We start from the raw sequence: 115343 nt of genomic DNA, 5'->3' as shown, positions 1-115343 counted from the left end.
CGTTGGCCTCCCCGGCCGCCGGCATGCCGGGCCAATACCGGTGATCAGGGAACCGGGTTCCGATCAGCCGCAGTCCGAGACCGTTCGGTCGAAGGTCGGTACGCTTGTCGGCCCAGGTCGCCAATGCGGTATACCCGTCGAAATTATCGAACGGGCCGCCATCGTCCTCGATTGTCAGCGTCCAATGTGCTCCCTCCCTGGTCAGACGAAGCGTCAGGTTTTTGGGGGGAGGGCTGCCGTGCGCCAGGGTGTTGGTCGCATGCTCCTGGAACGCCAGCATCAGGTCGTTGGAGGCCCGTTCGGGCAATCCGGCCGCACGCAGCGCATCCCGGAGGCCATGCCGAAATTCCCGGACCGTCAGGAGTGTGGGGTCCGTTGCCTGCAGGGTCAGCAGTTCGACTGCATCGTTCATTCGACGGTCACCGATTTCGCCAGATTGCGGGGCTGATCGACGTCGGTGCCGCGCTGCACGGCGGCATGATAGGCCAGCAGTTGCAGCGGTAAGGCAAAGACGATCGGCGCAATGAACGGATCGACAACCGGCAGCGTCAGTCCAACCTCGACCGAGTCGCCCAGGCGCTCCAACCCAGCGGCATCGGACAGGGCGATCACCCGACCCTTGCGGGCGGCAACCTCCTGGATGTTGGCGGCGGTCTTGTCGAACCAAGGATCGACCGGGGCGATCACCAGCACCGGCATGTTCTCGTCGATCAACGCGATCGGTCCGTGCTTCATTTCGCCGGCGGCATAGCCTTCCGCGTGAACATAGGACACTTCCTTCAGCTTGAGGGCGCCTTCGAGGGCGACGGGGAACAGAGTCCCCCGGGCCAGATACAGCGCGTTGTCAGCCGACGACAGGACCCTCGCCGCTCGCTCGAAGTCGGGCTCCGCCTGAAGGATGTCCGCCATGTGGTGCGGCGTGCGCAGAAGGATCTGTGTCAGGACCCTTTCACGCTCAGGGGTGAGCGCGCCGCGACCGCGGGCGATGACGATGACGAGGCACGCGAGCGCGATCAACTGGCTGGTGAACGCCTTGGTGGATGCAACGCCGATTTCCGGACCGGCGTAGGTCCGCAGCGAGACGTGGGCGGCGCGCGCCATCGTGCTGCTGGGGACGTTCACGATGGCAATGGTTTTCTGTCCGGCGGCCTTGGCGTGTTCCAGGGCCGCCAGCGTGTCGGCGGTCTCGCCGGACTGGGAGATCACGATCGTGATCCCATCCGGCGGCAGGTACGGGCTGCGGTACCGGAACTCCGAAGCGACTTCCACGTCGGCGGTGACCTTACCGAGGTCCTCCAGCCAGTAGCGTGCGACGCTGCCGGCATAGAACGAGGTGCCGCACGCCACGATCGAGACCTTGGACACCGTCGCGAAGTCGATGTCGATGAACGGCATCTCGACCCGGTCGCCCTCTGCGGTGATCAGCGAACGCAGCCGGTCGCCGGCGACCGACGGTTGTTCGTAGATCTCCTTGTGCATGAAGTGCCGGTGACCAGCCTTGCCGATGGCGGCGCCGGTGACGTGGGTCGGCGTGATGGCACGCGTGATCGGAGTTCCGGCCATGTCGGTTATGGTGGCGCCGTCGATCCGAATCTCGGCCAGGTCGCCGTTCTCCAGAAACGCGATGCGGTCGGTCATCGGCGCCAGGGCGATTGCGTCGGACCCGATGAACATCTCGCCTTCGCCATAGCCGATCGCCAGCGGGCTGCCCTGCTTGGCCACCCAGATCCGATCGGGCGCATCCTTGAACAGGATGGCCAGCGCATAGGCGCCGGAAAGTCGGCTGAGGCCTGTCCTGATGGCTTCATCGATCGACAGGCCCTGATCGAGGAGATCGCTCAGCAGGTGGACGACCACTTCGGTATCGGTGGCGCTGCCGAAGGTCCGGCCGCGGCCTTCCAACTCCGTACGCAGTTCGCGGAAGTTCTCGATGATCCCATTGTGGACAACCGCAACCCGCCCGTCGGAGTGTGGGTGGGCGTTGATCTCGTTCGGGATCCCGTGCGTCGCCCAGCGGGTGTGACCGATGCCGATGCTACCGGCCAGCCAGCTCTCGCGCAGGCGGGCCTCCAGGTTGCGCAGCTTGCCTTCGGCGCGTCGGCGGTCGATTTGACCGTCGACAATGGTGGCGATGCCCGACGAGTCGTAGCCCCGGTACTCGAGACCCCGAAGGGCGGCGACCAGCCGGTCGGCTGCGTCTTCCTGGCTGACGATTCCGACGATTCCGCACATCCAGTGTCTCCGCTACGCGTTGTAGACTGACGGGTTGTTTCTCACGAACGCGAGATAGGGCAGGCGCGCAATGACCGCGAACACCAGTGCGATGGACACGATGAAGGTGATCAGGGCGGCAACGAAATAACCGTAGCCGAGATAGGCGAATCCGAGGTCGATGGACAGCCAGGTGGCGACGGCGCTGGTGGCCAGGAACGTCATTTGAACGAACAACGCTGGGCGCCGGGCATCGAAGTACTGCAGCAGGATGACGCAGAACATCATGAGCACGTGGAACAGCGCGCCCAGCACGCCGAACCGGAACACGGCGATCTGCTGGGAGGATCCGCTGGTCGCCCGGATGATCTCGGGCGCAAAGAAGATTGCCAGCACGGCGATCACGGTTTGCAGGACAAGCACCGTGCGAAGCCCGTTCACGATGGCGGTTATCAGGCGCTTCTGGTTGTCCTTGATCTGGTTCAAGGTGCCGTGCTGGCCGAGATCGCGGTAGAATCGCTGGTAGTCTTCGAAGAAGTCGGTCTCCACGGTTACCGTGAACACCGCCAGCGCCGGGATGATGGTCAAGTAGGCCAGGAACATCGCTCCGTCATAGATCGGGCTGGTTGTCAGGGCTCCGGCAATCGTGACGTGGCCGGGGCCGGACCAGATGATCCATTTGTCGACCCAGACGGCGAGATTGTAGACCAGTCCGCCGAGCGCCATGTCCCAGTACCGTCCGACATACGGCAGGACCGCGAACGGTTGCTGGAGTCTGAACCTATACTCAGACAGAACCGTGGCCAGAATGACGATCAGCGTGACCGTCAGGCCAATGGTGAACCCGCCCAGCGCGCCGTCGACGCCATAGCGCGCTCCGAGCCACGACGCGGCGCCGAACGCGGTTGCCATGCCGATGCCGAACGAGATGGTCACCCGGACATAGGCCTTGAGCGCGGACAGAAACAACGCCGCGATCCATACCCCGGAAATTACCGCGTAGTGCGAGAGCGCGATTGCGACGGTCGCGATCGGCAGGTCGCAGGCGATCACGTAGAATGGGATGGCGATGACCAACCCCGGCATGGTTCCCAGGACCATCGACGTCATGAGCAGGCCGGTTGCGGTCTCCAACCGCTTTTCGAACACCCGGTCGGCGAGATACCGCGTCGACACCAGGACAACCGGTCCGGTGACCACCAGCGACACCGAGAAGTTGTAGATCAGGATCGACCCGAACAGGCGATGCGCGTTCTGGTCGAGCGTTTGGCCGAGGACCGAATTGATGCCGACCAGCGCCCCGACCGTCAGCAGCCAGGGACCGGCGGAGATGAACAGTGAGTGGCCGTAGCCGCTGACGATCCCCATCAGGTCGTCGCGCTGCGTCAGGCGGCGGAGCGTGAAGCCGATGCCAGCCATCACCCGACCTTCGCGAACTGTGCAGGGGTCCGGTCCGGCGCGGCAATGGATCGGGTGTACATATCGCCGTAGATCCGGTCGATCACGGCCTTGTTGTACGACTGGTCGACGCGCTGGCGGATGGCGGCACTGCACCGCTCCCACCAGGAACGATCGGTCAGCAGCCTCGATAGGGCTTCCGCTGTTGCGACCGGCGACGACAGCCCGACTACCGCGCCGCCATGCCCCAGCGGCGGGACTTCGCTTTCCGGGCCTTCGATCATTTCGCGGCAGGCCCCGACATCGGTCGCGACCGACGGAACACCCGCTGCGCCGGCTTCCAGGATCACCAACGGCTGGGCCTCGCTGATCGACGTCAGGGCCAGCACGTCGATGCGGCCAAGATACTCGGAGATCTTGACTCGGCCGAGGAACTTCACGGTGTCCTCAAGCTTCAGGTAGCTGACCAGGTTGCGGCATTCCTCGGCGTATTCGGCATCCTCGTCGTCCGGCCCGAGGACCCAGGCCTCGACATCTGGCACGGTCCGTCGCAGCGCGTCGGCGGCGCGGATGAAGGTTTTGATGTCCTTGATCGGCACGACCCGGCCGATCAGGGCGACGCAGGGCCGCCTCGGCTCGGTAGAGCGTTCGATCTTGCTGTACATCGCCACGTCGATGCCGTTGGGAATGATGCGCAGGCGTTCCGGCGCAGCCCCGTCGGCGAGCTGCATGCGCTGGTTGCCCATGTACAGCGTCGTGATCTCGGTGCACGCCTCGTAGCAGATCCGGGCGTAGCTCTGAAAGGTATGCATCCACAGCTGTCGAAGGTCCCAGCGCGGCGTCTCGAGGGCCAGCCAATCTTCGGCGGCGTCGTACAGCCACTCCGCCATCGTGATCTCGATCCGGCGCTCGTTGGTGTAGATGCCGTGCTCGGTCAGAACCGCCGGACGACCGGTCTCAACGGCCGCACGGGCGGCGACCAGACCGGCGTAGCCGGTCGAAATAGTGTGGTACATGCGTGCCCGCGGCAGCGGAAACAGCAGGGTCGCGAACAATCCGCCGTGAAGCGCCCGCCAGGTCCAGAAGTACTCAAGGAACGAGCTTTCGGGAGCGGCCACCTCGTACATCGCGGTGATCATCTCCCAGGCCGCCGGAGAGTTCATCAGACTGGCGCTGCCCAGTCGTCGCCGTGAACGGGCCAGGCTCTCTACTACGCCGACGAATGCGGGCAGACCGCCATCCTGCTCGATCGCGACGAGCAGCGGCGTGATCTGGCGGGTCAGCCAACGAACGTTGAAGGTGGCACCGCCGCGAGGCGGCCCGGCAAGCGGCACCCGAAGTATCTCGTCGACGTTCGGCGGTAACTCGTAGCGAAGCTCCTTCGGCGTCGTGGTGGCCACCAGGGCAACGATCGTGAAACGAAGATGCGGCTGGGATTTGATCAGATCGTGCATCCAACTCGACACGCCCCCGGCGACGTAGGGGTACGAGCCTTCCAGAATCAGGCACACGTCGGCTGGCCCGTTGCGCGGCTCCATCATGGTGCCGGTGCCATTTCCAGGCCGAGATCCCCGCCGAGAAGCTCGGCGATCTGCCAGAGGTTGATTACCGGCCCGAGCTCAACGTGCTTGGGGTCAATGGACAGTTCGGCAAGCCTCGGATCGTCCAGGCGCTTTCGCAGATCGTCGAATCGGCGCAGACGGAACAGGCACTCGGCGTGCCACATCGAGACGCGCGGATCGGGAGCGGTGTCCACGAGGCCGGCCAACAGCGCTTCGGCCTCCTCGAGCTCATTCAGCCTGAGCAGCAACCGTCCGCAAGTCAGGCGGTTTACCATCGGGTCGCCGGCGCCTTGTCGGTCGGCGCGATTGTAAGCGGCCAGTGCTTCTTGCATCGTCTGGTTCTGGCGATCGGCATCCAGCACGCCGGCGTAGGCATACTCGTCGAGATGGCGGGCAAGGGTCAGCCACCCCTCGGCGTCCTTCGGGTTGGCGTTGGTCGCTTCTTCCAACTCGACGCGCTTGTTGTGATAGCGCTCCTCGATCGTGACCGCGGCGGTCGCCGCCTGCACGCGGACCGACGGCTCCGGATCGGACAGCGCCATCGCCAAGGCCGGCGCGAAGTCGCTCCGGAAGCGCCGCGCCAACAGGGCCACCACCGATTGCTTGGCGCTGGTAGTGCCGGTCAGCAGGACGTCGGTCAACGACGACAGCGAGGAAGCGTCCGACACGGCCTCCTCCCGGCCGCTGACGATCCGTTCGTAAAGGCGGTCGCTGGCATCCTGGTCCTCGTCGGGGAACAGGCTGGCGTACCACTCGTCGAACGGCCGCGCCGACCGGCCGAACCAGTATGTCAGAACCGCCAGGACGATTGCCGACAGCGGGCCCAGCGGTCCGGCTACCAGGGTCATCCAGGTGAGCCATGCGTACAGGCGCGCGTCCCGGTCGCGGACGATTGCAATCCACGTCCAGGCAACGAGAAGCAGGACGAACACGACATGTGCCGCGAGAATGACCTGGACCGGCAACGAGCCCTTGACCAGGATCGCCGCCAACGCAGCCTCGGCCGCGAACATGATGATCGATACCAGCAGCGCCGGAACGATCCTGGGCGCTTCCTCGACCGGGCCGGTCGCCTGATCAGCCACTGCGGCTCTCCGCGGTCGGCTTGGCCATCTCGGTGATATCGATGGCCTTGATCGAAAGCTTCCGCTCGGATTGCCCCTTTGGCAAACGCTGCCGGATGGCGCGCTCGACCTTGTCGATGATCGCCTTCGCCTGCTCGACGGCGGTTGCCGGCAGCAGCATGACGAACCGCCCGTCGTGTCTCTGGCTTTCAAAGGCAAGGTCGGACGACCGGAAGGAGGCGCGGATTGCCTCACCGACGGCGAGCGCCACGGCGGTGCGAACCTCGGGCGCATCGCTGACCTCGGCCGCGATGGTATCGATGACCATGACCGAGGAGGTGAAGCCCTGTCGTTTGCCCAAGGTGGACAGCAGACCGATCATCCGGTCGAGCACTTCTTCCGACATCAGGAAGGCGTTGCCGCCGGATACCCGGTCGCGTTGCAACTCACGCCAGCGCCGGGAGCGGATCAGCGCGGTGCCGACCCACGAACACACCACGCCGAAGTTCTCCAGTGTGTAGAGGTTGAAGTCGACGAACGCCGTGTCCTCGATCTTGAGCATTCCGACGACTTCGCCGGTGTCGACATCGGTAAGGGCGCCGGCCAGGAGGCCTTCGCCCTGCAACACCCGTTCATCATCCCGGCGCGCGACGTTCAACGTCGACCCCCGGCCCAGGATATGCCGCACCAGGGTGTGGTCCAGCGACAGGGTTTTGGCGCGTTGCTCGTCGTCCGCCCAGCCATGCGCACGTGTCAGGACGAAACCCGACGGTGTCAGGGTCCACAGCGAGAACTTGCGCGGCGACAAGATGGCAAGGATCAGGTCGTCGATACCGGACGCCAATCGCCCTTCGTCGACCGCATCCATCGCCTGCGCAGCACGGTAGGTCGTGATGACGGTGCGGAACTGGCGGGCGATCCGGGCTTCGAGCGCCGCCTTGGCCCTCTTGAGTTCGTCGAAGCTGGCAGTAATGACCTCGGCCTGCTTCTGAACGTTGTGGAGCCGGGCACGGAGGATGTCGCGCTCCCGGATCTGGCGGCCGCGCAACTGTCCCAGCGCCTGGGCGATGCCGACCCAGAGGGCCGGTCGCAACCCGACGCCGATCCAGTAATCGTAGACATCCTGGCCGAAACTTTGCGGTGGCAGGTTGTCGAAGAGCAGGACCACCGACGCGGCGATCGCGGCCAACAGTCCCTCGTTGGCGCCGTACTGCACCGAGACGAGCACAACGATGAACCAGAACGGGTGCGGCCGGACCTCGGTGAACCGGTGGCCGCCGAAGAACAGCAGGTCAATGGCGATGGCCGCCGCGAAGAACAACCCGATCTCGATCAGCGCCGAGACCCGAAGGCCCCATAGCCATCGCGCACCGGTCTCCTGGCCCGGGAGCGGTGTAGCGGTGTCGGTGCTCTTGGAGTCGGTCGACGCCATCAGGTCATTTGCCGGCTGCGGCTGCCAGGGGCGACACCATCGCGGACACCACCGACTGGGCCGTCGCGTTCAGGCTGCTGCGATCAAGATAGCCGCCGCCTGCGGCCGAATGGCTGGACGCCCACAGCACCTTGCCGGTCTTGCCATCGACCAGCCGCGCGTTCAGCCCGACGACCGGTTCCTCACGCAGGCCATGCTGGTAGCCGAACTCGGAAACGCTTCCGATCACCAGCGCGTCAACCTCGAGCAGCGATGCCGCCTGTTGGGCGGCCGCGACATCGGTCAGATGTGATGGATCGATCTTCAGTTCGGCCAGGAGCTTGCGGGTCTTGGTCTCTTCCTGAAGCTGGAACAGTCCACGTTCATAGAACTCCGTCGAGATGATCTGCGCGATGATCAGTCCGGCGTTCGGATGATTGGTCAGGTTCTCGAACGGGACGACAGCCACTCTGGCCGACGCGGCGGCGCCGACGGCCGGATCGACGAAATCGCGTCCCTCGCGCGCGGAGCCTGCGCAGGCGGTCAGCAACGCGGTCAGCAGGACGACTGCGGCGGCACGGAAGACCGGCTTTCCTCGATGACCAAGACGCATCACATGCACTCCTTCTGGCTTAAAACCGGGTCCGAACGCTCAGACTCCCGTAGACTAGCTGACTTTGCGAGCCGCGCGAGACCGCAAGGCTGGTGCCGGCGCCGGCGGCAACCTCCAGATCGGGCAACGGCTCGTAGACCAGTTCGATGTCCGCCGACGGGCCATGCCCGTTCAGCCTGTCATAGGTGTAGCCGCCTGCCGCCCGCCCGCGCAGATAGTCGGTCAGCTTCGCTTCGACCCCGGTATCGAGGGTGTGTGCCTCGCGGCTGCTGAGCGGCAACCGCTCGAATTCCGTGCCGTCGGCGGCAACGGCCTTGTCGCTGTTCGTGAAGTATTCGGCGTCCAACCGGTAGCCGATGGATATGAAGGGCCACTTCGCGTATACCACCATGCGGGCCTCGCCGGTGAACTCGACGCTGCTTCCGGCGTGGTGATCGTCCTGTGTGTACCGGTTGAGCGCCATACCCCCGCTCAGGCTCAGGGTATCGGTCGGAACGTGGGTGATCGTGCCGCCGATGTGGTCGCGCGCCGCACCGTCGATCAGACCCTCGATATAGTCCTTCTCGGGTTCCTGGATCGCCGCTTCCAGGCGCCACTCGGTTGCTCCGGCGTCGCCGGAGAGGTCGATGCCGACGCCTGCGGAGTCCCGGGAGGTGAACAGGGACGCCCCGACGGCCGGCCCGTCGTCAGGCCAATGCACCAGCCGGAAGGTCCCGTACTGGCGGTCACCGTCAAAGTCGGCCGTTCGGCCGTCGGATCGCCGGGCCTGATCGACCGTGAGGCGCCGGTCCTCCAGGCGGAACTCGAAGGCGAGGCCCACGGAACCGTCCAGACGCCCGTCCAGAACCGTAATGCGCTGGGTGTCGGCGTCCTGGACATCCTGGAAACGCGTCGAAAGGCCCACATGGTCCGCGACTTCGCGGTGCAGGCGCGACTTGTCCTTGGCGACCTGCGGGAGTTTCGGATCTAGGTCGAGCGCCCGGTCGAGCAGGGCGATCGACTGTGCCCGACGGCCCAATCGCTCCTCGGCCTGGGCGAGCAACAGGATCACCTCGATGTTGCGGGGATCGATCTGGTTCAGCTCGACCAGGATCGCCCGCCCCTGGCGCACGGCGCCCGTCTCAATGAGCGTCAAGGCCCTGTAGTACTCAAGCCGGACCTCGTTGGGGTCGACCGCTCCGGGCGCGCCCGCGGTGTCGGCGACCAGGACGGTGCCTGGTCGCGTAGCGCGGATTTCAACGGCATTGTCAACGACGGCGGCGGTAACCGTCATTTCCGGAAGGAAGCGAAGAAGCACGCTGTCATAGCCGTACTCGACGGTCTCCAGCCATTCTGTACGCCGTGCCGCGAAAGCTTCTATGTCGCCGGGCGCAATCGGTCGGGCGAATATGACCAGCACCTCAGGGCCGTGCGCCAGGATGCGACGGATCTCGGTCGCGGAAACGGTAACCGCCAGTTCGCCGTCCGGCGTTGTCGTTTCGACAACCGCGAGCGGCGCCTGGGCATACCCGGCACTGCCCGAGCTCGCCAGAAGACAGGCCGCCGACAGCACGATCGCTGCGATGCGGCGGGTCCGTTCAGCGAAGCCGCAACACATACCGTGCTCTTTCAAAATTCCCCATCTCGATCAGCAGATCGGCGAAGTCCGCGCGCAGCGCCCGGTCGTCCGGCCGATTCTCCAGCAGCTCCGCCATCAGACGTGCCGCCTCATCGCGTCTGCCGAGACGTCGCAGGATGTTGGCGCGCGATACATCCAGATAGAAGTCCCGATTTTCAGTTGCGGTGAGCTGATCATACGCTCGTTGATAGAACGGTCCCGCCTGATCCTTTCGGTTCGTGCGGAGCAGTACTTCACCATAAAAGTAATTTGCCTCAAAGTCTCCCGGTCCGTTTGCCAGAAACGCACCCAGATACCGCTCGGCGTCGATCAGCCGGCTCTCGTCGTAGGCGATGAGTCCGAGCTCGCGATTGGCTGTGGAATGCGACGGGGCGACGGACCGTACCGCCTTCCAGGCACTGATGATCAAGGGCCGGTCACGCGTCGTCTCGGCGGTTCGGGCCAGGCGCTCCAGCGCGTCCACATCCTTTATCCGGTCGATGGCCACCGAAACGGTGTCGCGCAGTTTCTGGGGATTCTGACCCTGAGCCTGCGCCTTGACCAGCAGTTCGACCTCGGCCGGACTTGACACTGTACTGACATCGCCGAGCGCCTTCAGCACCCGCTCGCCGGCCCGCACGGCCAGCAGCCGCTCAAGCCAGGCAAGGCGATCGGCGCCTTTGGCTGCCGATGCGCGTCCCTCGATCCAGTCGAGTGCCGACGGCTCGGGACGCGGTCCCCAGATGTAGAACAGCTGCTGAACGCTTGGACCGTCTGGCGACTCGTTGGCGGCAGTGGCCCGGAACAGTCGCTCGGCGACAGCACGGTCGCCGGCCTCAAGCATCTGGAAGGCAATTTCACGTTGCCAGGTCGGGTCCAGTCGGCCGCGTTCGGCCAGTGCGATGAGAAAGCTGGTCGCTTCCTTGGCTCGCCCGCCCTTTCGCAGCAGTTCGACATACAGCTCGGCCCATTGCCGTCCCAGTTCGGCCCTCGATCGAATGGCGCGCGCGGTGTCCAGGGGAGGAGCCGTCTCAGCCAGACGCTGCGCCAGCACAAGCGCCTCGGCCGGGTCGGTCGCTGTCGCCAGGTTCGCGGCCAGCCACTGGTTCAGTTCCTCGATCCGGCCGCGGTTGCGCAGGGTGTAGGCATAAGTGTCGGCCCACAGAGCCGGTGCGCGATCGGCCAGAACGCGCAGTACATCCGGCGAACGGCTCGGCTCGGCGCTCTCCAGGGCGGCGACGAGACTTGGAACCTGCTCGTTGTCGGCCGGAAACCGGCTAATTGCATCGGCGATGGCGTCGGCCGCCTCATTGCCGCGACCCAACGTTACGGCAGCATCGGCGAGCGCGAACCACCACGCGCCGCCTTCGGCATTCGCAAGTGCCAGGATGTGGGGCCACGCGGCGGCCTCGGCTCCGGCTTCGAGAAGGTTGTAGACCAGTTCCCGTCGGCGGGCCGGGGTCAGGTCCGGACGACCGATCTGCTGCTCCCAGATTGCAGCCAGACGGTCGGTGAGCCCCAGGCTCTGCAGGATCTCTATGTACAGACTGTCACCGGAGTCGGAGCGATCCGGGATCGCTTCGACAATCGACAGGGCTTCCGCTGCCTGGCCACCACGAAACAGCGCGTTTGCCAGCCGCTCACGCGCCAGATCGGTCGGCCGCTGTTGCACGAGCCGGCGGGCGGTTGTGATGGCGACGCCCCAGCTTTCGCGGCGCTCGGCCATGAAGAACAGGCTTTCAAGCGTTCGTGGCTCGATGCCGCTGGTGCGGGCGACCCATTCCTGGACTTCCTCGACGCGGCCCGTCGCCAGGGCCAGCTCGGCCCAAACGGCTCGCAGCTGGAGAGTGTAGTGCTGCGCCAGCAGGGCGTTGATCTCCCAGTACCCTGCCTCTGGATCCGGGCCGCGCCCGTACAGCTCGCCCAGCAGCGTCAGGGCCTCCGTGGGCGCTTCCGGATCGGTCGCGATGACCCGCAACATGTCGAGCGCTTCGGGCTCCCGGCCGATTTTGACCAGGACGTTCGCCAGGGCCAGCTGGTCTCCCACAGACGTGGCCGTGTCAGCGATGGCGGCGTCCGCCCACCGATTGGCGGCTTCGGTGTCGCCGCGGGCCAGCGCCACCTCGGCGGCAAGCACCGGAACCTGAGCCATGCGCTCGGGGCCGAGCTGTTCAACCAACCGGTCGACTTCGGCGTCGCGGCCCGCCTGGTGCAGGGAGGAGACGAGCAGCAGCACCGAGCCGGTGGGCAGTTCAGTCGCATTCAGATGGTCCAGGACCGCTACGGCGGTATCGATGTCACGGTTGGCAACGGCCAGGTCGATCAGATCGGCGGAAAGGGACGGCGTGATCAGGCCCTGGCCAAGCCAACGCCGCAACAGCGAGTAGGCATCCTGTTCGCGCCCGGACCGCCGAAGCGCCAGGACATATATCGCGCGCCACGGCTCGGTAGCCTGCTGCAGGGTCGGTCGGCCATTAAGAATGCGAATGGCGCGGGCGGGTTGTCCGGCATCCACCCAAAGCTGAGCGAAGCTGATCTGGAACAGCAATGGTTCGGAGCCGTCCAACCACTGCGTCGTAAGGGCCGCAGCCTCCGCGAGGCGCCCAGCGTTCAGCAGCAGTTCCACGATCTGCAACCGGTAGGACCAGTCGAGCGCGGCCGGAAAGGACTGCGCGGCCCGGAGGTACGCTTCGAGCGCTTCGTCGAGTTGTGCCAGGCTGACAGCAAGGTCGGCGTACTCCAGGATTCGTTCCGGAGAGGCCAAGTCCAGCGATATCAGGCGTTTCAACGTCCGCGCCCGGCTGTAGGGATCGGCGGCGTGGTAGTGTGCATCGGCAAGCTGTTCCAGTCGTTCCTTTGTCGGCTGGATGGCGACCAGCTTCTCCATGGTCTGCCGGTACAGGCCGGTGCGGCGGTCCGCCGCGTAGAGATCAGCCAGCCGGGCCAGGATGTCCGGGCGCTCGCCGATGGTCCGACCGAACTTCCTGGTCAACTCGATGGCCCGTTCCACGTCGCCGTATTGGAGGTAGATCGCCAACAAGGCCGAAACCGTCTGCGAGGACAGGTCGCCTTCGGCAACCTGTCGTTCGAACAACGCCAAGGATTCCTCATACTTCTGGTCGCGCAGGTACATGGTGCCGAGTTCCTGCTGGCTCGGCAGGATCATGATGCTCAGCGCTGCGGCACCCAGGACCACAACAACCAGAATGACGGCGAATCCGCGCATCAGTCGCTCGTGACCGTCAGAACCGAGCGTTCAGCGGGATGCCGGTTGGCGGGCAGGGCGAAAGCGAGGCGATGGTCGTCACCGACCGTCACGGATTCCTCGAACAGCGTCCCGGCCGCGCCGTCGAGCGTGACGGTCCAGCGGCCGGGTCGTGGTACGATCCAGGTCATCTCACCGTTGCCGAAGCCCGACACAGTGGCCTTCAGGCCCGAGGCGGTTGCCTGGAGGTCGCGAACCGGCCACCGGCTCTCAAGCAAATAGATCCGGTCGGCAATCTCCGGCATGTCTGCCCTGTCACGGTCGTGCAGTGCGATGACCGGAGCGTCCACTTCCGGGTCGAGCGCCACATAGAGGCTGCCCTGAAGCCAGTTGGCCCCGAGAATTCCCGTCGATCGGGCGAAGTCGACGCCGGTCAGGGTCGCGCGATCGAACCGTATCGTCTGCAATTCGCCGCGGTTCTCAACCCGCCAGCGGCGGTCGTCGAGCGCAACCAGCCGGGTCTGGTAAAAGCCGCCGGCGAGCCGCGCGAACTGCGACGTCGTGATCGGCACGATCGGTTGCCGTCGTGCATATTCGAGATTGTCGATAATCGCGTTGAGGCTGGCCACCCGCTCCGCCGAGTATGAGTGGTAGTAGATATTGATCGGCTTGACCCGGATCGGAACCTCGGTGCGCGCCAGGGTTTCCTGGAGGTGGCGGAAGCCGAAGAACCGCGCCGACCAAAGGTCGGTGTAGGTGTTCTCGTTGCTGTTCGAGGCATAGATCTGCCGCTCGTTGCCGACCATGACCCCGATCGGCGCCACGAACGCGTAGGATGGATACTCGCCGTCGAAACGGGTGTCGCCGCCGTTGATGTTGGGAACGCCCGCTTCGCGCGCGACCCGGATTGCCGCCTCGAAGGGCGTGGTGTCGCCCGACCACTGCAGCACGGCGACCGGATTGCCGCCGGTGAACGCCGCGATCCGCTCGAACGATCCGGCGATCTCCTTGGTCAGGTCGAAGGGCTGCAGGTAGAAGGCCCGTGGGACCTCGTAGCGCTTGTTGAGCTTGGTCGTGGCGTCGCTGGTTGATTCCGTGGTGACACCGCCGGCTACGACGCCGTGATCGGACTGGGTGTGACCGCCGATGCCCAGCGACTGCACGATCTGCCGTTCGAGGGCCAGATCGTAGTTGCTGTAGAATGACCACTGGAAGGGATGGGTGTAGGTGTGCGATCCCGGCTCGACGTTGGGCAGGGTGAAGAAGCGACGGGCGATATCGCGTGCGATCGGGGCGTCGATCCAGGCCGGATCCAGTTCGGCGGCGATCGGTGCGATCGTGACCGGCATGTCGGGGTAGCGCCGCGCGACTCGCTCCAGCAGCACCTCGGCGGCCGAAACCACCTTGTCCTTCAGCTTCACTTCCGACTGGCTGCGCCACCCGTCGCCGTCGACATGGCTGTAGAACAGGCGGCGCCCGACCAGCGTGGTGGTGTCCGGCTTCGGCAGCGCGTCGGTGTCGAAGGCGCGGGCGAAGAACCGGAACGGATTGATCATCCAGCGGCGGATGGTGTTGCCGAAGTCGATTTCCGCAACATAGCCCTCGGCGACGAACCCGCCGGCAGGGCTGGTCACAACCACCGCGCTGCGGCTGTCCGGATCCTTGCCGCGTCCGACCACGACGTGCGCGGTCGCGTCGGGTCGGGCGACGCGGAGCACGTTGTAGGGCGGCGGGACGGGCGGGCGTTGTTCGAACCCCCAGAACCGCGGATCGAGCTTCAGGTAGCTGACGCCGACGGAGAACGGGACTGACGACCCCTCGAAGTTGACCCCGAGGCGCTCCAGGAACTGGTTGATCCGGCTGAGCGGGATGGTGCCGCGTTCGTGGTCGACCAGCACGCCGATCTCGCCAAGCACCACGTACCGGCGGCCGGCCTCGATCTGCCGTTCGGCCCAGTCGAGATAGTCGTAGGCGCCCGGGCGACTGGACGTGGTGAACCAGGTCAGGATGCCGCGGACGTCGTCGCGGCCGGTCAGGTCGGGCAGGCCTTTTGCGATGTCGTGCAACTCCACCGTCAGCCCGAGGTGGTTGAGCGGCATGGTGGCGATCTGGTGAACACGCGAATACTTGAGCGTGTCCGACTCAGCCACGTCGACCAGCGCCACAATGGTGCGCGGTGCCGCCTGCTCCGCCGCCGCGGCTGCCGGGTTGACCAAAGCGAAGAGCGCGACCAGCAGGATCGCCAGGGATTTCATCCCGCCGGTGGCTCCGGCACCAGCTTGTCGAGCTCGACGGTCGCAACGTAGGGATGGAAACCGTTCCGGCGCTGCTCGGCATAGATCGCCGCGATCCCGGCCTTGTCGGCAGGATCCCAGTAGTCGAGTGTCAGAACCGTTGGCGGCGGCGTTGCGGTCTGGGTCTGCTTCAAGATGGCAACCTGCTCGCGATAAAGGTCGGTCGGTACCCGTTGGTACGTCTTGGCCGTGAAGTCATAGTCCGCGAACACCGACTCACCCAATACGTAGTCTACGACTCCCGCCAGCTTCGGGAGCATTTCGTACCCGCGGTTGAGAATGAGCGGGACCTTGGGGTAGTGGAGCTTGAGTGCCTTGACCAAGCGGGTCGCGGAATCCGTCATGCCGGCATTCTTCTGGGGGTCGCGACGCTCCAGTTCCGGCGGATTGTCGAGAGTGTCCAGAAACAGGCCATCGAAGCCGCGGTGCAGAACCAGCGGCACCAGCTCCTCGATCACCATCTTGACCCAGCGGCTGTCCCGAACGTCGATGAAGTAGCTGCCGGGCCAGCTTGTGTTCTCGTCGCGCAGTATGCCGAGCGCTTTGATGTCGGCGTAGTAGGGACGATCCTGCGCGACCTCGCCGAGGCTGATGTAGCCGAACACCTGCTTGCCGGCGTCCTTCAGCGGCGTCAGGTCCGGGTGGGCCGCATGGTCGAAGATCAGAAGGTCATAGTCCTCGAACGCGCTCGCCGGCAGGTCGTTGGCGTAATAGACCGTCCATTTGAGCGTGGCATTCGCTTGAGCCGTAGCCGGCACCGTACGGGCCGTCGACAGAGCCGCAGTCGCCAGCGAGGTGTTCAGGAAGTTGCGTCGAGTGATCATGGGCATGTGGATCCTACCGTTCTGTAGAACCAGACTATCGAAACATGATTAACATTTACTGACCGGCTTTGCAGGGACTTCTGCAGTTTGGCGCACAAAGGTTTGTGATCACGTGTCCCTGCTGGCTGGAAGCCCGTTCACGGCTTTTGCATCAGGGCGACATCCTTTACCGGAATGCTGCAGCACCAGCCGTGGTGGACGGCGATCCGGCGCAGGGTGTGCTCGCGGTAAAACACGACGTGGGTCGGGTCCCGGCGATAGTGCCATTGTTCAAACTGGGCATCGTCGGTCTGGAAGCAGGTCATTACCGCCAGCCATCCGCCGGGTCGAAGCATGCGGTCGAACCGGTCGAACTCGTCTGCGGGATGATGGAAATGCTCCGCCGTTTCTGTGCAGGTGATGAAGTCATAGGACCGGTCGAGCGCCGTTCGGTCCGGGTGGAAGCAGGGGTCATACTGCGCCACCTCGTGGCCCGCTTCGCGCAGCATGGCCACTGCAGCCGACCCGGATCCGCAGCCATAATCGAGGCCGCTCCGGCCGGCTCCGAGCCGGGCCAGCAGTGGATCGACCAATGCCGACAAGAACTTCCGGTAGCGCGGATCGTCCGGATGGTTCTCGTGGTTGTAATAGTGGGCGTGCTCGTCCGCCCGAAGCGGCCTTTGACGTGGATCGAGGAACGTCGCTTCGCAGGCCGCGCACCGCCAGTAGTCACGGCCGTCGATGGATCGGAACGGCACCGGGCCCGTCGACCGGCAGACCGGGCAGGGCGTCGGCGTCGCGGCGCCGGCCGGTCCTGTTGCCGTCATCCGTCGCGCGGCGTTCGCGCAAGGTAGACGGTTTGCGTGAACTCCCGGTCCTGCAGCGGATTGTGGAACGTGACCGGCTCGGCCCGCGCCTCGGCGAAGATCGCGGCAAGCCGCGCGGTGAAGGCCTCGTCGGGCCGTTCGTTCGACCACAGTCCGAACACCCCTCCAGGCTTCAGATGGGCCGCAAGCTTGCGCAGTCCCTCTGGCTGGTAGAACGCGGCGTTCCCGGCATCGAGCAGGAACTCCGGCGAGTGGTCGATGTCGACCAGGATGGCGTCGAACCGCCGGCGCGGTGCGTCGGCATCGAACCCGTCACCGGAGGCGGCCAGCGCGAAGAAATCGCCGTGCACGAAGCGGCAGCGTGGATCGGCGGTGAGCTCGGCGCCCAGCGGCAACAGACCGTCGCGATGCCAGTCGATGACGGCTTCGAGCGCATCGACCACCACCAGGGAGCCGACCGCAGCGTGCTGGAGCACGGCCAGCGCGGTGTAGCCGAGGCCGAGGCCGCCGACCACGACCTCAAGCCCGGTCCCGGACAGATCGGCCAAGCCCAGCCTGGCCAGCTCGATTTCCGATGCGGTGAACAGGCTGGACATGAGGAACTCGTCGCCCAGCTTGATTTCGAAAACGTCGACCCCGAGCGAGAGCTCGCGCCGCCGGCGCAGGCTGAGCGCACCGATCGGCGTCTCGCGGTAGTCGAGTTCCTTGAAGAGCGCGCTCATTCGATCCGCTTCCGTTGTCCGGGCCTCGCCGGACCTTAGCATCCGGTTCAGCTCAACGCTTCGCGCTTGATCCGCATCCCGGCGGTCTCCCGGTCCCAGGTGTCCGCGGTCACGCCGTCGGAGCGCAGCACGTGCTTCTGCAGCTTGCCGCTCGCGGTCTTCGGCAGATCCGCGACGATCCGGATGTAGCGCGGGACCATGTAGTGGGCGATGCGTTCGGCCAGGAACTCGGTCAGCTCGGCCGGATCCACGGTGTGGCCATCCAGCGGGGTGACCACCGCCAGGACCTCGTCCTCGCTGACGGCGCTGGGCACCGCGACGGCCACGGCTTCCTTGATCTTCGGATGGGCGGTGATCTCGGCCTCCAGTTCGAACGACGAGATGTTCTCGCCGCGCCGACGGATCACGTCCTTCAGCCGGTCGACGAAGAAGAACCGGCCGGCCTCGTCGATCCGAAAGGCGTCGCCGGTGTGGAACCATCCGTTCCGGGTTGCCGCCACCGTCGCGTCCGGATTGTTGTAATAACCGCTGAACAGCGCCCACGGCCGGTGCGAGCGGACCACCAGTTCGCCGACGGCGCCCGTCGGAACCGCCATGTCGTTAGGGTCGACGACGCGCAATTCGAACGGCGCGCGTGGCGTTCCGGCCAGTCCCGCCTCGGTGATCCCCGGACCGGCGATCAGCGGGCTGGAGATCTCGGTCATGTTGTAGACCGTATAGAGATCGACGCCGAAGCGGTTCCGGAACGCCTGGGCGTCGTCGCCGAACGGTACGATGTAGGCCTTCCGCAGCGGATGCGACCGATCCGTATCGCGCGGGGGTGCCTTGAGCAGGAAGCTGGCCATCACGCCGAGCAGCAGGACCACCGTGCTGCCGGTCTCGCGCACCGCGGTCCAGAAATCGGCGGTGCGGAACTCCGGGATCATCGCCATCGTGCCGCCCTTGGCCAGCATGGCGTAGACGTAGAGCGTGCTGCCGCAGTGGAAGATCGGGCCGGCGATCAGGCAACAGTCCTCGGCGTCGATCGCCTCCATGGCCTCCGGGCCCATGGTGTAGTGCTGGACGTAGGAGAACAGCACGCCCTTGGCGTTCCCGGTGGTCCCGGAGGTGTACATGATCGCCTGGATGTCCCACGGCTCGATCGGACGTTCCAACGCCAGCGCGCCGGCCCGCGCCTCGGCCGGATCCGAGATGCGATCGACCGCCAACCCATCGACTGCGGGAACAGGCTCCGGGTCCTGCCCGGCCACCAGGATTGTCCGCAACGCACCGCGCTCGACATCGGCTAGGCGTCCGAGCAGGGCTGGATGGGCGATCATCAGCCGGGCGTCGGCGTTGTTCAGGATGTGGGCCAGCGGGCGGCCCTTGGCGGCGGTGTTGAGCGGCACATAGACCGCGCCGAGGTAGTTGACGGCGAACCAGGTGGCCAGCAGGTCGGGGCCGTTGCCCATCCAGCACAGCACGTGGTCGCCCTGCCGCACGCCGGCGTCGTGCAGCGCCGTCGCGCGCCGCCGGACCCGGTCGAGCGTTTGCGCATAGCTCCAGGCTTCGCCGCGCCAGAATCGGACGAACGTCCGCTCCGGATCGGCGCGGGCCCGCCTGTCCAGCAGGCAGCGCAGAACGCAGTCGTCGGGTGCGGGCACGGTATCGGCACCGATGCGGGGTTGGTCGGTCATCGTCGGGTCCGTCGGCGGGTGTCGCTGTGCAACGGTATCGCACATGGGCAACCCGGGTGCAGCCGCCCGTTGCACGCGTTCGAGCGCTCGTGCCAGAACCGGAACGTGGATTCGGGAGACGGCGATGCGCGTGTTGGTTACCGGGGCGGCAGGATTCATCGGCCGCCAGCTCACCAAGGTCCTGCTGGAACGCGGAACGCTCGCGGGTCCGGACGGCGCGCCCTCCGCGATCACCGAACTGATCCTGGTCGACCGTGCGCCGTTCGACGGACCACGCAGCGAGCCGGTCCAGGTTGCATCATTCGCCGGGGATCTGTGCGACGACGGATTCCTGGCCCGGGTTATGGGCGACGGGGTCGACAGCCTGTTTCACCTGGCGGCCACACTGACGATCGACGCCGAGACCGACCCGGATTCCGGCTGGGCGGTCAACCTGCACCTGCCGTTGCGGATGCTGGAAGCCTGTCGCCAACTGAAGCCAGGGACCCGTTTCGTCTATGCCAGTTCGATCGCCGTGTTCGGCGGTGATCTGCCGGACCGGGTCTCCGACAGCCAGGTACAGACCCCGCAGACTTCCTACGGGACGGCCAAGTCGGTCACCGAACTGTTGATCAACGACTACAGCCGCCACGGCTTCGTGGACGGACGAGCCCTGCGGTTGCCGATCGTGCTGGTCCGGCCGGGCGCGCCAACCCAGGCGGTGTCCGACCGGCTCGCGTCACTGGTACGCGAACCGCTGTCAGGCAGGCCGGCGGTGTCGCCGGTCTCCGGTTTCACCCGGTTTCCGGTGGCCTCGGTCCAGCGGATTGCGCGGAACCTGGTCCGGTTGCACGACGCCCCGGCGTCGGCGTTCGGCAGCAGCAGGGCGGTCAACCAACCCGGCCTCACGGTATCCGTCGACGAGATGATTGCCGCCCTTGGCCGGGTGGCGGGCCCGGCGGCCGCCGGATGCGTGACGGTTGATCCCGTGCCCGCCATTCAGGCAGTGGTGGACGGCTGGCCGCGCGAGTTCGTTACGGCGATGGACCTGGATCCACCGCTGCAACCCGATCCGGACTTCGACACGATCGTGCGGCAGTACCTCGCCGACCACCGACCGGGTTAGGCAACCGCCACCGGCCGGCTCCGCCACCAGTGTCCGGCAAGCGATAGCGCGGCGAGCGCGAAGCCGATCTCGTCGGTGATGGGCAGGGCGGCGATCAAGAAGAACGCCGCCAGGGTCGCCATCACCCGTTCCCAGGCCACCATGCGGATCCGCAGGAAGCCGATCACCGCAGCACCCCACAGCCCGATTGCGAGCGCGGTCTTGAACAGGATGTAGGCCACCGCGACCGGGTAACCGAAGGCCTCCGACAGCGGTCCGCCGTCCTGCAGCATCAGGGCCGGGGTGTAGACCGCCATGAACGGGATCACGAACCCGGCGGTCGCCACCTTGATGGCTTCGAACGAGATCTTCAGTCCGCTGGCCCGCGCGATCGGCGCTGCCGCGAAACAGGCCAGCGCCACCGGCGGCGTCAGGTCGGCCAGGATCCCGAAGTAGAACACGAACATGTGCGAGACCATCAGCGGTACGCCGAGCTTCAGCAGCGCGGGACCGGCGATCGATGAGGTGATGATGTAGTTCGGGATGGTCGGAATGCCCATGCCGAGCACCAGGCAGGTCACCATGGTGAGGAGCAGTGACAGGAACAGGCTCTTGTCACCGACCGACACGATGTACTGCCCGAAGGTGTTGGCGGCACCGGTCAGGGTCATGGTGCCGATGATGATTCCGACGATCGCGCAGGCGACGCCGACCGGAAGGGCGGTCTTGGCGCCGTCGGCCAGGCTGTCGCGGCACAGCGCCAAGGTGGTGCGGCCGCCCTTGGTGACGCCGTTCCAGAGGATCAACAGCGCCACCGCGGCAATGATGACGGGCATGCCCCACTGCAGGAACGCGCTGGCCACGATGCCCAGGCACAGCCAGAACACCGTGCGCAGCGCCGTCGACGAGAACCCGAGCGCGACCGAACCACCCAGGATCAGCAGCACCGTCAGCGCCAGGCCGACGGTACCGGCGTACAGCGGGGTGTACCCGGAGAACAGCAGGTAGACGAGCGCCACCAGCGGCAGCAGCAGGTACCAGTACCGTCGGAGCGCGTCGATCACCGACGGCAGCTCGTTCTTCGGCAGGCCAAGCAGTCCATGCTTGCCGGCCTCCAGGTGCACCACCCAGAACGCCGAGGCGAAGTACAGGATCGCCGGGATGATCGCCGCCTGGACGACCTCGAAATAGGGAACGCCGAGGGTTTCGGCCATGATGAAGGCGACCGCCCCCATCACCGGCGGCATGATCTGGCCGCCCATCGACGCGGTCGCCTCGACCCCTCCGGCGAACGCCGGACGGTAGCCGAACCGCTTCATCAGCGGGATGGTGAACTGACCGGTCGCCACCACGTTGGCAACGCCCGAGCCGGAGATCGTGCCCATCAGCCCGGACGACACCACCGCCACCTTGGCGCCGCCGCCGCGGGCATGGCCGACCAGCCCCATGGCCACGTCGGTGAACAGCTTGATCATCCCGGCCTTCTCCAGGAAGGCGCCGAACAGGATGAACAGGAAGATGTAGGTCGACGACACGAAGATCGGGATGCCGTAGATCCCCTCGGTGCCGTAGGCCATGTGGTCGATGACCTGCAGGAAGTCGTAGCCGCGATGATCGAACGGCGCCGGCAGGTACTGGCCGAACAGGCAGTACAGCAGGAAGGCGCCGGCAATGATCGGCAGGGCCGGCCCCATCACCGCGAGCGCGGCCAGGAACACGGTCGCCAGGGCAACGACGCCGAACACCAGGTCGATCGGCAGCGGGTCGCCGGCGCGCAGCAGCAGCGGGTTGTATTCGACCCATTGGTAGATCGCGACGGCCAGGCCGGCGAGACCGAGCATCCAGGCAACCGTGCGGCCTCCGGTCGTCCAGCCACGACCGAGGCTGACCAGCGGAAAGGTCAGCATGACCAGGAAGCCGACATGGATCGCGCGGGTGATCTGGCTCGGAAGATCGATCACATGGGCCGCGGTCGCGATCTGGAATGCCGAGAAGACGAACGCGATCCAGAACAGCAGACGGCCTTCCAGGGAGGACGGGAAACCCCCGTCCAGCGGGCTGTGGTGGCCGATGTCGCTGGCGCCCTGCGCCACGACCGGACGGGCAGCGGTATCGCTCATCGCCTGGAACTCCCCCTGGGATTTTCTTGTTTTGGAGCAGGTCCGCCCGCCGGGCGCGATGGCGCCGGCGGGCGGTCGATCATTGCAAGCCCGTCGGGCTTACATCATGCCCTTTTCCTTGTAGTAGCGCGCGGCACCCGGGTGCAGCGGGACCGGCATGCCGTTCAGAGCCTTGTCGAGCTTGATGTCGGCCGCCGCCTTGTGGGCCGCGACCATATCCGGCAGGTTCTCGAACAGCTGCTTGGTCATCTGATAGACGGTCTCTTCGGAGACATCGCTGTGGGTGACGGCGAAGTTCACGACGGCGACCGTGGCGACGTCGACGTCCTGGCCCTTGTAGGTGTTCGCCGGGATGGTGGCGCCAATGTACGGTGCGCCCAGCTTCGCGACCATGTCGGCCGGGACCGACACGACCTGCACGTCGACCGAGGTGGCGAGGTCACGCAGCGAGGCGACCCCGAGGCCGGCGGACTGCAGGGTGGCATCGAGCTGGCGGTTCTTGATCAGCTCAACCGACTCGGCGAACGGCAGGTACTCGGTCTTGCCGAGGTCCTTGTAGCTCATGCCGGCGGCCGCCAGGATCGCCCGGGTGTTCAGCTCGGTGCCGGACTTCGGGGCGCCGACCGACAGGCTCTTGCCCTTCAGGTCCATGAGCGACTTGATGCCGGACTCCTTGGACGCGACGATCTGGATGTAGTTCGGGTAGACGGCGGCGATGCCGCGGATCTTGTCGAGCGGCTTCTTGAAGCCGGCATCGGCATCCCCGGCCCAGGCGAGCTTCAGGGAGTCGCCGAGGGTCAGTGCGAACTCGCCCTTGCCCTGCTGCAGCAGGTTCAGGTTCTCGACCGAGCCCTTGGTCGACTGGACCTGGGTGCGGACGCCGTCGATTTTATCGCCGTAGATCTTCGCCAGGGCAACGCCGAGCGGGTAGTAAACGCCGGCGGTGCCACCGGTCAGGATGTTGATGAACTGGTCGGCCTTCGCCGTCATCGCACCGGCGCCGACCGATACGGCCACCGCGCACGCCAGCAAGGCGCTCTTCGCTCGAAACTGCATTCAATCCTCCCGGGGTTCTTCGTCACGCGCAGCGGTGCTCCGCCGCCGTCGGTACCCCAATGGCAAACGCCTTGCCAGACGCCCTTTGCGACCGATTTGTTTGAATATCAGTGGGTTGAGGCGAAGGCTGTTGGCTGTCTCGGGCAAAAATCCGCCAGGAAGGCTGCGGTCGGAGCGGAATGCCGCCCGAGTGCCTCAGCCGCCGCGCTTCAGGCCGTAGCGGGCGATCTTTTCGTTCAGGGTGCGGCGCGGAATGCCCAGCCGCTCGGCCGCCACGGCCGTCGACCACTCGGCGACCTCCAGCGCCTCGCGGATGCACCGCGCTTCGAACCGGGCGACTTCGTCGGGGAGAGACAGGTTGGCCGCGGGTGCCGCACTGCGTCCCGGGCGGTGCAGCGACAATGCGGTCCGCTCGGCGTGGGCCTTCAGCTCGCGGATGTTGCCGGGCCATGGCCGGTCGGCAAGGTCGGTGAGTGCAGCCGGGGTGACCGGTGGAGCAGTTACGTTGAAGCGCCGCTCGGCATCGCCGACGAAACTTCTGTACAGCAGCGCGATATCGTCGCGCCGGTCGCGCAGCGGCGGAATCGTCAACTCCACCGTGCTTAGGCGGTAGTAGAGGTCCGGGCGGAAGCGACCGGCCTCGCTCTCCGCCCGCAGGTCGACCTTGGACGCCGCCACGAAGCGCACGTCGATGGCGGATTGCCGGTTTCCGCCGAGCGGTTCGACCACCCGTTCCTGGATGGCCCGCAGCACCTTGGCCTGCAGGGCCGGCGGCATCGACTCGATCTCGTCAAGGAACACGGTGCCGCCATGCGCATGGGCGAACTTGCCGACCCGCTCAACAGAGGCGCCCGTGAACGCGCCGCGGGCATGGCCGAAGATCTCGCTCTCGAACACTGCCTCCGGTACCGCCGCACAGTTGATCGCCACGAAGTTCCCGGACGCGCGCGGACCCAGGTCGTGAAGCGCGCGGGCGACGATTTCCTTGCCCGTGCCGGTCTCGCCCACGACCAGCACGTCGACGTCAATCCCGGCGAGCTGCAGGACGCGGTCGCGCAACTCGCCGATCGCCGAAGATACGCCGACCAGGCGGTCCTCGATGGCGCGCCGATCGCCGGCGGCGGCGCGCAGGCGAGCCAGTTCCATGGACAGCCTGCGCTGGCGCACCGCCCGGTCCAGAACAACCACCAGATGATCGGCGTCGTAAGGTTTTTCCAGGAAATCATGCGCCCCGCGGTGCATCGCCTCGACCGCAGCGCTGACGTCGCCGTGGCCGGTCAGCATCACCACCGGCAGGTCGGGATCGCGGCGGCCGGATGCGTCGAGCAGCGCCATGCCGTCGCGCAACGGCATACGCAGATCGGTCACGACCACATCGCAGGGCCGCTCGGCGAGCATGCTCTCCGCAGTGTCGACGCTGTCCGCCGTCGTCACCTGGAATCCGGATAGCGACAGCCACTCGGCGGCGGAGGTGCGCAGTTGCTCCTCGTCGTCGACGAACAGGACGCAGCCGCGGTTCACTCGGCAGCCTCCGCCACCGGCCTGGAGACGGTATCGGATACCGGCAGCGTGACGGTGAACACGCTGCCGCCCGTCGGTCCGGCCGTGAAGTTCAGAGTGCCGCCCAACTCCTCCACGATCGCCCGGGAGATCGCCAGCCCGAGACCGAGGCCTTCTCCGGTCCGTTTGGTGGTGAAGAACGGCTCGGTGATGCGATCGTGCACATCGGCATCGATGCCGGTGCCGTTGTCATGGACGGCAATGGAAACCACGCCGTCACTGGTCGCGAGGTCGACGCGGACATCCGGATTGGGCACTGTCTGAACCGCATCGAGAGCGTTGACCAGCAGGTTGATGACCACCTGTTCGAGCCGCACCGCATGGCCGTGGACAGCGGGCAATTGTGCTGCACCGGTCAGGCCGATCGTGAGCCCCTGGTTGCGAGCCCGATGGGAGGCCAACTCCACCGCGGCCTCGACCACCCGAACGACGTCAAGTGGAGCGAACCCGCCCTTGTCCTTCCGGGCGAAGTTTTTCAGATGGTGCACCGTTCGCTGCATGCGGCGGATCAGGTCACGGGCGGTGGCGACGGTGCGCTTCACGTCGTCCGGCTTGCCGCGCTCGGCAAGCAGGGCGGTCGACGCCAGGGTGGTTTCCATGGCGGCCAGGGGCTGGCTGACCTCGTGGACGATCGCGGTCGACATCCGCCCCAGGGCCGCCAGCTTGGCGGCCTGGATCAGGTCCTCCTGGGCGGCCCGCAGATCGGCCTCGGCGCGCTTGCGTTCTTCCACCTCGCGGGCCAGTTCCCGGGTGCGTTCAACGACCCGGCGTTCCAACGCCGCGTGAGCGTCCAACCGCATCCGGACGAGTTGCCGACGCTGGCGCAGGAACAACAGGACGGCCGCGACCAGCAAGCTGCCGAACGCGGTGACCAGCCCCGCCAGCCGGGCCTGCTGCAGCACCGGCGTCAGCGAGGCGGTGGCGAACAGTCGCCAGCCGTCCGGCGCAAGCCGGCGCCGGCGGAGAAGCAGTTCCTCGCCGTGGTCGACCAGCGTCTCGGCGGTATCGTCCTCCGGAGCACCGGTGGTCAGCGACGGGGTCTTGGCGAGGCGCACGCCGTCGTACTGCCGGGCCTCGACGATGGCCTGCATGGCTTCGGCCGAGAGCGGGTCGATCGGCCGGTACTTCCAGGGCAGGTGGCCGGTGAGGAAGATGACGCCGGACGGGTCGGCGACGCCGGCACGTTCGCCGGCCCTTGCCCAGGCGATCTCCAGCGGCGCCATGTCGACCTTGACGACCGCCACGCCGCGGGCGCCGGAGGCGGTCTCGATCCGCGAGGACAGGAAGTAGCCCGGTTTGCCGGTGGTCACGCCGACCGCGTAGAACCGGCCGTCGCCTTTTGTCATGGCGTCCTTGAAGTAGGATCGGAACCGGTAGTTCCGGCCGACGAAGCTGGTCTCGTCCGCCCAGTTGCTGGCGGCCAAGGTCGTGCCTTCGGCGTCCAGCACGTACACCTCGTCGGCGCCGGCGTGGTCGCGCACCCGGGTCAGGTAGCGGTTGGCGGTATCGACGAGATCGGCGGCGTTGCCGCGCTCGACCAATGCAGTGACGCGCGGATCCTGGGCCAGCACGCCTGGCAGGTAGCGGAAGCGCTCAACCTCGCTCACCACGGCGCGGCCGGTGACCGTCAGCTTGTCGACCAGTTCGCGCGACAGGCGCGCCCGGCCGGCGTCCAGCGTCACCTGCCAGGCAGCGGTGGACAGAGCCGCCACGCCGAGCAGCAGGGCAAGCGCGATCACGCTGTTGCGACGTCCGATCATGCGGCGATTCATAGAGCAGATTCGGCCGCCGGCGAGGAAGAATCGCTCGTCGGCGGGCGTAGCCGGGTCGATGCTCAGTGGAAGTTCCGCCCCTTGGGCAGCACTCGGACGTCGCGCGGGTGCCTGCGCGGGTTCTGAGTGTTTGCGCGCGTGATGGTCGGGGTGGATGACGGGCCGGGTTCGGCCAGGGTGTCGAACAGCTCGATGCTCAAATCGTCGATGGTTCGGGCGATCACGTGGACGACGTCCTGCTCCTTCTGCAGCATGCCGTCGACCACGATCAGCCGGGCCGACAGCACGGTCTTGCGCCACTGCTCGAACACCTTCGGCCAGACGATGATGTTGGCGATGCCGGTCTCGTCCTCCAGGGTCATGAAGATCACGCCGCTGGCCGTGCCCGGCCGCTGGCGCACCAGCACCAGCCCGGCCACGCGCACTCGCCGGTTCGCCGGGTGGCGGGCCAGGGCATTGGCGCGCAGCACCCGGCGGGTGGTCAACCGGTCGCGCAGGAACGACACGGGGTGCGCCTTCAGCGACAGGCGCAGGGTGCGGTAATCCTCCACCACATGCTCGCCGAGCGGCATGGCCGGCAGGGCGATCTCCTCCTCGTCCTGGAATGGGGTCTCCAGGGTACCGCCGGTCGGCGCGAACAGCGGCAGGTCCTCGACCGCCGCCCGGCCACCCTGCGGCCCGCCCAGGCTCTGGACCGCCCACAAGGCGGCCCGCCGGTCGAGGCCGATCGACCGGAAGGCATCGGCGCGGGCCAGGTGGGTGAGCGCACGGACCGGCAGGCGGGTCCGGAAATACACGTCGCGCACGCTGTCGAAACCGCGCCCCCGAACGTCGGTCAGGCGTCCGGCAGCGGCCTCGCCCAGGCCGTCGACCTGTCGCAGGCCGAGGCGCAGCGCGAACCGACGACCGGCCGGCTCCAGGCTGTGATCCCAGACGCTGTGATTGACGTCGACCGGACGAACCTCGCCGCCGTGTTCGCGGAAGTCGCGGACCAGCGAGGACGAAGAATAGAAGCCCATCGGCTGGGCGTTCAGGATCGCGCAGGCGAAAACATCCGGGTAATGGCATTTCAGCCAGGACGACGCGTAGGCCAGCAGCGCAAAGCTGGCGGAGTGGCTTTCCGGGAAGCCGTAGTCGCTGAACCCTTCGATCTGCTTGAAGCAGCTCTCGGCGAACGCGGGCGGATAGCCGTTGCCGAGCATTCCGGCGATGAACCGCTCGCGGAAGCCGCCGATCTCGCCGTTGCGCCGGAACGTCGCCATGGCGCGGCGCAGTCCGTCGGCCTCGCCGGCGGAGAATCCGGCGCCGACCATGGCGATCTTCATGGCCTGCTCCTGGAACAGCGGCACGCCCAGGGTCTTGTGGAGCACCGCGTCCAGTCTGGATCCGAACTTCTGCACCGGCTCCAGCCCCTGCCGCCGCCGCAGATAGGGATGCACCATGTCGCCCTGGATCGGCCCGGGCCGCACGATGGCGATTTCGATCACAAGGTCATCGAAATTCGCAGGCCGCAGGCGCGGCAGCATCGACATCTGGGCCCGGCGCTCGATCTGGAAGACCCCGACGGTGTCGGCCTTCTGGATCATGGCGTAGACCCGCGGGTCCTCGCGCGGGATTGTCGCAAGGCTGACCTGCCGGCCGTAGTGATCGCGCAGCAGGTCGAAGCCCTTGCGCAGGCACGTCAGCATGCCGAGCGCCAGCACGTCGACCTTCAGGATGCTCAACTCGTCCAGATCGTCCTTGTCCCATTCCACCATGGTCCGGTCCTTCATGGCGGCGTTGGCGATCGGGACCAGTTCCTCCAGCGGGCCGCGGGTGATGACGAAGCCGCCGACGTGTTGGGACAGGTGGCGGGGGAAGCCGATCAGTTCGCGGGCCAGCCGCAGCGCCTGGGACAGCCGGGGGTCGGTCGGGTCCAGGCCGGCTTCGACGACCCGGGCCTTGTCGACACCCTCCGACGACCAGCCCCAGACCGAGCCGGCCAGCGCGCCGACGATGTCCGCCGACAGGCCAAGCGCCTTGCCGACATCGCGGATTGCGCTGCGGGTACGGTAGGAGATGACCGTGGCGGCCAAGCCGGCCCGATGCCGGCCGTACTTGCCGTAGATGTACTGGATCACCTCTTCCCGGCGCTCGTGTTCGAAATCCACGTCGATGTCGGGCGGCTCATCCCGGTCGTCAGAGATGAAGCGCTCGAACAGCAGGTCGATCTCGGTCGGGTTGACTGCGGTGACGCCGAGGCAGAAGCAGACGGCCGAATTGGCGGCCGAACCCCGGCCCTGGCACAGGATCGGGGGATCGAGGGAACGGGCGTAGCGCACGATGTCGTGCACCGTGAGGAAGTAGGGGGCGTACTGCTTTGAGGCGATCAGCGCCAGTTCACGCCTGATCGTGTTCCGCAGTTCATCGGTCAGGTTGGGCAGACGTTCGGCGGCGCCCTGCCAGGTCAGTCGCTCCAGTTCTTCCTGCGGCGTGTCGCTCCGGCCGCTCGGCTCGTCGGGGTACTCGTAGGACAGCTCGGCGAGCGAGAACCGGCAGCGCTGCGCCACCTCCAGGGTACGGTCGAGTGTATCCTCGTATCCGGCGAACAGCCGCCGCATTTCGGCGGGGGCCTTCAGGTGCCGCTCGGCGTTGAGCTGCAGGCGGAACCCGGCGTCGTCGATCGTGCAGTGCTCGCGGATGCAGGTCAGGGCATCCTGCAGCGGCCGGCGGGCAGGGGTGTGGTACAGCACGTCGCCGGTGGCGACCAGCGGTGTGCCGTGGGTGTCCGACAGGTCTTGCAGCCGGGTGAGCCGGGCCCGGTCGTCGCCGCGCCGCGGCAGGGTCGCCGCCAGATACACATGGCCAGGAAAAGCGCCGGCCAGGCGGCCGAGGTCGCCGACGATGCGTTCCACATCCTCATAAGGCGGCATGGCGACGAACACCTGCCCGTCGCCGAACATCAGCGCGTCGTCCAGCGACAGCCGGCATTGCCCCTTCGGTGCCCGGCGGTTGCCGAAGGTCAGCAACTTGGTCAGCCGTCCGTATGCGGCACGGTCGGTCGGAAAGCACAGGGTCTCGAAACCGTTCTCCAGCACCAGCCGGGAGCCGACCAGCAGCTGGATACGATGCTTCTTGGCAGCCGCGTGCGCCCGCACCACGCCGGCCAGGGTGTTGCGGTCGGCAATTCCGACGGCGGCGAGGCCGAGTGCGGCCGCAGCCTCGATCAGTTCCCGAGGATGCGAGGCGCCGCGCAGGAAGCTGAAATTGCTGGAGACCGCCAGTTCGGCGAATCCCGCGTTCATGCCAGCACCCCGTGCAGGAACCAGCGCGGCGTGTCGCCGGGCCGCTCGTACAGCCCCTCGCGGTACAGCCAGAACCGTCGGCCCTCGGAATCCTCGACCCGGTAATAGTCGCGGGTGTACCGGCCGTCGCCGTTGCGTGGCCGCCACCATTCCGGTGCCAGGCGCTCCGGCCCGTCCGCCCGGGTGACCCGGTGGACGAGGCGCCGCCACTCGAACAACATCGGCGGTCCGTCCGGAACCTCGGCCAGGGTGGTGATCGGGTCCGGCGGCATGATCATCAGCAGCGGCCGACCGAGCTGACGGCCGCCCTGGGCGGCGCGCAGATGCGCCATCCAGTCGTCCGGCCGGGGACTGTCGAGCACCGGCACGGCCCGGACCGCCCGTTCCGGCAGGGCGCTGGCCTGCGGGACGAAGCGGACCACCCGGTCGAACCCGAAGCGGTTGCCGAAGCGGTCGAGCAGGCGGGCGATGTCGTCGGACAGCGCGGCCTGATCGGCACCGGCCTGCAGGGCGTTCTGGCGGGCGACGAACGGTTCAACCGCCAGCGCGCTCAGGGTCATGACCTCGATGCCGAATCCGGTGTCGATCTCCTCGGCGCGCTGGTCCAGCCGTTCCCGGAACAGCCGGACGATATGATCGGCGCGGCGGCACAGCCCGCTGGTTCGAACGACCTCCGAACGGACCCGGCCATCGATCCGGTAGAGCCGCAGGTCCAGCCGGCGGGCGCCGACCCCGGCGTCCGCAAGCCGGGCGGCAAGGTCGTCGGCGAGGCCGGCGACCGCGCGCTCGACATCGGCGGTCAGGACGATCGGATCGACGAAGCTGCGCCGGGCCTCGTGCACCGGTGGCGGCATGAGGCCGTGCAGGGTCTCGGCCTGGCGGCCCGTGGCCTGGTCGAGGCGGGTGACGAGAAGCGGGCCGAACCGGGCGGTCAGCGGGGCTGACGGTTGATCCAGCACGTCGCATACCCGCTTCAGCCCAACCTGGGCCAGGGCGTCGACGACGGTGTCGTCCATTCGCAGGGCGGCGAGCGGCAGGGGAGCCAGCACGTTCTCGACGGCACCGTCGGCGACGATGGTGCGCGGTCCCGGTGCGTGGCGGGCAGCGGCCCAGGCGGCACCCAGGGTCGGAGCGGCGGCCAGCCGCACCGTCAGGCCGAAGCCGTTCAGCCGGTTGTGAATGTTGTCGAGCAGGGCAGCCTCGCCGCCGAACAGATGAGCGCAGCCGGTGATGTCGAGGGCGACGCCATCCGTTGGGTCGACTGCCGTCCACGGGCTGTAGCGGCCGCACCACAGGGCAAGGCGGTGCAGGGCGGCGGCGTCGCCCTCGGGATCGGCAGAGGCGACTGTCAGTCCAGGGCACAGGGCGCGGGCGTCTGCCAGCGGCATGCCGACGCTCAGCCCGGCGCGTTCGGCCGGGGGATCGACGGCGGTGACCCGCAGGCCGTGCCGGGCCGCGGCGGCCAGCACACGCGGTGTGCCGGCACCGTCACGCGGCTTGCGATCGGCCGGTTCCGGAACGGCCGGCAATGACGGAGGGCCGCGGAACCGGCGCTCGATCGGCCAGCGGGGCAGCCAGATGGAAACGAAGCGTTTCATGATCCCACTCGACCAGCCACCCACGCGGCCGGCCCCTCTTGCAGCGCACCAGGTCGACCTGCCAGCGCGGCGGGCCGAGGCCGGGCATGGCGTGGCCGGGAAAGCGGATCGGCAGGCTGGGCCGGGCCGACACCGACCAGCGGGTGGCGGCGGCGGTGCTGCCGCTCGTGTCGGCGGCGACACGCAGGATGATCACGGTGCCGCCGCTTTCGGCGGCGCGCATCGACAGGCGCCGGCTGGCAGTGAAGTCGTAGTGCCTGCCGTCGCGTGCCAGGAAGCCGAAGGCGGCGGCGAACGCGGCTGTCGTCAGGCTCTCCTCCAAGGTCCAGAGCATGTCTCGTGCGGCGCTCGCGTTGACTTGGATCAGCCGACCAGGATCCAGGCCGGTGGCCATCAGCCCGATCGGATAAGCCGTGCCATGCCGTGCAGGGTCTTGAGTCGCTGTCCACAGGACCGGCCCCGGACGGCTGCCGGCGATGCGGGTCAGCAGGCCGAGGCTGAAGCCGAGCGCTGCCGCCACGTCACCGGCGCCGGCCGGAACGATCTCGTGGACCACACCCAGTTCCAGCCCACCCTCGGGCAGGGCCGCGTCCAGCTCAGCCTCGCCGAGCGATACCGTCGAGGTTTCATGCACCGCCGGCTTTGGCGGTTTGAGGGGTTCGAGTCGGCGAGAAATATTAAAGTTCATGATTTGTTCTTGTAAAAACAATCAATTTGGCGCGGTTGAAACCAGCCGGAGCCTGGGCACATTTCCCGCAGCGGGCAGGCCCGGCACCTGGGCCAACCATGACGGCAACAATCCTGTCCCAAGTGTTTGAACAACAGGTGATGGGTTTCCATATCGTCGGCGGTCCAGACATCGGGACAGTGCCGCATCAGCGCGTTGGCCGCGGTGGCCATGGGGGTTCGCCAGGGGATCAGGCGCAGGCGTTGCGCGGCCCGCCAATGATGGGTGTCGACGACCAGAGCCCGCTGGTGCAGCGTGCTGAAGTTGAGGACGGCAGCGCTCGACTTCGGACCGACGCCGGGCAGGGCTTGCAGCCAGGCCAGGGCCTTGTCCACCGACCATTGGCCCAGGAAATTAAGATCCAGGCGACCGCGGCGCCGGATGATGGCGGCCAGGGCCTGGGACACATGCATGGCCTTGCGGCTTGCATAGGTGACATTGCGGATCAGGGATTCGATCTCGGTCTGGGACAGCTGAAGCACCTCCTCCCAGCGCGAGACGCGGTTGGCCAGCGCCTCGAAGGCGCGCAGGCCGATGGCTTCGACGGTGCGGCCTCCCAGCATCGCCAGAACAAGTTGGCTCAGCGGGTCGAGCCGGAGCGTGGCCGGCGGCAAGCCATACGCCGCCAGCAACCGCTCATGGGCCTCCAGAACCTGATCGCGTCCGCCGAAGTTGAAGCTGTGCTGCATGTCCCCATCGTGAGAACAAACAGGGAACTTTTCAAGCAAAAAGCCTGATCGCCAGAGTCTATCTATATGTAGTTATTAATGAACTTTCAGACCCAAGCAATTGCGGGACTCGCTCCGCCCGCCTCAGGGTCCGATGTACGCTACCGCCTCAATCTCCACCTTCATGCGGGGATCGACCAGGGCCGATACCTCGACCAGCGTCGAAGCCGGCCGGTGCTCGCCGAAATAGCGCTGGCGGATCGGATTGATGGCTGCCCGCTCGCTGATGTCGGTCATGAAGACCTGGACCTTCACGATCTGGTCCGCGCGTCCGCCAGCCTCGCGCAGGCAGACGTCGATGGTGTCGAGGGCGATCTGGAACTGCTCGACCGTGCCTTCGGGAATCGAGCCGTCGGCCCGCATCCCGACCATGCCCGACAGCCAGATCCAGTCACCCGCCCGCACGACGTGACAATAATGGCTGACCGGCTCCATCTGGCCCTTCACCATCAGGCGTTCGATCGGCATGGCGTCCCCTCCGGTCAACGGGCTCGTTCGCGAATGAGCCCGATCATCAACATATCCACGGTATCGTCATTGCTCGAAAGGGGAAGCCCCAGTCGATAGAACGTGCCGATTCGGCCGTCGCTGATGTCGGTGTAGTCACCAACCGTGTAGTGTGGTTCGCGGCTCTCCACCGTCCGAACGTTCCACGGGCGTGTCTGCTGACCGATCGGCGTAAGCCCGTCCTCGTACAGGAACCGCCCGGTCAGGTCATGACCGCGGAGTTCTGTGACGCCGGTTCCGTAAAGGCGAACGCGAAAGCGCAGCGGATCGTGCGTGATGTCGAGCAGGATCAAGTGTCTCAGCAGTTCGGGGATCTCGATCGGGTCCAGATCATGCCGCGCCGGCATTGTCCGACCGGCGCGCTTGCTGTCCCAGTACTCGTACAGTTGGTGAAGGAGCGGGTGAGAGATCGCTTCATTCACAACTGATTTCTCCCGCCCCGGCCAGCCCACACCGGATCTTCGCATGGACACGACCACTCCTAGCAAGTCCGCTCACGCAACGAACGTCAACCGGCCGTCCGATGAGTCCCATCCGCGCATCGAGCGTGGTCGTTCGGCCAGAGCGCCGGGACGGATCGGCTTCGCGGTCAACGCCGGTCCGGCGACCTTCGGGGCGACCGCCCTTGGGCACGAGCTTCTTGACACCACGCCGGCAGCTGAGGTTCAAGCGCACGCACTGCTGCGTGTCGGGGTGGACAGCCGACGGCTTCGCCCAACCGCATATGCAGCAAAGCGTTCGCATAGCAAAGCCGTGTGATAATCTCCGGCGACGGTGGCTAGCACCACCAAACGCGTAACATTCTCCAGCCGAGGGAGGCCGCCTGATGGCCAACAAAATCTACCCCGATGCGCGGTCGGCGCTTGATGGGGTGCTGTTTGACGGCATGTTGATCGCCGCCGGGGGGTTCGGCCTGTGCGGCATCCCGGAACTGCTGCTGCAGGGCATCAAGGAGGCGGGCACCAAGAATCTCACCTTCGCGTCGAACAATGCCGGCGTGGATGATTTCGGCATCGGCATCCTGCTGCAGACCAAGCAGGTGAAGAAGATGATCAGCTCCTACGTCGGGGAGAACGCTGAGTTCATGCGGCAGTATCTCGACGGCGAGCTGGAGGTCGAGTTCAACCCGCAGGGCACGCTGGCCGAACGGATGCGGGCCGGCGGTGCGGGCATTCCCGGCTTCTACACCAAGACCGGTGTCGGCACCGACATCGCCAAGGGTAAGGAGCACAAGGAGTTCGACGGAACCACCTACATCCTGGAGCGCGGGCTGGTCGCCGACCTGTCGATCGTCAAGGCCTGGAAGGCCGATGACACCGGCAACCTGGTGTTCCGCAAGACGGCGCGGAATTTCAATCCGCCGGCCGCCAGCTGCGGCAAGATCTGCATCGCCGAAGTGGAGGAGATCGTACCGCGCGGCTCGCTCGACCCGGACATGATCCATCTTCCGGGCATCTACGTGCACCGCCTGATCCAGGGCGAGCATGAGAAGCGCATCGAGCAACGCACCGTGAGGGAGGCCTGATCATGGCATGGGATCGCAATCAGATGGCGGCCCGCGCCGCTCAGGAGCTGGCCGACGGCATGTATGTCAACCTTGGCATCGGCATCCCGACGCTGGTCTCCAACTATATTCCTGAAGGGGTCGACGTGACCTTGCAGTCCGAGAACGGGATGCTCGGCATGGGGCCCTTCCCGCTGGACAACGAGGTCGACCCCGACCTGATCAATGCCGGCAAGCAGACCATCACGGAGCTCGCGCGGACCGCCTACTTTGACAGCGCGACCTCGTTCGGGATGATCCGCGGCGGCAAGATCGCGATGGCGATCCTCGGCGCCATGGAAGTGGCGGAGAACGGCGACCTCGCCAACTGGATGATCCCCGGCAAGCTGATCAAGGGCATGGGCGGGGCGATGGACCTGGTGGCTGGCGTCGGCCGGGTCGTCGTGGTGATGGACCACACCAACAAGAAGGGTGAGTCGAAGGTGCTGAAGGCCTGCACCCTGCCGTTGACCGGCGCCGGCGTCGTCGACCGGATCATCACCAACCTCGGCGTGCTGGACGTTGTGGAGGGCGGGCTGAAGCTGGTCGAGACCGCCCCCGGCGTCTCGACCGAGGAACTGGTCAACGCAACAGAGGCAACCCTGGTCTGATGCGCAGGTCGGAACTGCCGCGGCTCAACCGCGGCGGTTCCGACTTCCAGCGTCGACGAGCCTTGCTGGCTCGATCAGCAGCGTTCAGGGAAACCTGACCTGGTTGTGCAGGGTGCCGGTCGAGAAGAACCGGCTGAGGTTTGTGAACAACGCATCCATCTTCTGTCGCATCGCGTCGCGGGTACCCGCCGAGATGTGTGGCGTCAGCACGACGTTCGGCAGCGTGAACAGGGGATTGCCGGCAGCTGGCGGCTCGACCTCAAAGACGTCGAGCCCGGCGGCCAGGATGTGCCCGGAGATCAGGCCATCGGCCAGCGCCGCCTCGTCGACGATGCCGCCCCGGGCGGTGTTGACGACAATCGCGCCGGGCTTCAGGCGCTCCAGGGCCGACCGGCCGATCAGGCCCCGCGTCTGTTCGGTCAGCGGGACGTGGATCGACAGCACGTCGGCGGCACGCAGCACGTCGTCCAGGGCGCCGCGCCGCAGGCCCAACTCGCAGGCCCGCTCCGCCGGCAACTCGACGCCCGGATCGGCATAGATTCCGGCGCAGCCGAACCGCTTCAGACGGTCGGCGACCGCTTCGGCGATCCGGCCCATTCCGACATAGCCGATCGTCTTGCCATACAGTTCGCGCGACACGCCGCGCAACGTGTTGACATGCCATCGGCCGTGCCGGAGCTCGGCGTCCGCGTACGGCAGCCGCTTGGCTGCCGCCAGCATCAGCAGCACGGTGTGCTCGGCCACTCCGATCGTGGTCCCTTCCGGCGTAAGGGCCAGCGGCAGGCCACGGCGTCGGATCTCCTGCCAGTCCGTGGTGTCCTGCCAGCCGACTCCTTGGTGATGGACGATGCGCAACCGGGTTCCAGCGTCGATGTGTCGTTTGCGTAATGGGGCGGCGGCGCAGATGACTGCCTCGCACTCGGCGATCTTCGAACAGCGCTCGGAATCGTCATCGCCGTCCAGGAACACCAACTCGAACTTCCGTCCGCCGGCCTCCGCGATCAGGTCGTACAGGTCGCCCGATCCGAAGCTGTTGTAGAAGACCCTGATGCGCGGTTCGGACATAGGGGATACCTCAGTCCACGAACCGGACGCCGTCCCCGGCCAGCACCGTGTCCAGCCATCCGGGCTGGCATGCGCCGTCGGCGACCGTGCGCTCCATCTGCGCCTCCTTGTCGGCCACCGCATTCAGTTCGCGCCCCACTGCGTCGATCCGGGCGAACGGCACTACCACGACCCCGTCGATGTCGCCCACCAGCAGGTCGCCGGCGTTCACCGACACCCCGCCGAGGGTGATCGGCAGACCGATCTCTCCCGGGCCGTCCTTGAACGGCGAGTTGGGCGACAGGCCGCGTGCGAAAGTCGGTATCCCGACCTGATCGATGCCGGCGACATCGCGCACCAGCCCGTCCGTGACGGCGGCGACGATCCCGGCGTTGCGCGCCATGCCCAACAGGATGTCTCCCATCACCGATGCGGAGTCCGAGCCGTCGGCCGCCACGATCAGCACGTCGCCGGGTACGGCGAACTTCAAGGCGGCATAGGGTGCGAGGTTGTCGACCGGGCGGGTCCGGACGGTGAGCGCCACACCGACGAAGCGGGTGACCTTGGAGATCGGCCGGACCCAGTGGGGCAGCGCCCCTCGGCGGCCCAGCGCGTCGACCACCCATCCGGTCGGCGCGGACTGGAAGGGTGCGAGTTGTGCCGCGCTCGGGCGCGGGAAAGTCCGTCGTATGGTCAGTGTCGCGGGCTCGGCCATCGGCCTATGTCTCCTCACGTTCGCGTTGCGCGGTCATCGATCGCCCATCGGCATCGAACACATGCGCCAGGGCCATGTCGGCGAAGAACTCCGTGCGGGTGCCGATCGCCACCTCGCTGTCTCCCGGCAACCGGGCGATCATCAGCGGCTCGACGTCGGGCAACCGCAGCGAGACCAGAGTCTCCGCGCCCAGCGCTTCGACCTGAACGACCTCGCCAGTGATCGCTACCTCGGTCGAGGAACCGGTCGGCCGGACGGTCACGCGCTCGGGCCGCAGACCCAGCGTCATCGCCAATCCTGGAGCGGACGGGATAGTGCGGTGCTCCGGAATGTCGAACCGCATCCCGCCGACCCGCAGTCGACACCCTCCGGGAGCGTCCGTCGCCGTGCCTGGCAGCAGGTTCATCGGCGGGTTGCCGAGGAAGCCGGCGACGAAGGTGTCGGCCGGCGTGCGGTAGACCTCCATCGGACGGCCGACCTGGGCGATGCGGCCACCGTTCATGATGCAGATGCGCGTACCCAGGGTCATCGCTTCTACCTGGTCGTGGGTCACGTAGATCATCGTTGCCTGCAGACGGCGGTGCAGGGCCGAGATCTCGGCGCGGGTCGATACCCGCAGGGCGGCATCCAGGTTGGACAGCGGTTCGTCAAACAGGAACACCTTGGGGTCGCGGACGATGGCCCGGCCGACCGCCACGCGCTGCCGCTGGCCGCCGGACAGGGCGTGCGGCTTGCGGTCCAGCAGCACCGTGAGGCCAAGAATTTCCGCCGCGTCGCTAACCCGCCGGTCGATTTCGACCCTCGGCATCTTTCGGCGACGCAGGCCGAACGCCAGATTGTCCCTGACCGACATGTGGGGGTACAGCGCGTAGGACTGGAAGACCATGGCGATGTCGCGGTTCTTCGCGGGGATGTCGTTGACCACCCGGCCGTCGATCGACACGGTTCCCTCGGTGATCGCCTCCAGCCCGGCAACCATGCGCAGCGTCGTGGTCTTGCCGCAGCCGGAGGGGCCGAGCAGGACCATGAACTCCCCGTCGGCAATCTCCAGGTCGATGCCAACGGCCGCCGGCGGGTGGTTGCGGTCGTAGCGCTTGGTCAGTCCATCGAGTCGTACGACGGCCATTGGAATCCTCGTTCTGCGGGCTACTTGACCGCGCCGGCGGTCATGCCCTGGATCAGTCTTTCAGAGAAGAAGCCGTAGATGATGATGACGGGGATGATCGCGATCATCAGGCCGGTGGCGATCATCCCGATGTCCTCCTGGGTGTCGCCGAGGAAGCGCTGGATGCCGAGCGGCAGTGTGCGGCTGTCCTCGTCGGTGATCAGCACCACGGCGAACAGGAACTCGTTCCACAGCAGGATGAAGTTCAGGATCACCGCGGTCGTCACCGCCGGCATCGCGATCGGCAGGGCGACCCGCCAGAAGATCTCCCAGTCCGAATAGCCGTCCATCCGGGCGGCGTCGAAGAGGTCCGAGGGAATCCGGGCGAAAAAGCTCTCGAGAATATAGATGGTCAGCGGCAACTGGATCGCGACGTAGACCAGCACCAGCCCGAGCTTGGAGTTGTACAGCCCGTAGTTCACCAGGATCTGGAACAGCGAGATGATGGTGACCTGGGGCGGGAAGATGATGGTGGAGAACAGCACGAAGTAGATCAGCCGGTTGAACCGGAACCGGTAGCGGGCCAGACAGTGTGCCGCCATCGCGCCGATCAGCGTGACGATCACCACTGCGGCAACCACGACCTCCACCGAGTTCAGGAAGTACGTCGCGTAGTTCGAGTTGAACCAGGCGTCGGGATACTTTTCCCAATGGATCGGGTTCGGCAGCGCGAAGTGATCGAGATGGATCTCGGTGGTGGTGCGCAGCGACAGCATCGCCGCCCACAGGAACGGGCCGGCCGCGAACATGGTGTAGCCGCAGAGGATCAGAAGGACGAGCGAGCGTTTCATTGAGTCCATGACCGGCCTCAGTATTCGAGCTTGTCGCGGGTGCGCAGCGCCCGGGTCAGGACCAGGACCGTCGCCAGCACGATCACGAACCACAGCGAGGCGATGGTCGACGGATAGCCCAGGTCGAAGGTGCTCCATTCAAAGGCCCGCTTGTAGACGTAGGTCGAGACTGTCTCGGTCGACCACAGCGGGTTGCCCTTGGTGGTGATCCACACGAGGTCGAAGATCTTCATCTTACCGATGAACGACAGCACCACGAGGTTCAGCAGGGTCGGGCGGACCAGCGGCAGGATCACGAACACCAGCTTTTCGGTCCAGCCGCAGTTGTCGAGCTCGGCCGCCTCGATCACCTCGCGCGGCAGCGAATGCAGGGCCGCCAGCATGACCACCATGTTGAATCCAACCCACATCCAACTGGTGACGAAGATCAGGGCGGGCAGCGCGGTGTTGGGGTCGCCGAGCCAGGGACGGGCCAGGGCGTCGAGGCCGATGGCGCGCAGCGCCACGTTGATCGGCCCCCAATCGTAGTTGTAGATCCACATCCACAGGATCCCGACCACGATGTAGGACATCAGAACTGGGGTGAACCACGCGATCCGGAACAGCCGCGCGCCGGGAACCTTGGCATACAGCGCCAGCGCCAGCAGCGTCGCGATCGTGACCTCGACCAGGGGCGACGTGGCGGCCCACACGAAGGTATTGCGGACCGCGTGCCAGAAGATCTCGTCGTGGACCAGTTCGACGTAGTTCTCCAACCCGATATAGACTTCGCGCCGCGGCAGGACCTTGTGAAAGCTGTTCCAGAAGGTCCGGATGGCCGGGTACGCGGTCAGCGCGACGTAGAAGGTCAGCGCCGGCAGCAGGAAGACGATGATCGCCCCCCACGGCTTGCGCAGGCCGTCGTCCCGGGCGCTGAAACCGGTAGCGGATGCCATTGCGCTGTTCCTCAATGGATCGCAGGGATGAGTCCGGGAGCGCCCGCCCGATCGGCTGGCGCTCCCGGGAGAGGATGGACGCTCAGTAGGCTGCGGTCATCTGCTTGACGGCGTCGGCAACCGAGATGTTGCCGGCCGGCAAAGCGCTGTTGATTACCTGCGTGAACACCTCCTTCGGCTTGCCCGTCATCACCTGGATCGGGGTACCGAAGAAGTACTTGGCGTCCTTGTTGGCGGCGTCGATCATCGCGAAGTACTCCCGGGCCCGCGGATCCTGGATCTTGCTCGGATCGCTCTTGATACCGGTCTGCACCTTCACGTGCTCGAGCCAGCGGTTGCCCACTTCCGGAGTCAGGAAGGAGTTCAGGAAGGTGATGACTTCCTTCGGATGCTTGGTGTCGGCGTTGCCCACGTAGCTGCCGCCGACCGCGATGGACCGGCACTCGTTGCATGCCGCCCCCGGAACTGCCGGGAACTTCATGATTCCGAGCGGAAAGTCGACGGGCTGACCGCCCTTGTCAGGCTCGTTGAACGCCCGCGAGGTGTACCAACTGCCGTTCAGGAACATCAGGGCGCCGGGGTTGGTGTGGAAGTAGACGTGCGCCTCAGCCAGCTTCAGGGTGGTGAAGGTCGTCGGCAGCAGGCCGGAATCGGTCAGGTTCTTGACCCAGTTGAGGGTCTCGACGACCCGCGGGTCCGACCATGGCAGCTTGCCCGCCAGCAGCTTGCCGTAGTCGGCGAGCCCGAGCTTCTTGACCAGCGCCTCGTGGGACAGATGCGCCCCCGGATACGGTCGATCCCCGACGCCAAGCGACATCGGCGTGATGCCCTTGGCCTTCGCCTTGCTTACCACCGCGGTGAAATCGGCCGGAGCGAACTGCAACCCCGCCGGCACCGCCACGTCGAGATCGGCCATGGTCTTCTTGTTGTAATAGAGTTCGACAGTCCACGCCTCGAGCGGGAGACCGTAGGGCTTGCCCTGGTACGTCCAGGCGTCCTTCGCCCATGGCTCGACCGCGCCCCAGTTCAGCGATGACAGATCGAGCAGGAAGCCGTTGTCCATGTACTCGACCTGATCGGGCTCGGCGTAGAACAGGTCGGGGGCCTGTCCGGCCCGCAGCGCCGTCTTCAACCCGGCATAGAGCGCGTTCTTCTCGTACCAGGTGGTCTTGATCTTGATGGTCGGGTTGTTGCGTTCGAAATCGGCGATGGCGGCCTCGACGAAGGATCGCTTCGGCGCTTCAGCCGCCCAGTGACTCCACATCGTCAGTTCGGTCACCGGCTGCGCCGAAACCGAAGTGCCCAGTAACGCCGTTCCCAGAACGGTCGCCGAAAGCATGCCTGCGAGTCGGTTACCCATCGAATCCTCCCAAGATTTCTTGGCGACGCGTCCCGGTCTCGGAACGCACCTCGTCAGCCTCTTGCCGAGCCCAAGGAACGATAGAAACTGGAGATACAGATTGTCAATTTTATTATTAATAATATCATCAACAATCGAATTCCCATCATTTGTGCTATGTGGGCGGGAGAAGGGACAACGGACGCGAAGCATGACAACGCAAGTGCAATCGGATCGGGAGCGGGACGCCGAAGCGTCCCAGGAGCAGCTGGTCCAGACGCTGGAGTCGGAGATCCTGTTCGGCCGGCTGCGGCCACGCGAGCGGCTGGTGGAAGACGCGCTGATCCAGCGCTTCGGCGCCAAGCGGCATCTCGTGCGGCAAGCGCTGGCCGAGTTGGAGCGCATGGGCATCGTTGTCCGGGTCCCCAACCGCGGAGCCATGGTTCGGGACTTCAGCGCCCGCGAGGTCGAGGAGATTGCCGAGATCCGCGAGATCCTACAGCGGCGGGCGGCCCAGAGGATGCCGCTGCCCGGGCCGGAGGCGCTGGTTGTCGACCTGCAGCACGCCCAGCACCGTCACGACCAGGCAGTCACGACCCGCGATCCGCGGGCGATCGATCTGGCCAACGAGGCTTTCCATGCCCTGTTGTTCGGCGCCTGCGGCAACGACCATCTCTGCGAAGCGATCGCGCAGTACGCCTATCTGTCCCGCGCCATGCGGCTCTACCCGATGGTCGACCCGCCGTTGCTGGAAACCCTGCGAGCCGAGCACTGGGCGATGATCGAGGCGATCCGGACGGGCGACCGCCAGCGCCTGATGGTGCTGGTTGTCGACCACATCCAACATTCCAAGAAGATCTACCTGGAGGTCCGCCGCTCGCTCGACCCCGCCATCAACGGATAAGCACAACTCGGCTCGGCAGAAGTCTTCCGGGGGCTCCTCGTCGCTCCCGGACCGGGTCCGCGTCAGGTCTTGTTGATCGACACCCCGCCATCGACCAGCAGGGTCGTGCCGGTGGTGAAGCCTGACGCGCTGGAGGCGAGGTACAGCACCGACGGCGCAATCTCCTGCGGCGTCGACGTGCGCTTGAGCGCATGCATGCCGCGCACGAACGCCCACGCTTCCTCGCTGTCCAGCATCTGGTGGGCCATCGGGGTGTCGGTGCCGCCGGGCAGGATGGCGTTGACCCGGATGCCCTGGGGCCCGTACTCGACGGCCAGCGTCTTCATCAGCCCGATCATCCCGGCCTTGCCTGCGGCATAGGCCGCCGTGCCCGGCATCCCGGCGGTGTGGCCGACGAACGACGAGGTGAAGATCACTGATCCGCCACCGCGCTCCAGCATGGCGGGGATCTGGTGCTTGGCCCCCAGGAAGGCGCCGGTCAGGTTGATCTCCAAGGACTCGGCCCAACCGGCCAGCAGGACCTCCGAGGTCGGCCCCATCGGGCCAAGGGTTCCGGCGTTGTTGAAGGCGATGTCGAGGCCGCCGAACCGCCCGGTGGCGGTTTCGACCAGCGCCGCGGCGAACGCCTCGTCCCGGACGTTTCCGGCCAGCGCGACCGCCTCGCCGCCGTCGGCTTCGATCTCGGCGACCAAAGCGTCGAGTTCGGCCTGACGGCGCGCGGCTGCCACGACCTTGGCGCCTTCCTGGGCAAACAGCAGCGCCGTGGCGCGGCCGATCCCGGAACTGGCTCCGGTGACGATGGCAACCTTGTCGGCGAGGGTTTTGGTGGTCATCGGCTTCTCCTGTTCAGGTTCGGACGCCGGTGCGTCCGCCAGCCCAAGGTGCCGATCCGAGGCCGTCGGTTCATCCCGCGGCTTGCCCTGCAATTCGGTTTGCGCGGCGGCGGCGAGACCATGAACAGAGAAAGGGCCGCCGGGATGGCCCGGCGGCCCGAGAGGCACAGGAATGAGTCCTACGAAAGCGTCAGGTCAGCTGCCGACCTCTCCGTTGATGACCGGACCGAACAACTCCCAGCTCGTCCCGTTGAACTTGCCGAGTTGCATCTGTTCGATCGGGAAGAAGTCCTTCGGGCCGGTATTGATCTTGATGCCCGGCAGCAGCATGCCGAGTTCCAGGTCCTTCAGGCTGGCCGCCTGCTTCATGACGTTCGCACGTGTCAGCTCGTCGCCGCACTGCTTGAGGGCCTGAACCAGGGTCTGCGCCACGGTGTAGCCGTAGACCGTGAACGACGACTTCTTGTCACCGTCGGGATGGTGCTTGTCCATCCAGTCGCTCCACGCCTTGTAGCCGGCGTCGGTCTGCCACTGCGGGTCGGTCGGGTCCTTGGTGTAGAACGACGAGATGATGCCGATGCCGTTCTCGGCGCCGGCCGGGTTCATGACCGAGCCGACCGAGTTGGAGACGTTGTTCAGGAAGTGCGTCGGCTTCCATTCCAGTTCGGCGACCTTGCGGATCGCCTGGGCGGCGAATTTCGGGGTCGTCACGTTGAACAGGACGTCCGCACCGCTCGCCTTCAGCTTGATGATCTGCGAGGCGATGGTCGGCTCGGTGGTCTCGTAGCTTTCCTCGGCCACGATCATCTTGCCGGCCATCGAGCCCAGGCCGTCCTTCATGCCCTGGACGTAGTCCTTACCGTAGTCGTCGTTCTGGTAGAGGATCGCGATCTTGGCGTTCGGCAGGTTCTGCTTGATGTAGTTCGCGTAGATCCGACCCTCGGTCTGGTAGTTCGGCTGCCAGCCCATGGTCCACGGGAAATTATCCGGGTCGCCCCACTTGGTGGCGCCGGTCGCCACGAACAGCTGTGGCACCTTCTCGCGATTCATGTAGGCGTGCACCGCCGAATTGGTCGGCGTGCCAAGCGACTGGAAGACGAACAGCACCTGGTCGCTCTCGACCAGCTTGCGGAACTGCTCCTTGGTCTTCGGCGGGCTGTAGCCGTCGTCGAGCGAGACGAAGTTGATCTTGCGGCCGTTGATCCCGCCGGCGGCGTTCACCGTGTCGAAATAGGCGGAGATCGTCTTGCCGATCTGGCCGTAGGCCGATGCCGGGCCGCTGTACGGGTTGGTGTTGCCGATCTTGATCTCGGTGTCGGTGGCGCCGGTGTCGTAGGTTCCGGCCATGGCCGCTGCGGGCAGCGACAGGCCGGCGATCGTAAGCACGGCGAGGGCTAGTCTTCTGTTCATGAGTTCTCTCCCTTCGAGACGTGTTGTCGGCGGTTCCTCACGCCTTGTTGTTGTCGCGGTCGAGCCGGCGGCGCAGATGGGTGATGCCGAGACGCACCAGCCCCGCCGCACCCGACGGCATCAGGTAGATGACGAGCAGGATGATCACGCCGAACAGCACCCCGGCGAGGCCAGTGGAGATGCCTTCGGCAAGATTGGGCACGTACAGAACGAAGGCCCCGCCGATCACGGCGCCGGGTATCCAGCCGACGCCGCCGATCACCAGTCCGATCAGGAAATAGACCGACAGCACGAAGGTGAAGCTGTCGGGCGCCACGTACTCGACCACAATGGCGCTGAGCGCGCCCGCGACCGCCGTCAGCAGCGCGCTGACCCCGAAGGTCAGGGTTTTGTAGAGCGCGGTATTGACCCCCATGGTGGCCGCCGCGATCGGGTTGTCGCGGATTGCCATGATCGCCCGGCCGGTCCGGCTGTTGATCAGGTTCCGCGCCATCCAGAAGGTGAAGAGGGTGATGGCCAGGGTGACATAGTACCACCACTGGTCGACGCTGAACGGCAGGTCGAACGGTGCCGAGTCCTTCAGCAGGTTGATGCCCTGAACGCCGCCGGTGAAGTCCTCGAAGTGGTTGTACTTGAGCAGTTGGGGGGTTGCGACCGACAGCGCGAACGTCGCCAGCGCCAAGTACAGCCCGCTCAACCGCAGGGCCGGGAAACCGAACAGGAACCCGGCGGCGAAGCCGAGGCCGCCGGCAACCGGAATGGTCAGGTAGGTCGACACTCCGTAGCGTTCGACCAGGATCGCGGTGGTGTAGGCGCCGATTGCGAAGAACGCGCTGTGGCCGAGCGAGAACTGGCCGTTGAATCCGGTCAGGATGTTCAGCCCGAGGATCGCGATCGCGTAGATCAGCACCAGGGTGATCTGGAAGGTCTGGAAGCTGCCGAGCGTCCAGGGCAGCACCACCGCCACCAGGATCGCGATTGCGGTGGCCGTGCATCGCCAGCCGTCGGCGGTCAGGCCGGCGATCCGGCGCTCCGGGTTGACGCTCTGCGCCGTGACTTGGGTTTCCGCCGCCATCGCCTAGACCCTCGTCACGGTGGTTCGCCCGAACAGCCCGCTCGGCTTGACCATCAGCACGCTGATGATCAGGACCAGGGCAACCGTCAGCTTGAGCTCGCTGCCGACGAACGGGATGTAGGTTCCGACCAGGTTTTCCAGCACGCCGACCATGAACCCGCCGGCAACCGCGCCGGCCGGGTTGGTGATGCCGCCGACGATCGCCGCAGCGAAGCCATATAGAAGGATGCCCAGCATCATGTTCGGCTCAAGGAATACTACCGGTGCGATCAGGATACCGCCGACCGCGCCGATCGCCGACGCCATGCCCCAGCCGAGCGCGATCATCCAGCCGACGGAGATGCCGCACAGCTTGGCTGATTCCGGATTCTGCGCGGCAGCCCGCATGGCAAGGCCGACGGAGGTGAACCGGAAGAACAGGTACAGCAACGCCAGCATGACCAGCACGACGCCGATCATCCCGATCTCGTGATAGCCGATCAGCCCGCCGATCGATCCCTCCGGGAACGGGCTCGCCATCGGCTTGATGGTGAAGTCCCAGACCCAGCCGGCGCCGTTGTTCAGGATGAAGAACAGCCCGAGGAACGCGATGATGTGGCTCAGTACCGGTGCCGAATGGAGCGGGCGGAACAGGATGCGTTCGATTGCGATGCCGCCGGCGAACGAGATCGCGATGGTCAGCGCGAAGGCCAGCCAGTAGGGCAGGCCGGCGTCGATCAGCGCCCAGCAGATGAAGGTGCTGAACATCGCCATCTCGCCCTGGGCGAAATTGAAATGGTCGATGGCTAGGAAGATCATGACCACCGCCAGAGCCACGGCGGCGTAGATCGCGCCGGTGGCGAGGCCGGAGAAAATCTGGTGTAGAAACAGCTCCATCCGATTTCCTCTCAGTAGCCGAGATAGGAGCGGCGCACCTGCTCGTCGGCGACGATCTCCTTGGCCGGGCCGCTCATCGCAACGCGGCCGGTCTCCAGCAGGTAGGCGGTGTCGGCAAGGTCAAGCGCGAGGGCGGCATTCTGCTCGACCAGGAGCATGCTCACCCGTTCTTCCTCATTGATCCGGCGCAGGATGCGGAACATCTCGCGCACGATCAGCGGGGCGAGGCCGAAGGACGGCTCGTCCAGCAGCATCAGCCGCGGCCGCAGCATCAGGGCGCGGGCAATTGCCAGCATCTGCTGCTCGCCGCCGCTCAAGGTGCCGGCCTGCTGCAGGCGCCGTTCGCGCAGGACCGGGAAGTAGCTGTACATCCGGTCCAAGTCGGCTTCGACCGCATCGTGATCGCGCCGGCTGATGGCGCCGAGCCGCAGGTTCTCCTCGGTGCTCAACCGGGTGAAGGTGCCGCGCCCTTCCGGAACATGGGCGACCCCGCGCCGGGCGACGGCCTCTGTGGTCAACCCGCTGATCGCTTCGCCGGCCAGCGTGACGTGTCCGCTGGCCCTGACCATGCCGCAGACCGCGCGCAGCGTGGTGGTCTTGCCGGCGCCGTTGGCGCCGAGGATGGTGGTGATCCCGCCTTCCTCCAGCGCGAAGCTGATGCCGTGCAGGACCTTGGTCGGGCCGTAGTAGGCGGCGAGGTCCTCGACCTGGAGCATGACCGCCATGTCAGTGGGTCTCCGTCTCGTGGCCCGAACCGAGATAGGCGTCGATCACGCTTGGGTCGCTCTGCACCTCGGCCGGCGAGCCCTCGGCGATCTTGCGGCCGAAGTTCAGCACCACGACCTGATCCGACACGCTCATCACCAGGTTCATGTGATGCTCGACCAGCAGGATCGAGATGTGGCGGTGGTCGCGAATGCGCCGGACCACGTCCTTGAATTCCTCGACTTCGTCGTGGTTCAGGCCGCCGGCCGGCTCGTCGAGCATCAGCAGGGTTGGCTTGGCCGACAGGGCCCGGGCCAGTTCCACGCGCTTCTGGGTGCCGAACGGCAGGGCCGCCACCGTCTCGCCGGCTATGTCGTCGAGCCGCAGTTCCTCCAGCAGCGCCATTGCCTCGTCGCGCAGCGCCGTCTCGCGCCGCCGCATGCCGACCAGGCGAAGCGCATCGCTGACATAGTTGCCCATGGTGCGGGCGTGAGCGCCGATCAGCACGTTGTCCAGCACCGACAGCTTGCCGAACAGCGCGAGGTTCTGGAACGTGCGGCCGAGGCCGATCTTGCTGATCCCGTGGATCGGGCTGTCGAGGATCGGCTTGCCGTCGACCCGGATGCTGCCGGAATCGGCCTGGTAGATCCGGCTGATGCAGTTGAACAGCGTGGTCTTGCCGGCGCCGTTCGGACCGATCAGGCCGGCGATCGCGCCGCGTTGCACGCTGAACGAAACTCCGTCCAAGGCGACGATGCCGCCGAACGTGACCCGCACGTCCTCGACATCCAGCAGTGGGACTGCCGCCCCCGTCATTGCGGACACCGTCGGCGATATATCGCCACGCCGGTTCGTGCGCACCGGGTCAACCAGATCATGCCTTCCTCCCTGATCCTCGGGCGGTCGTTGGTGTGCCGCCGTTTCGGATCGCAGCTGCGGGCTGGTGCCGCAGGCTGCATGGTCGACAGTTTGACCGGCCCGGAAACCGTGTCAAACAAAATGAAATTATATTCCGTATATCGGAAATGTTTTCATCAAACCCCGGCTGTTGACCGCAGAACGGCGGTCGGTGTGGCGGTTGGACCGGCTGTGAACAGGTCGCGGCGGATGCGTTCGGCCATGTCGGCGAGGGCCGGTCCGAACTGCCGCTCGATCACCGACTGGGTCAGGCGCTGGCTCGCGCCGCCGCAGTTAAAGGCCAGGATCTGCGCCCCGCCGTCCATGGCCACCGCGACGCCGGCCGACGAAATGCCATGGTGCCAGGCGCCGAGTGACAGGCAGAAGCCCTGGGTACGGTACTGCTGCATGGCATCGTCCAGGGACCGCCGGGTCTCCTCCCAGCCGTCCGGGTCGGCGTCGCACAGCCGGCGCAGCACGATCTCGCGTTCGCGCTCGGGCAGCACCGAGATGTACGCCCGGCCCATGGATGTCAGGGCGATCGGCACACGCGAGCCGACGCCGAGCCGCAGAATCATCGGCCCGGCCCCGTGGCAGACCTCGATGTAGATCATCGACAGGCGGTCAGGGGTTCCCATGGCGATCGCGCAGTCGGCTGCGTTCGCGAGGGCCTGCATGTGCGGCCGGGCCGTGGCGCGCAAGCCGGACGCCGCCAGATGGCGATAGCCAAGGGCGAGGATGCCGGCGCCGAGCTGGTACTTCTCGAATCGCGGCAGGTAGCGCATGTAGCCAAGAGCCGTCAGGGTCTGGGTCAACCGCGATACCGTAGAGCGTGGAATGCCGGTGCGTTCGGCCAACTCGCCATTGCCGAGCAGTTCGTCCTCCGGCCGGAAAGCCCGCAGGATCTCTAGCCCGCGGGCCAGGGCAGTCACGAATCCCGGATCGGACTCGCGGCCGGTTTGCCAGTGGTCGACTGAAGCGATCCGCGGTCGTTTTGGTGGGCGAGCCATCCGGCGCTCCTACCGCGGGGCCGCAACGGCGCGGGCCGGTTCCTGGTCTCGATGTGCCGTCATGCGCACCTCGCAGTCCGTCGATCCGACTGTACGTTGGCGTCGATCATACGGCGCCGCCCGGGATCTGGGGAGTCGCCATGTCGGACCGTCAGACGGATCTTCTACTTCGGCGTGTCGCAGAAGCGCTCGAGCCAGACGCCATCGGGGTCGCGCTCGTCACCGGATGGCAGGGACCCCTGCGGGTCGCGTGCCCAGGCGGCGATGTCGGCCACGACCCGGTCGCCCTTCAGGTCGCGGAACAGCATGTGATAGCCGTCGGGATACAGCACCACGCGCAGATCATGCCCGCTGCCCGGGCGTTGCCGCAGCTTGCGTAGCATGGCGCATGTCGGCTTTTTCGGGACCAGGTCGTCCTTGCCGCCGTAGAGGACGAGCAGCGGACCCGTCACGTTCGGGATCGCCGCCTGGGCGGCGTCCATCAGGTCGACCAGCCCGTAGACGGCATCGACCCGCGGATTCTTCAGGAACAACGGATCGCGTGCCAGCCTGCGCAGCATCTCGATGTTGTCCGACGGCTTGAACGGCAGGCCACGGGGGTTCAGCGGCAGCCAGGGAATGGTGTGCCCGGCGAGTTCGAGTGCCCAGGCCTGATAGGCGGGCATCCACTTTCGGCCCCAGACCGCCGGCGCCGACAGGATGGCGCCGTCGGCTGCCGGCGCGCCGGCCATCGCCAGCAGGGCGACGGCCCCGCCCATGCTCTCGCCCATCAGATAAACCGGCCGGCCCGGCATCTCGCCGCGGACAAGGCCGACCAGTGCTCGGGCGTCGTCGACCATCGCCTGGGCGCCATGCCACCGCCCCCAGGCACCGGCTCGGCCGAAGCCGCGCTGGTCGACCGCGAACACCGCGACCCCGGACCTGGCGAGGGTCGGCCCGAAGTCGGCGAAGGCGTTGCTGTAGTCGCCGAACCCGTGCAGGGCCACGACCGCCGCCACCGCCTCGCCGTGCGGGCGCGAGACCCGGACCGGCAGCCGCATGCCGTCGGCCATTACCGCCCAGTGGTCATTGATCAGCCAGGGCTGCCGGTCGGACGGACCGGACGCGACAACCATCGGCGCGCAGGCCGACAGCAACAGCGATAGGATCAGGGCGAGAACGGGGAGCGCGGGGCTCCGCTCAGGCGGCATGCTCGTCCGAGGGGACGGCGGATGATGCGCTTCCGGTCAGCGCCAGGAAGATATCCTCCAGGTCGCTTTCCCGCGTCTCAATGTCCGCGACGTGCAGCCCGGAGGCTTGGACTGCACCCAGCAGGCGCGGCAGGCGGATTCGGCTCTTGGCGTAGGCGACGTGCAACCGGCCGTCGTCGAGCAACGTGAAACCCAGTTCGGCCAGCGGCCCCGGTATCGCCTCGACACTCTCATCGACGGTGACCAGCAGCTCCTTGCGGTCAAGGCGGCCGACCAGGTTTCGGGTGGTGTCGCAGGCGACGATGGTGCCGTGATCGATGATCGCCACCCGGTCGCACAGCGCTTCGGCTTCTTCCAGATAATGGGTGGTCAGCAACACCGTGACACCGGTGTCCCGCAGGGCGCGGACGTTGTCCCACAGCTTGCGGCGCAGCTCGACGTCGACGCCGGCGGTCGGCTCGTCCAGCACCAGGATCGGCGGGTTGTGGACCATGGCCTTGGCGACCAGCAGGCGGCGGCGCATGCCGCCGGACAGCGAGCGGGTGTAGGCGTCAGCCTTGTCGGTCAGGCCGACCGTTTCCAGGATCTCGGCGGTTCGTCGTTCGGCGGTGGGCACGCCATACATGCCGGCCTGCAACTCCAGGGTCTCGCGCGGCGAGAAGAAGGCATCGATGTTCAGTTCCTGCGGCACCACCCCGATCGCCGCTCGGGCGTTGCGCGGGTCCTGGTCGATGTCGATGCCCCAGACCCGGGCCTGGCCGGCGCTCTTCACCACCAACCCGGCAAGGATGTTGATCAATGTTGACTTGCCGGCGCCGTTCGGTCCCAGCAGGCCGAACATCTCGCCGCGACGCACGTCCAGGTCGATGCCGTTCAGGGCGTCCTTGCCGGGCCTGCCCTTGCGGCCCGCATAGGTCTTGCGCAGCCCGCGGATCTCCAGCGCCAGTGATGGAGCCGAGTCGGTCGAAGGTGCTGTAACGCCGCCGGGGAACGGCGTTACGGTGGCGGACTGGCTCGTGGGCGGAGTGCTCTTGGCAACGGGCATGGTGGCCGTGAAATCCTTGCGATCGGCGCCGCTCTGCGTATCATCCGGCACTGCGCTGGACAAGCGCCTGACCGTCCCGCATATGGGGCGGCGGAGCGCCACGTCCAGCCGGCGCCGCGTCGGGGGAGTGTTTCATGGCCCAGCCGTTCGAGACCATCGAGGTCACCAGCCACACCGTCGCCTGTGATGGCGGGGGCGGTGCGCTCGGCCATCCGCGGGTGTTCCTGGAGATCGACGAGGACATACACAAGGTGGTGTGCCCGTACTGCTCGCGCACCTATGTTCTGGTGGAGAAAGCCGAGGACGGTCGCGCCGCGTGAGCGTTCTGCATCCGCATCACTGGATCACCTTCGGCCAGTTGCCGTCGGCTGACTTGATGTGGCCGGGAATGTCCTTGACCCATTTGGTCTGAACCTCGGCGTTGTAGTTCAGGTACAGCTTGCCATCGACGATCTTCCAATGCGCCGGGTCGCCCTTGGCGGTGTAGCCCTGGGAGACCGCCCAGGCACAATAGCCGCCATACTGCGGGGCGTACTTTGCGGGCTCGGCGTCGAACGCCGCCTTGTTGGCTGCGGATGCGAAATGCCAAGTGGCGCCCTGGTAGGAACTCCTGAAATTCGACGAACCCTCGACCGGCTTGCCGTCGGTGAAATAGGCGACCGGGTCGTACCCGTTCACCGCCAGGCTCGACAGGAAGCCGGTATAGACCGGAGGTTCGGCGGCGTGCAGCGGGGCGACGGCGGACGGGCCTGCGAGCAGCAGAGCCAGCGGCAGCAGGACGGCGAAACGGTGAAGCATCACAGGATCCTCTCCGACACAGCGAGTCGTTGGTTTGCCGAGAGAATGCCTGGGAACGCCGAACGGTTACGGTGACCGCCGCGCACCGGACGCGCAGTCGATGCAGGTTGGGACCGTGAGGTCGACGGCGAGGCGTTTCGGCTCGATCTCTTCGCCACAGGCGACGCAGTAGCCATAGTCGCCGTCGTCGATTCGTTTCAGCGCGGCGCGGACGCGGTCGATCTGCTGGCCGCGCAATCGCTCGGTCGCCTGGGCCATCGCCTGCATCTGCATGGCATCCATTCGCGACAGGCGACCGACTGATGCCTGGTCCAGTTCGACCGGCTTGCGGCTGTCCGCAGTGCTGTCGGTCGACCGCTGCAACTCGTCTAGGCGTTCGGTCAGCGCCTGCCTGGTGCCTTCCAGATCGATTTCCGCCATCCCACTGCCCTTGCCCCATCGGCGTTGCGGAGTAGAGTCCGGCACCGCGTCCGAACCCGTGCGAGAAAGGCCGAACGATGGCCGAGTCCGATCCGAAGCCCGAGACCGCCGCTCCGCCGCCCGCCGCGAAGGAGCAGAGCCATCTCTATCTGGTGGACGGTTCGGGCTACATCTTCAGAGCCTATCACGCCTTGCCGCCGATGAACCGGCCGGACGGCACGCCGGTGAACGCGGTGTTCGGCTTTTCCTCCATGCTGGTCCGGCTGATCGACGACCTGGACGCCGACCACGTGGCGGTCATCTTCGATGCCGGGCGGACCACGTTCCGCAACGAGATCTACCCCGAGTACAAGGCCCAGCGTCCGGAGGCGCCGGAGGACCTGATCCCGCAGTTCTCGCTGATCCGCGATGCCACCCGCGCGTTCAACGTGCCGTGCATTGAGATGGACGGTTTCGAGGCCGATGACCTGATCGCGACCTACTCCCGGCTGGCGAGCGAGCGCGGCTGGCGGGTCACCGTGGTGTCGTCCGACACGGACCTGATGCAGCTGGTCAAGGAGGGGATCGACATGTTCGATCCCATGAAGAACCGGCCGATCGGCCGGGCCGAGGTGATCGAGAAGTTCGGAGTGCCGCCGGAGAAGGTGATCGACGTCCAGTCGCTGGCCGGCGACAGCGTCGACAACGTGCCCGGGGTGCCGGGCATTGGCATCAAGACTGCCGCCCAACTGATCGAAGAATACGGAGATCTCGAATCGCTGCTGGCTCGGGCTGGCGAGATCAAGCAGCCGAAGCGCCGCGAGAACCTGATCGAACATGCCGAGAAGGCGCGGATATCCAAGCAGCTGGTTACTCTGCGCGACGACGTCGAAATCCCGGAACCCCTTGAGGATCTGGCGGTCCGGCACATCGATCCCGTTATGGTGCTGCCGTTCCTGAAGGAACAGGGCTTCAAGCGTCTGGTCGCCCGCTTCGAGAGCGAGGAAGCGCAAGCCGGCGGCGGCAGTTCCGAGACGGTGGCAATCACCGAGCCGGCGGGCGAGGCGGCCGGATACGAGCTGGTGCAGGACATCGCCGATCTGGAACGCTGGATCGCCGTGGCGGAGGACATCGGGACGGTGGCCTTCGACACCGAGACCACCAGCCTGGACTGCATGCGCGCCGACCTGGTCGGCGTGTCGCTGGCGGTGGCTCCGGGCAAGGCCTGCTACATCCCGTTGCGCCATGTCGGTCGGCAAGCCCAGGGCGACCTGCTTGGTGCCGGGCCTGCCGAGGAAGCGCCGAAGCAGATCCCGTTCGACACCGCGATGGCTCGGCTGAAGGACCTGCTCGAGAATCCGGCGGTGCTGAAGATCGCCCACAACGCCAAGTACGACGCGCTGGTCCTGAGCCGGCCCAAGAACGGTGGCATCACCGTGGCGCCGATCGACGACACCATGTGCCTGTCCTATGTGCTGGAAGGCGGCATGCACGGCCACGGGCTGGACGAGTTGGCGGCCCTCCACCTGGGTCACACCAACATCAAGTTCGAAGAAGTCTGCGGCAAGGGCAAGACCCAGATCGGGTTCGCCGAGGCGCCGATCGACAAGGCCTGCGCCTATGCGGCGGAGGATGCCGACGTCACGTTCCGTCTGCACGCGCTGCTGAAGCCGAGGCTGGTGCCGGAACGCATGACCACGGTCTACGAGACCCTGGAGCGGGCGCTGATCCCGGTGCTGGCCGGGATGGAGCGCAACGGCATCAAGGTCGACCCGACCATCCTGCGCGACATGTCGGCCGACTTCGCCAAGCGGCTGGTTACCCTGGAAGGCGAGATTCACGAGCAGGCCGGCGAGCCGTTCAACGTCGGCTCGCCCAAGCAGCTCGGCGAGATCCTGTTCGACAAGATGGGGCTGGCCGGCGGCAAGAAGGGCAAGACCGGCGCCTACGGGACCGGCGCCGACGTGCTGGAGACCCTGGCCGCCGAAGGGTCGGACTTCGCGCGCAAGGTCCTGGACTGGCGCCAGATCGCCAAGCTGAAGTCGACCTACACTGACGCGCTGGTTGAGACCATCAACGCCGAGACCGGGCGGGTCCACACCTCCTACTCGATGGTCGGAGCGGCGACCGGCCGACTGTCGTCGAACGATCCGAACCTGCAGAACATCCCAATCCGCACCGAGGAGGGGCGCAAGATCCGCACGGCGTTCGTGGCGGAGCCGGGCAACGTGCTGCTGTCGGTCGACTACTCGCAGATCGAACTGCGGCTGGTCGCCGACATCGCCGGGATCGAGAGCCTGCGCAAGGCGTTCCTGGACGGCATCGACATTCACGCCCAGACCGCTTCTGAGGTGTTCGGCGTGCCGCTGTCGGAGATGACGCCGGACATCCGGCGCAAGGCCAAGGCGATCAACTTCGGCATCATCTACGGTATCTCGGGCTTCGGGCTGGCCCGCCAGCTCAGCACCCCGCAGGCCGAGGCACAGGCGTATATCAACGCCTATTTCGAGCGGTTCCCCGGGATACGCGACTACATGACCGAGATGAAGACCTTCGCGCGCGAGCACGGCTTCGTGGAGACCAAGTTCGGCCGCAAGGTGCACATCCAGGCGATCCGCGACAAGAACCCGGCGATGCGCAATTTCGGCGAACGCGCCGCGATCAACGCGCCGATCCAGGGCACCGCCGCCGACGTGATCAAGCGGGCGATGGTCCGCCTGCCGCCGGCGCTCGACACGGCGCAGTCAAAGGCCCGCATGCTGCTGCAGGTCCACGATGAGCTGTTGTTCGAGGTGCCGGAGGACGACGTCGAGGCGACTTCTGCCCTGGTCAAGGAGGTGATGGAAGGGGCCGCCGCCCCGCACCTGAACCTGTCGGTCCCGCTGATCGCCGAAGCCGGCTGGGGCAAGAGCTGGTCGGAGGCGCATTGAGCAAGCGCCCGCCGACCGCCGGTCCCGTCATCGGCTCGTCGACGGCCCGTCGCACTGGTAGCCGAGCGCGTCGCGGTTGACGGCCAGTGCGCGGGAGTACTCCATCACCCGAGCCACCTCGGTGGCGACCGTCTGGCCGTGGCTTCTGGCAAGACAATAGAACATCGCATCGAGACCGAGCGTGACCCCGCCGCTGGTGACCATGCCGCCGGAGTCGACCAAGGTGGCGGCAACGGCGTGACCGGCCTTCAGGCTGTCCAGCGGAGAAGCCTCTCCCGCAAACACCTCGCGCTTCGTCGTCGCCCGCTTGTCGGCCAGGCGTCCGGCGGCGGACAGGATCATCGCCCCGGTGCACATCGACGTGATGCGCGCCCGGGTGCCGCGAATGAAATCAAGCGTTTCCGGGTCTTCGGCGGCCCGGGTCCAGCCGGGGCCGCCGGTGACGATCAGGTCGGTCAGAGTGTCCGGCGCCGAGGCGTAGTCGTGGTCGGCCAGGACCCGAAGGCCATTGGCACACACGACTTCTCCGCGGCGACGGGCAATGCCGGTGAATGCCAGTCCCGGTGCGATCCGGGTGGCCATCGACAGGACGCCGAACGCTGCGCCGACGTCGATCGGCTCGACTCCGTTATACAGCAGGATCCCGTACATCTCGGCCCCTCTTACTCCAGCGTCTCGAACAGCCGGGCCAGCAGCTTGGTGCGGGGTACCAGGCACGAGACCAGCAGGTGTTCCTCGTGCGTATGCGGGCCGTCGCCGACCACGCCGAGGCCGTCGAGCGTCGGAACACCCAGCGCGCCGGTGAAGTTGCCGTCGCTGCCGCCACCGGCGATCCGCTCGCCGACCAGCTCGAAACCAATCTCGCGGGCGAGGCCGGCCGCCGTGTCGTACAGCTTCTGGATTGCCGGTGACTTGGCGTAGGGCGGTCGGAACAGACCGGGTGTCACCTCCACATGCACGTCCGGATCGACCGGCTTGAGCGCCAGCAGCCTGGCGCGGACCTCCGCTTCGTCCGCGGCGGTCGCCACCATCGCCAGGACCTTCGCTTCGCAACGGATCGGCACCTGGTTCTCGTGGCTGCCGCCGGCGATCGTGCCGACGTTCAGGGTGATGTTGCGGGTGTAGTCGGTCATGGCCTCGATCGCGAGGACCTGATGTGCCATCTCGCGGATCGCGCTGCGCCCTTTTGCGTGGTAGGCGCCGGCGTGGGCCGGGCGGCCGGTGACCTTGACGTGGTAGCGCGCGATGCCGTGCCGGCCGACGGTGGTCCGGCCGCCGTCGCCGGACGGCTCGACCACCAGCGCCAGCCGGTGCTTCACCGCCTCGGCCTCGATGCGCTCGCGCGAACTCGGGCTGCCCATCTCCTCGTCGGGGATGAACATCACGGTGACCGGCAGGCGGGGCCGCCCGCCGCGGGCTTGGATATGGGCCAGCGCCTGCAACGCCATCACGTTGCCGCCCTTCATGTCGTAGATCCCGGGGCCGTAGGCCTTGTCGCCCTCGACCCGGTACGGCAGGGGGCCGGCCAGCGTGCCGACCGGGTGCACGGTGTCCATGTGGCCGAGCAGCAGGATGCCGTCGCCGTTGGTCTCGCCGGGGATCCGGCCGATCAGGATGTCGGCGAACCCGTCGCGCCCGGGCACCCGCTCGATCGACGCACCGATGGCGCGCAGCTGCTGTTCGGCCAGGTCGGCGACCCGGTTCACCGCCGCGCTGTCCTGGGTCGGGCTCTCGATCTCGACCCACTGGCGCACGGCGGCCAGCAGCGCGTCGCTCGTCAACTCGCGCATGGCCCTGGCCTCAGTTCAGCGATTGGCGGGTTTCGAACACCATCGGCGACAGTTGGTCTGCGGTGCGCCCGGCCCAGTCGAGACCCGGTATGTTGCGCATCGAGCGCGCCTGGGCGGCCTGCAACTCGTCCAGGGCGGAGCGCAGGTCGATGGTCGTGACATCGCCGTCCTTCACGACCTGCCGGCCGTCGACATAGACGTCGCGCACCGCCCGGTCGCAGGCGGTGAACACCAGGGAGCGGATCGGTTCGCGCACCGGCATCATCGAGGGCGCGGTCAGGTCGACGCACACCAGGTCCGCCTTGGCGCCGACCGAGAGCTTGCCGATGTCGTCGCGGCGCAGGGCACGGGCGCCGCCGACGGTGGCGGCGTTGAAGATGTCGGAGGTGTTCAGGTCGTCGACCGTCTCGGCCACCGCCCGGGCGACGGTGCCGACGTTGCGCATCTCCTCCAGGAAGTTGTGCGGGTAGGTGTCGGTTCCGATGCCCATGTTGATGCCCTCGCGCACATAGCCGCCGAAGGTCTTGAGCGCGATGCCCCGGCGCATGAACACGGTCGGGCAGTGGGCCACGGTGGCGCCGGAGTCCGCCAGCAGGCGCAGGTCGTCGCGGGTCGACCAGTGCACCCACGGGTGATGGTCGAGGAAGATGCCGTGGCCGATGATGCTGTGCTCGCCCAGCACGCCGATGTCGTCCATCCACTGGATCGGGGTGCGGCCGTGGCGGCGGATCATCTCCTGGAACTCGGTCACCGACTGGGCCGCGTGGGTCTGCCAGGGCAGGTTCTTCTCCAGCGCGTAGTCGTAGGCGTCGCGCAGCAGGTCGGCCGAGCAGGTGTCGATCTGCGACGGCGCCATCATGCCCATCAGCCGGCCGGACGGGTGCTGGTTGGCCAGGTCGATGGTGCGGCGCGCCTTTTCGAACCCGGCGCGGCCGGCTTCCTCGTTCCAGTCGTATTCGAGCTGGTGGCCGTTGCGGGTGAACCAGCGGGCATCGCGGAACGCCGGAGCGACGCAGGCCCGGATCCCGGATTCCGCCAGCACGTCCAGCCAGGCGTCGAACGGCGCGGAGAAGTCGACGACCGTGGTCACCCCGCTCTTCAGCAATTCGGCCATGGCGACCCGGACGCTGGCGGCGAGGCCCTCGGGGTCGTTCTCGAAGATCGTCAGGAACTCGTAAAGCGACGAGTGATAGAAACCGGGGCTGCGGATCTCGTCGGTGATGCCCTTGCGCAGCGGCTCGCTGGTCGGGTGGCTGTGCACATTGATCATGCCGGGCATGACCATCAGGTCGGAGCCGTCGACCTCTGTCGTCGCCTCGCCGGTCCAGCGGCCGCCGACCTGGGCGATGCTGCCGTCGGTGAACGCCACGTCGGCGTTCTGCAGGTAGACGTGGCGGTGATCCCGCTCGCTCCAGGCGACGATCCAGGCGGCGTTGCGGATGACGGTGGTGGACGGCATGGCGAACTCCGGGACGAAAAGGGGCGTCAGGCGGGGAGCAGTGCTCGGCGGGACCGGAAGCAAAGCACGCGGCAGGGCCGGTGGCCAAGGGGGAGCGTGCCTGTCCGGTCAGCCTGAGCGCCGGGACCGCCGAAGCAGGATCGGTCCGGCTAGCGCGATGAGCCCGGCGCCGGCCATGATGCGGCCGCCTGCGCTGCCGAACCTGGCCCGTCTACGTCCGTCGTCGTTCAGTCCGCTCCGACGGACCTACCGGTAGCCCGTTGTATCCGCCGGCTTGCCGACGTCCTGGACCTCGTCAATGTAGCGCCAGGCGTCTGGGCAAGACCCGTCAAGATCGGTGACGCCGTAGATTCGGGCCAACTGGCCGCTGGACAGGGATTGGCCGTTCCACCGCGCCCGGTCGGGGTCGGCCGCCAGGGCCGCCAGCGTGCGGCCGATGAACCGGGGTGTCTCGGAGATTGCAAAGTGCGGCGACACAGCCGTCGCGTCACGCCAGTTCGCCTCGGTTACCTGGTAGTTGTCCAACATCATCTCGGAACGCAGCCAGCCCGGCGTGATCGACACCGCCGTCGCGCCGTGGGGCTGCAGGTCTTTGGCGTGCGCCCAGGCCATCCGGGTCGCCGCGACCTTGGCAAGATCGTAGAACGGCGACAGCCGGTAGTTCCGGGCGTTGTAGTCGGCGGTGCCGTCCGTCACCTCGACCAGCAGGCCGCCGGGACGTTCGATCAGCAGGGGCAGGGTGTGATGTGCCGTGATCAGGTGGGTGTCGATGCCGAGTCTCAACAGGCGCAGACCGTTCTGGAGATCGTGCTCCCAGACTGGCTTGTTCCACTCGAACAGCTTCTCGCCGCCCCAGATGTCGTTCACCAGGATGTCGAGCCGGCCCTGATCGGTTCGAATCCGCCCGACCAGCTCTTCGACCTGTTCGCTGACCAGGTGATCGACCTGGATGGCGATGCCGTTGCCGCCTGCCGCAGAGACGAGTTCGGCCGTCTCCTCGATGGTTTCCGGCCGACCGTATTCCGATTGCTGGCCGCGGGTCGTACGGCCGGTGACATAGACCGTCGCGTCCGCAGCGCCGAGCTCGACCGCGATGCCTCGTCCGGCCCCGCGGGTGGCGCCGGCGACCAGGGCGACCTTTCCTTTCAGTGGCATAAAGCTCTCCCAGCATCGCATCATGACTGCCGACAGGGTGGCAGCCATTGGTGAGATAATTTATAAACGATCGTTCGGTTATAAACTGGAGTCAAGATGGCGCGACCGAAAACTCTGCCTGATATCGAAGTGCTGGGGGCAGCGCATCGGCTGCTCCACGAACGTGGACCGGACGGCCTTACCTTCGCCAGCCTGGCACGGGCCTGCGGCTTGTCCGCATCGACGTTGGTGCAACGCTTCGGCACCAAGGACGGGCTTGTTCAGGGGGCGCTGCTGCATGCCTGGGATCGCCTGGATGACAGGACGGCCGCATTGGCGGCGTCGGTTCCGAGGACGCCGGACGGTGCAGTCGACATGCTGGTGAACTTGTCCCAGGACTACGGTGGGATCGAAACCTATGCGGACGGCCTGCTGATCCTGCGCGAGGACCTCAGGGACCCGGTCCTCAGGGCGCGGGGTGCGGCCTGGAAAGCGACGCTGACTGCCGTTCTGGAGGACTGTTTCGCGCGAATTCCGGGCGCCCCGCGGGGCGTCGGCCTGCTGGTCGCGTCGCAATGGCAGGGCTCGCTGCTGTGGTGGAGCTTCGATCCGAGCGTCGATGTTGAACGCTTCGTGGAAGACAACCTGAAGCGCTTTGTGGCGGTCATCGTCTCGGCCGGCCCGGCAGGATCATGAGCCGGACACCGAGGCGGGCGACACTCGGCGATTCGGCCTCCTTCCCGCAGGGGGACACCGCTCGCTAAGCTCGTTCGTCCGATAGATGCTCTCAAGGAGTTGGTGTGGATCGCCTTTCTGCTTTGCGCCTGTTCATCCGGGTGGTCGATACCGGAAGCATCACCGGTGCCGGCCGTTCGCTCGGCATGTCCAGCACAGCGGCGTCGAAGCGCCTGCAGGACCTGGAGTCCGATCTGCGGGTCCGGTTGCTTGATCGCACCACCCGGTCGGTGTCGGCGACCGAGGCCGGGCGGCATCTGTACGAGCGGGTCTCGGTGCTGCTCGACGAACTCGACGGAGCGCTGCGCCAGGCTGGCGATCTGCAGTCCCGGCCGGCCGGGGTGCTGCGGGTTACCGCCCGGCGGTCGTTCGGGATGCTGCATGTGCTGCCGGCGCTGCCGGCGTTCCGCGAGGCATATCCGGATGTCGAGATCGACCTGACGCTGACGGAGATCGTGGAGATTGCGCCGACCCGCGGGGTCGATCTGGTGATCCGGCTGGGCGAGCCGGTGGAGAAGTCGCTGGTGGCGCACCGGCTGGCGTCGGCCGAGCGGGTCATGTGCGCCAGCCCGGCCTATTTCGCGAAGTTCCCGCCGCCGGTCGGTCCGGATGATCTGGACCGCCATGCCTGCCTTGGCTACCGCCGGGATTTCGAGCCGTCGGTCTGGGTGTTTGAAACGGCTTCCGGTCGCCGGGAAGTGACGGTTGCCGGCCCGCTGCGCTCAAACAGTGGCGAGGCGTTGCGCGCCGCCCTGCTGGACGGCATCGGGTTGGCGCTGCTGCCGCGATGGATGGTGGCCGGCGACCTGCGCGCGGGCACCCTCGTGCGTTGCCTGAACGATATTGCCTGTTACCCCGAAGGGTACCGTGAAGAGATCTACGCCGTGCACGCCCGCAATCCGATGGTGCCGGCCAAGACATTGGCCTTCGTGACCCATCTCCAGGCCTTCCTGGCGGAGTCGGATGTTTTATAGTCCCGATAATCGGGAAAGATTTTCCTTTATTTTCCTGCTTATTGGCAAGGGCCGGGTTTGCCACTCTGTCGGTATCGAAGCGCCGGAAGAGGACCCTTGCCGTGATCCAGGTGACCCCCTTGCACACTCTGTTCGCCTCCGAGGTCGTCGGCCTCGATCTTATGGCAGGCCCCGATGATGCGACCTTTGCGCAGATCGAAGACGCCTTCCGCCGGCGCTCCGTCCTGGTGTTCCGCGAACAGGCGATCAGCGACGAGGTGCAGATCCGGTTCAGCCGACGCTTCGGTCCGCTGGAGACGACAAAGGTCGGAACCAATGGGGCGGGGAGTCACCTCGTGGTGCTGTCGAACATCGGTTCCGACGGGCAGATCGTTCCGCCGACGTCGCGGCAGATGCTGAACAACCGCGCCAACCAGTTCTGGCACACCGACAGCTCATTCAAGCCGAATCCGGCACGGGCATCGATGCTGTCGGCGCGGGCGATTCCCTCGGCGGGCGGCGATACCCAGTACTGCTGCATGCGCGCGGTGTATGCCGCCCTGCCGCTGCGCCTCAGGGACGCCGTCGAAGGCCGGGTTGCGATTCACGACTACACCCATTCGCGCAGCAGGATCGATCCAGAACTGGTGACGGCCGAGGAGCGCGAGGCGGTGCCGCCGGTGCGCCAGGCCATGGTCCTGGATCACGGGCCGGAACTCGGCCGTTCGCTGTATCTGGGCGCCCATGCGGCCACGGTGGAAGGGATGAGCGACGAAGCGGGTCGAGCCCTGATCGAGGAACTGATGGCTTTCGCCGCCCAGGATCAGTTCATCTATACCCACAAGTGGCGGCCCTTCGATCTGATCCTGTGGGACAACCGCGCGGTGCTGCATCGCGCGACGCCGTTCCGGGGCACCACCGAGGCGCGGCATATGGTGCGCACGACGATCGCAGGGGATGGCCCGACGGTGGCCGACGCGTGCGCCGTCGCCTGAGGAGGGTGAACTACTGATGCAAAGCGGGTCGGATGTCTGGGACTACATCATCGTCGGGGCCGGTTCGGCCGGCTGCGTGTTGGCGAACCGGCTGTCGGCCGATCCTGGCAACAGGGTGCTGGTTCTGGAAGCCGGTGGTTCCGACGCGCATCCCTACGTCCGCGCACCGGTCGGGTTTCTGAAGACATTCCAGGATCCGCGATTCAACTGGTGCTACACGACTGAGCCGGGCGCCGGCGTCGACAACCGGGCAATTTTCTTCCCGCGCGGCAAGGTGCTGGGCGGCTCCAGTTCAATCAACGGCCACCTGTATGTCCGGGGCCAGGCCAGGGATTTCGATACCTGGGCACAACTCGGCAATCGTGGCTGGTCCTACGAGGACGTGCTGCCGTACTTCCGTCGGGCCGAGGATCGTTCGAGCGGCGCCGACGACTACCACGGCGCCGGCGGTCCGCAGCATGTCTCCGACATCCACGAGCGGCACCCGATCTGCGAGGCGTTCATCGCCGGTGCGGAGGAAGCCGGAGTGCCGCGCAACCCCGACTACAACGGCGCCGTCCAGGAAGGTGTGGGCTACTACCAGCGCACGATCCGAGGCGGTCGGCGGCACAGCGCCGCGACCGGGTTCCTGCATCCGGTGCGCAATCGCAGTAATCTGCGGGTCGAGAGCCACGCCCAGGTATTGCGGATCGACATGGACGGAACGCGTGCCACGGGGGTGACCTGGCGCCAGCACGGCAAGGTTCACCGCTCGGTCGCCGGTGCCGAGGTCATCCTGTCGGCCGGCGCGGTCAGTTCACCGCACCTGCTGCAGCTGTCCGGCATCGGGTCGGGCGATCGCCTGCGCGAACTCGGAATACCCGTGGCTCACGATCTGCCCGGGGTGGGCGAAGGCCTGCAGGACCACTACGCCATTCGGGTGGTCCATCAGGTCACCAAACCGATCACCCTGAACGAACGGGCTCGCGGACCGCGGCTGTGGTGGGAGATCGCTCGATGGCTTGCCACCGGCGGCGGGTTGCTGGCGTTCAGCCCGGCGCATGTCGGCGCGTTCGTGCGGTCGCATCCGGAGCTGGAGCTGCCCGATCTGCAGTTCGTCTTCACGCCGGCCAGCTATTCCGACGGCGTGGTCGGCCAGTTGCAGCGGAAGCCGGGCATGACGGTGGGTGTGTGGCAGATGCGGCCGGACAGCCGCGGCTACGTCCGCGCCCGGTCGGCCGATCCCGATGATCCGCCAGCGATCCAACCGAACTACCTGACGGCCGAGACCGACCGGCGGGCGGTGATCGACGGCCTTCGGTGGGCGCGGCGCCTGCTCGCCGGTTCCGTCCTGGAGCCATATCGCGGACCAGAGACCTTGCCGGGCCCGCAAGTGCAGTCGGATGATGAACTTCTGGGATACGCACGGGCCAAGGGTGCGACGGTCTACCATGCCGTTGGCACATGCCGGATGGGCTCCGACCCACGGGCGGTCGTCTCGCCCGATCTGCGGCTGAACGGCTTGTCCGGCATTCGGGTGGTCGATGCGTCGGTCATGCCGACCATGGTTTCGGCAAACACCAATGCAGCCACGTTGATGATCGCCGAGAAGGCTGCGGACATGATCCTGGCGGCCGGATGAACGGTCCGACCGCCAGGCCATCAGGCACTCTACATCATCAGGCTGGCCAGAAAACTGCCGCCGAAGAACAGCAGTCCGATGATTGCCAGACAGTAGAGGTTGGTGGCGATCACGTTGTCATCTGACGGATCGACATTGGGGCGAGCGACTGCGACGGTCCTCCGACGCAGGCCGATCACGATCATCGTGACGGCGGCGCCGATGGCGGCGAGTGCGAGAACGACTTCGATACCCACAAGCATGACCGCTTCCTCCATGGGTGTGCGGCGGTTGAACCGAATGGATCGTTGAAGGCCAGGCGGGCTATTCCCCGAAGCCTTGCCGTTCCAGTTGCCAGACCCGACGGCCGAGAGCCGCCGCCGGAGCGAGCGAGACGAGTGCTACAATTGCCGCCGAACCGGCCGCCCAGGCTTCGGGGACCCCAAGCAGCTTCAAGCCGAACCCGGCAATGATCGCCGCGACGGTGCCGAGGGTGGACGCGACGAGAATGCCGACCGACACGGCCGCTACGACGGCAGGCAGCCAGCCGGATCCGACCTCGGGCAATCGCCCGAGGTCCAGATCATCGAGCGTGGCGCTCATACAACCGCTCCGGCTCCGGTGGTGTCCGGCCGCGGGCCGAATGTGCGCCAAGCCACGAACGGCACCAAAACCGCGTAGGCGAAGGCGGCCAGCCCGGCGAGAATCTGAGCCGGCCCGGCGATCTCAAGCACCGCGTTGCCAAGGAAGAACGCGCCACTGATCAGCAAGCCGACCAGTGCGACGGATACCAGGGAGGTTGAGAAGAACCGGTCTTCTCCGGTCTCTGTGGATCGAAAGTAGATGGCGGAGCGGGCCATGCCGATGGATCCGGCGGCGATCAGCACGATGCCGGTAGCGGCATACTCGAGCATTGTTTCCATTGAACGACGTTCCTTGAGCGGAGCGGCCCGCTGCGTGGCGACACGTGCCGCTCAAAGGAGGCATGTGTGCACAACACGAAGGTTCGGACCGCTTGCACGGAGCCCGTTGCCGACGGGGTCGGCCGAACGGGGCGGCGCTAAGATATTATTCGGTGAAGGGGGCGCGATCAGGCGCGGCCGGACGTCAACCCAGTGGGGGGCTGCGGGCGGTGAAGGCGCTGTGGTGGATTGTTCGCGCAACGATCGGGACGCTTTCGATCAGCACCGAGCCGCTTTTGACATCCGGCGTGATGTCCCAGGATGCAAAGATCGTCGCCGTATCGCCCGTGGCAACCGGGGCCGACTGTCCTGCGGAAGATCGCTTTTCGCCCAAGGTCGCCGACAGACCCGCACGGGCTTCCACCGCAGGGGAGGACGAGCGATCGGTGACGGCCAAGCCGGCGTCGTGTTCGTGGCCGGCCATAAGCCGGACAAACACATGTGGATCAATGGGAGTCGGTGTCCACTGCAGGACGGAGAGCGCGGTTGCCAGCCACAGCATCGAACTCAGGCGCGACAGAATGCCCGCACTGCTAACCCGGCACTGGCGTGCGCTCGTCATCGAGGTTCGTCCGATCCTCATTGCCGGTCCGTTGAATGAGGAATTCAAGGGCCGGCGGGCAGGTCCTACGTCGAGAATCGACGCCTAGGAGATCCACCCATCTTCAGCGCGCATTATATCGTATCGGCGCAACTCCGCTACAAGATCCATGATCCGCGTTGGATAGGAGAAGCGGAGCCAAGCGACCTCGCGATCCTGGACCCAACTACAAGGTGGCCATCCGGTTGCGCGACCACCGTCCCGCCAAGGCCACGTTGGCGGCCACGACAACAGCCACACCGACGCCGTGCGCCAGAATGTCGAGCAGCGCCGAGTTGTGCGGATGGACTAAGGTCAGCAGGCTGACCGCGGTAGCGGCAACCGCCAGGCCGCCGATCGCCCCGACCAGCGTTGGATGGCGCGGCTTCGCCCAGCGGATGAGGGTTAGCAACCCGACCGACAGCGGTACTGCCGTGCCGAGAATGAACAGCAGGCACTCCATGGCCTCGGGCGCGACGACACCCCAACTGTTCGGGGCGAACAGCGTTCCGATGCAGCCGAAGCCGGTGGCGGCGAACCAAAGCGCCAGGGCGGGCATTGGCAGAAGCGGCCACCACCTGGAATGGCCGGGCTGGCCGATTTCGAACGCGGCCAGAGCGCCGAGTACCGCAGTCATGGCCGAAGCCAGCGTCGCGGTCCACAGGTAGGGAGACAGAGGATCGGCGGGCTTCAGCGTGACCCGATGGGCGGTGGCGTACAGGATCGACACCAGGATCACGACCGCCAGAACCCACAGAGCGGTCCGCACAGCCTGCGCCGGCGGCGGGCGCATCCAGCGCAAACCGCTCGCCAATTCGCGTATCCGATACCGCGGGCGCCACACATTAGACATCGTTCATTATGCAGACGGCCGGCCTTTGATGCAAATATCCTGGATCCTCTCAGCGTCCCAGGACCAGCATCAGGATGGCGACCACCACCAGCATGATGCCGAACACCTCGATCCGGCTGGTCTTCTCGCGAAACACGACGACCGAGAAGAAGAACGTGAACACCAGTTCGATCTGGCCGAGCGCGCGGACATAGGCCGCATTCTGCAGGGTGAAGGCGGTGAACCAGGCAATCGAGGCCAGCACCCCCGACAGGCCCACCACCAATGACCAGCGCCAGTGCACGATCACGTCGCGCAAGGTGTTGCGCTCGGTGATCGCCAGGTAGATGCCCATCCCCAGGGTCTGGAGCACAACCGCGATCGTGAGAGCGAAGGCTGCCGGCATCCAGGCGCCGTGCTCGTATCCCAGTGCCAGCGACGCGCCCCGGAAGAACACCACCGAGGCTCCCAGGAAGGCGCCGCAGGTCAGCCCGATCAGGGTCGATTTCTCGGTAAGGCCGCTCAACAGCCGGCCGAGGGTGAGCTGGGCCTGGCCGGCCGACATCGCCATGACCCCGACCATGGCTACGGCAATGGCGATTGATGGGATCAGCGTCACCGTGTCGCCGAGCAGGACGAACCCCAGGATTGCGACCTGCACGACTTCGGTCTTCGAGTAGGTGGTTCCCACGGCGAAGTTGCGGAACGAGAACAGCCAGACCAGCAGCGCGGTGAAGACGATCTGCGAGAGGCCGCCGGCCACGCAGTAGACGAAGAACATCATGTTCGGCTCCGGCCATGGCAGGCCGGTCACTTCCTTGACGCCGAACAGGTACAGCACGGCGAACGGTGCGGCGTACAGGAACCGCACATAAGCGGCCCCCAGCGTGGTCAGGCGACCCTTGAGATGCTTCTGCACCGCCGAGCGGATGTTCTGCATGAACGCGCCGACGATGGTGATCGGGATCCAGAGTTCCATGACGGTCGCTCGACAGGAGGCTTGATCGGGACGACGCGCGGGGGTCTGCTGGCGTCGGGCGGGGTTCGTGGTGCCAAGCATGCCGACCGATGATTGGCGTGACCAGCGGCAAAGGCAGCGGAACCGATCCGCGTGAATCGAGCGATGGAGCCGAGACGAGCATGACCGGGTTGATGAAGAGCGAGGCCGAACGGGCTCTGATCGAAGCTGCGAAGCGGGTCCTGCCGGCCGGCGGGTTCGGCAATTTCGCGTCCGACGTCGTGATCCGGGAAGGTCGCGCCGGCCGGGTTTGGGACGAGAGCGGCAACGAGTACGTCGATTTCCTGCTCGGCTCCGGCCCGATGTTCATCGGCCACGCCCATCCGGAGGTCACCGAGGCGGTGCTGGCCCAGGTTCCCAGGGGCACGACCTTCTTCGCCAACAACGCGACCGGCATTCGGCTCGCCGAGGCGCTGTGCGAGGCGGTGCCCTGTGCCGACAAGGTCCGGTTCGTGAGCGCCGGGTCGGAGGCGACGTTCTACGCCATGCGCATCGCCCGGGCGCACCGCGGCCGCGACAAGATCCTGAAGTTCGAGGGCGGCTTCCACGGCATGAGCGACTACGCGCTGATGAGCATGGCGCCGAAACGCCCGGCGAACTTCCCCCAGGCCGTTCCGGATTCCGCCGGCATCCCGGCGAAGGTTCGGGACGAAGTGCTGATCGCGCCGTTCAACGACCTGGAGACCGCCGCCAGCCTGATCCGCGAGTACGGTGACGAGCTGGGTGGCGTGATCGTAGAACCGTTCCAGCGGCTGGTGCCGCCGAAACCGGGATTCCTGGAAGGCCTGCGTGCGCTCGCCACCGAGCACGGTATCCCATTGATCTTCGACGAGGTCGTCACCGGGTTCCGGTTCGCCTATGGCGGCGCCCAGAGCTACTACGGGGTCACACCCGACCTGTGCGCGCTCGGCAAGATCATCGGCGGCGGCTTCCCGCTGGCCGCCATCGCCGGGCGCGAGGAGCTGATGGCGCATTTCGACAAGGACCGGGTCGCCGAGGACGCCTTCGCGCCGCAGATCGGTACGCTCAGTGGCAACCCGGTGGCTGCCGCCGCCGGTCTGGCCACCCTGGAGGTGCTGAAGCGGCCAGGGGTGTACGAGCAGGTGTTCGCCACCGGTCGGCAGCTGATGGCCGGACTGGAGAGCGCGCTGACCGGTGCCGGCTTTGCGGTGCAGATCGTTGGTGAGCCGCCGCTGTTCGACGTCGTCTTCACCGATCAGTCGGTCCAGGACTACCGAACGACTTTGCGCGGCGACGCAACACTGCTGCGTCGGTTCAACGCATTGCTGCGCGAGCGTGGCATCATGAAGGGCGAGAGCAAGTACTACGTCTCGCTCGCCCACGACGCGGCGGATATTCGGCATACGCTCGACGCGTTCCAGGACGCGGCGCAGGTACTAAAGTCGGAGCACCGACGCTAGGCGCGAGGTTCCGACTCGCCCAATCCATTTTCGTGACCGCGTCGGCCGGGGTTGTCATCTCGGCCTGTCGGCAAGCGCTTCGATGATTGCCTGTACGGATCGCATCGTCAGGGCTGCGCGAGCCTCGTCGATCGGCAGCGCCTGGGAGGAGACCTTGGCGATCACGATCTCATTGGCACGGTCGACGAACAGGTGCTGGCCGTGCACGCCGAAGCCGAACAGCAGAGGGGCGGTGCCGTCCAGCACATACCATTGGCTTCGGTAGCGCATCGACGCACCCCGGAACAACTCAGCGAAGTCGCCCTTGGCCCAGGCGCCGGCATCGCCGCTGGCGAGCAGATCGTCGATCCAGCCGGCAGGAACGATCCGACGGCCGTCCCTGGTGCCGCGCTGCACCAGCAACTGGCCGACCCGGGCGAGATCTCGCACCGTGGCGCAGAACCCGCCGGCACAGCGTGGCGCGCCGAGCCGGTCGACGGTGATGTAGGCGCTGCGCTCGGCTCCTATGGGGCGCCACAGGCGCTCTGACATCAGGTCGGCGTAGCGTCGGCCGGTGGCCCGCTCCATCGCCCAGCCGAGCAGGTCGGTGTTGGGCGAGACGTAGTGGAACCGGCCTTCGTGCGGGCCGTCGGTTCCGGTCATGGTCGCGTAGAAGCTGCGCAGGTCCGAGGGCGGATCGCCCGGTTCCGACGGGTTCCAGTTCTGGGCCTTGCGGTATGCGATGATCGGGCCCGAGGTCGCGAGGTAGTTCTCGTCGAATTCCACCCCGGCCCGCATGTCGAGCAGGTGGCGGATGGTGGCGCCGGCATAGGCGGTGGCGGCGACCTCAGGGACGTATCGGGCCACCGGGGCATCCGGGTCGAGCGCTCCGTCGTCGACCAGGATACCGGCCAGCAGTCCAAGCAGTGACTTCGACACCGACATCAGGATGTGCGGCGTGTACGCGTCCATGCCGTGGGCATAGGATTCATGCACCATCCGACCGTGCCGCAGGATGACAATGCCGTCGGTGTCGGTCGCCGACAGGAACTCCGTGAAGCTTGAGGCGCCGTCGATGCGCACGCCGTCGAGATCGGCGGGGTCGGAAGGAAGCGCAGAGACCGCATCGGGGGCGTTCGATATATCGGCCGAGGCCACGATCTCCCGGACGTGGTGGAACGCCCAGCGGCTGAACGGCGCCGTACGCCAGTTCGCGAGCGTGACCTGCGCCTCGTGATGTGGTGGAAAGCCGTTCATCAGGGCGGTGTCGGACATGTCGATCCTCTCGGGCGGGCTGGTCGGTTGAATGGTGCCGTTCGGCGTCTGGATTGTGCAGAACGGGTTGGTGTTGAGAGCCGTCAGCCGATCGCGCGCCACCAGCGCCGCGTCAACAGCAATGCCAGCAGGCCCTGGACGGCCAGTGCGATGGTGGCGGACTGCGCGCCGAGCAGTTCGGCGAGGAAGCCCAGATAGAAGAACCCGACCGGACCCACCCCGATGCAGACCGACAGCAGGCCGAGCAGGCGCGCCCGCATTTCGATCGGCGCGTACAGATAGACCAGGGTGGCCTGCATCACGCTGAACCCGGCGCCGGCAATGCCGAGGGTCAGCAGGGCCATGCCGGCCATGACGACCGAGGGTGCGGCGGCGAAGACGATCAGCGAGACGAGATAGAACGTCACCCCGCTGACATAGATCCGTCCGTACCATACGGCCTGGGCCAGCGTGGCGATGGCGAGCGCGCCGCAGAACGCACCGACCCCGTCCAGCGAAGCCAGAATGCCCACGCCTTCGGGCCCCAGTTGCAGGTGGTCCTTGCCGAGAACCGGGATCATGCTGGTCGACGGCCAGCCGAAGATGTTGAAGATCACGGTGACCATCAGGACGCCGGTTATTCGGGGGTCGTTGCGGGCCTGGACGAAGCCTTCCCGCATGCGCTGCAGGACCGAAGACGCTTCGACCGCGGCGGTGCGGCTGCGCGTGCGGATGCGCAACGCCGCGACCAGGGCGACCGCGTACAGGCCGGCGCCCAGCCAGAACACCCCGGCGATGCCGAGAGTCGCCAGGATCAGGCCGCCGATCGTCGGGCCGACCATGCGGCTGGCGTTGTTGGTGCCGACGTCCAGCGACATGGCCGGTCCCATGCGGTCCGCTCCGACGGCGTCGCCGATCATCATCCGGCGTACCGGGTTGTCGGTTGCCCAGCCGAGCCCGTTGACGAAGCTGGCGACCGCCAGGTGCCAGACCTCCAGCATGCCGAGGGATCCGAGCACCGCGACCGAGATCGAGGTCGCCATCATCGCCAGCACCACGAAGATCAGCGCACTGCGCCGTTCCAGGCGCTCGGCGACGGCACCCAGGACGGCGCCGAACAATCCCATCGGCAGCAGGCGCAGCATGGTCAGCATCGCGACCATGAACGCCGAGCCGGTTGCCTGGTAAGTGAAGACCCCGACCGCCAGCATTTCCAGCCAGCGGACCACGAAGACCATCAGGCCCACGACCCAGAGGTTCCGGAAGTCCGGAATAGCCAGCAGCCGCCGGCGCGGCGCCTCGGGAGGCGGCCCGGCAGTGTCGGCGGACCCGTTTGCGTCCACGTGCGTTTCCTCATGCGTGGGTCCGGTTGGATCCGGACACCGAACCGACTGTGTCACGCCCGGTTGTTTTGGTTCAATGTATCGACCGATACTTCGGGCATCATCGCAAGCGGAACGAGGCGACCATGACGACGACCCTGCGCACGATCTCTCCGGTCGACGGTTCGGTCTATGTGGAGAGGCCGGCGGCGGACGATGCCGCCGTCGAGGCGGCACTGGATCGGGCGGTCCTGGCCCAGCGGTCGTGGCGCGCGGTCCCGATCCCGGAGCGCCAGGCGATCCTGCGTCGCGCGGTCGACTATTTCAACACCAACAAGGCGGCGATAACGCAGGAACTGGCCTGGCAGATGGGTCGGCCGGTCGCGCAGGGCGGTGGCGAGGTCGGCGGCTTGACCGAGCGCGCGCTGCACATGATCGACATTGCGCCCTCGGCACTTGCAGACCATCAGCCGGCGCCGAAGGACGGGTTCAACCGGTTCGTGCGGCGCGTGCCGGTCGGTGTGGTGGCAATCATTGCGCCCTGGAACTTCCCCTACCTGACGGCGGTGAACGGCGTGGTGCCGGCGCTGATGGCCGGAAACGCCGTGCTGCTGAAGCACTCGATGCAGACCCCGTTATGCGCCGAGCGGTTTGCCGCCGCATTCGAGTCCGCCGGGCTGCCCGCCGGCGTGTTTCAGGCGCTGCACCTGACCCACGATGCCAGCGAGAGGCTGATCGCCGACCGGCGCGTCGACTACGTCAACTTCACCGGATCGGTTGCCGGCGGTCACGCCGTGCAGCGGGCCGCCAGCGCCAAGTTCATCGCGACCGGCCTGGAACTTGGCGGCAAGGATCCGGCCTATGTCCGGGCTGACGCCAAGCTCGAGCATGCCGTCGAGAACGTGATCGACGGGGCGTTCTTCAACACCGGACAATCGTGTTGCGGGATCGAGCGGATCTACGTCCATGAAAAACTGTACGACGGCTTCGTGGAGGGGGCGGTGGCCCTGACCCGGCAGTATCGGCTCGGCGACCCGACCGACGGTGCGACCAACCTCGGGCCGATGGCGCGGGCGGCGTCCGCCGACTTCGTGCGCGGCCAGGTCGCCGACGCGGCTAAGGCCGGCGCCCGGGCGCTGATCGATACCAAGGCTTTTGCCCGGGACGCCGAGGGGTCCGCCTACATGGCGCCGCAGATCCTGGTCGACGTCGACCACTCCATGCGGGTGATGACCGAGGAGAGCTTCGGGCCGGTGGTCGGCATCATGAAGGTGTCGTCGGACGAAGAGGCGGTCCGCCTGATGAACGACAGCGCGTTCGGCCTGACCGCCTCGATCTGGACGACCGACGAGGAGGCGGCCCTCCGGCTCGGCGAGCAGGTCGAGACCGGTACCGTTTTCATGAACCGCTGCGACTACCTGGACCCGGCGCTGGCATGGACGGGCGTCAAGGACTCGGGCCGTGGCTGCACCCTGTCGGCCCTCGGCTACGAAGCGCTGACCCGGCCGAAGAGCTTCCACCTGCGCACCAAGCTGTAGGAGAGAAGTTCCGCTCGCGCGTAAGGTGGCACAGGCACAACGGTCTCGGGTCCAGGCAATCGAGGATGCCTCCGCTTAGAGGCGGGCGCTCTGGTGCTTCACGGCGAATTTCTGGACTAGGTAGGTGCAGATGGCGAGCGTCACTCCGATCAAGTCGGTCAACCAGCCGCCCTCGATCATGCTCAATCCACCGAGCAGGAGGCCGACCCTGACGGCGGCGGAGGCTTTCCCGAAGAACCACCCCTGTACCGCGGCTGATAGCAGGTAGACACCGATCATCGCGGTTACGGTCACGTGCAGTATCTCGAGCGGGCCGCCGTCCAGCAGCATCGCATCGGAATAGAAGAACATGTACGGCACGATGAACGCAGCGAGGCCGATCTTGAAGCTCTCCATGCTCGTCTTCATCGGGTCCGATCCCGCCAGCGCGGCGCCGGCGTACGCGGCCAGTGCGACGGGCGGAGTGATCGCGGAGATGACTGCGAAATAGAAGATGAAGAAGTGCGCGGTCAGCGGCTCTACGCCGAGATTAATGATGCCGGGGGCGATCACGCTCGCGGCCACCGCATAGGCAGCAGTGGTTGGCATCCCCATGCCAAGGACGATCGACACGCACATGGCAAAGAACAGTGCCAGGATCTGGCTCTGATCGGCGAGACCGAGAAGCACGGCGGAGAATCGCGACCCGATGCCCGTCAGCGCGATCACGCCGACGATGATACCGGCGGCGGCGCAGACTGCGACGAGTTGCAATGTCATCCTGGCGCCGAGTTCAAGGGCAACGAAGAACTGTTTCGGGCCCATGCGGTGCGGCGTCAGCCATGACACGACTGCAGCCGTGATCATCGCGAGTGTGCCGCAGCGGATCACCGAGTACCCGGCGAACAGGGCATAGATCAGGACGACGATCGGCGTGAACAGATAGATCTGCCGCAGAAGAAGTCCGAGCTTCGGCAGTTCGGAGCGCGGCAACCCGGTCATGTTGAATTTCTGCGCAGCGATGTCGACCATGAAGTAGACCGACATGAAATAGATGATCGCCGGGATGATCGCCGCATAGACGATTTCGAGGTAAGGGATCCCGGTAATCTCGGCCATGATGAAGGCGCCGGCCCCCATGATCGGCGGCATGATCTGACCACCGGTGGACGCGGCTGCCTCGACCGAGGCTGCAGTCTGGGGGCGATAGCCGACACGCTTCATCAATGGGATAGTCAGGCTGCCGGTCGCGACGACATTGCCGGCCGAGGTGCCGTTGATCATGCCCATCAGGCCTGACGCGAACACGGCGACCTTCGCTGGCCCTCCACGGCGGTGGCCAGCCACGGCGAAGGCGACGTTGACGAAATATTCGCCGACCTTCGATGCCTGGAGAAACGCGGCGAAGATCACGAAAAGGATGATGTAGGTCGACGAGATCGCGATCGGTGCGCCGAGAATGCCGTTGTCCGTGAAGATGTAAGAGAAGAACCGTTTCGCGTCGTAGCCGCGATGCTCGAGGACCCCGGGAAGCCAGGGGCCAAGGAATGCATAGGCCACGAAGACGCCGGCGATGATGACCAGGGCGAGTCCGGCAAGCCGGCGGGTCAGCTCTGCGATCAGAATGACGCCCGTCATTGCGGCCCACATGTCGGCTGGCTGGGCGATCGGCATGCCGGCCCGCAACTGGAGTTGGCGAGCGAAGAAGATGACGTAGCCGACGGCTGCGGCGGAGGCGATGGCGAGCAGTATATCGGCCGGCGACGTCCGGCCGCGCCGTCGGTCCGGAAAAATCCAGCCGTGCACGATCGCAAGCGCGGCGCCTCCGAACAGTGGGATCCCGAACGACTTCACGGCCCAGGACGGCGGAATCGCGGACTGCTGCAGGAACCAGTTGCCCCAGATCACCGCAATCATGGCGAACCCGTAGAGCGTGCCGGCCGCGGCGAGGGCGAGCGTCAGGCGGTCAAGGATGGACCGCCGTCCTGCCGCCGTTCCATCCGTGGTGTTGGCCGCGAAGATCAGGAAGCCGAGGACCAGCCCGCCTCCGAGGTGGCTCAGGCGAAACGCCCAGGTCTCGAGAGGCCAGACATTGAGGACGAGCAGATGGAACGCGGAGTAGGCGACGCATGCCGAGGCGATCATCCAGTGCGACGTGCCTGAGAAGATCCGTTGATTGCCGGCGGCCGGTTCCTCGTCGACCTTCGATGCTTGCGCTTCGATCGACGACGACGGATTTCCATCATGTGCGGACGGCATCGTGTCGTTCCTCAATCAAGCGGGATCCGAGGATCCCAGAAACCTTCCAGGTCTGCGGAAGGCGGGGACCTGAGTCCCCGCCTTCCGCCTCACTACCGTCGGTCAGATCACTTCAGATTGTCGGCGATCTTGTAGCCGTTTTCCTCGAACCAGCGGATGGCTCCGGGATGGAACTTCATGAAAGAGTTGAACTTGTAGGCCTCGGGCTTGGTTTCTTTGGCCGCCGCATGGTTCTGCTTCATGCGGTCGTAGTTCGTCATTGCCAGCTTGGTCAGTTCGTAGGCTAGGCTGTCGGGCATACCCTTTCCGGCGATGGCAAAGTTCCACAGCGAAACCGACTGCACATCGTTCGGCTGATCCTCGTAGGTCTTCGCAGCGATCGTGAACGGGGAAAGGGCAGGTTCGGCCTTCAGGAACAACTGCAGGTCGGCCTCGCTCATGCTGATGAAGGTCACATCGTTCTCGACCGCGAGTTGGGTGAAGGCGCTGGTCGGAATGCCGGCCGCGAACAGAAATGCGTCGATCAGGCCGTCCTTGAGCTGCCCCGCGCTGTCATTGGCTCCGGCATTGCTGATGGTCGCCTTCAGCCCGGCGGCGTCGAAGTAGCGGGGCCAGTAGGTCGCGGCCGTACCACCGGCCGGCCCGACGCCGATCCTCTTGCCGTTGAGGTCCGCCAGCGAGCGGACGCCGGATTTGCTCAGCGTGACCGCCTGCAAGGGCGTCTGGTACATCGGGAACAGCGCCCGGATGTCCTTATGCTCCACGCCCGGCATCAGTTCGCTCTTGCCGACGAACGCCTCGTAGGCCGGGCCCATGGTGACGAAGCCCATGTTATGATCGCCGGTCTGGACCAGGGTAACGTTCTGGACTGGACCGCCGGTGATCTCCACGCTGGCGTTCACACCGAGCGTCTCGCTGATCATGGTCGCGAAGCCGCTGCCATAGGTGAAGTAGACGCCACCCTGGCTGCCGGTCCCGATAACGATTGAAGAAGGCCAGCCGGAGCGGTCCTGCGCCACTGCTGGCGCGATCATGCCGGCGACAACCACGACGGTCGCGGCAAGTTCGGACACAAATCTCATTTTCACGATCCTCCCGAAATCATCGTCCCGGTCATCTGGCTGATGGCCGGCTTTGAGACGATGCTATGGACCGCAAGGGATGGTCTCAAGTTCACCAAAATTATATATATTATGTAAATAATGGAGGTGTGTCAGGCGGTTGCAGCATATTCTGCGAGATGGCGTTCGAGCGTATCCATCAACTGGTCTCTGGTCCCGTCCCTGACGCCCTTCAACCAGGCCGCCGAGAGCGACAGACGGTACGACGGCGCCTCAGGGGCAATCTCGATCGGGACGTAGCGGACACCGTTCACGGCTAGGCGCGATGTCCATCGTGGAACGATGGCGATGCCAATGCCTGTGCCGACCAGGCCGACGATCGTCTGCTTCTCGTCGGCAACCTGGGCGATGCGGGCTGTAAAGCCGGACTGCAGGAACAGTTTGATGGTGAGATCGTGGCTGTGTGGCCTGGACCCGCGGTCGGGCACGATCAGAGGTTCGTCGACCAGTTCCGCAATATGAACCGTTGCCTGGCCGGCGAGCCGGTGACTTGTTGGCAGCGCGACTACTGGGGTCTCGGAGAACAACAGGCGAAAAGCCAATCGCGAGTCTTGCACCTCGGGCGGTCGGACGAAAGCGATGTCCAGGCGTCCAGACAACAGCCTGGGCAGAAGCCGTATCGTCTTCTGCTCCACAAGTTCGATTCGAACGCCCGGATGCTCAGATCGGAAATGTGGCAGCAACTGTGGCATCAAGCCCGCAGCCACGCTGTCGATGACGCCGACCCGAAGGACCGGGGTCCGGGCTCGCTCCATCTGTCGGAACTCGCGCTCGAGTCGGTCAGCCCGGTCGATCAGGTCTCGAGCGCCTTCGACCAGCGAGGCGCCCGCATCCGTGAGGGCGACATTGCGGGTGGTCCGGGCGACCAAGGAAGTCCCGAGATCCTCCTCCAGGTGACGAACGTGACGGCCGAGCGAGGCCGGCAGCATGTCGAGTCGTTGAGCCGCCCTGCCGAAATGCAGCGTGTCAGCCACGGCAAGGAAGCATCGGAGTTGCAGGAGGTTCAACGGGCACCTCTTTAATAAACATAATTTATATAATTCTCTGAAAATTGTCCTGCCTGCAACGACGGAGGTAAGGATGGGGCCTCGCCGACCCGCATATGGACCCGAAGTCGGCACCCCGGGAGAACAAGACACAATGAAGCAGTATAAGATTGCGGCGATTCCCGCGGACGGGATCGGGCCGGAAGTGATCGAGGCGGGCCGGACTGTCCTGGAGGCACTTGCTGACCGACTGCAGAACGTGTGCTTCGAGGTCGAGACGTTCGACTGGGGAACGGACTACTACCGCCGGAACGGAGAGATGATGCCGGAAGACGGCCTCGACCGTCTGCGGCAGTTCGATGCGATCTATTTCGGTGCCGTCGGTGCGCCCGATGTCCCTGACCACATCACGCTTTGGGGCCTGCGTCTGCGCATCTGCCAGGGTTTCGACCAGTACGCCAACGTCCGTCCGACCCGGATCATTCCCGGGATCATGTCACCATTGCGCGACGCAGGTCCTGGAGACCTCGACTGGGTGATTGTCCGCGAGAACTCCGAGGGCGAGTACTCAGGTCACGGCGGCCGCGCGCATCGCGGGTTGCCCGAGGAGGTCGGCACCGAGGTCGCAATCTTCACCCGCGTCGGCGTGACGCGGATCATGCGCTACGCCTTCAAGCTGGCGCAGTCGCGTCCTCGCAAGCTGCTGACCGTGGTGACCAAGTCGAATGCCCAGCGTCATGGAATGGTCATGTGGGACGAGATCGCGGCGGAAGTCGCGCAGGAGTATCCGGACGTGATCTGGGACAAGATGCTGGTCGACGCGATGACCGTGCGGATGACCCAGAAGCCGCGGTCGCTCGACACGATCGTCGCGACCAACCTGCACGCCGACATCCTGTCCGACCTCGCTGGCGCATTGGCCGGCAGTCTTGGCGTCGCGCCAACGGCGAACATTGATCCCGAACGCCGCTTCCCTTCCATGTTCGAGCCGATCCACGGCTCGGCCTTCGACATCACCGGCAAAGGCATCGCCAACCCGGTCGCGGCATTCTGGACCGCCGCGCAGATGCTCGAGCATCTCGGTGAGCCGGAGGCGGCCGAACGGCTGATGCGCGCCGTCGAGCGGGTCTGTGCCGCTGGAATCTGCACCCCTGACGTCGGCGGCATCGCGACGACGAAGCAGGTCACGGACGCCGTCGTGGCGTCGATTCATAGCGCCAATGAATGAACCTAGCTTGTCGTGTCTGCGGGGCTTGGTGCTCTGAAGTCTTGTCTTGAGGCGCTCATCGAGGCGCTGCGCATACGGTCCCGAAGCCTTAGAGCACGGCCAGAGCCGTCTGCGGCTCAACGGTCGTGCATGCCCTTGCCGTCAAGGATTCGCGGCACAGCCCTCTCGATCCGCGAGGCCCGGGTCTTCGACTGCTTGGGTTGCGAGAAATGGAGGACATATCCCCTTCGCCGGCCGGGCGTCAGCGCCTCGAAAGCGGCCCTCAGGCCCGGATCGGCGTCCAGTCGATCGGCCAACTCGTCGGGAAACTCCAGGTCATCCTTCCTGAACTCGACCCTGAGGCCGGATTTTTCGACCTCGATGGCCTCGTCGACATAGCGCCGGACGGTGCCTTCCAAACTCTCGATCTCCGCCATGCCGGCGAACTTGATAGTGCGCATCGACCGGGAGTTCTCGCCCGGCGCCTCCAGGATCCCGGCTGGATCCTTCATCAGTGCACCCTTGAAGAAGGCGAGGGCGCAGCTCGCCTTTAGTCCCCACATCGCCACGACGTTGCCGCCCTGGAAGGTGTAGCAGGGCGAGCGCCACTTGAACTCTTCGGTGAGTTGAGACGAGTGGAGGATCGCCCGCAGAGCTGCGAGCTCGTCGCGCCACTGCTTTGCGGTCTTGAAGAAGGCTTCCACCTTGGGATCGGCGTCGGTCATCGGGGGCTCACTCCGGTCGTCGAAGTCGAAAATTGTCCGACTTAGCTGGGGGGCGAGATCCAAGCCTGCAACGCTAGCCGATCTACCGCCACCATCGACGGGTCAGGAGGATGGCGATCAACCCCTGGGAGACCAGGGCGACGGTTGCGGACTGCGCGCCGAGGGCTGGTGACGGGACCACGGCGAACACCGCGAGGGTGGCGCTGACCCGGCCGAAAAGCTATCACCTGCGAACGGCGATCTGACGCTGCCAAGGCGCTCGCCGGCGCCGGCGAGTTAACTCCTCCCGGTCACCCGTTGAGCGAGAATCCAAGCCTGGTACTCGGTGATGGGGATCGGGCGGGCGAACAGGTAGCCCTGGAACTCGTCATACCCCAGGCGACGCAAGGCTTCCGCTTCGTCCTCGGTCTCGACGCCTTCGGCGATGACCTTCAGGTTGAGGGCGTGGCCGAGCCCGACGATGGCGGAGGCGATCGAGCGTCCGTCGTCGCCGAGCACGTCGCGCGTGAAGCTGCGGTCCAGCTTCAGGTAGTCGATCGGCAACCGCTTGAGATGACTGAGTGACGAGTAACCGGTGCCGAAATCGTCGATCGCGATCTGGATGCCGAAGGTCCGAAGCCCCGCAAGCATCGGAATCACCTCGTCGATCTGGTCCATCGTGGCGCTTTCCGTCACTTCGAACTGCAGCGCGGACGGCGGGATGCGGTGGGCCTCCAGCGCCTGGCGCGCCGTGCGCAGCATATCGTCGTTCTGGAACTGGATGGCCGAGACGTTGACCGCGACCGGAACCATCAGGCCGGTCTCGCGCGCCAGACGTTCCTGGTCGGCACAAACCTGACGGATCACGAACCGGCCGACGTCGAGGATCTGGCCGGTCGACTCGGCGACGGGGATGAATTCGGCCGGTGATATGTAGGTATTGTCGGCGTTCGGCCACCGGATCAGTGCCTCGGCTCCAACCAGACGCCCGTCGCTCGCCCTGACCTTGGGCTGATAGTGAACCTCCAGGGTTCCGTTCGTCAGGGCTTCCGCCAGGCGGCGTTCGATCTCATAGCGCCGGGAGGCCTCGATGTTCATCGACTGGTCGGAGAACACCACCTCGCGCGCGCGGCGCACATTGGCGCTCACACAGGCCCGTTCGGCCGACAATGTCAGTTCTTCGGCGTTGCGGCCGTCGAACGGCCAGACCGCCGCACCGTAGGAAAGGGTGGTCTGTACCTTCTCGCCACCGATGTTGAAACGAGCTTGCAGCAGATCGTCGAAGCGTTGGGCGAGCGCGATCAGATCACTCTCATCGTCGATGTTGTGCATCAGGACCGCGAACTTGTCGCCGGGGAACTTGGCGATCACTGACCGGCCGGAGAGCTGTGACCGCAGGCGCTCGCCGATCTGTCGCAGCAACTCGTCGCCGCCGGCCAGTCCGAGGGCGTCGTTGAACCCGGTCATGCGGTTGACGTTGATGAACAGGATGCCCAGGCGACCCGGGCGGGCGTCGCGCAGAACAAAGCTGAGCTGCTCCAGGAACAGCGCCTTGTTCGGCAGGTGCGTGAGGGCGTCGCGGGTGGCGAGGTCGCGCAGTTCCTGTTCGGCCCGAACCCGGGCGGTGACATCGATCAGCGCCGTCTGGACCGCCCATTCGCCTTTCCAGCGGATCTTGCGGGCGGCGATCTCGGCCAGAAAGCGGGTGCCGTCGCGGCGCAGGCGGGGCCGCGTCAGCAGGTGCGCCTCGTCCATGTCGTCCCGCGTGAGCAGGTCGACGAAGCCTTCCGGCGATCCGTCGGCTGCGTTCGCAAACGTTTGGCGAAAATCGCACTCGTCGAGCATTTCGGCGGCATCGGCGTATCCGAACATGCGTGCCGCCGCATCGTTGGCGAACAGCAGCTTGAAATTGCGATGGACCGCAATCGCCTGAATCGAGCCATCCAGGATGTTCTGGAGCTTGGTCTGCGCGTCCTCGGACTCCTGGGTCCGATGCGCGAGGTCCCGTACGGTGGAGAGGAAGGCGCGCGCGACCTGTCCGATCTCGTCGTCCCGGTTGATCAGGTCGCCCGCCATCAATGCGCCAGGGTTAAGCGACCCGCCGATCTCGCGGATCGTTGCGGCCAGCCGACGCAGTGGGCGTGCGGTGGTCAGCAGGGCGATCACGAAGATCGACACCGTCAGGACCAGCCCCAGCAGGCTGACCGCCCAGACAGCCTTGATGAACTGCTCCAGAACCAGCGCATGGAGCGCGGTGTAGTCCGGCTGCAGGGCAAGCGTGCCAACCGGCTGGTCAGCCTCGCCGTCCAGCGTTCCCTGGCGAATCAGTGTCTGATTGCGCGCGAGGTCCGGACGGTCGCGTGTAAGCAGCGACCGGCTGAGCCAGTCCCCCTGGCCAACGTTGCGTGCGGCCTCCGCAACATGGTCGCCCTGGGAGTCGATCAGGATCGCGGTCCGTATGAACTCGCCGCCGGCGAGACCTTGCACCAGCCGCGTCGCCTGCTGGAGATTGAAGGTCCACATCGCCTCTTCGGCAGCACCCTGCACCGCGTCGAGATTATCCGTGATCGCTTTGTCGGCGCGTGTCCAGGCGTGACGGATGGTCATCTCAAGACTGATCGACAGCACCACGATGAACAGCGTCAGCGATACGACGGCGGTCCACGCCATCAGCCGCGCCGTTAACGATCGAGTGGGCATTGAGCCCCCAGAGGGCATCGTTCAGTCCTCAGCAATGCGGTTACATGAGCGCCAACCCGTGGCGATCGGGCAATCCCGCACTCTAGTCTTTAACCCCTGAAGAAAATGCTAACGGCTGCTGGTCCTGCGGCAAATGACATTTGGTTACGATTCTCCCGTTTTGGGTGTTCCGAGCCGTTCGTGAACCATTTCGGCAACGGCGGGATAGTCGGTCTTGCCGGTACCGAGCAGGGGAATGCCATCGGTTGTCAAAATTTGCCGCGGTACCGAAAGTTCAGGAATTCCACCGGCTCGGGCGGCCTCCAGCAGGACGTCGCGCGTCGCGTCTGGACGGGTTGTCAGAAGGACCAGCTGCTCGCCTTTTCGATCATCGGGTACTGCTATCACTGCGTGGGCGTGCTCCGGCCATGCACGGGCAGCGAGGTCTTCGACCGAGCCGAGCGACACCATCTCGCCGGCGATCTTGGCGAAGCGTTTGGCCCGTCCAAGGATTTTCAGGAAACCCTCGTCGTCGATGGCGACGATGTCGCCGGTATCGTAAGTGCCGCCTGTCGGCTGCAGTTCTCCCGGGTGGTCGGCCAGCAGATACCCCAGCATGACATTCGGACCGAGCACCGACAGCCGCCCGCCGGCCTCAACCCCCGGGACGGCCTCCAGCGTGGCGGCAAGGCCCGGCACCAAGCGGCCGACAGTGCCGGCCCGATAGTGCATCGGGGTGTTGACCGAGATCACCGGGGCCGTCTCGGTGGCGCCGTAGCCCTCCAGTATGCGAAGCCCGAACTTGTCCGCCCAGATCCGGCGGGTTTCGTCCTTCACCTTCTCGGCGCCCGCGAACACGTAGCGGACGTTGAAGAAGTCGTAGGCGTGAGCCAGCCTGGCATAGCCTGCAAGGAAGGTGGCGGTGCCGAACAGGATGGTCGCGTTGGTGTCGTAGGCCAGTGCCGGCACGATCCGGTAGTGCAGCGGCGAGGGATAGAGGAACGACCGCACTCCCGACAGCATCGGCAGGATCAGCCCACCGGTCAGGCCGAACGAGTGGAAGATCGGCAAGGCGTTGAACACAGTGTCGGTCGGGCTGAAGTCGACCCGGGCGGCCAACTGATGACGGTTCGCCAGCAGATTCGCATGGCTGAGCACGACGCCCTTGGGCAGGCCCTCCGAGCCGGAGGTGAACAGCACGACCGCAGGGTCGTCGGCGCCGACCTTGCTCCGTCGGTGAACGGCGCGGGCAAACGGCCGCTCGATCAGGCCACGCAGTTTGTCCAGGCCACTGACGCTGTCGCGGATGTCCTCCAGGTAGACGACCCGAGCTTCCTGCTCAATGGCGTCGACCAGTTCATGAAGCTTGCCGAGCTCGATGAACCGGCGCGAGGTAAGAACGATGCGCAGCGTGGCGGTGCGGGTCGCGGCCGTGATATTGCGCGGCCCTGCTGAGAAGTTGAGCAGCGCCGGAACCCGCCCCCGTCCGAGCAGGGCGAACAGGCAGACCGCGGCAGCGACCGAGTTCGGCAACAGCACGCCGACGCGTTCGCCATGTTCTGTAAGACGCGCCAGCTTACGACCGAGGACCAGGGCGCCGGTGACCACCCGGTTGTAGTTCGCCGGTTTGCGCTCAATGTCGTCGAGAATGGTTGCCCGGCCGCCGTGAACCCTTCGGGCGTCGAGCAGCGCTTCGAACAGGGTTTCGTCGCGGTCGCGGGTCTCGAACATCATCTCCGACATGACGTCGTAGAGCTGGTTGCCGGCGATCCGGCGCCGGCTGCGACCACGCGCCTCCTCGGGGATATGGAAACGCCGCGGTTCCAGCACGGTGATGGTGATGCGCGGGAACAGCCGGCGGCGCAGCTTCCCTTTCATCCGGGAGAAGATGCTGACCTCGGCGCCGTCGATCCGGACCGGGATCAGGTCGGCGTCCGCCTTGTCGGCGATCATGCCGGGGCCTTCGTGGACCTTCATCAGCGCACCGGTCACCGTGATCCGGCCCTCCGGAAAGATCACCAGATGATTGCCGTCGCGCACTTCCTTCACCAGCGCCTTGGTGGCGAACGGATTGCCCGGGTCGACCGTGAACACTCGGATCAATGCCAGGAACGGCCGGGCCCACCAGCGTTGCGCGACATAGGTATCAACAGCGAACAGCGGCTTTCCGGGCAGGAACACCGCCAGCAGAAGACCGTCCAGGAATGAGACGTGGTTCGCGACCACCACCGCCCGCGCCCCGGCGCGCCGGTAGTCGGCAAGACCGTTGATCCGCACCCGGAACAGCAGGCGGAGCACGATCGCGAACAGGCTCTTCGTCAGTTCGCCCGGCAGCAGGCCGCAGATGTAGACGGCGACGACCGCGTTGACGGCGGCGAGCGACGCGAAGACCGTGATCACCGAGAGGCCGTAGGCCAGCATCAGTGCGGCCCAGATGGCGCCCACCACCATGAAAAGCGCGTTGATGATGTTGTTGGCGGCGATGTTTCGCGACCGGTGCTCCGGCTCGCTGCGGGCTTGCAGCATCGCGAACAGCGGAACGCTGTACAGCCCGCCGGCGATCGCCATCCCGACCAGGTCGGCCAGGATGCGCCAGTTGCCCGGCGCCGACAGGAAAGCGGCGGCGCCGATCGTCGTTTCGCCCGGCACACGCCCCTGCAGTGCCAGACAAAGGTCGGCGATGAAGACCGTCATGGCGATCGCGGCGAGCGGAACATAGCGTGCCGAAACCTCGCCCTTCAGCAGGGCGTTGCAGCCTAGCGACCCTATGGCGATACCGACCGAGAACGCGACCAGGAACAGCGTTACCACGCCCTCATCGGCGCCCAGCACCGCGTTCGCCAGGGTCGGGAACTGCGACAGGAAGGTTGCGCCGACCAGCCAGAACCAGGACAGCCCGAGGATCGTCAGGAACAGCGTCCGGTTGTGCCCGGCGTGGCGGATGATGCGAGCCGTCTCGGCCATCACATTCGGGTTTATCTTCAGATCCGGCGTATCGGGTTCGGCGACCGGGATCGACCGACTGGCCAACCAGCCGGCGACTGCCAGGACCAGCAGAACAACCGAGACGGTGACCAAACCCTCGGCGCGCAGGATCAGTAGCCCGCCCGCGATCGTGCCGACCAGGATTGCCAGGAACGTACCGGCCTCGATCAGGCCGTTGCCGCCGACCAACTCGTTCTCGGCGAGGTGGTTCGGCAGGATTCCGTATTTCACCGGCCCGAAGAACGCCGACTGCGCCCCCATCAGGAACAGCACGCCGAGCAGCAGGTACGGGTCGCCCAGATGCAGGCCGACCGCGCCAAACGTCATGATCGCGATTTCGGCCAGCTTGATGCGGCGGATCAGCCGCGACTTCTCCTGCGCGTCGGCGATCTGCCCGGCGGTTGCCGAGAACAGGAAGTACGGAAGGATGAAGATGCCGGCGGCGACCGTTACCAGGACCTGGGCGTGCTGGCCGCCGATGTCCGCCATTCCGTACAGCACCAGGATGACGAAGGCGTTCTTGAACACGTTGTCGTTCATCGCTCCCAGGAACTGGGTCACGAACAACGGCAGGAACCGGCGGGAACGGAGCAGGCTGAACTCGGACATGCTCATAGTCTGGACTCCGAACGGTGGATCAGCGAGTGGCAAGTATCAAGCATTAAAGTGAATATTCACTTACATAGTTGTGAACTACCGGTTCGTCAAGCGCCCGCCGGCTGGGTGCGCGACAGTCACGCGCGAAGATTGGGTGTTGCCGTCGGACCCTGAATGCGGCCTATGATCAAGACAACCTCACCGTGGTGGACGGCGTCAGGCGTGCCCAGTCGCCCGGCTTTCCTGCTGGTTCCACTACCCCGTCTCGGAGTCGACCGATGCCGATCAACAACCGCATTGCGGAATTCCACCCGGACATGACCGAGTGGCGACGTGACATTCATGCCCACCCGGAGATCAAGTTCGAGGAGCATCGCACCGCGGCGCTGGTCGCTGACAAGCTGGAGTCCTGGGGCATCGAAGTGCACCGCGGGATCGCGCAGACCGGCGTGGTCGGGGTGCTGCGTGGCAATGGCTCGGGCACCGGTTCGATCGGGCTGCGGGCCGACATGGACGCGCTGCCGATGGACGAGGAGGGCGACCCGTCCTATCGCTCGAAGAACCCGGGCCGGATGCATGCCTGCGGCCACGACGGCCACACCACCATGCTGTTGGGCGCGGCCCGCTATCTGGCGGAGACCCGCAACTTCGACGGCACTGTGAACTTCATCTTCCAGCCCGCCGAAGAGGGCGGCGCCGGCGCCAGGATCATGATCGAGGAAGGGTTGTTCGATCGCTTTCCATGCGACACGGTCTGGGGCATCCACAACGCGCCGCACCTGCCGGCCGGTACCATCGGCGTGCGCCCCGGCCCGTTGATGGCGGCGGCCGACCAAGCGTTTCTGACCGTGAGAGGCCGCGGCGCGCATGCGGCCCGTCCGCATGACGGCGTCGATCCGATCGCCGTCGGCGTGCAGCTCTACCAGGGCATCCAGACGGTCGTCAGCCGCAACGTCGATCCCATCCACTCCGCGGTGGTCACGGTCGCGCAGTTCCACGCTGGAACCGCAAACAACGTGATCCCGGCCACCGCCGAGTTGAAGCTTTCGATCCGGACGTTCGACGACGGTGTCCGCGACCTGATCGAGGAGCGGATCCGCGCGCTGTGCGACGGCGTCGGCCTGATGTTCGGCGCCGAAGTCGATGTCGAATACCGGCGTGGCTATTCCGCGGTTATCAATCCCGCCGACACGGCGAACATCGTGGCGACCGTGGCCGATCAGGTGGTCGGACCCGAGAAGGTCGAACGCGATACGGCACCGATCATGGCGAGCGAGGACTTCGCGTTCATGCTGAGCGAGCGCCCGGGCGCGTTCCTGTGGCTGGGTGGCGGGGCGCCTGGCAAGGACTACGGGCTGCACCACCCGAAGTACGACTTCAACGACGAAGTTCTGCCGGTCGGTGCCAGCTTCTGGGCCAAGCTGGTGGAGACCCAACTGGCGCGAGGCTGACCTCAACGACGCCGGTTGTTCCCCTTCTGCACCGCCATCCCGGGCACCGCAACGCGGTGACCCGGGACCCGCCGTCACCACGCCGGACGTGACGGTGACGCGCGGCCTCAGGGCAGCAGGGGGAGCAACTGCTTGACCAGTTCGGCGTTGCCGGCGAGCAGGCGATCGGCCGACGGGCCGAGCCGTCCCGGCACGAACGGCACGGCCGAACCGCCCGCCTCCTCGACCAGCAGGATGCCGGCGGCGACGTCCCAGTCCAGCAGGTACGGGTCCCAGGTCGCATCCAGCCGGCCATCGGCGACATAGGCCAGTTGCAGCGCCGCGCAGCAATAGTTGCGGGTCTGCGCGCCGGCGCCGACCACGGCGGTGACGGCATCGATGTATCGCTCTGCCGGATGGCGGGGCGAATGGCCGACGCCGAGCACGGCACGCTCGAGCGTGCCGGCGCCGCTCACCCGGATGGCCGTCCCGTTGCGGGTCGCGCCACCGCCGCGCCGCGCCGCGAAGCTCTCGGCCGCGTTTGGGTCATGGATCACGCCAAGTTCGGTGCGGCCGTCACGGCGATAGGCTATCGATACGACGAACTGAGGGATGCCGCGCAGGAAGTTCTGGGTGCCGTCGATCGGGTCGATCACCCAGCCGGTCTCCACCGCTGCGCCACCATGCTCCTCGCCGACCATCGGGTCTTCCGGGAAACTGTCGACGATGACCTCGCGGATGGCCGTCTCGACCGCCCGGTCGGCGACGCTCACCAGATCCTGGGGGCCCTTCGTTTCAATCACCAACTCTGCGCGCCGCTCGAAATAGGAGCGCGCCAAGGCACCGCCCGTTTCGGCCGCAGTCAGCGCGATCCGCAGGCGCGCGGCGATGTCGTCATCCATGCTCATCGAACGGTGGTTCCTGTCAGCTTTTCGGCATCTTGCCGGCAAGGCCGAGGGCTTTTTCACGCTGTTCCATCTCGGCCCACACTTCCGATGGCGTGATGCCCATCCAGACCCACAGGACCATCAGGTTGTAGAGCAGGTCGGCTGACTCCCGGATCACCCCGTCGCGATCGGACACCACCGCATCGAGCGCGACCTCGGCGGCTTCCTCGACCACTTTCTTGGCTATCTTCGGATTGCCGTCACGAAGCAGCTGGGCTGTGCGGCTCTCTCCTGGAGATTCTGCCCGGGCAAGGTGAATCCCACGGTAGAGGCGGTCGATCGGGTGGGTCATCGGCTCTCGGTATCCGCATCGGAGGCAGGCGACTCCGCATTGTCGTCTGCGGGCTTCGGTGCGCGCAACCGGCTGGATGCGATCTGCCCGGCATCCTCCAGGATCGGGTAGGCGACCGAGGTGACGTGGCTGTTGATGCGCTTCAGATCGCGCAATACGTCGAGGTGCAGAGAACTGGTTTCCATCGATTCGAGCCGGCCGGCGCCGATCCGCGCGTAGTGGGCTTCGGAGAACCGCTGCTCCATCTCGCGGATGTGGACCTTCTGTTCCAGCAGCTTGCGCGCCAGCTTGATGTCGCCGGAATTGAAGACGTTAAGCGCCAATTGCAGGTTGGCCACGACCTGGGCATGCATCGAGGTGATCTCGGCGAAGCCCTCCTTCGAGAACGAGGAATGCGCCTTGATCTTCTTGCTGGCGAGTTCCATCAGGTTCTTGTCGATGATGTCGCCCACATGCTCCAGGTTGGTGGTGAAGCTGAGGATCTCGATGGTGCGGCGGCTCTCCGACGGGTCCAACTCGTTGCGGGCCAACCGGGTCAGGTAGAGCTTGATCGCCTCGTGCAGGCTGTCGACCGTGTCGTCGCAGCGCTCGACCTCCTTGACCAGACTGGAGTCGTCGCGCCGGAACACCTCCATGGAGCGGGCCAGCATATCGGCGACCACGTCGCCCATGCGCATGGTCTCACGGCTGGCGCAGGACAGCGCCACCGTCGGCGAGTCGAGGGCCGACTGCTCAAGGTAGCGCGGTTGCTTTTCGTCGTCAGTCGCCGCCTGCTCCGGCAGGATCTTCATGACGATTGCTGCGACACCGCCGACGAACGGCAGGAAAACGATGGCCAGCGCCAGGTTGAACGCGGTGTGGAAGTTCGCCACCCGGTGGCCGATATCGAAGGACACGGCGCCGAGATAGGGGATCACGTAAGGAATGGTCCATACGCACACCGCAGCCCCCGCCACTCGCATCAGCAAGTTTCCGAGCGGCACGCGGCGGGCTGCCGATGGTTGGCCAAGTGTCATGATCAGCGGCGTGATGGCGCCACCGACGTTGGCGCCCAGCACAAGGGCCAATGCCAACTGCAGGCTGATGACGTGCAGCGAGGCCAGGGTCATCACCAGCACCACGACGGTCAGGCTGGAGTGCGCAAGCCATGTCAGAACCGCGGCCAACAGGATCGCCAGCAGCGGTTCGTCGGTCAGCGGCCGCAGGACGACCGACAGGGTCTCCGCCTCGCGCAGCGGATGCGAGGCCAGCATGATCAAGCGGATCGCCAGCAGCATCAGGCCGAGGCCGATCATGATCCGGGACAGATTGCGCCGCTTGGAATCCTCGGTGCGCAGGAAGCCGACGACACCGATGAGCAGGAACAGCGGCGACAGCCACGAGACGTCGAGCGACAGCACCTGGACCACCAGGGTGCTGCCGACGTCGGCGCCCAGCATGACGGCGAGTGCGGCGGGCAGGGCAATCAACCCGCGTCCGCCGAACGACGAGACGATCAGCGCGGTCGCGGTGCTGCTTTGCAGGATACCCGTGACCGCCATGCCGGTCGTGAACGCGGTCAGCCGGCGGCGGGTCGCCACGGCGATGCCGCGGCGGATGGCAGAACCGAACGCCCGGGTGACGCCGGTGCGGACCATCCGGATGCCCCACAGCAGAAGCGCGATGCCGCCGGCGATGTCGATCAGGATGTGCAATCAGGTACCCTCGATTGCCGGTTAAACGGCCCAGGCGTCAGATGATGGCGTGACGGACCCGGGCGGAGACCCATTCGCTGACCAGCACGGTCAGCAGAATGAGGATGAAGATCACGGTAACTTGCGGCCACGCCAACACGTTCAGCGAATCCTGGAGCTTGAGGCCGAGACCGCCGGCGCCGACCAGGCCGAGCACCGCGGACTCGCGAATGTTGATGTCCCAGCGAAACACACAGATCCCGGCGAACGCCGGCAGCACCTGCGGAACGATCGCGTAGTCGATCACCTGGGCGGTCGACGCGCCCGTGGCGGTGACCGCCTCGACCTGGCTCTGGTCAATCTCCTCGATCGCCTCGTACAGCAGCTTGGCGACGAACCCGACCGACCGCAGGGCGATGGCCACGATGCCGGCCGACACCCCGGGTCCGATGATCGCGACCAGCAGCAGAGCCCAGATCAGCGCGTTGATCGACCGGCTGGACACGATTGCCAGCAGGGCGAGCGGGCGGGCGAAACGGACGCTGGGCGTGGTGTTGCGGGCCGCCAGGAAGGCGATCGGCACGGCCATGATCACCGCCAGCAGCGTACCGAGGGTCGCCATGTTGATGGTGTCCCACAGGGGCTCCATCAACGCCGGCAGGTAGCTCCAGCGCGGCGGTATCATGCGCGACCCGATGTCGGCGGCCTGGGTCGGAGCGTCGGTGACGAAGGCCCAGATCGTATCCTGGGTCATGACCTGCCAGCAGAACGCGAACAGCGCGACCAGGGCGAACCAGCCGACCCAGATCAGCAGCTCGGCGCGCGGAGTGCGCTTGCGCCAGGAATCCGGGAAGGAACGGGAGGTTTCGGCCATCACTGGATCCGTCCGCGGATGATGCTGGAGCCATACTCGGCTATCATGACGATCACGATGATGATGATCAGGATCGCCGCTGCAGAATCGTATTCGTAGCGGTCCATGGCGGTGTTCAGGGTGGCCCCGATGCCGCCGGCGCCGACGATGCCGATCACAGACGATTCACGGAAGTTGATGTCGAGTCGGTACAGGCTGAGCCCGATCAGCCGCGGCATGACCTGCGGCTGGATGCCGTAGTTCACCACCTGCCACCAGCCGGCGCCGGTGGCGCGGACCGCCTCGGCCTGGGCCTCGTCGATGTCCTCGATGTCCTCGGCCAGCAGCTTGGCCAGGAAGCCGATGGTCGCGAACGACAGCGTCAGGAAGCCCGCGAACGGACCGAACCCGAACATCGCCACGAACAGGATGGCGATGATGATCTCCTGGAAACTGCGCGACAGGGCGATGATGCCGCGGCACACGAGATAGATCGGCAGCGGCGCGATGTTGCGCGCTGCGCCGATGCCGATCGGGACCGAGATCAGAATGCCGACCACCGTCGAGGTCACGGTCATGGTCAGGCTTTCCTGCATCCCCTGGGCGATGTCGCCCCACCGGCTGACGAAGTCGGGAACCAGGAAGCCCTTCACGAACCGCAGGCCGCGGTCGAGGCCCTCGTAGACCCGCACCCAGTTGACGTCGACCGACGCAAAGGCGAGCACCAGATAGGTCAGGCTGCCCAGGTATACGGCCCAGCGCAGGCGTGGGTTGGTGATTAGCGGCGGGCGGCGCCAGACCGTCGGCATGGCGGCGGTGGTCACGACAGCCCCGCCATGCGTTCGCGGTCCAGGACGCTCTCCGGCGAGTGGTGCTCGTCGTCGGCCGCCGCCGCTTCGTCGAGCGCCTCTTCATCGTCGACGGGGCGGATCGTGGCGGACCAATCCTCTTCGCCGTAGATCCGGGTCAGCACCTCTTCGTCGAGTTGGTCCGGCGGGCCGTCATAGACCACTTCGCCAGCCTTCAACCCGATGATGCGGCGCACGAACTGCTGGGCCAGCGCCACGTCATGGATGTTGATGATGGCCGGCAGGCCGTGCTCGTCGCAGATTTCCACGATCAGCCGCATGATCTGCCGGGAGGTCTTGGGGTCGAGCGACGCGGTCGGCTCGTCGACCAGCAGCAGGTCCGGACCCTGTGCCAGGGCGCGGGCGATGCCGACGCGCTGGCGCTGGCCGCCGGACAGGGCGTCAGCGCGTTTGTCGACGTGGTCGGTCAGACCGACCCGGTCGAGCAGGCCGTATGCCTTGGACACCGCATCCGGCGGGTACTTCCGGAAGAAGCTGCGCCAGAAGCTGACATAGCCGAGCCGGCCGGACAGCACGTTTTCCATCACCGTCAGGCGTTCGACCAGGGCGTATTCCTGGAAGATCATGCCGATCCGCCGGCGGGCCCGCCGCAGCGGGCCGCGCCCGAGCCGGGTGAGTTCGGTCTCGCCGAGAAACACCTGGCCCGAGCTTGGCTCAACCAGCCGGTTGATGCAGCGGATGAGGGTCGACTTGCCGGCACCGGACGGCCCGATCAGCCCGACCACCTGCCCCGGCTCGACGGTGAGCGATACCCCGGACAAGGCCCGGTCACCGGTGCGGTAGGTCTTTGTCAGGTTGTCCAGACGCAGCATCGAATCAATCTCCCCTCACCCGGTCGCAACTTACTTGCAGCTGTACGAGACGCCGTTGGCCGAATCGATCTTCCGGATAACGTCCCAGTGTGACTGATAGGTGATCGGGATGAACTGCTCCTCGCCGGAGCGGGCGAATTCTTCCTTAAGGGCCGAGCCTTCCCAATCGAAGGTGAAGAAGGCTTCCTTGATCTTTTCCTGCAGCGCCGGCTTCAGGTTGTGGACGTAGCCGAAGCCGGTGGTCGGGAAGGTCTGCGACTTGTAGATCGAGACGACCTGGTCGGCCTTGATCACGTCGCGCGCGATCATCCGGAACATCACCGAGTTGGCGATCGCGGCGGCCGGATAGTCCTTGTTGGCGACGCCGAGCACCGAGTTGTCGTGCTTGCCGGAGAACACCGGCTCGAAATCCTTGCCGGCCTCCAGACCGTATTCGGCCTTCAGGATCGCCGAAGGGGCCTTGAAGCCGGAATTCGATGTCTGGGCGGTAAATGCCAGCTTCTTGCCCTTGATATCCTCGACTTTGGTAATGCCGCTGCCCGGGTAGGTGATGATCTCCATCTCGTAGCCGAAGCTGCCGTCTTTGCTGGCCATGATTGCGAACGACACGAAGCCGGCACAGTTGACCGCCAGGGGGTTGGAGCCGGTGTTGAAACCGGCAACGTGCAGGCGTCCCGCACGCATCGCCTCGATCTGGGCGGCGTTGGACTGCACCGGGAAGAACTGGGCCTTCTTGCCGGTGACCTTCTCCATGTGCCGCAGGAATCCGTCCCAAACCTTGGCGTAGACCGCCGGATCCTCGACCGGGGTGTAGGCGAAGATGAGCGTGCTGGGGTCGACCTGCTGGCTGGGATCGGTCGGGGTATCGGCGACCAGGTCGCCGTTCTCATCCTTGAATCGTGAGTCCAGCGCCGAACCGGGGTGCGACCAGGCCAGCACGGTGGCCATGACGGCCGCCACTCCGGATGCTTTCAGGAATGCGCGTCGAATCATCTCTTTTCCTCCCTACGGGTTGTCGTTGCCACGGGCTTGGTTGCCGACGTGTCACGTCGATCCGAACCACATTTCGACAATGCTACAAGCATCGAAACGTTGATTGGGCATAATTTTCGATTCCGAGCATAATCATGTTCGAAGCGAATACCACTCCGAACGCGTCGGCTTCTGTTCGATCAGAGCCGTGCGAAGTGGTTGTCGAACGCCAGGCCGGCGATCGGGGAGATCGTCGCGCGCTTCAGGGGGGGCGTTAAGACAAGCGGGCCGATCGCGCCGGCGCCATCGCTGATCCACAGATGATCGGTACCGGGCTCGTTGCCCAGCCCACACGCATCGGGCGCTGCCACCAGGCCAATCAACCGTCGATCGGCCAGGTCCCACACGCCGACCCGGCCGCCTCGTGGGAAGCTGGCGGCCAGGTAGCGGCCGGTGGCATCGATCGCCAGGTCGCCGACATAGTTGCGGGTGTCGGCGGGTGCCATGGGTTCCTGGTTGAGCAGGGAGACCGTTCCGTCCGGCGCCCAGGTCCCGGCGAGCGGAACGGCGTCGCCCGCCGGTCCCTCGTACTGCATGCCGAAGCCGGTGGTGCCGTCCGGACCGATCGCCAGATGCCGGATGCTGAGCTGGTGCAACTCGCGCGGCAGGGCCAGCCGGCGCAGCAACGCGCCGGTCTTGGCATCGACCGCGCTCAGCGCCGGCTCCATGGTCGAGAGGTTCAGCTTGGCCCGCCCGCTGTCCGGATGGGTCAGCAGTCCGCCATTGGCGATCATCAGGGTCCGGCCGTCCGGACCGAGCGCCAGATCATGCGGGCCGATCCCATGGGCCTCGATTTCGCCGACCCGGGTATAGCCGTCGGCCGCATCCCACACGCCGATCACCCCACGCCCGCCGCCGTAGTCGTTCTCGGTGGTGTAGATCAGCCGCTGGAGGGTATCGAACACCGCGTGACCATAGAAGTGGCGGCCGTCCGGCGCCGCGAGGTGGCGGCGGATCGAACCGTCGGCAAGGTCGACCACCAGCAGGAACCGGCCGGGCCGACGGGCCATGACGACAACCTCGCCTCGGCTCGCCGCGATCACCGGTTCGTGGCCGCGGTCCGGCAGCGGGGTGACGAAGCGGACGGTCCCGTCGGGTTCGATGCCGACCACGGCGAAGCGACGGTCGGGCAGGCGGGCGGTCGACACCAGCAATCCGGTGCCGGCTCGGGCAAGCCGCGGGGTCGGCGACAGCCCGAACCCCAGTGCCGCCCCCCACAACAGGGCGCGGCGGTCAATCACCGTCGAGCGCATTGAAACCCACCTTCAGGTCCAGGGCGGCGGCCAGATCCTGCTGGGTCATGTCGCGCAGGTGGCCCAGCACGACGGACAGGTAGTCGAGCTTGCCGCGGGCAGCTTGGTCATAGACCGCTTCTTCGATTGGAAGAGTGATCGCCGCAACCGCCGCCGCGGCATTGTCGAACTCGAACGCCATGGAGCCGCCGATCCAGCGGTACTCGTCGGGTAGGGCGCGAGCGAAGCCGGCAGCGGTGGCGAAGGCGTTCAGCGCCTGCAGGTCGGCGCTCAGGACGGCCAGGGTCAACCCGGACCGCCGGAACGGCGCACCCATCGGCCGTGCGGCGTTCATGTCATCGCCCAGGGCCGGTTTCAGCTTCTGGTCCCGAACCACCTGCAGGCCGGTGCCGAGCGCGCGGTGCAGTTCCGACAGCGCCTCCGACGGGGTGCGGTACAGCGGATTGGCGCCCCCCGGCGCCAGCAGACGGCTGGCAAATCCCCGCGGGTCGGCCCAGTCGTCCGAAACCGAAGCTGCCAGGTCGGCCAGCGCGCGGGCGGCGGCAAGGGAGTACGCGCAGCGGAACGTCCCGGCCTCGCCCGGGTCGCCCGCCGGGTCGCCGTCGCCGCCATACAGCAGGTATTCCAGCGCGGTCAGCCCCTGCAGCGCCACGCTCTTGCCCGCCAGTTGCGACGGATCGGTGACGGTCGGGTCGCGGTCCTCGAGCGCCCGGCGGATCTGGCGCTGGCCGATGCCCTTGGGGTCCGGCCAGAAGGCGACGCGTTCCAATCGGTGCCGGTCGACGAGCGGGCCGAAGCGCAGGAACTGGATGCCGCTCCAGCCCTCGACGGCTCTCCGGAAGGCGGTCTCGAGGGGTTGGCGGGTGTCCGGAGAGGGTGCATCGCAGAACCGTTTGACGGCGCCATTCAATGCGTGAGCGTCTTCGGCAAGTCGGCTGAAAGCCGGGCGGATGTAGTCGGAGATGCCCCGTGCCACGATTTCGGTATTGCGGGCTGGATCGCCGGAGACCGCCGGTCCGGTGCAGATGGTCAGGAGGGCCAAGCCGATCAGCAGACGCCGCATGTCACAACCCTTCCAGATAGGCCAGCAGGCGTGTGGCCTCATTCGGTGTCAGAGCCAGGTAGCGAGCGCGTGCCGACGCGGCTTCGCCACCATGCCACCGGATGGCCTCGTCGACCGTAGCGGCCCGCGCGTCGTGCAGGAACCGGTCACCCCGTCGCACCCCGACACCCAGCCCCCACAACGGCGCCGTACGCCATTCTGACGGCGATGCGGTCCCCTCGGGAAAGCCGCCGGCGAGCCCTGGACCCAGGTCGTGCAGCAGCAGGTCGGTGAAAGCCGGAACCGGCCGGCCGCCGGCGCTGTTCAGCGCCGGGACGTGGCAGGCGGCACAACCGGTCTTCGCAAACAGCGCCGAGCCGTCTGCATCGGCCGATGACCGCGGGGCCGGCAGCGCGGCGACATAGGCGACCAGCGCTCGCAACGCATCACTCGGGATCTCCACACCCTCGGCGTGTCCGTCGTTGCCGTGCGGGGCGGTCATGCACGCGGCCTCGCCGCGGGTGCAGTCGCCGGCGTGGGATGGACGGTGCGGCGTGGAGAGGCCGAGGTCGGTCACCAGCGCGGCTTCGGTCTGGGTGACCACGGTCGGCTCCATTGCCTTCCAGCCGAACCGGCCGTTGCCCAGTCGGCCGGAGACGCCGTCGCCGTTGCGGTCCTCGGGATCGGCCATCGCCTCCAGGGTCGCCTGCGGGATCTGCGCAAGCCACCCGATCCCGCGCAGCGACGGTGCGCGGCGCGCTTCGATCCGGGTGCGGGCATCGAGCGGTCCGTAGGCGAGGGCATCGAGCCGGATCCCGATGATCGTTGGCCCCAGATCCGGGCTGGGCGACGGCGCGAGGTCGACCGTCACCGTTGCCTCCGGCGCTACCTGCGCCGTTCCCATGCGCTGGATCTGCAGGCCGTAGACCGGATCGCCGGGGCCGGCGTCGGTGCCGAGGCGAACCACCAGTTCCGACGGATCGAGGCTGCCGTCGCTTTGGGCTGCCGTCTTCGAACCTCCGCCCCCGGCATGGCAGGCCGCGCAGGACCGGGCCGAGTGCAGCGGGCCCAGACCGTCGCTGCCGCGGGTCGAAGCCGGTGAGGGCACCCAGACCCGGTCGAACAGCGCCTTGCCGACGGCAACGTCCAGCGGTTCGGCAACCGCGCCGCCGGCTGCCACGCCAATGCCGAGGGCGAGGACGAGGACAAGGGTGAGCCGGCGCCTCATGTGACGGTCACGTAGCCCATCATCCCGGTGTCCTGATGCTCGATGATGTGGCAGTGGAACATCCAACGGCCGGGGTTGTCGGCGACGAAGGCAATGCGCACCCGTTCTTTCGGGGTCAGCAGCACGGTATCGGCCCAGTGCACCGGCCGGTCGACCTTGTTGGACTCCAGCACCTTGAAGGTGTGGCCGTGCAGGTGGATCGGGTGCATGTGCGGTGTGACGTTGCGCAGCTCGAACTCGTAGGTCCGGCCGCGCGTCAGCTCGGCCAGTGGCGGCGGCGGAAACTCGTGCCCGCGCTCGGGCCAGGACTGCTTGTTGATCGCCCAGTAGGTTGTCGGGTTCAGGCACAACGACCGGCCGAGGTCGATGACGTCGCCGTTCGGCGCCACCACGGCGCGGTTCACGGCGGTCGAGCTGAACGTGAACGGCAGGACCTCGGCGTTCCGCAGATCCGGCTCGGGCAGGTGCGGGGCGTACAGCGGGGCGGGATCGAAACCAGTCTCTGCGTCCGGGACCGGGCCGTCTCCGGCCAGCGTCATCAGCGTCACCGGATCCTTGGCGAAATAGTCCACGATCCGGGCGGTCTCGCCCGGTTTTGGTGCCCGGACCGTCAGATCCAGGCGCATGGCGGGGCCCAACCGCCAGTCGACCAGCGGGAACGGCGACACGGCGTTGCCGTCGGTGGCAATCACGGCGGCATCGGTGCCCTCCACGCCGATCTGCGAGACCCGCGTGACGTCGAGATTAAGGACCCTTACGCGCACGTCCCGGCCGGCCGGGATGCCGACCGTGGGCGTCGGCCGGAAGTCGGTCGAGCGCACCGTTCCGAAGGTGCCTGCCTTGGCGGCACCGGAATCGGTCAGGAAGTCGAGGAATTCGCCGGTCGTCTCGTCGATCCGCCAGTCCTTCAGCAGGCACAGCACGTCGGCGGCGTAGCGCTTCGGTGTGTCGCCTTCGACGATCAGCACCCCGGCCAGGCCACGACCCAGTTGCTCGACGGTGTTGCAATGCGGATGGAAGAAGAAGGTGCCGGTGTCCGGCAGGGCGAAGCGGTAGTCGAACGCTTCGCCCGGCTCGACCGGCTGCTGGGTCATGTAGGGGACGCCGTCCATCGCATTCGGCAGCCTGATGCCGTGCCAGTGCACCGACGTGTGCTCGGGCAGCCGGTTCTCCAGCCGCGCCTCCAGGGTGTCGCCGCGTCGGGCGCGGATCACCGTGAGCGGCTCGTCGCCGAAGGTCCACAGCGGTGACGCGGGTCGGTCATCGCCGAGCAGTTGCATCGGTCGCGGGGCCGCGGTCAGCAGCGCGCGCCGAACGGCAGGAGCGACGGGATCAGGGCTTGGCGGAAGCGGCTTCGGCGACTGCCCGCGCGCGGCCAGTCCGCCGACCGACAGGACGGTCGCGGCGGCCGAACCGCCGATCAGGAAGCGGCGGCGGCTGTGTCGCGATGCGAGGCTTCGGTCGAGCGTCATGACCCTATCCAGAGACCATTCGGTCCCCTGTTTGAGGCGCAGGCGGCGGCTTCAGCCCCAGTTCCATCAGCGCCCGCGCGAAGCAACTGCGGCTCGCCGACTTCAGTGGCAGGAACAGCTTGGAATGACGCTGGCACAGATGCTTGACCCGCAGGCATGCGGAGTGGCTGATGCAGTCCACTGGGCACAGCACCGCGTCGGCCCGCTCAACCAGGTCGTCGATGCGCTGCAGGGTTTCCTCCTTGCCGCCGTCATGGTGCTCGAAGCTGGCTTGCCGGCGCTCGGCGACGTCGCGCAGGTGCGGCACCAATCCCGGCCGGCCGCCGACATACAGCAGACGGCATGCCCCGCCGGCTACTTGGGGCGGTAGCAGTGGCGAGAGGTCGTCGACCGGGAGCGGCGCCTGCGATTGCGGCTGCTGCTTGTGGCGCAGCGCTGAAATCTCGCGGTTCAGACGGTCGACTTCGGCCTCCAGGTCGCGGGCCCGCGTGCGGGCGCCGACCAGGCTGCGTTCCCGTTTGGCGAGTTTCCGCTCCAGCCGGTCAGCGGAGGTGCGGACCGGTTCGGTGCGGGTGCCCGCGGCCTCGGCGACGGTCAGGCGCTCGGACAGGATGGCAACGCGTCGGTCACGTTCGTCCACGGCGGCCTGGGCTTCCTGGGCGGAGCGGCCGATGCGTGCCAGCCGATCGCGGAGTTCTGAATTTTCGCGTTCCAACTGGTCGGCGCGGCTGGCGTGGTCACGCACCGCCGCCCCCTGCAGGTGCGACATCATGTGGACCTCGCCGAACACCCGGGCGCGCAGGTCGTTGGGAACATGCCGGTGCGTCAGCAGCGCCCAGTAGCCGCCGGCGATCCGGCCGGATGCCTTGAAGTCTTCCCAGAGGGCATCGAGCGCGGCGGCTTCGGTCGCCCGGCTCACCCGCCGCAGGGCGCCTTCAAACCGGTGGTCGAGCAGCCGTTGCAGTGCGCGGGCAACCGATCCTTCCTGGGTCGCCTGCTGCACGAAATAACCGTGGATCTCGTAGTCGGTCGCGTGGGCCGGCGGCGTCAGGTGGAGCTTGCGGGCCAGCGCCTTCAAGTCGGGGGTGGCGAGACAGGTGCCGAGGATCGAACAGTGAAACCCGCCGCCGATCTCCCAAAGCTTCAACCGGCCACCCGACGGCACGGCCTTGCACGGCGTGGGCGTGCCGCTACGCGCAAGATCGTAGTCCGTCAGGCGGCCGGCGCTAGCCATCGTATCGCTCGATCCTGCCGGCTCAGTTCTTGCCGACGGTGCCGGGGCTGTCGAGGCTGTCCGAACCCTCGATCTGGATCGACAGGTTGAGGGCGGCAACGACCCGCTCGGTGGCGCGGGTCTGGGTGACCAGACCGTCGATCACGTCCTGGACGATCTTGTTTCCGGCTTCGTTGCCTTCGCCGATCATCTGGTCGTAGGCCATCTTGCCGCTGTCGGCGGTATCCTTCATCACCTTCATCTTTGCCAAGGTGGCAGCCAGCGCGGCCTTCATTTCCTTGGCAGCGGCGGGATCCTTGGCGGCGGCGAGGTCGAGAATGCCGGGTCCCTCGATCACCGAGCTGTCGGTGCGGACATACCGGCCGCTGGCCAGCGCCACCATGCCGACCTGGTCGTAGTAGTGCGAGTTGTGGGTGTTGTCGGAGAAGCAGTCATGCTCCTCCTCGGGGTCGTGCAGGATCAGGCCGAGCTTCATGCGCTCGCCCGCCAGTTCGCCGTAGGACAGGCTGCCGATGCCGGTCAGGATCGTTGCCAGGGCACCGTCCGGGCCCTTGCCTTCCAGATCGGCGCGGGCCGGACCGCCGGGCGCCCAATTGGCCTCCATCTCGGCCAGATCGTCGACCAGCAGGTCGGTGGCAGCAACCAGATAGGCGGCGCGGCGGTCGCAGTTGCCATTGGTGCATTTATTGATGTCGAAGTCGGTGTGCGGCCGGTTGCCGGCACCCGGCCCGGTGCCGTTCAGGTCCTGGCCCCACAACAGGAACTCGATGGCGTGGTAGCCGATCGAGACGTTGGCTTCGACCTCCTGGGCCTCGTGCAACGTGGCGATCAGCTTCCTGTCTATGTTGGCGGCGTCGACGATGGTCGCGCCGATCCGGATCTTCTTGTTGGCGATCACGTTGGCCGTATAGAGCGGGTTGTGGTCGGCTTCGATGCCGTAGCCTCCGTCGACATAGTCGATCAGCCCCTCGTCGAGCGGCCAGGCGTTCACACGGCCTTCCCAATCATCGACGATGGCGTTGCCGAACCGCAGCGCCTCGGTCTGCTGATAGGCGGGCCGGGCGGCGATCCAGGCGGTGCGCGCCGCGTTCAAGGTCTCCGCGGACGGGGACTTCACCAACATGGCTACGGAGGCTTTCAGCGCGACGGCGCCGGTATGCGCGTCCTGGTACATGGCGTGGGCGATCGCCTCGTAGTTGGCGATCACTGCCTTGGCGTCGACCGTCGCGCCGTGCACGCCGATCGGGAACGCCACGGTGCTGGCGACGGCAAGCGTGACCGCCAGGGCGGCGGTACGAACTATCGATATCATCCGGTAACTCCCCGGTGCTGGGCTCAATGGCTGGACACCGTGCCGGTCGCCGAAGCGTGGCAGGCGCTGCGCAGTATCTTTATTGAGAACGCGTCGCACTTTCAACTGTCTTGTTGAGATCGACTCGCAATGTTGTTGGCGACCAGAGTGAATCGGCTTTTTCCGAGCGAAAGCGGGGTTCTTCCTACGGATCGCCGAAATACTGCCGGACTACATAAAGAATCCTATTCAATAGGCTGTTTTATAAGGAAAAATTGTCACTCTGTTAGTGTTTTCGAAACCTTCTCAAGATACATTCCTGGCGGGAACGGAACGACGAAGAAGGGGTGGGCCATTGCGCGCGCTCGTAACGACCGTGGTGTCGCAAGTGTTGCTTGCGGCCATGACACTGACTGGTGCCTGGGCTTCGGCCGGCCCCGACAAAGCGCCGAAAGAGACCGCAAGCCGCGTGATGTTTGACGCTCCCGATGTGCGTGCGACGGTGCGCGGCTCTCAGGCATCGTTCCGGAGCAGGGCCGAGCTCAACTTGGCGACCGACGACCTCGAGACGCGCCTGTTCCGCAACACCGGGGTCATCAGCGATTTCTCCCGTAGCGCGGTTCGGTTCGGTCGGACGGTGCGATCGCCCTACCTGGCCAGGCTGGGGGTCGGCGACGGATTCTCGGCGCGGTTTCGCGACGGCGCCTACAGCGTAGCGGGGGCCGTGATGTCAGGACGTGCGGGCCACTCGATGGCGGCTGAACTGTCGGCGTTCGATGGAGCGATGGCGTTTCAGGCCGGTCACAAGGAAACCGCGCTGTCGATCGGCTCCACATCGTTCGCCGGCGCGCACGTCGACTTCGACGTCCTGAACGCGGAAGTGTCGCTGCGCTGGCATATGGGGCGTGAGCGGATCGAGGGCGGGACGAACGAGAGTTCCGCCGGAGGGATCGCCGTCGCGATGCCGTCTGTGCTGGAGGATGGCGATCGTCTCCGGGCGGCGATGTCGCGCCCGGTCCGACCGGGCTTCGGTTTCGAGGTCCCGGATTTCAACATCGCGTACATGATGCCGATGCCGGTCGGACGGCTAACCTGTTCGGGAGGAGTCGAGTCCAGGGCCACCCGGGCCTCGGCGGTACGGATGTCATGGGCAATGACCTGGTGAGCGGCGGCGCCCGCTTAGCCTAGGAACTAAGCCTGCGCAGCCGAAGCGCGGCGATCACCAGCAGGGCGCCGATCCCCGCCAGCAGGAACAGTCCGGCGTCGAACCCGCCGGTTGCGTCGTACAGGACGCCAAGCAGGATCGGCCCGCCGGCTCCACCGATCTCGGCTGCCGAGAAGAAGAGGCCGCTCGCGGTTCCGGCGTGCTTCTCGCCGACGCCCCTGGTTTCCACCAGGGTGAGGATCGCCACCGTCATCAATGAACTGCGGGCGATGCCCTGCAGCACCAGACCACCCAGCAGTACCGGGCCTTCGCCGGTGTCCAGCAGCAGGCTCGCGAGCATCGCCGACAGCCCAAGCCCAGCCAGCAGCAGGAACCGTCGCTCCGGCGTTGCCAGACGGGGGATCAGCAGCGATCCGAGGATGCCGACGGCAGTGGGAACCGTAGCCCAGTAGCCGGCCATGGTCGCCGTCATCCCGCCGTGCCGCAGCAGTTCGGGCAGCCAGTTGTTGAGGCCGTGGTTGAAGCTGAAGATGCCGACGGCCATCAGCAGCAGCAGCCGGACCGCCGGCAGTTTCAGCAGCCCACCGACCACCTGCGTCTGTTTCGGGCGCGGTCCGGCTTCAGCCGGCGTATCGAGGCGCCGTGCGGCAGGGTGGCGGGACAGAAGCAGCCACAGGATTGCGCCGGCGAAGGCGACCGCCGACCAGAGCTGCAGAACGCGGTGCCAGTCGTGATCCAGCCATGGCATGGCCACGGCGTTGGTCAGTGACAGGACGATCACCGAGCCGATCGCCGGGCCGGTGATGTAGATGCCCATGGCGAGGCCGCGCTGGCTGCCGGTGAACAGCTGGCTGACCGCTTTCGGAGCACCGGAGGACACGATCGGACCGCCGATCCCGAACAGTCCGACGGCCAGCAGCAGGGTGGCGTAGTCGGTGGCGAAGCTGCGGGCGAGTCCGGACGCGGCGATGATAATGGCGCCGATGAACAAGGCCCGACGGGCGCCCAGCCGGTCGAGCAGCGTGCCGCACGGGATCGCGGCCGCGATGTACACGAGCTGCCAGACCCCGAGCACGCTGCCCATCGCGCCGTGGCTTAGGCCGAGATCGCGGGTGATCGGCGCCACGATGGGCGCGAGCGCCACGCTGATCATTCCGAAGCACAGATAGACCAGCCAGATGCCGAACAGGATCAGCCAGCGCGACGCACCGGCCGTTTGCGCCGGCGGCATGGCTGCAGGTGGGGGGAGCGAATCGGACATGGGGCAGGGCTCCGCGCCGGCAACGCTACTCCAGGAACGTGTCTGTCCACCGGTCGTAGTCGGCGTTGCGGGTCACCTGCTTCATCAGGGCGTCGGAGGGCAGGCCCGGCAAGTCCGACGGCGCAACGCCGTCGCGCAGGGCCTTGAGGGTGGCATGCACTGCCTGGACGGCGGCCGAGAACGGCTGGTGGCCCTGCAGGCAGATCCGGACACCGAGGCTCGCCAGATAGGGCCTGTCCATCATGGACGCTGGGAGGCCGCCGAGCATCAACGGCAGCGTGACCTCGGCCGCGACCGCCTCAAGCTGCGCGCGGTCCTTGGCGCCGATCAGGAAGATCGCGTCGACTCCCGTTGCCTCGTAGGCTTTCACCCGCGCGATGCAATCCTCCACACCGGTGACCGCCAGTGCGCTGGTCCGGCCGAAGATGCACAGGTTCGGATCCGATCGTCCGGCTACCGCGGCGCGCATCTTGCCCGCACCCTCTTCGACCGACAGCAGTTCGGTTTTGCCGCCGCTGCCGAATCGGCGCGGCAGCACTGTATCCTCGATGCTGAGCCCGGAAATGCCCGCGACCTCCAGTTCCTCGACCGTCCGCTGGACGTTCAGGGCATTGCCGTAGCCGTGGTCCGCATCGACCATCAGCGGCAGGCTGCCGGCCCGGCAGATCCGTCGGGCCTGATCGGCGAACTCACTGAGCGTCAGCACGATGAGGTCGGGTGCGCCAAGCACCGTCATCGATGCGATCGATCCGGCGAACATGCCGATCTCGAATCCGAGGTCCTCGGCAATGCGGGCCGAAATCGGGTCGTAGACGGAACCAGGGTAGACGCACTGGTTGCCGGACAGGACGGCGCGGAACTTCTCGCGCGGCGTGGTTGACCGCATGGGGGGATCTCCGAGATCGGGCGGCGGGATCGAACAGGGCAGGCGAGCCGCCATGTTACCGCAGGATCGGGTTCTGTGAACCAACGTTGACCGTGGGCGGCAGTCGACGGGTTGGGAACGTCGCGTGGCCGTGGCCGTTTCGTTTGCGCAACATGAACAGCATGGAGGACCAGCTATGAGCCGAGGGATTGCGCCGATCATTGCCGCTTTCGTCGCCACCGGTGCGGTGGCGCAGACATCCGATTCATCCGATCCGATCCAGACCCAGAACGGCATCCGATACGCCTGCACCGGCGTAGGCGCCAGCAGCCGCGAGGACCCGCGGTGGAGGGAATTCGCCGCCAAGCTGGTGTTCGCCGCAAAGAACGGTGGCTATCTGCACGACGTCACGACCCGGGTGGTCAATGCCGAAGGCAAGACCGTGTTCTCGACGACCTGCGGACCCTGGCTGCTCCTCGACCTGCCGGCCGGACGTTATGACATCACCGCGACGGCGCGGGATGATGCCGGGTCGGGTCACGACAGTCGCGCCACCGTGACCGTGGGCGGAGGCGGCCAGTCCGAGACGATCATCCGCTTTCCGAGCGTTCCGGGGTGAGGCGGTCGCGGTTCCGGGTGGGTCGTCGGACAGGCCGCGCCGCTACGACGCCCGTACCCTCTCCAGATCGGCCGTGAGTTCGTCGGCCCGGCCCGACACCATCCGCTCGACCCTGCCGGGCCGCCCGTTCTCGAAGATCTGACCTGCCAGGACCATGTCGACGGCGCTGCCGTCGCGTGACATCGGCAGATGCAGGCGTCTCGTCCAGCGGAACTCCTTGTCGGCCCACTGAAAGGGCCCTTCGGAGTAGACCGGCACGGCATTCGACACGACGATGCCGTACAACTGGCGCGTATATTCCAGGGTCGCGCCGCTGGTCAGCTCCTCGACGGTCATTCCCGTGTATTCAAGCCCGTGGGCAGCGACGATCTCCGTCCCGACCAACCGGTATCGGATGTCGGGACCATCTCCGCTGACATCGGTAAGGATCAGGCTTTTTAGCAGTTGCGGAATCGAGACGGGATCGAGATCGGCACGCAGCATCGCCGGGCGTTCGCCTCGGTGTATCAGCCAATAGTCGTACAGTTCCAGAAGCCGGGTGTCGTCGATCTGCAACCGGAAGGACGGCCCCTTTAAGTTGGTCGGTCCAAGCGGCATTGTTTCCGCTCCATGCTTGGGCGCCGGTTGGCGCCGAAGGGACGGCATGAATGACCGCCCCCCGGGTCAACACGCACCTCGGGTAATCGACTCGGGCCAAGAGTCCCGGTTTGAGATCGAAAAATTCACGCGTTGCGGGTGATTTCGCAAGTTTATTATTGCTAAATTGCGTGGGCATTCGTGCCGGTTCGCCATATTTTGTGCGACGCAGCAACGCACGAGGTAGGAGCCTTCCGTTACCGCCTCGATTTCGACACAGGTGTGGCATGAGTTGGATGAACAACGCCCGAGCGGTGGGTTTGGTTTCCGTGGTGGCGGTTGCCGCGGTCTTGTCGGCTTGCGACCAGGCGCCGCCGGCGCAGGCGTCCGCCTCGGCTCCGCCGCCACCGCCGGTGGAGGCGGCCACGCCGCTGATCAAGTCGGTCGTCGAGTGGGATGAGTTTACCGGCCGGTTCGAGGCGGCGGAGCGGGTCGAGTTACGGGCCCGGGTGTCCGGCTACCTTGACGCGGTGCATTTCCAGGACGGGCAACTGGTCAAGAAGGGCGACCTGCTGTTCACCATAGACCCTCGGACGTTCCAGGCCGAGAGGGCCCGTGCCAAGGCCGACGTGGCGAATGCGCAGGCCCGCGTCGCCTTGTCGGAACGGGAACTCGCCCGGGCCGAGCGGCTGGTGTCGACCAAGGCAATCAGCGAAGAGGCCGCGGACAATCGCCGTTCGGCGCGCGCCCAGGCGGTCGCCGACCTTGAGGCGGCCCGAGCCGGCGTCGCGATCGCCGAGCTGAACGTGCAGTTCACCGAGATCCGCTCGCCGGTCACCGGTCGGATCTCCGACCGCAAGGTGGATGTCGGCAACCTGGTCACCGGCGGCACCGAGAGCGCGACGCTGCTTGCGACCGTCGTTGCGGTGGAGCCGATCCATTTCGTGTTCAACATGTCGGAGGCCGACTACCTGAAGTACGGCCGCCTGCACCTTGAGGGGATGGATCAGGCGCAGGCGCACGTGCCGAGCAAGGTCCAGGCCCGGCTGATGGACGAGACCGGCTGGGCCCATGAGGGTGTCATGGACTTCCTGGACAACTCCCTCGACTCCGCGTCCGGCACGCTGCGCGGCCGCGCCGTGTTCGCCAACCCCGATCAGCGGTTGACGCCCGGCACCTTTGCCCGGCTGAGGCTGGTCGGCTCGGCGCCTTACCAGGCCACCATGATCCCCGACACCGCGGTCGTTTCGGATCAGTCGAACAAGGTGGTGATGACGGTCGACGCCGACGGCACGGTGGTGCCGAAACCGGTGACCCTCGGTCCGATGATCGACGGCCTGCGGGTCGTGCGCTCCGGTCTTGCGGCCACCGATCGGGTGGTGGTGAAAGGCCTGCAGCGTGCCCGGCCGGGCGGCAAGGTGACGGTCGAGAACGCCACCATCGCGGCAAAGATCGGACAATCGACGGTCGGCGGTTGAGCCTGACCGGCTGACGAGGACAGTTCCGTGCGCCTTTCGCATTTCTTCATCGAACGGCCGATCTTCGCATCGGTCGTGGCGATCCTGATCACCCTGGTCGGGGCGATCAGCTACATCAGCCTGCCGGTCGCGCAGTATCCCGAGATCGCGCCGCCGACCATCGTGGTGACCGCCAACTATCCCGGGGCGTCGGCAGAGGTCGTGGCCGACACCGTCGCGACGCCGCTGGAGCAGGAGATCAACGGCGTCGAGGGCATGCTCTACATGTCCTCGCAGTCGACGGCGAACGGCCAGGCGGCGATCACCATCACCTTCCGGCTCGGCACCGACCTCGATAAGGCGCAGGTGCTGGTGCAGAACCGGGTGGCGATTGCCATCCCGCGCCTGCCGGAGCAGGCACAGCGCCTGGGCGTGGTGACGCGCAAGAACTCGCCCGACCTGATGATGGTCATCCACGTCTACTCGCCGGACGACACCCGCGACAGCCTGTACCTGTCGAACTACGCCAAGACCCAGATCGTCGACCGTCTGGCGCGGGTCGATGGCGTCGGCGAGGCGCGGGTGTTCGCCGAGCGCGAGTTCTCCATGCGCGTCTGGCTCAACCCGGAACTGCTGGCGGCTCGGGAGTTGTCTGCCGGCGAGGTGGTGGCGGCACTGCGGGCCAACAACATCCAGGTCGCTTCGGGCTCGCTGAACCAATTGCCGGTTCCGGACCCCGGCGCCTTCCAACTCAGCGTCGAGACGCTGGGCCGGCTGGTCGAGCCGGCGCAGTTCGAGAACATCGTGGTCAAGACCGATGCCGATGGGCGGGTCACCCGGGTCGGGGACATTGCCCGTGTGGAACTCGGCGCGCGGGACTACTCGACGATCGGGTATCTCAACACCAGCGTCGCCCTGCCGATCCTGATCTTCCAGCGCCCCGGCTCGAACGCGCTGGCAACCGCCGACGGCGTGCTGGCGACGATGCGCGAGCTTGGTCGGGATTTCCCCAATGGCGTCGCCTACGACGTCATTTACAACCCGACCGAATACATCGCCCAGTCGATCGACGAGGTGTACCGCACGATCTTCGAGGCGGTTGCCCTGGTCGTGCTCGTGGTCATCGTGTTCCTGCAGACGTGGCGCGCCGCGATCATTCCGGTCCTGGCGATCCCGGTATCGCTGATCGGTACCTTCGCCGTGATGGCGGCGTTCGGCTTCTCGCTGAACAACCTGTCGCTGTTCGGGCTGGTGCTGGCCATCGGCATCGTGGTCGACGACGCCATCGTCGTGGTCGAAAACGTCGAACGCTATCTGGCCGAGGGACTGAGTCCGAAAGAGGCGGCGCACAAGACGATGGACGAGGTCGGCGGCGCGCTGATCGCGATCGCGCTCGTGCTGTCGGCGGTGTTCATTCCGACGGCGTTCATCAGCGGCATTTCCGGCCAGTTCTACCAGCAGTTCGCACTGACGATCGCTTCGGCGACGATCATCTCGCTGATCGTGTCGGTGACGCTGTCGCCGGCGATGGCGGCGCTGCTGCTGCGGCCGCATCGACCGGATCACCAGCCGACCGGCATCATGGCGGTGATCGGCTGGCCGTTCAGGACCTTCGCGCGCGGATTCAACACCGGCTTCGACCGGTTGTCGCGCGGGTATGGCGGCCTGACACGACGGTTGATCCGGGTGTCGGTGCTGGTGCTCGTCGCATACGCCGGGCTGCTGGGCGTGACCGGCTGGCAGTTCGACCGCACGCCCACCGGATTCATTCCCGATCAGGACCAGGGCTACCTGATCACCGTGGTGCAGTTGCCGGCCGGCGCATCGCTGGCGCGGACCGACGAGGTGGTGCGCAGGGCCACCCGGATCATCCTGGATCAGCCGGGCACGTTGCATACCGCCGGTTTTGCCGGGTTCGACGGCGCCACCTTCACCAACGCGCCGAACGCCGGGGCGATCTTCTTCACGATGAAGCCGTACGCCGAGCGCGAGGCGCTTGGCCTTAACGCTGCAACGATCCAGCAGAACGTCCAGCGTGCACTCGGCCAGATCAAGGATGCCTACATATTCGTGGTGGCCCCGCCTCCGGTGAGCGGTGTGGGAACCGGCGGCGGCTTCAAGATGTACGTCCAGGATCGTAGTAACCGTGGCCTGCAGGCGCTCGAAGCGGCGACCAACGGGCTGATGGGCGGCGCGTTCCAGACCCCTGGCATCGCCTACGCGTTCACTCTGTTCAATACCGCGACCCCGAAAATCTACGCCGACATCGACCGGGTGAAGGCCGAGATGCTGGGCCTGCCGCCGGAACGGGTGTTCGACACGCTGGAAGTCTATCTCGGCTCGGCGTTCGTCAACGACTTCAACTTCCTCGGCCGGACCTTCCGGGTGACCGCCCAGGCCGACGGCGAGTTCCGTGACGACCCGCGCGACATCGCCAACCTGCGGGCGAAGTCGACGTCGGGCGCGATGATCCCGCTTGGCAGCGTGGTGACGTTCCGTGACGTGACCGGGCCGACCCGGGTGGCGCGCTACAACCTGTACCCGGCGGCTGAGCTGCAGGGCGCGCCGATCCCCGGCGTGTCCAGCGGTCAGGCCATCGCCTCGATGGAGCAACTTGCCGAGCGCGAACTGCCCTACGGCTTCTCCTACGAGTGGACCGAACTGGCGTTGCAGGAAAAGCTGGCCGGCAACACCGCGATGATCGCCTTCAGCCTCGCCGTCGTGTTCGTGTTCCTGCTGTTGGCGGCCCAGTACGAAAGCCTGACCCTGCCCCTGGCGGTGGTGCTGATCGTGCCGATGTGTCTGCTGGCGGCGATCACGGGCGTGATCTTCCGCGGACTCGACAACAACATCCTGGTGCAGATCGGCTTCGTGGTGCTGATCGGTCTTGCCGCTAAGAACGCGATCCTGATCGTGGAGTTCGCCAAGCAGGGCGAGGAATCGGGTCTCAGCCGGGCGGAAGCGGCGGTGCAGGCGGCCCGGACCCGGTTACGGCCGATCCTGATGACTTCCTTCGCGTTCATTCTGGGTGTGGTGCCTCTGATGCTCGCCGAGGGCGCCGGGGCTGAGATGCGTCAGGCGCTCGGTACGGCCGTGTTCTCCGGGATGGCCGGGGTGACGCTGTTCGGGCTGCTGTTCACCCCGGTGTTCTACGTGGTGTGTCGTTGGCTCGGCAGTTGGCGCCGGCCGAAGCAAACGGCCCCGTCCCAGGCATGATGCGATGGCCGATCGAGGAGTGACTTCCCTCGATCGGCGTTCCCGCTCACGATACCGTTTCTGACGCCGGTTCCGGCGTCGTGGTACGGCAATCACGAGAACGGGAAACATGCTGGCGCTCACGGGTTACGTCGACCGCCTCTCGGCCAAGCCGGGCGGGACCATCGCGTTCAAGATCAGCAGCACGCTTGGCGGAGAGTACTTGGCCGATCTGGTGCGCATCCGATGCGGCGATCCGAATCCGGCCGGTCCGGGGTTGAAGATCCTGCCGGTCGACCTGCCGTTCGGCGGGCGTTTCCGGGGCCGCCATCAGCCGGTGCACCTCGGTTCCTACGGTCGGATCGAAACCCCAGCGGCCCTGGCCGACGTTCCGGTCCTGACGCTGTCGGCGGTCATCTGGCCGACCCTGCCGGATGGCAACGCCCAGGCGATCCTGACGGTCGGCGATCCGTCCGGCGACGCCGGGATCGGGCTGGAGATCGGCCCGGACGGTGCAGCTCTCCGCCTGGTGACGACGGGCGGCACGCAAACGGCCGCTGTCGGCGCGCCGCTCACCGCGCGGGCCTGGTACCGCATCGAGGCGACGGTCGATGTCGCCGCGGGCACCGCACGGATCGTGCAGACTCCGCTCGATCCGGCGCGGCTGGGTCTGCGGGCTGCGACGACCACCGTTCAGGTCACGGGCAAGCCGCTGCTCGCCGGCGCCGGGACGATGCTGGCGGCGACCCCCGGCGGCGAGGGCGTCCCGGCCAGCCGGCACTATGACGGCAAGCTGGAGGCGCCGACCCTGGTGGCCGGCGATCTCGACACCGCCGGCGTGCCGGCCGGCCGCGTCCTGGCGGCCTGGGATTTGGGGCGTGACATCGGCGGCGTGCGGGTGGTGGACATCGGCCCCGGCGGCCATCACGGCGTTGTGGTGAACCTGCCGACCCGCGGTGTAACCGGCGCTCGCTGGACCGGCCGCGAGATGTGCTGGCGTCACGCGCCCAAGGACTACGCCGCGATCCACTTCCACAGCGACGATCTGTACGACTGCGGCTGGGAGACCGACTTCAGCTTCACCGTGCCCGACGGAATGCCGAGCGGACTGTACGGCGCCCGGCTGCGTTCCGGCGAGCATGAGGACATCATCCCGTTCTACGTCCGGCCGACGCCGGGAAAGACGGGCGCGCCGGTGCTGTTCCTCGCCTCGACCTTCACCTACCAGGCCTACGCCAACCATCGGCGCGGCAACCTGGACGAGGGGTTCCGGGCGCGGATCAAGGACTGGGGCGCCAATCCGAACAGTCCCGACGACCACTCCGACTATGCGCACTCGACCTACAACCGGCATCCGGACAACTCCGGCGTGGCACTGTCGTCGCGGCTGCGGTTGATGTTGATTATGCGGCCCGGCTTCCTGACCTTCAACGACGCGCGCGGGTCGGGATTGCGGCACTTCCCGGCCGACACGCATCTGCTCGACTGGCTGGAAGCCAAGGGCATCGCATACGACATCCTGACCGACGAGGACCTGGACGATGAGGGCGTCGACCTGCTGCGGCCCTACGCTGCGGTTCTGACCGGCTCGCACCCCGAGTATCACACCCCCGGCACGATGGACGCGCTGGAGACCTACACCCAGGAGGGCGGACGGCTGGTCTATCTGGGCGGTAACGGCTTCTATTGGCGGATCGCCCGAAACCCGGACCTGCCAGGGGTGATCGAGGTGCGCCGCGCCGAGACCGGCATCCGGGCCTGGGCCGCGGAGACCGGCGAATACTATCACCAGCTGGACGGCGAACTCGGCGGCTTGTGGCGGCGCAACGGCCGGCCGCCGCAGCGGCTCGCCGGCGTTGGCTTCTCGTCGCAGGGCCTGTTCGAGGGCAGCCACTACCGCCGCCTTCCGGCCGCCGACGACCCGGCAGTTGCGTGGATCTTCGAGGGGGTGCCCGAGACGATCATCGGCGACTTCGGGCTTTCGGGAGGCGGTGCTGCGGGATTCGAACTCGACCGGGCCGACGTCAACCTGGGCACGCCGCCAAACACCGTGGTGCTGGCCTCCTCGGAAGGTCACGGACCAAGCTTCATTCCTGTGTTCGAGGACCTGCTGTCGCACGTGAACACGCTGAACGGCGAGCCGCGCGACCGGCTGGTGCGGGCCGATATGATCTATGCCGACCTGCCGTCGGGTGGCGCTCTGTTCAGCGTCGGATCGATCACGTTCTGCGGAAGCCTGTCGCACGCCGGTTACGACAACCCGGTCTCGCGAATCCTGGAGAACGTGGTTCGGCGATTCGCGGCCGGATCCTGAAACCGCCAGGGTGGCTCACAAGGCCGGCAAGGCTTCGAAAACCCGCTGGTGCCGCCGGATCGGCAGGGCGGCCAGCCGGCGGGTGACCCGGGGTGGCGGCGGTGCTATCCACGGGGCATGGCTCTCCCCGATCCGCTCGCATCCGCCGACGATCCGATGTCCACGGCCCGCGCCGCGCTGGCCGAGGTCTTCGGGTTCCACGACTTCCGACCCGGCCAGCAGGAGGTCGTCACCAGCCTGCTCGCAGGCCGCGACACCCTGGCGGTGATGCCGACCGGTGCCGGCAAGTCGCTGTGCTTTCAGTTGCCGGCGGTGATCGACGGCGGACTGACCGTGGTGGTGTCTCCGTTAATCGCGCTGATGGACGATCAGGTGCGGGCCCTGCGTCTGCAGGGCGTTGCCGCTGGCGCCCTGCATTCCGGGCGCAGCCGCGAGGACAACGCAGAGACCTGGCGTGAGGCGATGGCGGGCCGGTTGCGGCTGCTGTACGCGGCGCCGGAACGGCTGATGCTCGACGGCGTGATGGAGGGCCTTGGCAGGATCCGCCTGTCGCGGCTGGTGGTCGACGAGGCGCACTGCATCAGCCGGTGGGGCCACGCGTTCCGGCCGGAATATCTGGCGTTGCCGCGCCTGCGGGCGCGGTTCCCGGGAGTACCGGTCGCCGCGTTCACCGCGACCGCGGACGCGCCGACGCGGCGCGACATCATCGAGAACCTGTGCACCGGCGATGCCGAGGAATTCGTGTTCGGCTTCGACCGGCCGAACCTGACCATCCGGATCGCCGAGAAGCGCGACCCGCAGCGCCAGATCATCGCAATCCTCGACGACAACCCCGACCGCAGCGGCATCGTCTACCGTCTGTCGCGCCGTTCGGTGGAGGAGACCGCGGCCGATCTGGTCCGGCGCGGCTACAATGCCTTGGCGTATCACGCAGGCATGCCCGCCGAGCAGCGGGCCGAGAACCAGGATCGCTTCGTCAGCGAAGACGGCGTGGTGATGGTCGCGACCATCGCCTTCGGGATGGGCATCGACAAGCCGGATGTGCGGATCGTGGTGCACGCCGATCTGCCGAGTTCGATCGAGGCCTACTACCAGGAGATCGGTCGCGCCGGTCGTGACGGGGCGCCATCCACCGTCACCATGCTGTACGGCCTGGCCGACATCCGGCAGCGCCGCCGGTTCATCGATGAGTCCGATGCGCCGGACGAGCAGCGCCGGGTCGAGCATCAGCGCCTGAACGCCCTGCTCGGGCTGTGCGAGACCACGGAGTGTCGCCGGAAGGCCCTGCTGAGGGCGTTCGGGGAGGAACTGGTGGAGCGGTGCGGCAACTGCGATGTCTGCCTGGACCCGCCGGATGTAATCGACGGCACGGTGCCGGCCCAGAAGGTGTTGTCGGCCATCCTTCGCACCGGGTCGCGCTACGGTGCGGCGCATGTGGTCGACGTGCTCACCGGCCACGTCAACGACGCGGTCACGCAGTACGGCCATGATGCGCTGCCGACCTTCGGGATCGGCACCGAGTTCGACAAGAACGGCTGGCGCTCGGTGATCCGCCAGCTTGTGGCGACCGGCGTGGTCGACATCGACACCACCGGCTATGGCGCGCTGCTGCTCGGTCCGCGCGGCCGGGCCGTGCTGAAGGGTGAGGACCCAATCGGCTTGCGCCGGCCGGTCAAGGAGGACAAGGGACGGTCACGGCGTGGCAAGTCGAGCCCGGCGGTCACCGCGTCGCCGCAGAACGCGCCCCTGCTGACCGCACTGAAGGCGCTGCGCCGCGACATCGCCCGCGAACTCGGTATTCCGGCCTACACGGTGTTCCACGACCGCTCCCTGACCGAAATGGCGGAACGCCGCCCGGAAAACCTGAATGCCCTGTCGGGCGTTCACGGAGTCGGCGCCGCCAAGCTTGAGAAGTTCGGACCCCGGTTCCTGGCGGCAATCTCCACCGCGGACTGACCGCTTACTCCGCCGCCTGTTCCCGCGCTTTGCTGGCCCGCAGACCCTTGTCCCATTTCTCCAGCCACCAGGCATACTGGTGCGGCCACTTCTCGAAATCCGGGTCGATGTCGAAGTGCTGGGCGGCGTGAAGTGCCCAGAACGGATCGACCAGAGCCTGGCGTCCGACCGCGATCAGGTCGGCCCGGCCGTCCTGCAGGATCTTCTCGGCCAGATCCGGTTCGCGGATCAGGCCGACGGCCATGGTCTGGATGCCGACTTCGCGCTTGATGCGTTCGGCGAACGGGACCTGATAGCCCGGACCGCGCGTCAGGTTCGCGTTGGTCGCGCCCTTGGGGCTGTTGCCGCCGGACGAGCAGTCGATCACGTCGACGCCGCGCGCCT

97 protein-coding genes (2 of these 97 only partly in view) are annotated in these 115343 nt (G+C 66.4%); 21 read left to right on the top strand and 76 right to left on the bottom strand.

Annotation, left to right across the window (positions count from 1 at the left end):
- From RIC54_RS16875 to RIC54_RS16810, 14 genes are all read right to left on the bottom strand, one after another.
- Positions 1-412, bottom strand: partial view of a SpoIIE family protein phosphatase gene (locus RIC54_RS16875; RefSeq protein ID WP_350090505.1) — the 5' end (the start) only. 1139 nt of this gene lie to the left of the window's left edge; only the first 412 of its 1551 coding nucleotides appear in the window; it begins with the start codon at positions 410-412; its stop codon lies off the left edge, out of view.
- Positions 409-2232, bottom strand: a complete 1824-nt coding sequence (glmS, locus tag RIC54_RS16870) for a glutamine--fructose-6-phosphate transaminase (isomerizing) (RefSeq protein WP_350090502.1) — start codon at positions 2230-2232, stop codon at positions 409-411. The genes RIC54_RS16875 and glmS overlap by 4 nt, the downstream gene beginning before the upstream one ends.
- Before the next feature lie 12 nt (positions 2233-2244).
- On the bottom strand, positions 2245-3630 hold the full coding sequence (gene pelG / locus RIC54_RS16865) for an exopolysaccharide Pel transporter PelG (RefSeq protein ID WP_350090499.1): 1386 nt from the start codon (positions 3628-3630) through the stop codon (positions 2245-2247).
- Entirely contained in the window at positions 3630-5150 is a 1521-nt protein-coding gene (gene pelF / locus RIC54_RS16860; protein ID WP_350090496.1) for a GT4 family glycosyltransferase PelF, read from the bottom strand. Before pelF ends, pelG begins: the two co-directional genes overlap by 1 nt.
- A complete protein-coding gene (locus RIC54_RS16855) occupies positions 5147-6256 on the bottom strand; it encodes a tetratricopeptide repeat protein (RefSeq protein WP_350090493.1) in 1110 nt (369 codons plus the stop codon). The genes pelF and RIC54_RS16855 overlap by 4 nt, the downstream gene beginning before the upstream one ends.
- The gene (locus RIC54_RS16850) at positions 6249-7667 is read right to left on the bottom strand and encodes a hypothetical protein (RefSeq protein ID WP_350090490.1); all 1419 of its coding nucleotides are present in this window, start codon (positions 7665-7667) and stop codon (positions 6249-6251) included. The genes RIC54_RS16855 and RIC54_RS16850 overlap by 8 nt, the downstream gene beginning before the upstream one ends.
- Positions 7668-7671: 4 nt before the next feature.
- A complete protein-coding gene (locus tag RIC54_RS16845; protein ID WP_350090487.1) occupies positions 7672-8259 on the bottom strand; it encodes a CsgG/HfaB family protein in 588 nt (195 codons plus the stop codon).
- A 19-nt stretch (positions 8260-8278) separates the two neighbouring features.
- On the bottom strand, positions 8279-9856 hold the full coding sequence (locus RIC54_RS16840) for a tetratricopeptide repeat protein (RefSeq protein WP_350090484.1): 1578 nt from the start codon (positions 9854-9856) through the stop codon (positions 8279-8281).
- Complete coding sequence (locus tag RIC54_RS16835) at positions 9837-13082, bottom strand: tetratricopeptide repeat protein (RefSeq protein ID WP_350090481.1); 3246 nt, start codon at positions 13080-13082, stop codon at positions 9837-9839. Before RIC54_RS16835 ends, RIC54_RS16840 begins: the two co-directional genes overlap by 20 nt.
- A complete protein-coding gene (locus tag RIC54_RS16830; RefSeq protein WP_350090478.1) occupies positions 13082-15316 on the bottom strand; it encodes a hypothetical protein in 2235 nt (744 codons plus the stop codon). Before RIC54_RS16830 ends, RIC54_RS16835 begins: the two co-directional genes overlap by 1 nt.
- A complete protein-coding gene (locus tag RIC54_RS16825) occupies positions 15313-16185 on the bottom strand; it encodes a glycoside hydrolase family 191 protein (protein WP_350090474.1) in 873 nt (290 codons plus the stop codon). The genes RIC54_RS16830 and RIC54_RS16825 overlap by 4 nt, the downstream gene beginning before the upstream one ends.
- Positions 16186-16316: 131 nt before the next feature.
- Positions 16317-16916, bottom strand: coding sequence for a class I SAM-dependent methyltransferase (locus RIC54_RS16820; protein WP_350090469.1), 600 nt, complete (start codon positions 16914-16916; stop codon positions 16317-16319).
- Between the two features lie 65 nt (positions 16917-16981).
- The gene (locus tag RIC54_RS16815; RefSeq protein ID WP_350090466.1) at positions 16982-17707 is read right to left on the bottom strand and encodes a spermine/spermidine synthase domain-containing protein; all 726 of its coding nucleotides are present in this window, start codon (positions 17705-17707) and stop codon (positions 16982-16984) included.
- A 47-nt stretch (positions 17708-17754) separates the two neighbouring features.
- Positions 17755-19383 carry an AMP-binding protein gene (locus RIC54_RS16810; protein ID WP_350090463.1) on the bottom strand — a complete coding sequence of 543 codons (1629 nt, stop codon included), beginning with the start codon at positions 19381-19383 and terminating at the stop codon, positions 17755-17757.
- 124 nt (positions 19384-19507) lie between these two features.
- On the opposite strand from RIC54_RS16810, the gene denD reads away from it, so the two are divergent.
- A complete protein-coding gene (gene denD / locus RIC54_RS16805) occupies positions 19508-20488 on the top strand; it encodes a D-erythronate dehydrogenase (RefSeq protein WP_350090460.1) in 981 nt (326 codons plus the stop codon).
- On the opposite strand, the gene RIC54_RS16800 is transcribed toward denD, so the two are convergent.
- From RIC54_RS16800 to RIC54_RS16755, 10 genes are all read right to left on the bottom strand, one after another.
- Positions 20485-22587, bottom strand: a complete 2103-nt coding sequence (locus tag RIC54_RS16800; protein ID WP_350151224.1) for a TRAP transporter permease — start codon at positions 22585-22587, stop codon at positions 20485-20487. The genes denD and RIC54_RS16800 overlap by 4 nt on opposite strands.
- 99 nt (positions 22588-22686) lie before the next feature.
- Positions 22687-23643 carry a TAXI family TRAP transporter solute-binding subunit gene (locus RIC54_RS16795; RefSeq protein ID WP_350090454.1) on the bottom strand — a complete coding sequence of 319 codons (957 nt, stop codon included), beginning with the start codon at positions 23641-23643 and terminating at the stop codon, positions 22687-22689.
- A gap of 195 nt (positions 23644-23838) precedes the next feature.
- Positions 23839-25164 carry a sigma-54-dependent transcriptional regulator gene (locus RIC54_RS16790; protein WP_350090451.1) on the bottom strand — a complete coding sequence of 442 codons (1326 nt, stop codon included), beginning with the start codon at positions 25162-25164 and terminating at the stop codon, positions 23839-23841.
- Positions 25161-26963 (bottom strand): sensor histidine kinase, encoded by a 1803-nt coding sequence (locus RIC54_RS16785; RefSeq protein WP_350090448.1) that lies wholly within the window; start codon positions 26961-26963, stop codon positions 25161-25163. Before RIC54_RS16785 ends, RIC54_RS16790 begins: the two co-directional genes overlap by 4 nt.
- Positions 26964-27037: 74 nt before the next feature.
- Positions 27038-30259 (bottom strand): error-prone DNA polymerase, encoded by a 3222-nt coding sequence (locus RIC54_RS16780; protein ID WP_350151222.1) that lies wholly within the window; start codon positions 30257-30259, stop codon positions 27038-27040.
- Complete coding sequence (locus RIC54_RS16775) at positions 30256-31857, bottom strand: Y-family DNA polymerase (RefSeq protein WP_350090441.1); 1602 nt, start codon at positions 31855-31857, stop codon at positions 30256-30258. Before RIC54_RS16775 ends, RIC54_RS16780 begins: the two co-directional genes overlap by 4 nt.
- Positions 31748-32491: an ImuA family protein gene (locus RIC54_RS16770; RefSeq protein WP_350090438.1), complete on the bottom strand. Its 744-nt coding sequence runs from the start codon at positions 32489-32491 to the stop codon at positions 31748-31750. The genes RIC54_RS16775 and RIC54_RS16770 overlap by 110 nt, the downstream gene beginning before the upstream one ends.
- Before the next feature lie 50 nt (positions 32492-32541).
- Complete coding sequence (locus tag RIC54_RS16765) at positions 32542-33273, bottom strand: endonuclease III domain-containing protein (protein WP_350090434.1); 732 nt, start codon at positions 33271-33273, stop codon at positions 32542-32544.
- Positions 33274-33396: 123 nt separating this feature from the next.
- The gene (locus RIC54_RS16760; protein ID WP_350090431.1) at positions 33397-33780 is read right to left on the bottom strand and encodes a RidA family protein; all 384 of its coding nucleotides are present in this window, start codon (positions 33778-33780) and stop codon (positions 33397-33399) included.
- Positions 33781-33794: 14 nt separating this feature from the next.
- The gene (locus RIC54_RS16755; protein WP_350090428.1) at positions 33795-34241 is read right to left on the bottom strand and encodes a PAS domain-containing protein; all 447 of its coding nucleotides are present in this window, start codon (positions 34239-34241) and stop codon (positions 33795-33797) included.
- A gap of 404 nt (positions 34242-34645) precedes the next feature.
- On the opposite strand from RIC54_RS16755, the gene RIC54_RS16750 reads away from it, so the two are divergent.
- Positions 34646-35344: a CoA transferase subunit A gene (locus RIC54_RS16750; RefSeq protein WP_350090425.1), complete on the top strand. Its 699-nt coding sequence runs from the start codon at positions 34646-34648 to the stop codon at positions 35342-35344.
- A 2-nt stretch (positions 35345-35346) separates the two neighbouring features.
- A complete protein-coding gene (locus tag RIC54_RS16745) occupies positions 35347-35973 on the top strand; it encodes a 3-oxoacid CoA-transferase subunit B (RefSeq protein ID WP_350090422.1) in 627 nt (208 codons plus the stop codon).
- An 84-nt stretch (positions 35974-36057) separates the two neighbouring features.
- On the opposite strand, the gene RIC54_RS16740 is transcribed toward RIC54_RS16745, so the two are convergent.
- From RIC54_RS16740 to RIC54_RS16715, 6 genes are all read right to left on the bottom strand, one after another.
- Positions 36058-37038 carry a 2-hydroxyacid dehydrogenase gene (locus tag RIC54_RS16740; protein ID WP_350090419.1) on the bottom strand — a complete coding sequence of 327 codons (981 nt, stop codon included), beginning with the start codon at positions 37036-37038 and terminating at the stop codon, positions 36058-36060.
- A 10-nt stretch (positions 37039-37048) separates the two neighbouring features.
- Positions 37049-37732 (bottom strand): RraA family protein, encoded by a 684-nt coding sequence (locus RIC54_RS16735; protein ID WP_350090416.1) that lies wholly within the window; start codon positions 37730-37732, stop codon positions 37049-37051.
- A gap of 4 nt (positions 37733-37736) precedes the next feature.
- Positions 37737-38858, bottom strand: coding sequence for an ABC transporter ATP-binding protein (locus tag RIC54_RS16730; protein ID WP_350090409.1), 1122 nt, complete (start codon positions 38856-38858; stop codon positions 37737-37739).
- 20 nt (positions 38859-38878) lie between these two features.
- The gene (locus tag RIC54_RS16725; protein WP_350090406.1) at positions 38879-39697 is read right to left on the bottom strand and encodes a carbohydrate ABC transporter permease; all 819 of its coding nucleotides are present in this window, start codon (positions 39695-39697) and stop codon (positions 38879-38881) included.
- 8 nt (positions 39698-39705) lie between these two features.
- Complete coding sequence (locus RIC54_RS16720; protein WP_350090403.1) at positions 39706-40623, bottom strand: carbohydrate ABC transporter permease; 918 nt, start codon at positions 40621-40623, stop codon at positions 39706-39708.
- An 82-nt stretch (positions 40624-40705) separates the two neighbouring features.
- Positions 40706-41983, bottom strand: coding sequence for an ABC transporter substrate-binding protein (locus tag RIC54_RS16715; RefSeq protein WP_350090400.1), 1278 nt, complete (start codon positions 41981-41983; stop codon positions 40706-40708).
- Between the two features lie 190 nt (positions 41984-42173).
- Between RIC54_RS16715 and RIC54_RS16710 the strand changes: the two genes are divergently transcribed.
- Positions 42174-42866, top strand: coding sequence for a GntR family transcriptional regulator (locus RIC54_RS16710; RefSeq protein WP_350090397.1), 693 nt, complete (start codon positions 42174-42176; stop codon positions 42864-42866).
- A 62-nt stretch (positions 42867-42928) separates the two neighbouring features.
- On the opposite strand, the gene RIC54_RS16705 is transcribed toward RIC54_RS16710, so the two are convergent.
- The 9 genes from RIC54_RS16705 to RIC54_RS16665 form a co-directional block, all read right to left on the bottom strand.
- Entirely contained in the window at positions 42929-43699 is a 771-nt protein-coding gene (locus RIC54_RS16705; RefSeq protein WP_350090394.1) for an SDR family oxidoreductase, read from the bottom strand.
- 195 nt (positions 43700-43894) lie between these two features.
- A complete protein-coding gene (locus tag RIC54_RS16700; RefSeq protein ID WP_350090391.1) occupies positions 43895-45109 on the bottom strand; it encodes an ABC transporter substrate-binding protein in 1215 nt (404 codons plus the stop codon).
- Positions 45110-45146: 37 nt separating this feature from the next.
- Positions 45147-46184, bottom strand: a complete 1038-nt coding sequence (locus tag RIC54_RS16695; RefSeq protein WP_350090388.1) for a branched-chain amino acid ABC transporter permease — start codon at positions 46182-46184, stop codon at positions 45147-45149.
- A 3-nt stretch (positions 46185-46187) separates the two neighbouring features.
- The gene (locus RIC54_RS16690; protein ID WP_350090385.1) at positions 46188-47060 is read right to left on the bottom strand and encodes a branched-chain amino acid ABC transporter permease; all 873 of its coding nucleotides are present in this window, start codon (positions 47058-47060) and stop codon (positions 46188-46190) included.
- 11 nt (positions 47061-47071) lie between these two features.
- Complete coding sequence (locus RIC54_RS16685) at positions 47072-47785, bottom strand: ABC transporter ATP-binding protein (protein ID WP_350090382.1); 714 nt, start codon at positions 47783-47785, stop codon at positions 47072-47074.
- A gap of 1 nt (position 47786) precedes the next feature.
- The gene (locus RIC54_RS16680; protein WP_350090379.1) at positions 47787-48581 is read right to left on the bottom strand and encodes an ABC transporter ATP-binding protein; all 795 of its coding nucleotides are present in this window, start codon (positions 48579-48581) and stop codon (positions 47787-47789) included.
- A gap of 218 nt (positions 48582-48799) precedes the next feature.
- Complete coding sequence (locus RIC54_RS16675; RefSeq protein WP_350090376.1) at positions 48800-49672, bottom strand: IclR family transcriptional regulator; 873 nt, start codon at positions 49670-49672, stop codon at positions 48800-48802.
- Between the two features lie 164 nt (positions 49673-49836).
- Positions 49837-50862 carry an alpha/beta hydrolase gene (locus tag RIC54_RS16670; protein ID WP_350090373.1) on the bottom strand — a complete coding sequence of 342 codons (1026 nt, stop codon included), beginning with the start codon at positions 50860-50862 and terminating at the stop codon, positions 49837-49839.
- Positions 50852-51907: an ABC transporter ATP-binding protein gene (locus RIC54_RS16665; protein ID WP_350090370.1), complete on the bottom strand. Its 1056-nt coding sequence runs from the start codon at positions 51905-51907 to the stop codon at positions 50852-50854. The genes RIC54_RS16670 and RIC54_RS16665 overlap by 11 nt, the downstream gene beginning before the upstream one ends.
- A 134-nt stretch (positions 51908-52041) precedes the next feature.
- On the opposite strand from RIC54_RS16665, the gene RIC54_RS16660 reads away from it, so the two are divergent.
- Entirely contained in the window at positions 52042-52227 is a 186-nt protein-coding gene (locus RIC54_RS16660) for a zinc-finger domain-containing protein (protein ID WP_350090367.1), read from the top strand.
- A 16-nt stretch (positions 52228-52243) separates the two neighbouring features.
- Here RIC54_RS16660 and RIC54_RS16655 read toward each other — a convergent pair whose 3' ends face one another.
- Together RIC54_RS16655 and RIC54_RS16650 are read right to left on the bottom strand one after the other, a co-directional pair.
- Positions 52244-52705 (bottom strand): YHS domain-containing (seleno)protein, encoded by a 462-nt coding sequence (locus RIC54_RS16655; protein ID WP_350090364.1) that lies wholly within the window; start codon positions 52703-52705, stop codon positions 52244-52246.
- Between the two features lie 66 nt (positions 52706-52771).
- Positions 52772-53125, bottom strand: coding sequence for a TraR/DksA family transcriptional regulator (locus tag RIC54_RS16650; RefSeq protein ID WP_350090361.1), 354 nt, complete (start codon positions 53123-53125; stop codon positions 52772-52774).
- A gap of 77 nt (positions 53126-53202) precedes the next feature.
- Between RIC54_RS16650 and polA the strand changes: the two genes are divergently transcribed.
- On the top strand, positions 53203-56034 hold the full coding sequence (gene polA / locus RIC54_RS16645; RefSeq protein WP_350151219.1) for a DNA polymerase I: 2832 nt from the start codon (positions 53203-53205) through the stop codon (positions 56032-56034).
- A gap of 27 nt (positions 56035-56061) precedes the next feature.
- Here polA and RIC54_RS16640 read toward each other — a convergent pair whose 3' ends face one another.
- The 4 genes from RIC54_RS16640 to RIC54_RS16625 all read right to left on the bottom strand — a co-directional run bounded on the left by RIC54_RS16640 (position 56062) and on the right by RIC54_RS16625 (position 60438).
- Positions 56062-56685, bottom strand: a complete 624-nt coding sequence (locus RIC54_RS16640; protein WP_350090355.1) for a DJ-1/PfpI family protein — start codon at positions 56683-56685, stop codon at positions 56062-56064.
- A gap of 11 nt (positions 56686-56696) precedes the next feature.
- Entirely contained in the window at positions 56697-57824 is a 1128-nt protein-coding gene (locus tag RIC54_RS16635) for a M20/M25/M40 family metallo-hydrolase (protein WP_350090352.1), read from the bottom strand.
- A 10-nt stretch (positions 57825-57834) separates the two neighbouring features.
- Complete coding sequence (locus tag RIC54_RS16630) at positions 57835-59283, bottom strand: amidohydrolase family protein (RefSeq protein WP_350090349.1); 1449 nt, start codon at positions 59281-59283, stop codon at positions 57835-57837.
- Between the two features lie 246 nt (positions 59284-59529).
- Positions 59530-60438, bottom strand: a complete 909-nt coding sequence (locus tag RIC54_RS16625; RefSeq protein WP_350090346.1) for an SDR family oxidoreductase — start codon at positions 60436-60438, stop codon at positions 59530-59532.
- 96 nt (positions 60439-60534) lie between these two features.
- On the opposite strand from RIC54_RS16625, the gene RIC54_RS16620 reads away from it, so the two are divergent.
- The 4 genes from RIC54_RS16620 (at position 60535) to RIC54_RS16605 (ending at position 64721) form a co-directional block, all read left to right on the top strand.
- A complete protein-coding gene (locus RIC54_RS16620) occupies positions 60535-61113 on the top strand; it encodes a TetR/AcrR family transcriptional regulator (protein ID WP_350090343.1) in 579 nt (192 codons plus the stop codon).
- Positions 61114-61217: 104 nt separating this feature from the next.
- A complete protein-coding gene (locus RIC54_RS16615; protein ID WP_350090340.1) occupies positions 61218-62126 on the top strand; it encodes a LysR family transcriptional regulator in 909 nt (302 codons plus the stop codon).
- A gap of 101 nt (positions 62127-62227) precedes the next feature.
- A complete protein-coding gene (locus tag RIC54_RS16610; protein WP_350090337.1) occupies positions 62228-63100 on the top strand; it encodes a TauD/TfdA dioxygenase family protein in 873 nt (290 codons plus the stop codon).
- A gap of 16 nt (positions 63101-63116) precedes the next feature.
- The gene (locus RIC54_RS16605; RefSeq protein ID WP_350090334.1) at positions 63117-64721 is read left to right on the top strand and encodes a GMC family oxidoreductase; all 1605 of its coding nucleotides are present in this window, start codon (positions 63117-63119) and stop codon (positions 64719-64721) included.
- Between the two features lie 29 nt (positions 64722-64750).
- Here RIC54_RS16605 and RIC54_RS16600 read toward each other — a convergent pair whose 3' ends face one another.
- The 6 genes from RIC54_RS16600 to RIC54_RS16575 form a co-directional block, all read right to left on the bottom strand.
- Positions 64751-64963: a hypothetical protein gene (locus RIC54_RS16600; protein ID WP_350090331.1), complete on the bottom strand. Its 213-nt coding sequence runs from the start codon at positions 64961-64963 to the stop codon at positions 64751-64753.
- A 61-nt stretch (positions 64964-65024) separates the two neighbouring features.
- Positions 65025-65303 (bottom strand): hypothetical protein, encoded by a 279-nt coding sequence (locus RIC54_RS16595; RefSeq protein ID WP_350090328.1) that lies wholly within the window; start codon positions 65301-65303, stop codon positions 65025-65027.
- Complete coding sequence (locus RIC54_RS16590) at positions 65300-65623, bottom strand: hypothetical protein (protein ID WP_350090325.1); 324 nt, start codon at positions 65621-65623, stop codon at positions 65300-65302. The genes RIC54_RS16595 and RIC54_RS16590 overlap by 4 nt, the downstream gene beginning before the upstream one ends.
- A 184-nt stretch (positions 65624-65807) precedes the next feature.
- On the bottom strand, positions 65808-66224 hold the full coding sequence (locus tag RIC54_RS16585; RefSeq protein WP_350090322.1) for a hypothetical protein: 417 nt from the start codon (positions 66222-66224) through the stop codon (positions 65808-65810).
- A 205-nt stretch (positions 66225-66429) separates the two neighbouring features.
- Positions 66430-67056, bottom strand: a complete 627-nt coding sequence (locus RIC54_RS16580) for an NrsF family protein (RefSeq protein WP_350090319.1) — start codon at positions 67054-67056, stop codon at positions 66430-66432.
- Between the two features lie 88 nt (positions 67057-67144).
- On the bottom strand, positions 67145-68053 hold the full coding sequence (locus RIC54_RS16575; RefSeq protein ID WP_350090316.1) for an EamA family transporter: 909 nt from the start codon (positions 68051-68053) through the stop codon (positions 67145-67147).
- Positions 68054-68214: 161 nt separating this feature from the next.
- On the opposite strand from RIC54_RS16575, the gene RIC54_RS16570 reads away from it, so the two are divergent.
- A complete protein-coding gene (locus tag RIC54_RS16570) occupies positions 68215-69513 on the top strand; it encodes an aspartate aminotransferase family protein (RefSeq protein ID WP_350090313.1) in 1299 nt (432 codons plus the stop codon).
- Between the two features lie 54 nt (positions 69514-69567).
- Here the strand turns inward: RIC54_RS16570 and RIC54_RS16565 are convergent, their stop codons facing one another.
- Positions 69568-70869, bottom strand: coding sequence for a serine hydrolase domain-containing protein (locus tag RIC54_RS16565; protein ID WP_350090310.1), 1302 nt, complete (start codon positions 70867-70869; stop codon positions 69568-69570).
- Complete coding sequence (locus RIC54_RS16560) at positions 70851-72089, bottom strand: MFS transporter (protein WP_350090306.1); 1239 nt, start codon at positions 72087-72089, stop codon at positions 70851-70853. Before RIC54_RS16560 ends, RIC54_RS16565 begins: the two co-directional genes overlap by 19 nt.
- Before the next feature lie 125 nt (positions 72090-72214).
- On the opposite strand from RIC54_RS16560, the gene RIC54_RS16555 reads away from it, so the two are divergent.
- Positions 72215-73606, top strand: a complete 1392-nt coding sequence (locus tag RIC54_RS16555; RefSeq protein WP_350090303.1) for an aldehyde dehydrogenase family protein — start codon at positions 72215-72217, stop codon at positions 73604-73606.
- A 75-nt stretch (positions 73607-73681) separates the two neighbouring features.
- Here the strand turns inward: RIC54_RS16555 and RIC54_RS16550 are convergent, their stop codons facing one another.
- The 3 genes from RIC54_RS16550 to RIC54_RS16540 all read right to left on the bottom strand — a co-directional run bounded on the left by RIC54_RS16550 (position 73682) and on the right by RIC54_RS16540 (position 77939).
- Positions 73682-75844 (bottom strand): TRAP transporter permease, encoded by a 2163-nt coding sequence (locus RIC54_RS16550; RefSeq protein ID WP_350090300.1) that lies wholly within the window; start codon positions 75842-75844, stop codon positions 73682-73684.
- Positions 75845-75951: 107 nt separating this feature from the next.
- Positions 75952-76926 (bottom strand): TAXI family TRAP transporter solute-binding subunit, encoded by a 975-nt coding sequence (locus tag RIC54_RS16545; RefSeq protein WP_350090297.1) that lies wholly within the window; start codon positions 76924-76926, stop codon positions 75952-75954.
- A gap of 131 nt (positions 76927-77057) precedes the next feature.
- Positions 77058-77939, bottom strand: coding sequence for a LysR substrate-binding domain-containing protein (locus tag RIC54_RS16540; protein WP_350151217.1), 882 nt, complete (start codon positions 77937-77939; stop codon positions 77058-77060).
- 166 nt (positions 77940-78105) lie between these two features.
- Between RIC54_RS16540 and RIC54_RS16535 the strand changes: the two genes are divergently transcribed.
- Positions 78106-79179, top strand: coding sequence for a tartrate dehydrogenase (locus tag RIC54_RS16535; RefSeq protein ID WP_350090294.1), 1074 nt, complete (start codon positions 78106-78108; stop codon positions 79177-79179).
- Between the two features lie 116 nt (positions 79180-79295).
- On the opposite strand, the gene RIC54_RS16530 is transcribed toward RIC54_RS16535, so the two are convergent.
- Positions 79296-79883: a YdeI/OmpD-associated family protein gene (locus RIC54_RS16530; protein ID WP_350090291.1), complete on the bottom strand. Its 588-nt coding sequence runs from the start codon at positions 79881-79883 to the stop codon at positions 79296-79298.
- A 110-nt stretch (positions 79884-79993) separates the two neighbouring features.
- Between RIC54_RS16530 and RIC54_RS16525 the strand changes: the two genes are divergently transcribed.
- Complete coding sequence (locus tag RIC54_RS16525; protein ID WP_350090288.1) at positions 79994-80128, top strand: hypothetical protein; 135 nt, start codon at positions 79994-79996, stop codon at positions 80126-80128.
- Positions 80129-80159: 31 nt separating this feature from the next.
- On the opposite strand, the gene RIC54_RS16520 is transcribed toward RIC54_RS16525, so the two are convergent.
- Together RIC54_RS16520 and RIC54_RS16515 are read right to left on the bottom strand one after the other, a co-directional pair.
- Positions 80160-82532 (bottom strand): putative bifunctional diguanylate cyclase/phosphodiesterase, encoded by a 2373-nt coding sequence (locus RIC54_RS16520; protein WP_350090285.1) that lies wholly within the window; start codon positions 82530-82532, stop codon positions 80160-80162.
- Between the two features lie 174 nt (positions 82533-82706).
- On the bottom strand, positions 82707-86141 hold the full coding sequence (locus tag RIC54_RS16515) for an acyl-[ACP]--phospholipid O-acyltransferase (RefSeq protein WP_350151214.1): 3435 nt from the start codon (positions 86139-86141) through the stop codon (positions 82707-82709).
- Positions 86142-86401: 260 nt separating this feature from the next.
- On the opposite strand from RIC54_RS16515, the gene RIC54_RS16510 reads away from it, so the two are divergent.
- Positions 86402-87574, top strand: a complete 1173-nt coding sequence (locus tag RIC54_RS16510) for a M20 aminoacylase family protein (RefSeq protein WP_350090279.1) — start codon at positions 86402-86404, stop codon at positions 87572-87574.
- Between the two features lie 107 nt (positions 87575-87681).
- Here the strand turns inward: RIC54_RS16510 and RIC54_RS16505 are convergent, their stop codons facing one another.
- The 13 genes from RIC54_RS16505 to RIC54_RS16445 all read right to left on the bottom strand — a co-directional run bounded on the left by RIC54_RS16505 (position 87682) and on the right by RIC54_RS16445 (position 101572).
- Positions 87682-88461: an inositol monophosphatase family protein gene (locus RIC54_RS16505; protein ID WP_350090276.1), complete on the bottom strand. Its 780-nt coding sequence runs from the start codon at positions 88459-88461 to the stop codon at positions 87682-87684.
- Positions 88462-88477: 16 nt separating this feature from the next.
- Positions 88478-88792, bottom strand: coding sequence for a phosphoribosyl-ATP diphosphatase (gene hisE, locus RIC54_RS16500; RefSeq protein WP_350090273.1), 315 nt, complete (start codon positions 88790-88792; stop codon positions 88478-88480).
- Entirely contained in the window at positions 88789-90486 is a 1698-nt protein-coding gene (locus RIC54_RS16495) for a Na/Pi cotransporter family protein (RefSeq protein WP_350090270.1), read from the bottom strand. Before RIC54_RS16495 ends, hisE begins: the two co-directional genes overlap by 4 nt.
- A 37-nt stretch (positions 90487-90523) precedes the next feature.
- Positions 90524-91339 carry a phosphonate ABC transporter, permease protein PhnE gene (phnE, locus tag RIC54_RS16490; RefSeq protein WP_350090267.1) on the bottom strand — a complete coding sequence of 272 codons (816 nt, stop codon included), beginning with the start codon at positions 91337-91339 and terminating at the stop codon, positions 90524-90526.
- Positions 91339-92142, bottom strand: coding sequence for a phosphonate ABC transporter, permease protein PhnE (gene phnE / locus RIC54_RS16485; protein ID WP_350090264.1), 804 nt, complete (start codon positions 92140-92142; stop codon positions 91339-91341). The genes phnE (RIC54_RS16490) and phnE (RIC54_RS16485) overlap by 1 nt, the downstream gene beginning before the upstream one ends.
- On the bottom strand, positions 92139-92999 hold the full coding sequence (gene phnC, locus RIC54_RS16480) for a phosphonate ABC transporter ATP-binding protein (protein WP_350090260.1): 861 nt from the start codon (positions 92997-92999) through the stop codon (positions 92139-92141). The genes phnE (RIC54_RS16485) and phnC overlap by 4 nt, the downstream gene beginning before the upstream one ends.
- Before the next feature lie 30 nt (positions 93000-93029).
- Positions 93030-93992: a phosphate/phosphite/phosphonate ABC transporter substrate-binding protein gene (gene phnD / locus RIC54_RS16475; RefSeq protein ID WP_350090257.1), complete on the bottom strand. Its 963-nt coding sequence runs from the start codon at positions 93990-93992 to the stop codon at positions 93030-93032.
- A gap of 179 nt (positions 93993-94171) precedes the next feature.
- Positions 94172-95284, bottom strand: coding sequence for a DUF1513 domain-containing protein (locus tag RIC54_RS16470; RefSeq protein WP_350090254.1), 1113 nt, complete (start codon positions 95282-95284; stop codon positions 94172-94174).
- Positions 95265-96347 (bottom strand): imelysin family protein, encoded by a 1083-nt coding sequence (locus RIC54_RS16465; RefSeq protein ID WP_350090251.1) that lies wholly within the window; start codon positions 96345-96347, stop codon positions 95265-95267. The genes RIC54_RS16470 and RIC54_RS16465 overlap by 20 nt, the downstream gene beginning before the upstream one ends.
- A 1-nt stretch (position 96348) precedes the next feature.
- Positions 96349-97554, bottom strand: coding sequence for a di-heme oxidoredictase family protein (locus tag RIC54_RS16460; RefSeq protein WP_350090248.1), 1206 nt, complete (start codon positions 97552-97554; stop codon positions 96349-96351).
- Positions 97551-99026, bottom strand: a complete 1476-nt coding sequence (locus RIC54_RS16455) for a multicopper oxidase family protein (RefSeq protein WP_350090245.1) — start codon at positions 99024-99026, stop codon at positions 97551-97553. The genes RIC54_RS16460 and RIC54_RS16455 overlap by 4 nt, the downstream gene beginning before the upstream one ends.
- Positions 99027-99030: 4 nt before the next feature.
- Entirely contained in the window at positions 99031-100260 is a 1230-nt protein-coding gene (locus tag RIC54_RS16450) for a DUF2325 domain-containing protein (protein WP_350090242.1), read from the bottom strand.
- 22 nt (positions 100261-100282) lie between these two features.
- Positions 100283-101572, bottom strand: a complete 1290-nt coding sequence (locus tag RIC54_RS16445; protein ID WP_350090239.1) for an imelysin family protein — start codon at positions 101570-101572, stop codon at positions 100283-100285.
- Positions 101573-102098: 526 nt separating this feature from the next.
- Here RIC54_RS16445 and RIC54_RS16440 point away from each other — a divergent pair.
- Complete coding sequence (locus tag RIC54_RS16440) at positions 102099-102716, top strand: hypothetical protein (RefSeq protein ID WP_350090236.1); 618 nt, start codon at positions 102099-102101, stop codon at positions 102714-102716.
- 19 nt (positions 102717-102735) lie between these two features.
- Here RIC54_RS16440 and RIC54_RS16435 read toward each other — a convergent pair whose 3' ends face one another.
- Together RIC54_RS16435 and RIC54_RS16430 are read right to left on the bottom strand one after the other, a co-directional pair.
- Positions 102736-103977, bottom strand: coding sequence for an MFS transporter (locus RIC54_RS16435; RefSeq protein WP_350090233.1), 1242 nt, complete (start codon positions 103975-103977; stop codon positions 102736-102738).
- Positions 103978-104002: 25 nt separating this feature from the next.
- Positions 104003-104863 carry an isocitrate lyase/PEP mutase family protein gene (locus RIC54_RS16430; RefSeq protein ID WP_350151211.1) on the bottom strand — a complete coding sequence of 287 codons (861 nt, stop codon included), beginning with the start codon at positions 104861-104863 and terminating at the stop codon, positions 104003-104005.
- A gap of 175 nt (positions 104864-105038) precedes the next feature.
- Between RIC54_RS16430 and RIC54_RS16425 the strand changes: the two genes are divergently transcribed.
- Complete coding sequence (locus RIC54_RS16425; protein WP_350090227.1) at positions 105039-105461, top strand: hypothetical protein; 423 nt, start codon at positions 105039-105041, stop codon at positions 105459-105461.
- Positions 105462-105503: 42 nt separating this feature from the next.
- Here RIC54_RS16425 and RIC54_RS16420 read toward each other — a convergent pair whose 3' ends face one another.
- The gene (locus RIC54_RS16420) at positions 105504-106058 is read right to left on the bottom strand and encodes a PAS domain-containing protein (protein WP_350090224.1); all 555 of its coding nucleotides are present in this window, start codon (positions 106056-106058) and stop codon (positions 105504-105506) included.
- Positions 106059-106333: 275 nt separating this feature from the next.
- Between RIC54_RS16420 and RIC54_RS16415 the strand changes: the two genes are divergently transcribed.
- The 4 genes from RIC54_RS16415 (at position 106334) to recQ (ending at position 114959) form a co-directional block, all read left to right on the top strand.
- Positions 106334-107515: an efflux RND transporter periplasmic adaptor subunit gene (locus RIC54_RS16415; protein ID WP_350090221.1), complete on the top strand. Its 1182-nt coding sequence runs from the start codon at positions 106334-106336 to the stop codon at positions 107513-107515.
- Positions 107516-107542: 27 nt separating this feature from the next.
- On the top strand, positions 107543-110710 hold the full coding sequence (locus tag RIC54_RS16410) for an efflux RND transporter permease subunit (RefSeq protein WP_350090218.1): 3168 nt from the start codon (positions 107543-107545) through the stop codon (positions 110708-110710).
- Positions 110711-110819: 109 nt separating this feature from the next.
- A complete protein-coding gene (locus RIC54_RS16405; RefSeq protein WP_350151209.1) occupies positions 110820-113003 on the top strand; it encodes a N,N-dimethylformamidase beta subunit family domain-containing protein in 2184 nt (727 codons plus the stop codon).
- Between the two features lie 156 nt (positions 113004-113159).
- Positions 113160-114959, top strand: coding sequence for a DNA helicase RecQ (gene recQ, locus RIC54_RS16400; RefSeq protein ID WP_350090212.1), 1800 nt, complete (start codon positions 113160-113162; stop codon positions 114957-114959).
- Positions 114960-114963: 4 nt separating this feature from the next.
- Here the strand turns inward: recQ and RIC54_RS16395 are convergent, their stop codons facing one another.
- Positions 114964-115343, bottom strand: the 3' end of a protein-coding gene (locus RIC54_RS16395) for an NADH:flavin oxidoreductase/NADH oxidase (RefSeq protein WP_350090209.1). It continues 784 nt past the right edge of the window; the window shows 380 of its 1164 coding nt (coding positions 785-1164); its start codon lies beyond the right edge, outside the window — the gene reads right to left on this strand; the stop codon is at positions 114964-114966.

This window comes from Thalassobaculum sp., assembly GCF_040219215.1.
Classification (GTDB): Bacteria; Pseudomonadota; Alphaproteobacteria; order Thalassobaculales; family Thalassobaculaceae; genus Thalassobaculum_A.
Note: the sequence above shows the minus strand (reverse complement) of the source record. Positions and strands in the feature narration are given on the sequence as shown.

What these genes read in the sequence shown, in the direction of transcription:
- glmS (WP_350090502.1), bottom strand. Translation starts at nt 2,232, where the DNA reads ATGTGCGGAATCGTCGGAATCGTCAGCCAGGAAGACGCAGCCGACCGG.
- pelG (WP_350090499.1), bottom strand. Translation starts at nt 3,630, where the DNA reads ATGGCTGGCATCGGCTTCACGCTCCGCCGCCTGACGCAGCGCGACGAC.
- pelF (WP_350090496.1), bottom strand. Translation starts at nt 5,150, where the DNA reads ATGATGGAGCCGCGCAACGGGCCAGCCGACGTGTGCCTGATTCTGGAA.
- RIC54_RS16850 (WP_350090490.1), bottom strand. Translation starts at nt 7,667, where the DNA reads ATGGCGTCGACCGACTCCAAGAGCACCGACACCGCTACACCGCTCCCG.
- RIC54_RS16845 (WP_350090487.1), bottom strand. Translation starts at nt 8,259, where the DNA reads ATGCGTCTTGGTCATCGAGGAAAGCCGGTCTTCCGTGCCGCCGCAGTC.
- RIC54_RS16840 (WP_350090484.1), bottom strand. Translation starts at nt 9,856, where the DNA reads ATGTGTTGCGGCTTCGCTGAACGGACCCGCCGCATCGCAGCGATCGTG.
- RIC54_RS16835 (WP_350090481.1), bottom strand. Translation starts at nt 13,082, where the DNA reads ATGCGCGGATTCGCCGTCATTCTGGTTGTTGTGGTCCTGGGTGCCGCA.
- RIC54_RS16830 (WP_350090478.1), bottom strand. Translation starts at nt 15,316, where the DNA reads ATGAAATCCCTGGCGATCCTGCTGGTCGCGCTCTTCGCTTTGGTCAAC.
- RIC54_RS16825 (WP_350090474.1), bottom strand. Translation starts at nt 16,185, where the DNA reads ATGCCCATGATCACTCGACGCAACTTCCTGAACACCTCGCTGGCGACT.
- RIC54_RS16815 (WP_350090466.1), bottom strand. Translation starts at nt 17,707, where the DNA reads ATGAGCGCGCTCTTCAAGGAACTCGACTACCGCGAGACGCCGATCGGT.
- RIC54_RS16810 (WP_350090463.1), bottom strand. Translation starts at nt 19,383, where the DNA reads ATGACCGACCAACCCCGCATCGGTGCCGATACCGTGCCCGCACCCGAC.
- denD (WP_350090460.1), top strand. Translation starts at nt 19,508, where the DNA reads ATGCGCGTGTTGGTTACCGGGGCGGCAGGATTCATCGGCCGCCAGCTC.
- RIC54_RS16800 (WP_350151224.1), bottom strand. Translation starts at nt 22,587, where the DNA reads ATGAGCGATACCGCTGCCCGTCCGGTCGTGGCGCAGGGCGCCAGCGAC.
- RIC54_RS16795 (WP_350090454.1), bottom strand. Translation starts at nt 23,643, where the DNA reads ATGCAGTTTCGAGCGAAGAGCGCCTTGCTGGCGTGCGCGGTGGCCGTA.
- RIC54_RS16785 (WP_350090448.1), bottom strand. Translation starts at nt 26,963, where the DNA reads ATGATCGGACGTCGCAACAGCGTGATCGCGCTTGCCCTGCTGCTCGGC.
- RIC54_RS16780 (WP_350151222.1), bottom strand. Translation starts at nt 30,259, where the DNA reads ATGAACGCGGGATTCGCCGAACTGGCGGTCTCCAGCAATTTCAGCTTC.
- RIC54_RS16775 (WP_350090441.1), bottom strand. Translation starts at nt 31,857, where the DNA reads ATGAAACGCTTCGTTTCCATCTGGCTGCCCCGCTGGCCGATCGAGCGC.
- RIC54_RS16765 (WP_350090434.1), bottom strand. Translation starts at nt 33,273, where the DNA reads ATGCAGCACAGCTTCAACTTCGGCGGACGCGATCAGGTTCTGGAGGCC.
- RIC54_RS16760 (WP_350090431.1), bottom strand. Translation starts at nt 33,780, where the DNA reads ATGCCGATCGAACGCCTGATGGTGAAGGGCCAGATGGAGCCGGTCAGC.
- RIC54_RS16750 (WP_350090425.1), top strand. Translation starts at nt 34,646, where the DNA reads ATGGCCAACAAAATCTACCCCGATGCGCGGTCGGCGCTTGATGGGGTG.
- RIC54_RS16745 (WP_350090422.1), top strand. Translation starts at nt 35,347, where the DNA reads ATGGCATGGGATCGCAATCAGATGGCGGCCCGCGCCGCTCAGGAGCTG.
- RIC54_RS16740 (WP_350090419.1), bottom strand. Translation starts at nt 37,038, where the DNA reads ATGTCCGAACCGCGCATCAGGGTCTTCTACAACAGCTTCGGATCGGGC.
- RIC54_RS16735 (WP_350090416.1), bottom strand. Translation starts at nt 37,732, where the DNA reads ATGGCCGAGCCCGCGACACTGACCATACGACGGACTTTCCCGCGCCCG.
- RIC54_RS16730 (WP_350090409.1), bottom strand. Translation starts at nt 38,858, where the DNA reads ATGGCCGTCGTACGACTCGATGGACTGACCAAGCGCTACGACCGCAAC.
- RIC54_RS16725 (WP_350090406.1), bottom strand. Translation starts at nt 39,697, where the DNA reads ATGGACTCAATGAAACGCTCGCTCGTCCTTCTGATCCTCTGCGGCTAC.
- RIC54_RS16720 (WP_350090403.1), bottom strand. Translation starts at nt 40,623, where the DNA reads ATGGCATCCGCTACCGGTTTCAGCGCCCGGGACGACGGCCTGCGCAAG.
- RIC54_RS16715 (WP_350090400.1), bottom strand. Translation starts at nt 41,983, where the DNA reads ATGGGTAACCGACTCGCAGGCATGCTTTCGGCGACCGTTCTGGGAACG.
- RIC54_RS16710 (WP_350090397.1), top strand. Translation starts at nt 42,174, where the DNA reads ATGACAACGCAAGTGCAATCGGATCGGGAGCGGGACGCCGAAGCGTCC.
- RIC54_RS16705 (WP_350090394.1), bottom strand. Translation starts at nt 43,699, where the DNA reads ATGACCACCAAAACCCTCGCCGACAAGGTTGCCATCGTCACCGGAGCC.
- RIC54_RS16700 (WP_350090391.1), bottom strand. Translation starts at nt 45,109, where the DNA reads ATGAACAGAAGACTAGCCCTCGCCGTGCTTACGATCGCCGGCCTGTCG.
- RIC54_RS16695 (WP_350090388.1), bottom strand. Translation starts at nt 46,184, where the DNA reads ATGGCGGCGGAAACCCAAGTCACGGCGCAGAGCGTCAACCCGGAGCGC.
- RIC54_RS16690 (WP_350090385.1), bottom strand. Translation starts at nt 47,060, where the DNA reads ATGGAGCTGTTTCTACACCAGATTTTCTCCGGCCTCGCCACCGGCGCG.
- RIC54_RS16685 (WP_350090382.1), bottom strand. Translation starts at nt 47,785, where the DNA reads ATGGCGGTCATGCTCCAGGTCGAGGACCTCGCCGCCTACTACGGCCCG.
- RIC54_RS16680 (WP_350090379.1), bottom strand. Translation starts at nt 48,581, where the DNA reads ATGACGGGGGCGGCAGTCCCACTGCTGGATGTCGAGGACGTGCGGGTC.
- RIC54_RS16675 (WP_350090376.1), bottom strand. Translation starts at nt 49,672, where the DNA reads ATGGCTCGCCCACCAAAACGACCGCGGATCGCTTCAGTCGACCACTGG.
- RIC54_RS16670 (WP_350090373.1), bottom strand. Translation starts at nt 50,862, where the DNA reads ATGCCGCCTGAGCGGAGCCCCGCGCTCCCCGTTCTCGCCCTGATCCTA.
- RIC54_RS16665 (WP_350090370.1), bottom strand. Translation starts at nt 51,907, where the DNA reads ATGCCCGTTGCCAAGAGCACTCCGCCCACGAGCCAGTCCGCCACCGTA.
- RIC54_RS16660 (WP_350090367.1), top strand. Translation starts at nt 52,042, where the DNA reads ATGGCCCAGCCGTTCGAGACCATCGAGGTCACCAGCCACACCGTCGCC.
- RIC54_RS16655 (WP_350090364.1), bottom strand. Translation starts at nt 52,705, where the DNA reads ATGCTTCACCGTTTCGCCGTCCTGCTGCCGCTGGCTCTGCTGCTCGCA.
- RIC54_RS16650 (WP_350090361.1), bottom strand. Translation starts at nt 53,125, where the DNA reads ATGGCGGAAATCGATCTGGAAGGCACCAGGCAGGCGCTGACCGAACGC.
- polA (WP_350151219.1), top strand. Translation starts at nt 53,203, where the DNA reads ATGGCCGAGTCCGATCCGAAGCCCGAGACCGCCGCTCCGCCGCCCGCC.
- RIC54_RS16640 (WP_350090355.1), bottom strand. Translation starts at nt 56,685, where the DNA reads ATGTACGGGATCCTGCTGTATAACGGAGTCGAGCCGATCGACGTCGGC.
- RIC54_RS16635 (WP_350090352.1), bottom strand. Translation starts at nt 57,824, where the DNA reads ATGCGCGAGTTGACGAGCGACGCGCTGCTGGCCGCCGTGCGCCAGTGG.
- RIC54_RS16630 (WP_350090349.1), bottom strand. Translation starts at nt 59,283, where the DNA reads ATGCCGTCCACCACCGTCATCCGCAACGCCGCCTGGATCGTCGCCTGG.
- RIC54_RS16625 (WP_350090346.1), bottom strand. Translation starts at nt 60,438, where the DNA reads ATGCCACTGAAAGGAAAGGTCGCCCTGGTCGCCGGCGCCACCCGCGGG.
- RIC54_RS16620 (WP_350090343.1), top strand. Translation starts at nt 60,535, where the DNA reads ATGGCGCGACCGAAAACTCTGCCTGATATCGAAGTGCTGGGGGCAGCG.
- RIC54_RS16605 (WP_350090334.1), top strand. Translation starts at nt 63,117, where the DNA reads ATGCAAAGCGGGTCGGATGTCTGGGACTACATCATCGTCGGGGCCGGT.
- RIC54_RS16600 (WP_350090331.1), bottom strand. Translation starts at nt 64,963, where the DNA reads ATGCTTGTGGGTATCGAAGTCGTTCTCGCACTCGCCGCCATCGGCGCC.
- RIC54_RS16595 (WP_350090328.1), bottom strand. Translation starts at nt 65,303, where the DNA reads ATGAGCGCCACGCTCGATGATCTGGACCTCGGGCGATTGCCCGAGGTC.
- RIC54_RS16590 (WP_350090325.1), bottom strand. Translation starts at nt 65,623, where the DNA reads ATGGAAACAATGCTCGAGTATGCCGCTACCGGCATCGTGCTGATCGCC.
- RIC54_RS16585 (WP_350090322.1), bottom strand. Translation starts at nt 66,224, where the DNA reads ATGACGAGCGCACGCCAGTGCCGGGTTAGCAGTGCGGGCATTCTGTCG.
- RIC54_RS16575 (WP_350090316.1), bottom strand. Translation starts at nt 68,053, where the DNA reads ATGGAACTCTGGATCCCGATCACCATCGTCGGCGCGTTCATGCAGAAC.
- RIC54_RS16570 (WP_350090313.1), top strand. Translation starts at nt 68,215, where the DNA reads ATGACCGGGTTGATGAAGAGCGAGGCCGAACGGGCTCTGATCGAAGCT.
- RIC54_RS16555 (WP_350090303.1), top strand. Translation starts at nt 72,215, where the DNA reads ATGACGACGACCCTGCGCACGATCTCTCCGGTCGACGGTTCGGTCTAT.
- RIC54_RS16550 (WP_350090300.1), bottom strand. Translation starts at nt 75,844, where the DNA reads ATGCCGTCCGCACATGATGGAAATCCGTCGTCGTCGATCGAAGCGCAA.
- RIC54_RS16545 (WP_350090297.1), bottom strand. Translation starts at nt 76,926, where the DNA reads ATGAGATTTGTGTCCGAACTTGCCGCGACCGTCGTGGTTGTCGCCGGC.
- RIC54_RS16535 (WP_350090294.1), top strand. Translation starts at nt 78,106, where the DNA reads ATGAAGCAGTATAAGATTGCGGCGATTCCCGCGGACGGGATCGGGCCG.
- RIC54_RS16530 (WP_350090291.1), bottom strand. Translation starts at nt 79,883, where the DNA reads ATGACCGACGCCGATCCCAAGGTGGAAGCCTTCTTCAAGACCGCAAAG.
- RIC54_RS16525 (WP_350090288.1), top strand. Translation starts at nt 79,994, where the DNA reads ATGGCGATCAACCCCTGGGAGACCAGGGCGACGGTTGCGGACTGCGCG.
- RIC54_RS16520 (WP_350090285.1), bottom strand. Translation starts at nt 82,532, where the DNA reads ATGGCGTGGACCGCCGTCGTATCGCTGACGCTGTTCATCGTGGTGCTG.
- RIC54_RS16515 (WP_350151214.1), bottom strand. Translation starts at nt 86,141, where the DNA reads ATGAGCATGTCCGAGTTCAGCCTGCTCCGTTCCCGCCGGTTCCTGCCG.
- RIC54_RS16510 (WP_350090279.1), top strand. Translation starts at nt 86,402, where the DNA reads ATGCCGATCAACAACCGCATTGCGGAATTCCACCCGGACATGACCGAG.
- RIC54_RS16505 (WP_350090276.1), bottom strand. Translation starts at nt 88,461, where the DNA reads ATGAGCATGGATGACGACATCGCCGCGCGCCTGCGGATCGCGCTGACT.
- hisE (WP_350090273.1), bottom strand. Translation starts at nt 88,792, where the DNA reads ATGACCCACCCGATCGACCGCCTCTACCGTGGGATTCACCTTGCCCGG.
- phnE (WP_350090267.1), bottom strand. Translation starts at nt 91,339, where the DNA reads ATGGCCGAAACCTCCCGTTCCTTCCCGGATTCCTGGCGCAAGCGCACT.
- phnC (WP_350090260.1), bottom strand. Translation starts at nt 92,999, where the DNA reads ATGCTGCGTCTGGACAACCTGACAAAGACCTACCGCACCGGTGACCGG.
- phnD (WP_350090257.1), bottom strand. Translation starts at nt 93,992, where the DNA reads ATGATTCGACGCGCATTCCTGAAAGCATCCGGAGTGGCGGCCGTCATG.
- RIC54_RS16470 (WP_350090254.1), bottom strand. Translation starts at nt 95,284, where the DNA reads ATGCGCTCGACGGTGATTGACCGCCGCGCCCTGTTGTGGGGGGCGGCA.
- RIC54_RS16465 (WP_350090251.1), bottom strand. Translation starts at nt 96,347, where the DNA reads ATGCGGCGTCTGCTGATCGGCTTGGCCCTCCTGACCATCTGCACCGGA.
- RIC54_RS16460 (WP_350090248.1), bottom strand. Translation starts at nt 97,554, where the DNA reads ATGAGGCGCCGGCTCACCCTTGTCCTCGTCCTCGCCCTCGGCATTGGC.
- RIC54_RS16455 (WP_350090245.1), bottom strand. Translation starts at nt 99,026, where the DNA reads ATGACGCTCGACCGAAGCCTCGCATCGCGACACAGCCGCCGCCGCTTC.
- RIC54_RS16450 (WP_350090242.1), bottom strand. Translation starts at nt 100,260, where the DNA reads ATGGCTAGCGCCGGCCGCCTGACGGACTACGATCTTGCGCGTAGCGGC.
- RIC54_RS16445 (WP_350090239.1), bottom strand. Translation starts at nt 101,572, where the DNA reads ATGATATCGATAGTTCGTACCGCCGCCCTGGCGGTCACGCTTGCCGTC.
- RIC54_RS16435 (WP_350090233.1), bottom strand. Translation starts at nt 103,977, where the DNA reads ATGTCCGATTCGCTCCCCCCACCTGCAGCCATGCCGCCGGCGCAAACG.
- RIC54_RS16430 (WP_350151211.1), bottom strand. Translation starts at nt 104,863, where the DNA reads ATGCGGTCAACCACGCCGCGCGAGAAGTTCCGCGCCGTCCTGTCCGGC.
- RIC54_RS16425 (WP_350090227.1), top strand. Translation starts at nt 105,039, where the DNA reads ATGAGCCGAGGGATTGCGCCGATCATTGCCGCTTTCGTCGCCACCGGT.
- RIC54_RS16420 (WP_350090224.1), bottom strand. Translation starts at nt 106,058, where the DNA reads ATGCCGCTTGGACCGACCAACTTAAAGGGGCCGTCCTTCCGGTTGCAG.
- RIC54_RS16415 (WP_350090221.1), top strand. Translation starts at nt 106,334, where the DNA reads ATGAACAACGCCCGAGCGGTGGGTTTGGTTTCCGTGGTGGCGGTTGCC.
- RIC54_RS16405 (WP_350151209.1), top strand. Translation starts at nt 110,820, where the DNA reads ATGCTGGCGCTCACGGGTTACGTCGACCGCCTCTCGGCCAAGCCGGGC.
- recQ (WP_350090212.1), top strand. Translation starts at nt 113,160, where the DNA reads ATGTCCACGGCCCGCGCCGCGCTGGCCGAGGTCTTCGGGTTCCACGAC.